This window comes from Reichenbachiella versicolor, from assembly GCF_003171675.1.
GTDB lineage: Bacteria > Bacteroidota > Bacteroidia > Cytophagales > Cyclobacteriaceae > Reichenbachiella > Reichenbachiella versicolor.
The window spans coordinates 692056-807398 of sequence record NZ_QFZQ01000002.1; the positions used below are offsets into that span (position 1 = coordinate 692056).

Sequence of the window (115343 nt, forward strand, 5' to 3'; positions counted from 1 at the left end):
TGTGGGAGACAGTATCAGAAGAGTTTCCAGAGAATGGAGAATTGATACAACGGGAACTCCAGGAACAATCACTATCGCGCTTGATACTGATTTACTCCCAACCCCTATTACGGGATATCAGGATTATGTATTATTTGTTGATGCTGACGGAGATTTTACCGATGGAGCCACTGTATATCAAACGACTTTTGTAGATGGTCAATACAAAGCAGCAGAAGTTCCAGTGGCATCTGGAGATTATTTAGCTGTAGGCATGATTATCAGAACTATATCATTCGATGTAGCTAGCTCCAATGATGTTGAATCGAACTCCCTTAACGTTAGTGTCAACCTTAACTATGCCTTCAACTCTGACATTACCTTTGATTACAATATCACTGGTGGTACAGCTACTGGAGGAAGTGATGATTATTCTGCAGCTGCTACGGATCAAATACAAATATTAGCAGGACAAACTACTGCTAGTTTTCCTCTTGGTATAATTGATGATTCGGATGCGGAAGAAGATGAGACCATAATTATTGAATTAACCAATGCGCCTTCTGGATTTAGATTTGGTGAAGATAATGAGCATACATATACTATCAACGATAATGATAATACTCGTAAGATTCATTTTGCCTCTGCCTCCTCTTCAGCAGACGAAAGTGTTGCTAATGTATCCTTAACTATTGAGCTAGAAGATCCAGCTCAAATTGATGGCGTAAATGAAACGAAAGCATATCTATCCGTTACAGGCGGTACTGCAGAATCGTCGCCTGCTCCGGATTTCACACTAGTTGCCGATACTGTTAGAATTGCAGCTGGTACCTCAAGTACTACTTTTGATTTCACAATACTAGACGACGTATTAAGTGAAGCAGATGAGACGATAGAAATTAGTCTTTCTTCGCCAGGAAATGCCAATATTGGAACTAATGAAGTGTATACATATACTATCCAAGATAATGAATCAACTGTCTCTGTAGATTTTCAAGACCTTACTACTACTATAGACGAAGGGGGTAGTATTGCTCGAGTTGTTGTTGAGCTATCTTCACCTTCAGGCCAAGATGTTCAAGTTAACTACAGTGCTACAGGTGGATCTGCTACAGGTTCTGGTACTGACTATGCTTTAGCAGATGGTACTATTACCATCACTGCTGGAAATCAGATTGGCTCTATCAACGTTGCTTTAACTGACGATAGTGAAGAGGAGTCTGCGGAAACAATCATCATTGAGATAAGTGGTGCTACAGGAGCATCTGTAACTGGCACACCTACGCATACTATTACTCTAGTAGACAATGATGCGGATTTTGGATTCTATGGGCCGGGAGGTGTTGGTTCTGCAGTAAATAACATCCTATGGTTAGATGCTGAAAATATCAATGGCAAAGGAGCTGCAAGTCCAGCAGATGGTAGTACGGTCGGTACTTGGGTTGATCGATCTGGTAATAGTCACGACTTTACTGCTATTTCTACGAATCCGACATATAGCGCTACAGGGATAAATAACCATGGAACTATTGAAATCACAGGTTCCGTAGATGGATTTAGAGCTCCTTCAACATTTAGTAACTCTCTAGCAAACTATTCATTTATTACAGTAGCGGAACAATCCAGCGGAACTTATCTCGCAGAAACTAATACTGCTGCTGTCGGAGACTTCAGATTGAACCAATCAGATGATTACTTATATCACTATGGTGGTACGAATGCAATTACCACTAATGGAAGTTCTGCCGCTAACATTACGACTTGGGTGTTTGATAATGAGGCAACCAACACAGCAGTAGTCAATAGAAATGGTGCGTTTGTAGCTCAAGATGCCAACTTTAGTGTCATGGCATTAGATAATAATTTTAGTGTTGGTAGCAGATACACTGGCGAATCTACAAGTGATTATGATGGAAATATCTCTGAGTTCATCATCTATAATAAACCCATTAACTCCGCCCAACAAAATATTATCGAAAACTATTTGTCTTCCAAATATGACATTACAATTACCGATGATTTCTATAGCTATGATGGAACATTTGGCTTTGATGTGATAGGAATCGGTCAAGAGTCTGATGGACAACATTTACAATCCATGTCAGATAGCTTGTTAATAATCAGTGGTGCAAGTGATTTACAGGATGGGGAATATGTATTCACTGGACATGACAATGGAGATAAGACTAGTTGGACTACTATAGAAGCTCCGGACAATGGTTCTAATGTAAGAAGATTAGCTAGAGAATGGAGATTAGATCAAACGGGAAGTCCTGGAACCATTGTCATAAAAATAGACACGACTAAACTTCCTACTCCTCCTACTGGATACGATCAATATATAGTTTGGACAGATGACGATGGAGATTTTAGAACAGGAGCTACGACTTACCAAGTAGAGTACTCACCTGATTTTGGATTTCATGTAACAGATGATGTTACCATATCAGATGGCATGTTTGTTACAATAGGTGTTGGACAGCCTGTGATTCAGTTTAACTTGACTTCTTCAAGTGGCAGCGAATCTGACACCAACCCCAATATTGAAGTTTCTCTAAACTTTGTGATGGGTGAAAATGTAACCGTTAATTATGCGGCTACAGGAGGTTCTGCTGGCAACAATAACGTTGATTATTTACTTACTTCTGGAACTCTTACCATCGCTGAAGGTCAAACATCAGCCAATGTTATTCCAGGTATTATTAATGACACTGACGAAGAATCTGACGAGACTATAATAATTACTTTGACGACACCATCATCAAACGTTTCATTGGGTGGTCAAACAGAGCATACTTATACTATACATGACGATGACAACCCTGAAAGTAGAACTGTAACATTTGATTTAGCTGCTGCTGCAGCTAACCCAAATGAAGACGCAGGTAACCATACTGTCAATCTAAGTATCAACACCGACGACGATGATAATCCTACAACAGTAGATCTAGAAGTAGTAACGGGTAGCAGTGATGCAATAGAAGGTGATGATTTTACATTATCTACTAATACAATTACTTTCACAGCAGGTTCGCCTGGGCAAACTACTGCTTCATTTGACATCATTCCGAATGCCGATAGCGATTATGAATTAGATGAAACTATCACTATAAGGTTAGTCAATCCAGTAAATGCGGATTTAGGAGCAATCACTGAATATACCGTAGAGCTAATCAATGATGACACTCCTGTAGAAGTTCAATTTGCTGAAACAAGTTCTCAGGTAGGAGAATCGGCTGGCACGGCGAGTATCGAAGTAGAGCTAAGTACAAGCTCTGCTACTGATGTAACTGTCAACTATTCTGTAACTCCTGGAACAGCATCAGATGGGCTGGATTATACTTTGGCTGATGGAATTCTTACTATCAACGCAGGAGATGATGCTGAAAACATACTTGCTACGATTGTTAATGATTTGGCAGTAGAAGCAGCCGAAACACTCACTATTACGATTTCAAGTCCATCCAATGCGAGTCTTGGTAGTAATCAGACTCATACGTTAACGATTACAGATGATGATATTTCTGCTGGAACAGGACCAGCTGGTATTGGAAACTCTGCTGACAATATACTTTGGCTGACAGGAGAAAACTTCTCTAGTGGAACATGGACAGATATTTCTGGAAATAGCAATAACTTCTCGGGAGGTACATCTCCATCTGCTACCACTAACAATTTGAATTTCAATGGAGAAACAACTGTAACATTTACTGCTGCTCAATATTTAGAATCCACAGTGCTCAGTAGTGGTGTGAGTGATTATGACATGTTCTTCGTATTTGAATCTGACGGTACGGCTGATCAAGTTGTGTTTGATGCAAATGATGAATTGACAATAGGTTTAGAAAATACTAGTGGGGCATTCCAAGACCAAAATGGCTGGCAGGGTTCTACTGTCAATACTGGTACGACACCTTCGATTGTTCAAATCAACTTAGAAAGTGGAAGTAGCAATGCTGAAATAACCATTAACGGAACCACAGCAGCTAGTGTAACTTATACGCCTACTGAAATCAATGGTGCAAGAAGATTAGGTATCGATGCAGCAGGAAATGTTTCGAATGGATTTAGAGGTGATATCGCAGAAGTGATAATGTTTAATCAATCACTTAATAGTGCGCAAAGAACCATCATGATGAATTACTTATCTACGACTTACGGTATTAGCATCGGAGGTCTTGATAGGTATGAATATGATGACGGTACTGCCAATAAAGACTATTATGGCAACTCTATTGGGATCGGAAGAGAAGATGCGGATAACTTCCATGTTTCTGCTACTACTGAAAGTTTCTTTACCATTAGCAACCCAAACGATCTTGGTAATGGCGAATACTTAATAGTAGCGCATAATGATGGCTCAGATGCTTGGGACAATAGTAATGGAGTTGGAGTGGAAATACCTGATAACAGTACTTGGAGAACTACTAAACAATGGAGATATGATATGACAGGCAATGTAGGAACTGTAAGTATTGAAATTGATACGACTGCATTACCTGCCCCACCTGAAAATGGCCTTACTTGGGCTATCATGCTAGATGCTGACGGTGACTTTAGTACTGTAGGCAGAGTTTATACTATGTCACCTACCACAGGAGATAATGTTGGAGTAGATAATGTAGTGATCAATAAAGGTGACTATATGATCTTTACCTTAATCAAAACTACTTCTGATGTTACTGGCCTGTGGAATGTAGCTAGCACATGGAGTACAAACCGTGTTCCTGGCCCAAATGAAACTGTAAGAATATCATCTGGAACTACTGTAACATTAGATGCTGACTCAGAAGTAGGAACGGTTATTATTGAAAATACAGGTACACTGAACCTATCAACTTACAAGTTAAGTTTCAATGTAGGTTGCATCACAATAGAACCTGGCGGAGTACTAAATGCTCCTTCTGGAAGTACTGTTTCTTATGAAGCCGGAATTGATCAATGCGTAACAGAAACTACTTATGCCAATCTTGAACTAGACAATGCTGGTAACAAATTCTTACTTGGTCCAATCACCGTTCAAGAGGATTTAATCATAAGAGATCCGAGTGTAACCTTAGATGTAACCACAAGTAATTATACTATTACATTAGAAGGAAATTGGTTAAGTGATGGAGTTTTTGATGCTAGAGCAGGTTCGGTGATTTTATCTGCTGGTAACAGTCAAAGTATAAATACTAATGGAGGAGAAACTTTCTATAACCTCACAGTCTCAAAAGATGCTTCAACTATAGCTACGCTAAACTCTGAAGTTTCTGTTGAAAACACATTGACAATGACTCAAGGTAACATTAATCTTAACATCAGCAGTTTGAATATTCAGAGTACAGGCTCAATTTCTGGTGGTGATGAGACCTCTTACATCGTCGCTGACAACGTCGGAGTTTTGAGACATGCTATTACAGCATTAAGTACTGAATACTTCTTTCCTATTGGTGACACAGATGAATACTCTCCATTCAGATTTACGCTAGTTTCAGGAAACCTTAGTTCTTCAGCGGTAACTATTAATTTGAGAGATACCAGACATACTAATATTACTGAAACTAATTACATAACCAGATATTGGTCATTGAATAACGAAGGAATAACAGGAGCCTTAGATTATAATGTTTCATACAATTACCAAGATATTGATGTGGAAGGTATTGAGTCATTATTAAGTGCACGGAAATTTTCTTCATCTGGAGATGCGATTGGTGGATCTGTTACACCAGCATCCAACTTACTGACCTATGATGGTCACACATCTTTCTCTGATCACACAGGTGAATCTGACCCAGTTACATTACCAGTAGAATTACTTTATTTCAATGCTGAATTATTTAACGGAAACGTAGATCTTAATTGGGCCACAATAGCTGAAGTAGATAATAGCCATTTTGAAATTGAAAGATCAGTAGATGGTATTGAATATGAAATCATCGGATCAGTAAATGGAAATGGTAATAGCGACAGTAAGATTCAATATAGTTATACAGATTACAGTCCTGTATTTGGTGTCAGCTATTATAGATTAGTTCAATTCGACTTTGACGGCGAATACAAAATCTATCCAGCTATTGCCGTTCATAAGACTCTGGGAGAAAATGATGTTAATATTTCACTTTTCCCTAATCCAACTAATAGTTCTAATATCAATGTCAGTATTTCAAGCATCGATAAAGAATCTCCAGTTCTTATAAGCATAATCAATTTGCAAGGAAATACGGTCTTCAAAGAATCGTATAACTTAATGGAATACAATAGCACTATAAATATTCGAACAAATCTAAGAATACCATCAGGAATTTATCAAGTACTAGTAAAGCAAGCCGGAGTAACTGAATATCTAAGGTTGATTATAAGGTAAATAAATTATCGATAAGAGACCTCGTGCTTCTATGAGGTCTTAAAGCTCTATCCAAGAGTAGATTTTACGTTTAATTGCAGACTCAGTGATACCCTTACATCAAAAATCAGGGTATCACTGAGTAAAACAAAATTCAAAAAACAAATACTTTTTCATTCATCGAAGAAAATGATTCATTCATCTAAGTATAGTACTAATTCATCTAAATAATAGTCAATAACCAACTAATTTCAGGCCCTTAGGATCAAATACCTCTTAATCTTGCGTTAAGTGAATAGCTTAAAATCTGTTTTTAAGGAGATATTCTTTAAAAACAATTTATTGGTGCAATTAAATTAAAATCTAATTATCCAGACCTATTAGACTATTACATGAAAGTTCCCCTGGATGAAAAACTTATACACTTTACTAATTTTCTTGCTAATTGGATTTAACCTTTCCGCACAGAACGGACCTGCTGGTATTGGAGATGGCACAGGAAGCTCTGGCCCTCGAAATGTCCTTTGGCTCGATGCCTCAACATTAAATCTATCTAATGACGATCCAATCACTATTTGGCCAGACCTTAGTGGAAATGGAAATGATCTTACCCAACAAGCTACAGACCCAGTTCCTTTCTTCAGAAACGATGGACTTGGAGGAGCTAACAATGTTGTTCGTTTTGATGGTACAGAACGTTATCTTACCATTACTGATGGTGACGCTACTGCATTAGATAATATTCCAGGCATTACCATTTATATTGTAGCTAATCTAGCTACCGTCGACACCAACCCTAGAGGTCTAATTTCAAAAAGAAACTCAGCAAACAACCAGTCAACTTATAGTTTATTTACTTGGACAGGTTCGGATCTCTACAATTATATTCAAACTAGTAGTAGAAATACACTTATCGGGACAAACCCATTATCAGGATCCACAAACTATATTATCAATCAAATTTTTGATGGAACCAATCAAGAACAGTTTATCTCTGGATCAAGTAATGGATCAGTTGTTCACCCAAACCCTGGATCAATTGCCAACTCATCGTCTACACTCTTCCTAGGAACACTTAATAATAACTATGGAACCTACATGGATGGTGATATGGCAGAAGTCATCATTTATGGAGAAGGGCTCAATGATGCTGAAAGAATTATTGTCGACAATTACCTATCTGCTAAATATAACATTGCTCTAGGTGCCAATGATTATTATACAGAAGGTAGCTATTCTAATAATGTAATAGGAATCGGAAACGATGGTACTGACAGCTACATGAGTAGTACTGGGAGTGGAGCAGGGTTAACGATAAGTGGTACAACTGGCGTCACTACCGAAACATTCGATGGTGGTGAATGGGTATTTGCAGGAAACGATGGAGGCTCTACTTTGTCAACTTTCGCAGATATCGCTGATGCTGATGTGAAAAGAATTAATAGAGTTTGGAAACTAGAAAAAACTGAAGGTGGCGCTAATCCCGGAACAGGAGTAACTTTGACTTTTAATATTTCAGACCTTGACCTATCAGGATTTACCAACTTCGTACTGTATAAAAGAACTTCAACAAGTGGAAACTTTACAAGTCTAGGACCAGCAGACGCTACTACTGCCACAGAGATCACTTTTAACCTTACTGATGCAGAAACAGATGACGCAGAGCAATACTTCACTATCGGATTTGACTCTTATTCTCCAGCTGGTGTAGATAGCAACTTAGCGCTCTGGTTAGATGCTAACACTGGTGTAACCACTACAGGTTCTCAAGTTTCAAACTGGGAGGATCAAAGTAGCAATACTAATAGTGCAAATGACCCATCAACTCTATCATCTTATAATACTTCTCAAACTAACTTCAACGCAGGATTACAATTCGATGGAGATGCTACTTCTCTAGAAGGATCAGTTACTAAAGTCAACAATGACCTTACTATTTTCACAGTTTATCAAGACAATGCTGCAAACAACTCTGCAGGAGTATTACTTGACTTAGGAGGATTTTCAATAGCTGACAATTCTTACAATGGAGGGGCAGCCTTTTCTTCAAACATTACAAAAAACCAACCTGCTATCGTCACTATTGATCATCCTGCAGGGACTACCGCAGATATATACGTAGATGGAAATAGTTTTGAATCTAGCTACACTACTACCTCCTCTCCCACTGCTGGACTGTATAATTATGTTCTAGGCGATGACGCAGATGGTAGTAATACTTTTTCCGGAACACTCAATGAAACGATAATTTATGACGGTTCAGTTTCACCTTCTGACCGCGAAGAAATCGAATCTTATTTGGCTATTAAATATGGTATCACATTAGGTCACGATTATTTGAACAGTACAGGAACGATAGTTTTTGATGTTGATAATTCTACAGCTAATGATGGCTATGAAAGCGGAATCACGGCTATAGGGACAGATTACGACTCTAGACTTATTCAAAATATAAGTTCATCAAGTAGTGATATCGTTGTACTATCTACTGAAAATGATTTTTCAAGTTCAAATGATAATGTTTCTACCTCATTAGCTGATAATGAATTCTTATTCATCTCCAATGATGGTGGCTCCACTAGTTTGACTACGATAGATGGAAATAGTAGAGTGCCAAGAGTCTGGAAAGTCAATGAGACCAATAATCCTGGATCAGTATTTTTAGGAATACCTACATCACTATATACTCTAGACTCCATGTGGGTTTCTACAGATCCGACGTTTGCTACAGGAGTTACCAGAATAGCACTAACCAACTCAGGATCTTTCAACTCAGTCACATATGATTTTACAGATGGAGACTATTTCACATTCACGGCTGACCAAATTCTAAGTACAGAAAATGAAAACCTAAGAGTTTGGCTAAAAGCTGACAGAGGAGTCAATACCTCAGCTTCTGAAGTGACACTATGGGAAGATCAAAGTATACATGGGAGCGATGCTAACAATGACGATACTGAATTCGATTCTCAAGGCGACCTCAGCACTCAAAATGAAGATGCTGTAGCCTACAATGAAAATGGGCTCAATTTCAACCCGTCGATTTCATTTGCCAATGATGACCGACCTATTACAGGTTCATTCAATACTACAGAAGCTGGTGCCACTATTTTTATTGTAGGAAGAAGCGAAGATAACAGTGGAACAGATGATGCATGGTTTGACACCTATGAAGATGGTCAGCCTAATGGCGCCGGTGTCAGAACATATTTTTTCGAAACCCAATACAATGGTGGAGGGACTTTTAGTACCAACCTTGCAGAAGACATTGGAACTATATACACTATAGAACACAGATCAGATGCTACAGCTGACATATACGAAAATGGCGTTTCTTTTGAAACTGGACTATCAGTTTCCAATAATATGGGAGCTGGAGTAACTAGACATTATGTACTAGGTGACGACGCTACTGGAGGCAATGAATTCTCAGGCCAACTTTCAGAGTTTATGTTCTTCCAAAGCACACTTTCAGCTGAAGATAGAGTTGCCATAGAATCTTATTTAGCAATTAAATACAGTATTAGACTAAGTAGCGATTATGTCAATACAGATAAACAAGTAGTTTTCGATCTAAACACTACTCATAATGATAACTTTGAAAATAACATCGTAGCAATAGCTCGCGAAGATATCTTAGGGTTAGATCAAAAAGTTTCCAAAAGTGAATCAGGCTCTTTGATACTAGCATTAGAAGACGACTTCGAAAGCTTCAACCTAGACCGTTCTATTTCTCTATCAGATAAGCAATATGTTTTTGCATCAAGTAATGTAGGTTCATTAGCAGCTGATTCTAGTTATAGAACTGGTACCAATAACAGAATTGGTAGAAAGTGGAAGATAAATGAAACTAATAGTCCAGGGTCTATTTTCGTAGGAATTCCTGACAACGTCGCATCCGACTTAAATGTTTTGATTGTTTCTTCGGATTCTACTTTTGCATCTTCTACTGAAGTATTATTAACTCAAGAAAAAGGATTCTATTACGCCTCGTATGACTTTAGTGATGGAGATTACTTCACTTTTGCTAATTCCGAAGCACCAGCAGGTATCTCTGCAGGTTTGAAACTTTGGTTGGCAGCTGATCAAGGAGTTACAGACGTTTCAGGCGATGTGAGTGATTGGGCAGACATCAGTGGTAATGCCAATGATGCAACTACACCTGGAACCGACCCTACCATAATCGCTAGCAGTCTAAACTACAACCCTGCTATAAACTTCACAGCAGCAGGAAACAGAGTTCAGGGATCTTTCACTTCAGGATCAGACAGCTTGACTGTTTTCATAGTAGCAACTGATTCAAGTGCAGCAGCATCTGGCAATGTACTTTTTGAACTAGACGATACAGTTACACCTCTTACTTTCACTGATGGCGCCTATGGTGGTGTTTCATTCAGTGGTGACATATCTAAAGAAGAACCTTTAGTCATTACAGTGACTCAACCAGAAGGAAGTGGACCGGCCAGTATATACCAAAATGGCGGGTCATTCGAAAGTTCTATCACCCCTGCAGCCTTCAGCGCTAATACCTATTCATATGCATTAGGAGAAAATGTAGGTGGAGGAAATGGTTTCACAGGAATCATATCTGAATTCATTGTATACGATTCAGCTTTAAGCGACACTGAAAGAAATATTGTAGAAAGCTACTTAGCCATCAAGTATGCTCTTCCTATCTCTTCCGATGTAGTCGCCTCCGATGGTACCACCGTCTTAGACGCAACAGCAAGTGCAGGATATCTTGAAAATATGGTAGCTCTAGCCAATGACTCAAGAACTTTCCTAGACCAAAAGGTGGCTAAATCAATCAATGATTCATTGTATATCGCTATGGAAGAAGACTTTAGTTCAGGTAATACTGGCAGAACTTCCACTTTCAATGACAATGAATATTTGATCATCACCAATGATGGCGGAGACTTCCTTTTAAACAATAACTACAGCTCAGGAACTAACAATAGACTGGAAAGAATTTGGAAGGTTCATGAGCACAACAATCCTGGCTCTGTTTTCTTAGCATTACCAAATACTGGCGTATTTACAGGACTCCAGTCAATGTTGATATCAAGTGATCCAACATTTGCAACGGGCGTATTAGAAAGAACAATTACCACTTCTGGTGGATACCAAATAGTAGAAGCAGATCTTTCAAATGGTCAATACTTCACCTTTACCACAGATGCTGTACAAAGTAATATCTGGTACAGTTACTTATCAGGCAATTGGTCTGACCCAGGCAACTGGACACTAGATGGTGCATTATCGGCTCTTTATGTTAATCCAAACGGTGAAATACCAGCCGAAGGAGACACCGTAGTAATTACATCTGGTAGAAGCATAGTCAACGATATCAATGGTATCAACATTAGAAAAATTGAAATCATCGGAACACTCGACATCGGAGAGACTTCTGGCCACAACTTCAGATATATAGAAGGAGCTGGTACACTTAGAATAGCCGGTGCTAGTGGTAAAGACAACTATCCTATGGGAGTTGACACTCTATTCTATGATGCCACAGAAGGAGGTACAGTTGAGATCTATGGTGATGGTATTGAAATTGATACTATTAGAAGATACAACAACCTAAACATTGAGTTAACTGCAAGTAATGATGAAGTTATCCAAGTATCTGACAGTGTATATGTATTTGGAAATTTAACCATCAATCAAGGAAACTATCAAATCAATGATAACAGCGGAACTGATAATTTGGCACTTGGAATTTACGGTAACCTACTTATTGAAAGCAATGGTAAAATGAGTGCGGGTCTAGGAAATGCTAGACACGAACTTAACTTGTTAGGGGACTTTGAAAATAATGGTGATGTCAGACTTACGCAGCGAACCACTCCTAACAATGGCAGCGAAGCGACTGATGGAATTGTGGATCTAAATTTAATAAGTAGCAACTCTGACCAAAACCTCAATTTTAGAGCTGGATCTACTGCCATGATCTATAGAATCGAAATTGACAAAGGCGTAGATGCAACATATACAGCCAGTCTTAATGCTGATGAAATAAACAACTTCAGTCTCATAGGATATGCTGATGATAGTCATTCAAGTACCTCTCAGTTAACAGTTAACAATAATAAGCTAGGCCTACTATACGGAACTGTAGAAATAGGAAACAATATTTCTATTGATCAATTGAGTTCTGGCAACTACAATGTTTCAGAAGGAGCCAAATTGACTGTAAATGGTGGTGCTATTGAAAGTACTGGATGGATTGTTACCTATGGAGCTTTTGAAATAAGCTCAGGGTTAGTCGACATGAACAGTGGAGCAGTTTCTAGAGAGTCAGGCAGTTTCTTAATTGACGGTGGAACTTTGAATTTGGGTCACTTCAGAACTTCTCAAAACGGATTTGGTAGTGATGGCTCTTGGACACAAAATGGAGGTATCGTCAATATCGATGGACGAAACAACGGTGGCGAATACTATGCATTTAGTTGGACATATGAAACTTGTAGCTACACTATGACGGGTGGTGAACTGAACGTATCATCTGCAAACAATGTGAACAACAATGGTATCTTCCTAAACATTGCTAATGAAAACCAAACAGTGACAGGTGGTACGGTTACTTTAGACATGGTTCATGATGACTTGGACAGCATGGTCATTACATCCAATGTGCCGTTCTACAACTTAATCCTTAGACAGACTGGAACGAATGCCAATACCGATGCCAAAATTATTATTGATGAGGGTAACTCAGGAGGTGGAGCGCCAGACGGTGTTACACTTACTGCCCAAACTTTAAAAGTACTTAATGATTTTACTATTGAAGACGGTGTAGAGTTCGACACGAATGATACTGATGTTGAAATCGGAGGTTCATTGACTATCGGTTCAGGAACTACGGTTGACTTCGATGGAGCTGAAGTTACCTTCAATCAGTCAAACAATGCACAAATCAGCTTGAACACTGGAGCTACCTTAGCACTTGACACTTTGGTTTTGAATAAAACAAATGAAAGAAGCTTCTTGACTATGAATTCTGGAGAAGCTACCATTCTACAAATAGACCAATTACTCAACGTAACTTCAGGAAACCTTGACCTTTCTACATTTGATATTAGAGTAGAAAACGCACTTAGCGTATCGGATACAATCGGAGCTACTAGCAATACAGGACAACTTTACTTCAATGGCCCTGCCGCTCAAAGCATATCGTCATCTAATGGTTTCATTTATGATCTTCAAATAAATAATTCTAACGGTACAACATTATCTGGAGACTTGACTATTGATGATTTGATATTGGATGCTGGGGTGTTTGATATTGGTATCTCTAGACTAACATCACAGAGCTCTATTACTACTAATACAGCCTTTGATGTTACTAACATGATCCAAACAGATGGTAACGTTTCTGATGGTGGTTTAGAAGTATACGTAGATGCCCAAGGCACATATCTATACCCAATTGGAACTGATGCTAATTCAGAAACAAAGTATACCCCAGTTGAAGTAGACGTCTCAGCTAACTATTCTGACGACGGATACATAGCATTCAGTATTTCAGACAATGAACTACCTACTCTCCAAGCTACAGGAAATGCCCTTTCATACTTCTGGAGAGCTAACCATAGAGAGTTTACGAATACTACCAACTTGATTAGTCAGTATAGATTTACCTATGACAATCGAGATACATTCGATGGTACTCAATTGGCAGGAACGGACGATCATTTCCCTGGATATGTATTAGATGAAGATCCATTTACAACTGTAAGACTCACCTCAGAAGTTGATGCTACGAATACCATTACTTTCGATGGCAACCTAGCATTGGTTGATAATGTATCTCAAACTGGTTCAGTTCAGGATTTTGATCTGGTAAACGCCAACTATACTGCAGGTACCAATGATAAATTTGCAGGTGCAGTAGAAGTCTACTACAACATTCAGAATGTAACAGGGAGTTGGAATAATAACTCCACTTGGTTTGAAGACGCAGCACGAACCATTGCAGCCAGTGATTACCCTCGAGCTGGCGATATTGCGGTCATCAGTGGGAATAATTTTGGTGATGCAGTAAATGTTAACGGTACCCAGGAAGCTGCACAAATCATATTTGAGCAAACTGGAACTTATAACGATCTGGAAAGCTTAGCAAGACTAAGATTCTCACCTACGGATCAACTTACCGTAGGATCAATATCTGGTGAAGGAGACATATATCTCCAGCGAAACCTAACAAATGCTGCTACATTAAATGCAGATATTGGAGATTTTGCTGAAAACGAAAGAAGTGTAATAATTATTTATCTAACTGAAGATGGTAGTTATACAATTACAGAGTCTGAGTTCTTTACGGTACTTCCTACATTAAGGCTTTATGGTCAGCTAGACAATTACTCTAGAGAAATATCATTTGACTATGATTTCACTGCTAAAAACTTGTCCATTGACGGTGAAGCATCTCTTCTTATTGGAGGTAACTATACTGTAGAAAACCTTACTGAACTTGGCTTTACAGGACCGGGTAGAATTAGATTCCCTAATGGTACAGAGTCATACACTTTTACTACAGGAGATCTAACAACTACAAATAATAAAAATTTCAATGATGAGAATACACAATCTATCGAGGTATTAGCAGGTAACACCAACGATATTGATCACCGATTAATAATTCAACAAGACTTCATCTTAGATTTCTTTGACGTTGAAAATGTAGGAGACAATGTCAATATCGACTTGTATAACTCTGAAACAGAAAACAATGTTATTCTAGAATTCCAAGGCACTGGCAATCATACTTTCAGAAATGACTTTAGTGACGCCGTTTCAAACATAGAACTGTATCAACTAGTAGTCAATAAAGGAGTATCAACGGATAATAGTATCGAAATCACTACTGATTTTACCCAAAATGCTGCTATTAATCAGCCACTAGACTTACAAAATGGGAATCTTATCTTAAATAATAGCGGTCTGAATGTTGAGATTGCAAATGGATCATCGTTCACTATCCCATCCACTGCAGGTCTAGAAGTTACAGATGGAACAGTCACAGCAAATAATGGCGACATTATTTTAGGCGGACTTCTTCGTGTAAACGGAGGTACGGTTGATCTCGATAATACAGACATAGAATACTCCAGTTCTGGAAGTTCCACAATAGAAGTATCAAGTGGTACACTTGAGGTCGGTGGACAAGTCCGAAGGTCATTAACATCTACAGATGGAATTTTGGTATACAGGCAAACCGGAGGAGATGTAGACATTGCCGTCGACGGTACATCAGACAATACCAGAGCAGCTTTTGAAGTTTTGAATAGTGGTAGTGAATTGACTCTCACAGGTGGAACGTTCAATATTGTAAGAGGAGTCACAGGAGACACTAATGAGTCACTAGAGCTTGATCCTACTACTTACGACCTTACAGGTTCGACTATTTCGATATTCGAAAATCTAGGAGCAGATTATGGATCAAACTATTTCAATATCAAGTCTACTATTCCATTGAATAATTTGACAATAGACAATACAATAGATCTTCCCGATGTAAGACAATACACTCAAGGGCTACAAGTAAACGATTTAACCATTAATACAAATCAAGCATTTTTAGCCAATGGGTTCAATTTAGCAGTAAGTGGAAACTTTACTAACAATGGTTCATATACGAATACTACTGCTGAGACAGATATTGCAGGATCCGCAGCTCAAACGATAGGTGGATCTGGAAGCTTCGACATTTATGATCTAAGAAAAAGTGGAGCTGGATCAGCAGACCTTACAGTCAGTCTAGATTTAGGTCATGACTTTCACCTAGACGCAGGTATACTCGATATAGCTAGTAATTCTATTTCACTGCAAAATGATGCGTTCATAGAAGGTACATTAACCAACTCAGGAGGAAATGGACTGGTATTTAATGGAGTCAGTAATCAAGATTTACATGGCGCTATAAACAGCACCGTTAGCATAGGTACAGTTACTATCAATAACGCAGCTGGAATAGACATTCCTGAAGGAAATGGCTATGACTTTGATATCACTGAAAATCTAAGACTAGACGGTGGTGTGTTCAATATAGGAGGTAGTTTGGTGACATTAACTAGAGGAGCGACTATTACTGAGGTTAGCCCATTCAACGTTAATAATATGATTCAAACTAACAGTTCATTTACAGATAATGGATTGAAACTTGAATTTCATACTGTCGACGCGGATACGTCTTTATTCTTCCCTATCGGTGAATTGAAATACACACCTGTAGATTTCAATCTTGATGCTGGTACTACTCAAGGCGGTATCCGAATAAGACCGGCTAATGAGATGCACCCTACTATCATTGATGATGTAGAATCAGGAGAACCGTCTATTGTAGATCAGGATAACGTTCTTCAATATCACTGGATCGTAGTAGCAGAAGACTTAACCAATGCTAATGGTTCAGCAGTATTTACATATGATCATGATGATATAGAAGTTACAGTCCCATACGACACTACCAATTACATCTCAGCAAGGCTACTATCCAATGATATAAACTGGGACAAATTTGCTCCAACGGAGTTTTTAGGGGCTTCAACATCATTTAGAGTTCCTTTGAGCAATTTCACCTCTAGTGATATTACAGGGGATTATACTGCTGGTGTCGGTTCATCAGACGGAATCAACAATGATATAGAAGGAGCTATTCCTGATCAATTAGCACAATATATTTCATCATATAGTGGTGCAGGCATCTATAGTACAGACGGCAGCTGGACTCCAGTTGGTAGCTCTCCTACCTTATCATCAGGAATCGGCCCAGTAGGTGCTCAAGTGACCATTTCTGGTGGCGACGACGTCTCTCTTAATATTTCCAATATCAGATTATACTCTGTACATCTGGAAGAAGGATCAATCTTAAGAGTCCCTAATGGAACTCTTAACAACAGGCTAGGAACAGTAACTGGAACAGGTACTATTATAGTTGAAGATACTGAACTACTGCCTACGGGAGAGTACAGTGATTTCTTTGGGTGTTCAGGTGGTACCATCCAATATTCAGGAACGACCGACTACAATATCCTTGCAGGTATTTCTCAAGTAAGAAAAGTTATACTTGAGGGAACAGGTATCCGAACTATGCCCAATAACAATGTATCCATCTGTGATACGCTTGAATTAAATGGACCTACGGTAAGCTTTGAATTGGGGGTAACATATAGCATCGGTGATGCAGAAGATGATAGAATGGAAATCCAAGCAGGTTCTTTCTCATTATCCAATAGTACGAATATCGATTTGACGGGAGATTTCATCATGTCAGGAGGATCATTAGTAGGTGAAGCAGGTTCCTCTTTAGCTATCAGTAGTGATCTAAACCTAAGTGGCGGAACTATTGATTTCAATGGCACCGATGTGACATTCGATGGTACTACGGCTCAAAACATAGATGGAGACTTCACAAGTGGGCAGGCATTCGATGATCTAACCATCAACAATTCAAGTAGTACTGGTGTAACACTGAACAGTGGTGATATTGAAATAGACGGAACACTATCTCTTACCGATGGTTTACTTAACGTAACAGCTTCAGAGTCTTTAACCATTAACTCCTCTGGAGATTGGGCTGATGCCTCTGCTGCAAGTTATGTAAATGGTCCCTTGACTAAGGACAATCTCGGAGCTGCTGACAATTACACCTTCCCTATCGGTTCATCAAGTAGAATAGGAACTATTAGGTTAGAAAACATAGCAAACGGTTCACAAAACTGGACAGCTAGTTATTCAGGTTCCAATGGTGATGTCAGTGAGCCAATCAATACTGCGATCAATGTGGGCTACGGAATAATGAACAATGTCAGCGGAATAAACTCATGGACAGTTACACCTTCTGGATCAAATACTGCTTTCGTAGAACTCTCAGTAGTCTCTAGTATGGGAATAGTAGACCTAGCTGAAATAGTAGTAGCAGAGTTTGATGGTCCTTCATCTGGAGAATGGGTCAACCAAGGAGGGTCAAATACAGGAACGATTAGTAGTGGAACTGTCACCTCTCAATCAGTATCAGACTTCTCTGGAACAAGATTCACTTTTGGAGCATTGACCACTACAGCCACACCTGTAGATTTGATATACTTCTCAGCTGAACCTACTGAAAATAACATCAAATTATCTTGGGCGACTGCTTCAGAGATTGACAATAGTCATTTTGAAATTGAAAGATCATTTGACGGGACGACTTACGAGTATATTGGAGAAGTAGAAGGTGAAGGAACTACAAATAACAAAACTGAATATGACTACTTGGATAAAGATTATTTCATTGGCACAGCCTATTATAGACTAGTACAAGTTGACCTAGACGGGGTGACTACTATCTACGGTCCAGTGAAAGCAGTAAGACCTCAAGATGATCGACCTCTGGACTTACTCATCTTCCCTAATCCAACAATAGGATCTAATATCAATGCAATCCTTTCTAATGTAGTTGATAATTCTCCTATCAATGTTGTAATGGTTAGCATGGACGGAACCATAGTTGTCAATGAAGTTATATCTCCACAAGTAGGTGAAATGAGATTTTCAATTGACCCTAAATCGATATTGAGTTCTGGCTTATATCAAATCATTTTGAAACAGGGATCGATTCAAATAAACAGAAAAGTGATTATAAAATAAGCTTCATTGAAAGTGTCAAAAGTTATAGAATGAATGTTATTAGCTTATACCAAAAGCTAGGAATCATTTGAATCTTAGATACTAAGAAATGTAAAAACAACCTTCCCTCTTACCAACACTTGTCCCTTATGCTTGACAAGTGTTGGTAAGCATAAGGGAAAGAATCTGTCAAGCATAGTTGACAAATACCACCAAGCCAAACCTCCAAAATGTACATCGAAGATTACTTACATTATCATTCCACTCTTGCTTGACACAAGTAATTAACCTTTGTACACTTTTTTATTTACATTTATAAATTCGTGTACAAAAAACCATTAGAGAAAAGCAAGACTCAAATTGTACACGAATATTTAGATACGATTTTAATCGTGTACAAAGATTCTAAATGATATCAATAGCTCTGAACTAACTGATTTTAAACACATCGGCAAAACGTCGTGGAATCAACCCCAGAGGACCAACGCCCTGCGATTAAAAAAGAAGTGTGTAACTAATAATTGGACTACTTTTTAACAAAGCTCTCTGCAAACTCCTGCCCTTCTATCATGATTCCATAATCTCCTGGGCGCAAAAGACGCAAAGGAATGTATTTCCCTTGACCCTGTAGAATAACATCTCCCCTACTATCCAAAATTTCATAACGAGCAGCTCTAGATAGAGTAATACCTTCAGTCACAGATTTGGGTGAGAATGTAATCAGCTCAGGATAATACAATACCTCTTGTTCGAATGAATATATATACCTTCCATCTGGAAGTATATACTTTACTCTATACTTATTGCCACCAGAATAGTGTTCCGGAAAGTATGCATATCTAGCACCATTAAACTTCCCCTTAGCAGGTTGTTCTTTTACCACATTCCACAAACCATTGTGTAATTGTTCCACCTCATACTTCCCTCCTAATGCATCACCTTTGGTATACCAATGAAGAAGTGTGTCATTGACTGTAACGCTATCAAACTTGAAGGAACTGTGATAAACAATAGCATCGGGATTGACAATACGAGGCTTGCAAAGTGTATCATGTTTGACCCTAATTACAACAGGAGAAAAAATCTGTATACCATCAAAAGGGACATTAATCGCAGTCAGCTTCAGATTAGCCTTAGTTTTCTTGCCATTAATATAAATATCACTGACACAAAACCTACCAGAGTCAGCAAGGTAAGGGTTTCTAATATATAACGACTCTCCCTGATTCACTCCCGACATCAGTAGCTCCTGAGCAGACAATGAAAAAGTCCAAAATAATAAAACAAGCAAAAAGAGTCTTCGCATTTTCAACTTTGAATTATTCGTAAATTTGGCAATAATTTTTACTTAAACGAAGAATCAACTAAAAATAATACAATTCAAGATCTACTCTTTTTACAGATTTCTTCGTAAAGTAGTATCCTAAGTGTAACAACCGTTGGTCGTATTCTGTTAGATTTACAAATCACTATTCGAAGTATGAGAAAAGTATATCTTATATTCTGCATTCTATTCCTGCTGGCTACCTCGGCAAAAGCATCCTATTTATTCCTTCCAATGGATGAATCTCAAAGCAACCATTTGAAGGCTTATGGTATAGCTTATTGGGTCTTACAAAAAGAAGTAGAAGTCGATTGGCTTCTTAATTATAAAGGTGGTGCCTTTATGTTTAAATACGCTCAGTCATTTGAGAATGAATTAATCATAAGAGGAGTCAGCTATCAGGTAATTTCTGATGCGCAATCAACAGCTATATTAACAGAAATATCAAGCCCTGCATCCAACATGGATGCAATGAAACTAGAGAAGTACCCTAAAATTGCAGTTTACTCTCCTAAGAGCAAACAGCCTTGGGATGATGCAGTTACACTAGTATTGACTTATGCTGAAATCCCATATGACGTAGTCTTTGATGACGAACTAATGTATGAGGAATTACCAAAATACGATTGGCTACATCTTCATCATGAAGACTTCACTGGGCAATACGGTAAATTTTACAGAGTATACCAACATTATCCTTGGTATCAACAACAACAAAGAGACTATGAAGCTTCAGCGAGAAAACACGGCTTCAGCAAGGTTTCACATCTCAAATTAGCCATCGTTAAGAAAATACAAAGTTTCGTTGCAGGAGGCGGCTTTCTATTTGCAATGTGCTCTGCTACTGACACTTATGATATTGCCTTAGCTACCGAAGGAGTAGACATCTGCGAACACATGTTTGATGGTGATCAAATGGATCCAAACGCACAGTCTAAACTTGACTTCAATAAAACTTTTGCCTTCAAGGACTTCAAGTTAGAAACCAACCCATATGTATATGAGTTTTCTAACATCGATACACATCCTAATCAAAGAGGGTTAATGGAACGCAATGATTACTTCACCCTTTTTGAATTCTCTGCCAAATGGGATCCAATACCTACTATGCTCACCCAAAATCATCAACACATCATCAAAGGATTTATGGGACAAACAACAGCCTTTAAAAAACCTTTAGTAAAGTCAGATGTAGTAGTATTAGGAGAAACCAAGTCAATAAATGAAGCCAAATACATTCATGGAATTTATGGAAAAGGCTTTTGGACATTTTATGGAGGGCATGACCCCGAAGACTATCAACACATGGTAGCAGAAGAGCCCACAGACCTTAATCTACACCCTAACTCTCCTGGTTATAGACTGATTTTGAACAACATTCTTTTTCCAGCTGCAAAAAAGAAAAAACAGAAAACCTAATAAGGTCAACCTAATTTAACATTGAAATATCGAGCTTTCTTGTAATTTTGGAATGACTCTATACGACTATTATTACTTAACAATTTACAATTCACCAACAAAAATTAAATCCTGAACGTATCTGTTCAGACTCAAACATTCATAATCATGGACAACCGTAAGTTTTTACCAATCATCCTTCTAGTAGCAGTAGGTATTTTCATTGTAACTGCACTTTCTAGCAGTCTATTTTATACCTTAGGTCCAGCTGAAAGAGCTGTAGTCTTTTACAAGTTCGGAGGAGGTTTAGACAAAGAAAATGTAGTTGGCCCAGGGTTTCATGTTAAAGCTCCTTGGAATACTGTTTACGTTTTCGATGTATCTGAAAACAAAGTAGAGGAAGGGATGGACGTCCTAGATAAAAATGGCCTTTCAATAAGCGTGGATGTTTCTGTTCGTTTCTCCCCTATGCCTGATAGGATCGGTTATATTCAGGAGACATTTCAAAGAGATTATATTGCTCGATTGGTAATTCCTGAAGTAAGATCATCAGTAAGACAAGTTATGGGTAGATACACTGCAGAAGAAATTTACTCCACTAAAAGATCTGAGGTAGAAACTGCTATTCAGAGTGAAACTGAAAAAGTTTTAGGTAATAAAAATAACAACGTGCAAATGCGCGCCCTTCTGATCAGATCGATCAATTTACCAGCACAGATTAAACAGGCTATTGAGAACAAACTACAGCAAGAACAGGAAGCTCTAGCATATCAATTTAGACTAGACAAGGAAAAGAGTGAAGCAGAAAGGAAACGCATCGCAGCAGAAGGTGAAGCTGCTGCAAATAAGATCGTTAATTCGTCTCTTACGCCAGAACTTTTAAAGATGAGAGGTATAGAAGCTACAAAAGAACTAGCCAATTCTCCAAATGCGAAAGTAGTGGTAGTTGGTAGTGGAAAAGACGGATTACCGTTAATCTTAGGGGGTAATTAAACTTCCAATTTAGGCCTTAATTGTATAGTTTCGCGGGATAATATTAGAAGTAGAAGTTAAAAAAATCAGTTAAATGTCAGAAATCGCAGAATTAAAAATAGGTGATAAAACCTATGAGCTGCCAACTGAGGTAGGTTCGGAAAAAGAATTAGCTATCAATGTAGGTAAGCTTAGGGCTCAATCTGGTGCGATCACTATCGATCCAGGTTTCAAAAACACAGGCTCAACAAGAAGCGCAATTACTTTCCTAGATGGAGAGCAAGGAATTTTGAGACACAGAGGTTACTCTATAGAAGAGCTGGCTGAAAAGTCTTCTTTCCTAGAAGTGTCATACTTGTTGATCTTTGGTGAGCTACCAACTGCTACTCAATTGGAAGAATTTCAAAGCGAAATTGCTGACCACATGCTGGTACATGAGGATATTAAAAAGATCCTAGATGGTTTCCCTGCTAGTGCTCACCCAATGGGAGTATTAAGTTCGCTAGTAACCTCTCAAACTGCGTTCTACCCAGAGTCTCTTGACCCTAACAGATCTTCTAAAGAAGTGATGCTTAGTATCATCAGAATCATCGCGAAGATGCCAACTTTCGCTGCTTGGGCATACAAAAACGAAATTGGTCAGCCAGTTATCTATCCAGATAGTAACCTCGATTACTGTAGCAACTTCCTTAAAATGATGTTCGCTAGACCTGGAATGAACTATGAGGTTGACCCAGTAGTAGCTAAAGCTCTAGACACACTATTAATTCTTCATGCAGATCATGAGCAAAACTGTTCTACGTCTACTGTTAGAATAGTAGGTTCTTCTCAAGCATCTCTTTATGCATCTTTATCTGCTGGTATTAATGCTCTGTGGGGACCTCTTCATGGTGGTGCTAACCAAGCTGTAATCGAGATGTTAGAGGCAATCAAAGAAGACGGTGGTGATACTGATAAATATTTAGCTAAAGCTAAGGATAAAAACGACCCATTCAGACTGATGGGATTTGGACACAGAGTATATAAAAACTTCGACCCAAGAGCTAGAATAATCAAAAAGGCTGCCGACGAAGTACTAGAAAAACTAGGTGTTAATGATCCTGTATTAGAAATAGCTAAAGGTTTGGAAGAAAAGGCATTAAACGATGAATACTTCGTTCAAAGATCACTCTATCCAAATGTAGACTTTTACAGTGGCATCATTTACAGAGCTTTGGGTATTCCTACCGAGATGTTTACAGTAATGTTCGCTCTAGGAAGACTTCCAGGCTGGATCGCACAATGGAAAGAAATGAGAGAGAATGGAGAACCAATTGGTAGACCAAGACAGGTTTACACAGGTGCTACATCTAGATCATATGTCGACATAAGCGGCAGATAATAAAAACAAAAATAACGTAGAGCCGTTCCGAATGCCGGAACGGCTTTTTTGTATCTAAATTTTCAAGTATGTATACTTTTTTACTTTACACTCATTCATGGCTAAGATGGATAATCTTGGCATTAGCAATTGTCAATATTGTGAAATCTTATTCTGGCTGGAAAGGAGCAAAACCTTACGACAAAGGGGCTAAAGGTCTGGGAGCGGCATTTGTAGGTACAATGGACCTTAACTTGCTAATTGGACTAGCGTTGTACTTTGTTTACTCTCCATTCGCATTTAATGCTTTTGGTAGTGGAGCAAACGTAATGAAAACTGCTAACCTTAGATACTGGGCAGTAGAACACATATTTGTTATGATTGCTGCAATTGCATTAGCTCATATCGGAAAGGCAAAAGCAAAGAAAATCACTGATAATGCTAAGAAATACAAAACTCAGTTTATCTTCTTTACCATTGCTTTGATATTAATGCTATCAAGAATTCCTTGGCATGAAGCGGGAAGACTATTTAGATTCTAAAAAGGCAGAATATTAAAATCTTCTTTAAGGGATCGATAGACCTTGTGAATAGGTAACCCCATCACAGTGTAATACGATCCCTTAATTTCATTTATAGCTACCATACCTATCCATTCTTGCACTCCGTACGCACCAGCCTTGTCATAGGGTTTGTATTTATCAATATAGAATCTAATTTCTTCTTCACTAAGTTCATTCATAGTTACTTTCACTATATCCGAAAAACTTACCTCCTTATCCACTGAAGAAATACAAACAGCCGAAATAACCAGATGATCACCGCCAATCATTGAATTAAGCATCCTAAAAGCATCCTTTTCATCCACTGGCTTTCCTAAAATTTCATCTTCAACTATCACTACAGTATCTGAAGTTAAAATAATCTCATCTTTCAGTTCCTTGCGGTAAGCTTTATTCTTCTTTTTCGCGATATATTCAGCTACTTCAAGTACTGGTATAGAATCATCAAATGACTCATCTACATCCAATGTTCTCACTGTAAATGCGAAGCCTGCTTCTCTCATAAGCTCCTGTCTTCTCGGGGAATTTGATGCAAGAATTAATTCTTTCATTTTTCTAAAATTTAGAATCGTGAATCTAGTGAATAAAGTGGTTTAAGATCAGACGTTAGAATAATCAGTTTAAAACATCAATTTAGCATTCCGTGACAAGAATCATTCAGAAAGGTTTCGTCAAAAATTAGCCTGAATATTAAATTCGAACTAAAATCAAGAATTGTATTCAAGGTTAAAATTCTTAATAAGACTTTAACAAAGGCCTATAATGGTCTGTATTGCCAATAAGATAAGATTTATTAACTTTGCGATCATTTTATAATTCACAGAATTAGAACAAAAAACAGTATTGAATGGATTTATTCGCAAAATTTTCAGAGGATAAAGGGCCTTTAGGTCAGCACTCTGATATGGATCACACTAATTTCTTTATGTTCCCTAAATTAGAAGGTCCAATTGCTCCCCGAATGATGTTTAGAGGTAAGGAAGTGTTAACGTGGAGTTTAAATAACTACCTGGGCCTAGCGAATCTTCCAGAAGTAAGAGAGGCAGATGCAAAAGCTGCTGCTGATTGGGGTCTTGCTTACCCTATGGGTGCAAGAATGATGACTGGAAATACAGCAGAGCATGAAGGCTTCGAAAAGGAACTAGCAGAATTTGTTAAAAAAGAAGATGCTATGTTACTTAACTTCGGATATCAGGGAATCATGTCCGTAATTGATGCGGTTTGCGGAAGAAAAGACGTAGTAGTATATGATGCAGAATGTCATGCATGTATAATAGATGGTTTGAGACTTCATGTTGGTAAGAGGTTTGTATACCAACATAATGATATGGAAAGCCTTGAAAAGCAGTTGGTAAGAGCTGATAAGCTTGCCAAAGAACAAGGTGGTGGACTACTAGTAATTACCGAAGGAGTATTTGGTATGTCTGGTAGCATGGGTAACCTTAAGGGAGTAACCGATCTAAAAGAAAAATTTGAGTTCAGACTATTAGTAGATGACGCTCATGGTTTTGGAACTATGGGTAAAACTGGTGCTGGTGCTGGTGAAGAGCAAGGTGTACAGGATAAAGTCGATCTTTACTTCTCCACTTTCGCCAAAGCAATGGCAAGTATTGGAGGTTTTGTGGCTGGTGAAAAAGATGTCATCGACTACTTAAGATACAATATGAGATCTCAAATCTTTGCTAAGTCTCTACCAATGGCCTTAACTATTGGTAATAGAAAAAGACTTGAGATGCTTAGAACAAAACCTGAGTTGAAAGATAACCTATGGAAGGTTGTAAATAAGCTACAGTCTGAATTGAAAGCCAATGGTTTCAACATCGGTAAGACTCAATCTCCTGTCACTCCAGTATTACTAAGTGGTGGATGGAAAGAAGCTGCTAATATGATACAGGACATCAGAAATGAGTTCAACCTGTTCTGTTCGATGATTGTTTATCCTGTGGTACCAAAGGATGTAATCATGCTTAGAATTATACCTACAGCAATGCATACACTAGAAGATGTAGACGAAACAATCAGAGTTTTCAAAGCTGTAAAAAACAAATTGGATACTGGCGTTTATAGGGACGCAGACGAACCAGTTTTCATCTAAAAACTAATACTTTTTAGCCCATTTTTTTAAAAAAATATGGGCTAACTCATTGTATTAGTCGATTTTAATATAAATTGCTCCCTCTTGTTTAATATTCAATAACCTTAAATAAATAAATAGTATGAAAAGATTTGAAGAAGTAAAGGACTTGATTCTTTCTTTGGAAGGCGACTTCGAAAAATTCTATGACAAGGAAAATCAAGCTGCTGGAACTAGAGTAAGAAAAGGAATGCAAGAACTTAAAAATTTGGCTCAAGAAATCAGAATTGAAGTTCAAGAGATCAAAAACAAAGCATAATCCACTTTGTTTAAAGACATAAGAAAAGGAGTTTAGATATCTAAACTCCTTTTTTATTGCAATTTACTTTCTTACCGCAGACTTATATTTTTATAAGACATTTCCCTTTCACTTTCCTTCCTAAGATCTCTTCCATAGCCTCTGAAACCTGTTCTAGCGTATATTCAGCATGAATATGAGACTGAATAGATCCTTCAGCAAACCATGTGGTCAACTGTTCGAAATTTTTTCTATTCACTTGAGGCTCGTTTCTAAACAATCCACCCCAGAACACTCCAACTATTGACGCACTTTTTAAAAGAGGAAGATTAAACGGTATAGAAGGAATATTCCCTCCCGCAAAACCTACCACTAAATATCGACCATTTCTTGCTATAGCCCTAAAAACACTTTCAGCCATACTCCCACCGACAGGATCATAAATTACATCTACTCCCTTACCTCCAGTAAGCTCCTTTGCTCTTTCCTTAATGTTTTCAGTCGAGTAATTAATTACCAAATCTGCTCCTAGAGTTTCCTTACAATATGATAGCTTTTCATCAGTAGAAGCAGCCGCAATCACTTTCAATCCAAGCCTCTTGGCAATCTGTATAGCTGCAGTCCCTACTCCTCCTGCGGCTCCTAGTACCAGTAGAGTTTCTCCTTTTTTGACTTGTGCTCTATCGACAAGAGCATGATAAGACGTTCCATAAGTCATACAGGACACAGCTGCGAGGTCAAAACTCATCCTGTCAGGAATTATGAAGGCATTCGTAGCCATTGATCTTGCTTCTTCAGCAAGACCTCCCCAACTAGTGCCTGCCATTACTCTATCACCAATGCTTAAATGTTCCACCTCCGTTCCAATTGCCTTCACCACTCCTGCCACTTCTCCCCCTGGACTAAATGGAAGCTCTGGTTGAAATTGATATTTCCCTTGGACTATTAGTGTATCAGGATAATTCAACCCTGCTGCTTTTACATCAATAACAATTTCTCCAGTTTTAGGCTGTAAAGATTTTACTTCCTCAATGACCAAAGGTTTTCCTAACTCTTTACAAAGCAATGCTCTCATACTTCTAACACTTCAAACGTAGATAAATACAATAAATACCCTTTTACTTCTTCATACCCCATCCCAGATAAAATCCTCTTATAATCATCAACTTGACTAAGGTGTTTCGACAACTTTAGACCTGTTTTGTAATCAATAACGACAGCCTTATTCCCATCTATCAATACCCTATCCGGTCTTTTAAGACGTCCATTATCCAATAAAATTGAAGCCTCATTTTTGACTATCATACTTCCGTCATACCACGACGAAACTCCTGGAAGATTCCATGTTTTACGAAGCAACTCTTTGATCTCTATTAATTCTTTATCAGAAAGAGAAAAACGATTCACAGCTGAATCTAAAGCATTTGTAAAATCACTTTGAGTCTCTATCTGGGACAAGACCCAATGCACTACATCTCCATGATCAATGGAAGCTTGTTGAGATTCTTGTAATACCGGCTGACTTGGCCGAACTTCTATATCATGTTTAAACAAACTATCCGAAGGGCGTGGGTCTACAGTTACACCTGTTATTTCCTTCTCCGAATATTCAGAATACCTCAGTTCACCAATCACCTTAGACCAAAGAGGCTCCTCGTATTCAAAAGTATCTTCATCGCTAATTTTCAAAACTAAATCAGCCATATTAACCATTCGACCAGAAGTTTTACCTCCTAAATACAAATACTCTTCTGCGCGCGTAGTTGCGACATATAGTAGATTCAAATTATCTAAATAGGCATCATTTTTTTCTTTATAATACTCTTCATTAAAAATAGTATTCTCTAATGCACTACCATATCTAACTGGTAATTTAGAAACTCCACTCAACCCTTTTAACTCATTGGTACTGCACCAAAGTAAAGGCTGCATTGAACTTACATAATCCAAAGACCAATCGCAGAAAGGAATCAAGACAGCTTTAAATTGAAGTCCTTTAGACTTATGAATGGTCATAATATTGATAGCATTTTGACCTTCACTCAGCTGAATTGACCTTCTATCATTCAAATCCCACCATTTCAAAAATTCAAGTAGACTATCGGGTTCATAAGATAGATAATCCAAGACAGCATCTTGAAAGCCCATTACGAAAGGCACATCTGATTTTCGAGTCAATAGATCAAAAACAGTAATTATTAGCTTTACATAATCGGTAAGTAGTTTGGGTTGATGAGATTCGACTGTATCTAAATAGATCTGTAAAAAATTCTCATCTGATTCATTATGATGAAACAATGCATATTCTAATTTTGCTTTATTTAAGTCATTTGGAACCTCTGCAGCAAAACGAAGGGCTTGTATTATTATATTAACAGCAGAATTATTCTTGAGTAATAAAGTTTCATTGGATACAAAATCATATTTACCTTCTCCTTCTTCCTTAATCAACTCTATCAAACGGTCGGCTACCTTTTTACCTTCAGATTTTTTCCTAACAAGTATGGTAATATCTCCCAATTCATAATTCCTTTTTCTAAGCCCCTTGATTTCGTCGACCATTCTATCAAGTAGCACCTCTCCCAAGTCAACTGTATCGCTAGATTTATCTGTAAAGCACATTGATATTATACCTTCTCCAGACTCATCATATAGATCTTGTTCAACACCAGTATAAGCAGACTTTAGCTTTAATACATCTTCTTTTCCACCTACTTTATCAGTAAGTTGGTATTCAAGTTCCTTAGGAGCCTGATTGTAAAGGGTATTATTAAATTTAACAATATTCTCTTTGCTTCTTCGATTAGTAGACAACGATTCATTTTGTACAAAGGCCTCCCCTATATCTTTCTGAACCTGCTCTAATAAAATCTTCCAGTCCCCACCACGCCATCTATATATTGATTGTTTGACGTCACCAACAACCATATTGAACTGTTCTTGACTTACACTATCAAAAACCAGTGGTTTAAAATTTTGCCATTGCAAGAAACTGGTATCCTGAAATTCATCAATTAAGTAATGTTTAAAACGAGAACCTGTCTTTTCATAGATATATGGCGAATCACTGTCATTTATAATCTGATTTAGAAATAGTGGAAAATCAGAAATGAGCAATAATTCGTTTTCTTCTCTATATTGATCGATCCCATGAGATACTCTAGATAAAAGTCCAAAAGCAAAAATATTCTTAGAAATAGCAGATAGCGAGTTATATAACCTTTGCTCTAATCGATAGAAATTAACCATTTCTTCCGTTATCTCGCCTAAACCCCTTTCGATTACTATATCTATTTGCCCTGCTACTTTACATGATTTGGAATACCACTTACCTTGTTCATATGCATCCAATACTCGTTTACCTGGGGAAATAAATTCACCCTTTGAAACCTTAAACAAATAACCACCTACACCAGCTTTTCCATAAGAAAAATCTTCAAATGCTATTCCTTTTTCAGCCATCAGGTTTAGTGCCATTTCCCCATAGGACTGATACTTTGTCTCTATTTCTTTTTTCTTAGAATATATAGATTTCAGATAGCTAGGCATGAATTCAGGATCTGCCATAGCTGTAAACAACTGTTGCTTATCTGCTATAATTGACTCTTTGAAAAGCTCTCTAGCCAGTTGATTAATTTCCCCTTTTGTTTCCCAAGACTTACCTTCAGAGAGTTTAGACAGTGCAAACTCGGTCAACCAGCCTACCAGCATAGGGTCATCGGCAATATTCTTAAGAAGCTGATCTATGACCTCTTCGATTACGTGATTTTGGTCAAGCTCGATCTTGAACCCAGTCTGGACTCCCATTTCTCGAGCAAATGATCGGACAATCTTCTGAAAGAAGGTATCAATCGTAGAAACTGCAAATGAAGAATAATTGTGAAGAATATTTACAAGTAAATCTTCAGCCTTCTTAGAGAGTAAAACCTGCCCTATTCCAAGATCTTTTTTTAAATCTTCAGACATGGAATGCTCTCCATTACCAATTTCTTTGAGCGTAGAAATAATCCTGGTTTTCATTTCTTCTGTAGCCTTATTGGTAAAGGTAACAGCCAGAATTTGCTTGAAGTTATCAGGATATTTGAGAGCAAGTCTCAAATAATTGTAAGTCAAAGCATAGGTTTTTCCAGAACCTGCAGATGCTCGATAAATAGAAAAGTTTTTCACACAGCTACGGCTCCTTTGATGTGTGGGTGAGGATCATATCCTACTAATTCGAAGTCTTCATATTTGAAATCAAATACACTTTTCACTTCAGGGTTAATTTTCATTGTAGGTAATGGCCTAAAATCTCTTGACAGCTGCAGATGAGTCTGCTCGATATGGTTTGAATAAAGATGAGCATCTCCTAAGGTATGTACAAAATCACCTGGCTCTAAATCACAAACTTGAGCTACCATCATAGTTAACAAGGCGTAAGAAGCAATATTAAAAGGCACACCTAAAAACACATCAGCGCTTCGTTGATACAACTGACAACTTAGTTTTCCATCAGCCACATAAAACTGAAAGAAAGCATGACAAGGAGGCAATGCCATATTAGGAACTTCCGCTACATTCCATGCATTCACAATCAAACGCCTAGAGTTTGGATTGTTTTTAATATCATCTATGAGCTGAGAAATTTGATCTATATGTCCGCCATCAGGAGTAGGCCAGCTTCTCCATTGAACTCCATATACTGGCCCCAATTCTCCATTCGCATCAGCCCATTCATCCCATATCGAAACTCCATTTTCCTTGAGGTAATTAATATTGCTATCTCCTTTTAAAAACCACAGCAATTCATGTATGATCGATCTCAAATGCAGTTTTTTAGTCGTCACTACTGGAAAACCTTCTGATAGATCAAACCTCATTTGATGTCCAAAGACACTGATTGTTCCTGTACCTGTCCTATCTCCTTTTTGCACTCCTTCATCCAGAATGCGTTGCATTAGTTCATGATATTGCTGCATGTAATTGGGATTGTTTTTTTCAGAACTTAAAATTAATAGAAAACATAATCTCATCTGTCGTCTAGTATATTTTTTACCCCTTCTTAGTCAACTTCCTAACATGAAGGTTCGTTAATCCGACCTGATTATATTTGTTTGATTCTGAAACAAAGACATATGTTCACTCGCCGATCCGCTAAAATCAGCATTTCTATCACAATTGTAATCTTGTCATTACTAGCTACTCAACTTACAAAACTTGGATTCGATTATGAATTTGAAAAATTCTTCCCAATCGGTGATCCTGATTTAGTTTTTTATGAAAAATTCAAAAAAACATTTGGAGCTGATGATGACTATATAATGGTGGGTATAGAATCAGAAAATGGATTATTCAATACGGCATTCCTTACAAAACTTGATTCTGCAATTAGTGGGTTAAAAACGATAAATGGCACTAAATCAGTTACTTCCCCTACCAATCTCAAAAAACCAATTAAGACACCTCTCGGTTATATTCAAATTCCTTACTTACACTCATTAGGTAATAAAGTCATTAAGTCAGATAGTGTAAAGCTTTTAAAAGAACCTATTATCAGGGATAGCTACTTTTCTGATGATATGAAAACAATTAAAATAATCGTTACCCACTTTCAGTTCCCTTCAAAGAAATTCTCTGACAAATATGTCAGTTCAATAGATAGTACTCTTTCACATTACGATTTTAAAACAGTAAGAAAAGTTGGTAAAGCAATAGCTCAACACGCTTTTATTGATGCCATTAAAGCGGATTTTACAAGATTTCTTATCGGTGTAATCATTTTGATTACAATCCTAATGACAATATTTATCCGGTCCACCAAACTTGTCATTGTTGCATTATCCATCAGCTTACTATCAGTCATGGCTACGATGAGTATCATGGTAATGACAGGAAAGAAAATAGACATTCTATCCTCTTTGATTCCTTCAATTTTGCTAGTAGTCTCAATGTCCGACATCATTCATCTATTCTCCCATATTAGAAAAGAACTTAGTCACACAGCGAACTATAAAGTTGCGATAGGAATAGCAGTTAAGGAAATTGGATGGGCAACTTTTCTTACATCAATTACCACTGCCATAGGTTTTATTACGCTCATTAACATCCGTGTAATCCCTATAATAGATCTTGGAAAGTATGCTGCAGCTGGAATTTTCACTGCTTTCATTATCACCTACTTATTATTTCCTGCTGTAATTCTCTTGACCAAACCAAAATTCCCAATGCGCAAAAACCACCTAGCAATCATTAAGTCTCTGACTTGGACTATTAGGATTGTATTTAAAAAAAGAGGCATTGTCTTCTTAACTTCTATCGGAGCATTCGTTTTAATAATATTTGGAATTAGCAAAATAGAAATCAATGACTATTTAATAGATGATATTCCTGATGCCAATGAAGTCAAAACAAATTTCCAGTATTTTGATAATCATTTCGGAGGTTCTAAACCATTTACCCTGAGTATCCAATTAACAGATTCCAGTCAAAAGATATACAGTAAAGAGGTAATTTCAGAAATCAATAAACTTGAAAACATCGTCGACACAGTGCTAAACGCTGGACTTCTAGTATCTCCTGCGTCGTATATAAAAGGAGCTCATCAAAGCATAAAAGGTGGAAATCCTGACCATTTTCAAATTCCTTCAACTAACCAAGATTGGAAAGCGTCTTTCAATTTTATCAAAAGGTTTGATCCAGAATCAAAAGCCCGAAAACTATCAGAGGGATCTCAAACTCAAATTATAGGCTACTCAAAAGACCTAGGCTCAAAAAATTCAAAGGCTAGAAAAGCAATATTCAATAAAATTACAAAGAAAAACATCGATCTAAATATTATTACATTCAAAGAAATAGGAACGACTTATCTGGTAGAAAAAAGTAGTGAACTTCTTTCATTGAGCTTATTAAAAGGACTCTTACTAGCTCTTGCTATAGTCGGAATCATAGCTGGAATAATGTTTAAATCCTTTAAAATGATCTTGATCACATTGATCCCAAACCTATTTCCAATTTTAGCTGTGGCTGCAGTAATGGGTTTTTTTGGAATTCCCATCAATTTGGGAACGTCTATAATTTTCGCTATTTCTTTTGGAATAGTAGTTGATGACACCATTCATTTTTTAAGTAAATTCAAAATAGAAAAAGAAAAAGGTCTATCAACTGTTTATGCACTTAAAAGAACCATCTATGGGGCAGGTGAGCCTATCATCATCACCACAATCATACTTACTGCCGGTTTTGTCATCTTTTGTATTTCAGAGTTCAGTGCTTCATTTTATACTGGACTATTCGTAAGTGTTTCATTTATAGTCGCTCTTATTGCAGATCTCTTTTTATTACCTGCACTGATATTGCAATTTATGAGTAAACCAAAGAATGAATCAGCAGATTCTTCTGTAGAATTACGAGAAAACACTAGCCTTAGTAATTCCTGATTACACTACCTTAGACATCCAATAAATACAAAAAGATATAAAATGTTGAAACGGTTTATCGCAGTATCAATAATATTAACCTTAATTTCTTTCTCTTCAGAAGCACAGAGGTATGGCCGATATTCTAAATTCAGAGTTCAAGCAGGTCTGGTGGCTGGAACAAACTCCTATTATAAAAAAGACCCAGTAGACCCTAAAATAGGCCCTGGAATAAATGCTAGTGTAGAATATGCATTTCATAAATTCTGGAGCACATCCATCAGCTATACTTACTTTTATACTGGATCAGACGACGTATCCTATATGGGAGCAATCAATGCCGATTTTCGATACTACATTCCAACAGAACATGTTGAAGACAAACCTTACATACTTCTAGGAGCAACTAATGTGACCAGAAATCAATTTGATTTCAAAAGAGCCAAGGTTAATGTAAGTGAAACTGGATTGAATTTTGGCGTAGGGTACAATCACAGATTCAATAAAGATTGGGGATATAATTTTCAAGCTAAATACCAAACAGCTGGTGGTAGCGGGCAATTTGTTTTTAATTTAGGATTTATAAGAAGTCTATAAATTAAAGATTCAGACAGCCTAAAATAACAGCTTATTTATTTTTTACTCACCCAAATATTATCTCTTATATAAAACCTCCAAGGTAACAATGCGTCTTCTTTTGCATATCCAACCCCAACCCTCGTACTTACAGTTTCCTATCACTAGTAACTATTTCTCCTTTTTCAATGGAAATAGCTTTTTCTCCCAAAACATCGCCTGTCATATTACTAACAATACCCATTGCTTTAGAAAGTTTCCCAGGACCATTTGTTGGTTTTTCCCCACCTCGCTCTTTCATAATCTCAACACCCTCGATTGGTTCCAAGGCCCTAATTAATACCGCATCAGCTACACCTTTTACATTGGTCACTATATTAAATAAATGATGAATTCCATAACATAGATAGACATAAGCAACACCTCCTTTTTGATACATCACTTCCGTTCTTTTAGTCCGCCTACCATATATAGGCTTGACAAGCTTTATCATTTTCACCACGATAAGCTTCTACTTCCACGATCTTACCTACAGTTCGTTCTCCATCGATTTCAGTCACTAAATACATTCCAAGAATCTGCCTTGCAACACTCACCACATCTTCTGCTTGAAAAAACTTATTTTCAACCTTCATAAAAAAAGTTTATATTGTATAAACCAAATAAAATTTGGCACGTTTGATTATCCATCTAAATATCAACTTTTATGAAATTTAAAGCTAATCCTTTCTCTCTGTCTATGGTAATCAGAAAGCAAACTGATTTAGGGCTAGAGAAATTGGCAGATTTAGCAGATTCCTCTGTCGATGCCATTAGCAAAAAAACTAGGTATGGAATGGATAAAATAAGTGCTGCAATTAATCTACCCAAGAGTGATAGGTTAATTAAGCTCAAGTCTACTGAACTTCCCAATCTATTCCCTGTTCATGAATAGTTTTAGGAGGGTCTGAAATTGAATAGTCTCTCATATTTATAATTGTCGAAAGGCGAAGCTCTGGTTCAGCTTCGCTTTTTTTATTTATATCCTTGGACTACGTAGGCAATTCTAACAGATTAGATTGGGATATTGAGGCCATTATGATAATTTAGCGGCTCGATTTGGACACCCCGATAATCTTAATTAAATAAATACGAATGAAAACATTACAATTCAGAGAAGCCCTCAGAGAAGCGATGAATGAAGAGATGAGACGAGATGAGTCGATTTTCTTGATGGGTGAGGAAGTAGCTGAATACAACGGTGCATACAAGGTAAGTCAGGGCATGTTGGACGAATTCGGTCCTAAAAGAGTAATTGACACTCCTATTGCGGAACTTGGGTTTGCAGGTATCGGAGTAGGAGCTGGAATGAACGGTCTGAGACCTATCATTGAATTCATGACTTTCAACTTCTCTCTAGTAGCCATTGACCAAGTGATAAATGGTGCTGCCAAAATGATGTCTATGTCTGGTGGCCAATATAATGTTCCCATCGTATTTAGAGGCCCTACTGGAAACGCAGGTCAATTAAGTTCTCAGCACTCTCAGAACTTTGAAAATTGGTATGCAAACTGCCCTGGTTTAAAAGTTGTAGTACCTTCCACTCCAGCAGAAGCGAAAGGCCTATTAAAAGCATCTATCAGAGATGATGATCCTACTATTTTCATGGAATCAGAATTGATGTATGGTGACAAGGGTGAAGTTCCTGAAGGTGAGTACATAATTCCAATTGGGGTTGCCAACGTAGAGAAAACAGGAAAGGACGTTACTATAGTTTCTTTTGGTAAATTCATGAAAGTCGCAAGACAAGCTTCTGACGAATTAGCTAAGGAAGGAATTGATGCCGAAGTGATCGACCTAAGATCTGTGAGACCTATTGATTACGGTACATTAATAGAGTCAGTAAAGAAAACAAATCGAATGGTAATAGTAGAAGAAGCATGGCCTTTAGCGTCCATTTCTTCTGAACTCAGTCATCATGTACAAAGAAACGCATTCGACTATTTAGACGCTCCTATTCACAGAGTAACTAGTAAAGACGTTCCTTTACCATATGCTCCTACATTGATACAAGAGATTCTGCCTAATGTTGAAAGAACTGTAAAAGCGGTAAAAGAAATCATGTACGTCCAAAAGTGACAAGAAACATATAAAAACCTGTATAGCCCCAAGCTTTAAAACGTTTGGGGCTTTTTTTATCTGGCACTCAAAATATGTAAACATTTTGCTAATTGCATTTTTCAAAGAATTTAAATTTTGAACAGTGATTAAAAATGTACTGATCACGATTCGAAAAAATCAATAGTAAAATCCATTTTTTTGTTACTTTTTTTTTACCCATTTTTGAACTCCACTACCTCCTACAAGAGACAGTAATTTAGCATAAACCACTAATTTTTTTATCCGAAATGCACGAACAGATTTGGGCTAAATGTTTGACTTACATCGCTGAGAAAATCCCCGCTCAAAGTTTTAAAACATGGTTTCAGCCAATTAAGCCTGTTTTTTTCAATGATTCGGTATTAACGATTCAGGTTCCTTCTCAGTTTTTTTATGAATGGCTTGAGGATAATTATGTTACTATCCTAAAAGAAGCTATTACTAATGAAATTGGCCCTTCAGGCAAACTAGAATACTCTGTAGTAGTAGATCAAGGAGATTCTCAACATAAACCAACCACTGTCAACCTAGCACAGAAAAAAGAATTTCCAAGTTTTGGACAAAATGGTACGGCTACAAAACCAAGCTATACTAGTCCATTTGCCTTACCTGAAGTTGCCAACCATCAACAAAATTCAAACCTAAACCCTAACTATACTTTTGATTCCTATATTGAAGGAGACTGTAATAGACTAGCTAGATCTGCAGGATATGCAGTAGCATCTAAACCAGGTTCTACTTCTTTTAACCCATTAATGATCTACGGTAGTGTTGGTTTAGGAAAAACTCATCTGGTACAATCGATAGGAAACAGAATCAAAAAGGAAAATCCTGAAAATTTTGTTTTGTATGTAGCTTCTGAAAAATTTGCTAGTCAATTTATTGAAGCCTTAAAGAGTAATAGTCTACAAGATTTTACTAACTTTTATCTAAATGTAGATACGTTAATCATTGATGACGTACAATTCTTCAAAGACAAAGTAAAAACTCAAGAAATTTTCTTTCACATATTTAACCACCTTCACCAAAACAATAAGCAAATCATCATGTCTAGTGACAGGCCTCCTACCGAATTAGAAGGTTTGCAAGAAAGACTAGTATCAAGATTTAAATGGGGACTAACTGCAGACTTACAACGCCCTGATTTTGAAACTAGGTTAGCCATTATTCAGAAAAAGCTTCAAGACGATGGTCTAAAAATCGATGACAAGGTTCTAGAATACTTAGCTTATAGTATTGATAGCAATATAAGAGAACTTGAAGGTGTACTTATTTCATTAGTTGCTCACGCATCTTTAAACAAGTCTGAAATTGATATGGAATTGGCTAAGCAAACGCTCAAGTCAATTGTTAAAAACATTGAATCTGAAGTAGGAATTGACTATATCCAAAAGACAGTCTCTGAATACTTTAACGTATCAAGTGACGACTTAAAAGCCAAAACAAGAAAAAAAGAAATAGTTATTGCTCGTCAATTAGCTATGTACTTCTCTAAGGACTACACTAATCACTCTCTAAAGAGTATTGGAAATCATTTTGGAGGAAGGGATCATAGTACAGTAATACATGCTTTGCAATCGGTAAACGACATGCTTGATACAGATGCTAGATTTAGATCTAGCTTTTCCGAGCTCAAGAAAAAGTTTAAGATGAAGTCAATATAAGACTTCATTTTACTTTAAGCCAAGATATAGCCTTATCTAAATCTTCAAAATAATTCACAAAAGCTCCACCATGCATGGCGAGCTTTTTTTGTATGTCATTAACTGTAAATTGTGCAAATAAATCATCTGGCAAAACAACCGCAGCAACTTTAACTCCTGATTCCATCATATCAATAGTAAATTTACCAGAGATATAACGCTGAGAACTCGCATCAAGTACTTCTAACCCTCGAGCATCATACAATACTTTACGAGCTCCTTCTATCAATACAGCATCGATAATACGCTGCCCAATAGCTAATATTTCATCATGAGTACAGAAACCTGTCCAAGCACTTGTAAGAATTTTCTTTTTGAAATCCCAATATAGCTTGACATATGGTTTGTCAATATAAAGTTTTGCTGATGTTGGTAACTTGATCTCCACTTCTGATTGATTATTATCTCAATTCAAAACTATTGAATTATCAAATAATTCAGAAGTAGAAATCGATTTCGCGGCTTTAAAAATGAACCCAACCTTGAGCCTTCAATGGAACGACTTGTTCACTCTTCGTCACCATATTAATACCTTTCTCTTTTTTAGTAACATACCCTATCGTACTGATATCTGGATGTAACTTAATTTTTTCATATTCGGACTGACCTATCGTAAACAACAATTCATAATCCTCTCCTCCATTCAAAGCACATGTAATGGGACTTAGACCAAACTCTATTGCGGCCTCGTAAGACTCCTTAGATACCGGGATTTTATCCTCATAAATAACAATTCCTACATCAGAAGATTTAGCAATATGAAAAAGCTCTGATGCTAAACCATCAGAAACATCTATCATAGATGTAGGTATTAATTTCTTATCTGACAATTCATAAATTATGTCCATTCTTGCTTTAGGCTTAAGTTGCTTCCCTACCACAAAGTCATACTTCTCTAGATCAGGTTGCATTTCAGGATTAGACTTATACACTTCTTTCTCTCTCTCTAAAACTTGAAGACCAAGTAATGCACCACCAAGATCTCCTGTCACACAGATTATATCATTTTCTTCAGCATTCTTTCTATATGCTATTTTTTCCTTAGGAGCAGAACCAAACACTGATACAGAAATAACCAATCCAGTAGGTGAACTAGTTGTATCCCCCCCTATAAGATCAATCCCATAATCTTCACAAGCATACTGAATGCCTTCATACAACTTCTCTACAGCCTCAACAGAGAATCGGTTGCTCAACCCTAGACTAATAGTTATCTGTTTAGGCATCCCATTCATTGCGGCTATATCCGACACATTTACTGCTACGCATTTATATCCTAAATGCTGAAGAGGCATATATGAAAGGTCAAAATGAATTCCTTCTAGTAACATATCAGTAGAAACTAATTGAAGCTCTTGACCTCCATGATCCAAAACTGCCGCATCATCTCCTATACCTGTAAGTGTTTCTCTATTTTGAATGGTAAACTTAGAAGCTATCTTATCAATCAATCCAAACTCACCTACCTCTCCAATCTCCGTTCTCGTATCTTTATTTGACATGTAATTATCGGTTTACCGATTTTTATCTAAACGTATTATAAATAAATCAATAGTTTTGCAAAAAAAGTGAAACTTTTGGTTCGGCCATAGAGTTTGGTTGTATAAGAAGAGAAAGAGAAAAGATATTATGTTGAAAGTTTCTGAAAAAGCACAACAAAGAATAACGCAAGTAAAACAAAGTGAAGGGCATTCTGAAAATCATAATCTCAGAGTAGCTGTTAAAGGAGGTGGATGCTCTGGTTTAATGTATGACCTGTCTTTCGATGATCAAATTACTGACAAAGATGATGTCATAGAAGATAATGGAGTAAAAGTAATCGTAGACAAAAAGAGTCTATTTTATCTACTTGATACCACCTTGGATTTTTCAGATGGTTTAAATGGCAAAGGCTTTCATTTTATTAATCCAAACGCGACTCGAACATGTGGATGTGGTGAGAGCTTCGCAGTATAACATTCTAAAAAAATCAATAAAAAAGGAGCTTGAAAGCTCCTTTTTTATTGATTTTTATTTGATCGTATTGTTCTTTACGTTTAATATACTAATTCATTAATTCTTCACACAGAAACGACTTTTTTCGATTAATAAATGAAATACCTCTATGAATTAGGAATGCATCTGGATGAACGCAGGCGTAAAAAAGCATTAAAATGAAAAAAATATATTTTTTTCAAACAAATTATTGTTTGGTTCTACGAAATGATATTACCTTTGTATCATCAATAAGAGATAAAAGAATTACTTATTGATATAATTCCACAAAAAAAATTCCACCTTTATACTTTTTGGCATGAAAATTGATTCATTCCATAATATAAAGGTTTTAGGTAAGTTTAGGTTAGGTTGGTTTAGGGGTTGCACGTAAAAAGGCAGCCCCTTCTTTTTTACCCCCGTTAAAATCATTTACTTTTCAATTGAGTGATAATCGAGAATCGCTCTTTTCATTTTATATTGACACAAACTTAATTCTCCAAAAGTATGAGTTCAATTTCCGTAAGCACACCGCTTGATTTATCCTATCTATATACTATTAGTGATGACGATAGAGATTTCGTTAAAGACATGATAGAAACTATAATAAAAAACACTCCAGAAAATGTCGCGGAAATAGTAGCTGCAAGAAAAAATGAAAATTGGAACGAGGTCGGACGACTTGTTCACAAACTTAAACCATCTCTACTTTTATTAAATATCGAACATTTAACAAGTCATATTAAAAGTTTTGAGACTAATGCAAAAGAACAGATTAATTTAGATGAAGCGGATCTTCAATTACAACAATTAGAAGAATATTGCTCAATAATAGTGAGTGAGTTGACTACAGAAGTAGCCAACGACACTTATTAATCTTAAATTACTCCCATTCTATGGTAGCCGGAGGTTTTGAACTAATATCATAAACCACTCGGTTAACACCCTTTACTCTATTAATAATATCATTTGAAACCTGAGCCAAAAACTCATATGGAAGATGACACCAGTCTGCTGTCATTCCGTCTACACTTGTTACAGCCCTAAGAGCAACTACGCGTTCATACGTTCTTTCATCACCCATTACACCAACAGATTGAATAGGAAGTAACATAGCTCCAGCTTGCCAAACATCGTCATACAAACCTGACTGCTTCAAACCATTAATGAATATATGATCAACTTCTTGAAGAATCTGGACTTTCTCAGCTGTAATATCTCCCAAGATTCTAATACCAAGGCCTGGGCCTGGAAATGGATGTCTACCTAAAATAGCATCATCTATCCCAAGTGTTTTCCCTACTCTTCGTACTTCATCTTTAAAAAGTGTGTTTAAAGGCTCTACGACCTTCATTTTCATTTTTTCAGGAAGTCCTCCTACATTATGGTGCGATTTGATTGTGACAGAAGGGCCATTTACAGACACAGATTCTATCACGTCTGGGTAAATAGTTCCTTGACCAAGCCACTTAACATTTTGAATGGCGTGAGCTTCTTTATCAAATACTTCGATAAAGACCCTGCCAATTGCTTTTCTCTTAGCCTCTGGATCAGTCAAACCTTTTAAGGCTTCATAAAATTCAGATGATGCATCTACTCCTTTTACATTTAACCCCATTCCTTGATATGACTTTAACACATTTTGGAATTCATTTTTTCGGAGAAGTCCATTATCAACAAAAATACAATGAAGATTTTTTCCTATTGCTTGATGTATAAGCATGGCAGCTACTGAAGAGTCTACTCCACCTGATAATCCTAAAACAACTTGATCATCTCCAAGTTGAGCTTTTAGTTGATCGACGGTTGACTCTACAAACACATCTGGAGTCCAATCTTGATTACACCCGCAGATATGTACCACAAAGTTTCTCAAAACGATCTTACCTTGCTCAGAGTGTGTAACTTCTGGATGAAACTGAAGTCCCCAAACTGGCTGTGTTCTATGACGAAAAGCAGCATTAGCAGAATCTGTTTTAGCTATCACTTCTAGCTCTTCGGGTGTCTCTAGAATAGTATCCCCGTGTGACATCCATACTTGAGAACCGATATTTACTTCCTTCATCAGTTCATTGTGCATATCAACAGTGGCTAACTTTGCTCTGCCATATTCTCTAATTTCAGATGGAAGAATTTCTCCACCAGTTTTATGAGCAATCAACTGAGCTCCATAGCAAATACCTAACAATGGAACTTTACCAATAATAGAATCAAGATCTACATCTGGATTATCATCTTGGCGTACAGAGCATGGACTGCCAGAAAGGATTAAACCTTTCACTGTTTGGTCAAGCTCAGGAACTTTACTAAAAGGATGAATTTCGCAATATACATTCAGCTCTCTTACACGACGTGCGATTAATTGAGTGTATTGAGAACCGAAATCGAGAATTATAATTTTTTCTGCCATGCGCAAAATTAACACCACGCTCTACTCCTGCAAGTAGATTTGACAGATAAGTTATAAGTTAAATCAACTTAGTTATGGTGTCAAACCATATAATGAAAACTGTAACCTTATAACAAAAGGAATGTTAGGCTTACGCTTTAAAAGTAATGACCACATCATTAAAACATTTCAAAAGCATACTTAAGATAAAGGTTAATTGCAGGTATTGTATTATCAAAAGTCCTACCATATCCTGGAATAGAATACACATCCAATGGTTGCTGCTGTTCATAGTACCCCATAACTCTCAAACGCATATGAAACCCTGTATATAAACCTTTCCAAATCTTTTTCTCTGAACTTAAAACAACCTCATACCAATATGCAGTATTATTCTCTCTGTTGAAAGGCTCCACATAATCATCATGAATCCCTGACTTACTAAATATCTCCACTCTTCCTTTATCTCCATAAAAAGATTGACCATATCGAAGTGTAAGGGCAAAGTTGTTTTTGGGATTCATATCGTATTTATACCCAATCCCTGCTCTGTAATACCAGCCTTCTGAAATGTAATTTGCATTCTGATATGCTCCATTTGGTTCTAGTTTAGCCGTACCAAACTCACCAACTAGCACAAGTCTATTCCAAAATTCAATCTGTGCACCTACCTCTTGTTTCATTTCAGTCTTCAAAAACAATCCAGCTAACTTACCATAGTCATAAATAAATGACGCAGATGAAAAAAAAGGCATAATCTCTTTAGGTTCTTCGACCTCTTTCTCTAAAGTTGAAACGGCTAAAGAATCGGCTGTCTGAGTTGTTAAGGAATCAAGAGATTCTTGCGCTCTACTACTCAATGACCACAAGGTCAAACCACTAAAAATGAACAGTATAATTCGGCGTACCACCATTACAAGAAGTTTGACAATTATTTATTTTCGATTTAAAATCATGTGAAACAATATCAATGTTATCAGGCACTCTAGTAACAATACCTTTTTCATCGACCTGTGTTGAGAGACTATATTCTATTTCTAAGGTATACTGTTGAATCACTCCTACATCCTCGTCTCCTATTGATAGCTGCAAATGAACATACTCGTCATTCATAGACAAAGGAATAGGCCATACAGTCAGACTATCGAAGTATTCTACTTTTGGACTTTCTTCTTCAGCAAGATTAACAATCGAAATTATCTTCACCGAACCACTTTCCATAGTATTAACAACTCCATTCCAAAAAGCTAAATTGTTGGACAATGAATCTTTAACCAGATCAAGACTATCTTTAAAATCAGACAAATCAGCTCCTGCCTTTATATTTCTATCTAGTTCAGCTTGAACTTTGGCTCTTTCCTCAGAAGTAAGTCTCTCATCCTCGACACTGTCCCCTAATTCAAATATATTATCCGAAGTATCAGAGATAAAGACATTTTGCTGAGATATGAGCTTGGTAAGACTGTCAATACTATCATTTAAAATATAAATCGTGTCTCCCTCACCTGTCAGAGCATCAATACTATCTTGATTGATAAACTTCATCAAGACAGAAGGGTCGTATTCCAAATACTCCTGATCTTCCTGACAAGACCAAATTAAAACACTAATAAGAAAAAGTGATGCTAAAAATATTCTGTCCTTCATTACCAACGTCTACTCGACTTGACGCACAAACTTACATAGAGTCTGTGAGACAATAATACAAAACTTTACGTTTAGAATCCTATCCTAAATTATTAGCTGAATATCAACAGATTATAATTTTAGACAATTCATATACTTATGAAATAATCATAAAAAACAGTTTTGGAATTATATTGCGAAGTATGCAAATCAGACTTTTTTGGACTTGGGTATTCTTTTCTTTGATGACTCATGGTTTATCTGCCCAAAACATGGTAATCAATCCCAGTTTTGAAGAAATCTGGAATTGCCCTTATACCATGAATCAACTAAAATTGGTCAAGTCATGGTTTCCTTTTGGCACTGCTGATCCATCTCCAGATTACTTCCATCGCTGTGCTGATGAAAACAATGCTATGGGTATTCCTAAGAATATATTCGGAACACAAGAACCTCGTACTGGTGATTCATATATAGGGATGATTTGTTACCTCACTAGTAAAAGTGGTAAAAGTTGGCGGGTACCTGCTAATCATCGCGAATTTGTAATGATACAACTTACTAAACCACTTGTAGCTGGAAACAAATATTACGGAGAGTTCTATGTAAGTCTAGCAGACAATTGTGAGTTCAGCATTGATCAATTAGGGATGTATTTCACTAAAGACATGCCTAGTTTTGACTGGCAGGCAATGGATCTAGGATATTATAAACCTCAAATAGTCAACCCAAAAGGTAAGGTCATCAATGACCCTGAAAAATGGCACAAAGTATCAGGAGAATTCGTAGCGCAGGGAGATGAACTCGCTCTTACAGTAGGAGTCTTCACTCCTGATAAGGAATTAACTACTAAAAAAACGAAAAGGAAATTTGGATTTGGACGTGACCCAAAACTACCAAAACATCTACAACCAATGATCTCTTATTATCTAATTGATGACGTACTGGTGAGACCGGTAGACGAGAATGAAAGTATCTTCCCAGAAATAGACTCCACCTTAGTATATCGGAATGAGTATTTTGGAATTCCTGAGGTAGGTAAAAAATTCACTCTACAGCAGATTTATTTTGAATTTGACAAAGCCAGACTTCTTCGTGGTTCTTTTGTAGAGTTGAACAAATTACTAGAATTCATGAAAGAGCATCCTCGTGTCAAGATAAGTATTGAAGGACACACAGACAACATTGGTTCTCGTTCTTATAATCAAGAACTAAGTTTATCTCGAGCAAATGCTGTTCGCAACTTCTTGACTGCAAAGGGAATTGACAATTTCAGAGTGGAAACAAAAGGCTATGGAAGCAGTCAACCCATAGTACCTAATACTACCCCTGAGAATAGAGCTCTCAATAGAAGAGTTGAAGTCGAAATACTAGAGAACTAGACCTAAGCCAGTTATTCTAAATTAAGCTCAACTATAACGTAACAATACCTTAAATGCTATATCCTATTAGAATGGTGCTTCTCCTGGCGGTAATGATGGCAAGGCTGAACCTCCGTCATTATTAGCTTTTGAGGGAAAAGTCATAGTACTAGGTGCAGAATCAAATTCAGAAGGCACACCTGCTGAAGGAAACCCTCCTGTCCCCATACCTCCACCGTCAAGATCTGCAAATTTGGTGTACTGACCGATGAACTTCAATTTAACATTTTCAAGTGATCCATTCCTATGTTTAGCTATAATCACTTCACCAGTACCTGCTGTAGGTAGTCCATCTTCATCTTCTGTAATATCGTAATATTCAGGACGGTATAAGAACATCACCATATCCGCATCCTGCTCAATAGAACCAGATTCCCTCAAGTCGGATAATTGAGGTCTCTTATCTCCGCCTCTGGTTTCCACTGCTCTACTCAACTGAGAAAGTGCTATCACTGGCACGTGAAGTTCCTTAGCGATTCCTTTCAAAGCTCGAGAAATACTTGCAATCTCTTGTTCACGGTTACCCCCTCCTTTACTACTATCACCTGACATCAATTGAAGATAATCGATAATGATCATCTTGATATCGTGCTGAGCTTTCAAACGACGACACTTTGCTCTTAACTCTAGAATACTCAAACCTGGCGTATCATCTAGGTAAATGGGGGCTTCAGTCAATCTAGAAGTCTTGTGGACCAATTGCTCCCATTCATGATCAGCAAGATTTCCTTTTTTGATCTTCTCACTAGTAAGCTCCGCCTCTGCTGAAATCAATCTATTCACCAACTGGATAGAAGACATCTCCAGAGAAAACAATGCTACTCCTTCTCCAAATTCAACTGCTGCATTTCTCATAGCAGAAATAACGAAGGCTGTTTTACCCATTGCAGGACGAGCTGCAATAATGATCAAATCCGAAGGCTGCCAACCAGCAGTCACTCTGTCTAATGCGGTGAAGCCACTAGGCACTCCTGTTAAACCTTCTGCTTGATCCTTTCTTGCTTCTATTTCTTGAATCGCTTGATGCATCAAAGAGTGCATACCTGCAAAATTCTTTTTAATGTTAGACTCTGAAATTTCGAATAGCGCCTGCTCAGTCTTATCTAATAATTCGAATACGTCTGTAGTATCTTCAAAAGCATCTTGTTGAATTTCAGATGAAATTCTAATCAAGTCACGCTTAATAGCCATCTCAGTAATGATCCTAGCATGATATTCAATGTTGGCAGCTGAATTGACTCTAGTGGTAAGTTCTGCTACAGCATATGCTCCACCTACAACCTCCAGTGTACCATTCTTTCTCAATTGAGCAGTAACAGTCATCAAATCAACAGGCTCTGACTTATTAAATAGCTGAACTATTGATTCATATATCTTAATGTGAGAATCCTTATAAAAGCTCTCCGGTTTCAAGATATCGATTACGGTAGTCAATGCATCTTTTTCTAACATCAAGGCACCTAAGACAGTCTCTTCAAGGTCAAGTGCCTGTGGTGGCACCTTACCTAGTTGAACTGCCAACTCTGGCACACCGGCTCTTTTTCTTCGTGGAGCACGGTCTCTTACATTTCCTTGTTCTTGAGATTCAGGACCTAACATATGCTATTCTTAAGGTGTAAAGTGAAAGTGATAGTAAGACTAGTTTGCAAACGTACAAAATCCGTTTTTCTACAGGCTTTGAAATCACTCTAAGTTTACAAACATCTTATCGACATTTATTTGAATTGACGAATGACTTACTTGAATATTTACATGTGTTTTTTGGTGATAGAAGCACATAATTACTATTAATTTGCCACACTGTTGAATTAGCGTATTTTTGAAAAAAATTGAACAACACGTGATGAACGAAACCTCCCAAAATATTCATATCATAGCCATAGGAGGTGCTGTAATGAGCAGCCTTGCCATAGCACTCAAGGAAAAAGGTAATAAGGTCACAGGGTCTGATGATAAAATATACGATCCTGCCAAATCCAACCTAGAGAAACATGGTCTATTACCTGCATCTGAAGGCTGGGATGCTGACAAGATCACGAACGAAATAGACACAGTCATCCTAGGTATGCATGCCAAGGCAGACAATCCTGAACTTCAGAGGGCTCAAAAACTAGGGTTGAATATCATGTCATACCCTGAGTTCATTAGCTCTCAAAGTAGGGATAAGCATAGAATCGTCATTGCTGGTAGTCATGGAAAAACTACTATCACTGGAATCATCGTTCATGTATTGAATTTCTTAGGTAAAGATACGGACTACCTTATCGGAGCGAAGATCAACGGTATAGAGAACACTATTAAGCTGAGCAATGCCCCGATGATTGTAATAGAAGGTGATGAATATTTTACCTCTCCTCTTGATCAGACTCCTAAATTTTTAAAATACGACCACCACATTGCTTTGATTAGTGGTACTGAGTGGGATCATATCAATGTCTACCCTACTCTAGACAGCTATATTGAGCAGTTTGAAATGCTAGCGGATCAGTCTCCAAAGGCAGGATCACTTGTCTTCTGCGAAAATGATAAGATGGCCTTGATTATTGGTACAAAAGACCGACCTGATATTAATGCTATTCCATACAAGACTCCTGATTATAAGGTGAAGGATGGTAAATATTTATTGAAAGGTACAGACGGATATATAGACCTAAAGGTATTTGGCAAGCACAACATGCTAAATATCGAAGGGGCACGTCAAGTTTTGAAAAGAATTAGTGTCACTGATGAGCAATTCTATTCCGCCATTGGTTCGTTTGAAGGTGCTGCCAAAAGAAACACCTTAATCAAGGAGAACGAAAATTCTGCTATATACTTAGATTTTGCGCATGCTCCTTCTAAATTGAAGGCAACTGTAGACTCTTTGAAAGAAAAGCATCCAAAGAGAAAGTTGACGGCTTGTTTTGAATTGCATACTTTCTCAAGCCTAAACAAAGAATTTCTTCCTCATTATCAAGGTAAATTCAAGGCAGCGGACGAAGCAATAGTCTATTTCAATAAGAAAAGCCTAGAGGAAAAAAATTATATGAAAGAGCTGTCTCAAGAAGAGGTCAAGAAGGCATTCAAACGCAAAGACTTGATTGTATTTACTGACGAGCAAGATATGGCTTCTCATCTTAAAGATCAGGATTGGAATAACCGAGACTTACTAATGATGAGCTCCGGCAATTTCAATGGTCTAAATATAGAATCACTGGCAAACGACCTTATATAATCACACCACCTATCACTATGAAGCTAAATTTAAAAGCCCCATTAGCAATTTTTGACCTTGAGACTACTGGTACTAATGTCACTAGTGACCGCATTGTAGAGATCTCTATTGTCAAAATCATGCCTGATAATGAGGAGACAATAAAGACTAAAAAGATCAACCCTACAATTCCTATTCCTATAGAAAGCAGCTTGATCCATGGTATTTATGACAAGGACGTCAAAGATGAGCCTACATTCAAGTCTATTGCTAAGAGTCTAGAGGAGTTCTTGAAGGGATGTGATCTAGGTGGTTTTAACTGTATGAAGTTTGACATTCCTCTTTTAGTAGAGGAATTCTTAAGAGCTGGTATTGACTTTGACATTTCGAATCGAAAGTTTGTAGATGCTCAAAAGGTATTCCACATGATGGAAAAAAGAACTCTAACAGCTGCATATAAGTTCTACTGTGATAAGACTCTAGAAGGGGCTCACAGTGCTGAAGCGGACACTAAGGCTACTGCTGAAGTGATCAAAGCCCAAGTAGAAAAATATGAGGGTGAAGAGGCTGTGGACACTATGGGAAATGTTATCACGAAAATTGAAAACTCTGTGGATAGCCTTCATGCTTTGTCTGCTTCCAACTTAGTTGATCTAGCAGGTAGGTTTGTATTAAATGCAGATGGAGTAGAGGTATTCAATTTTGGAAAGCATAAAGGCAAACCAGTTGAAGACATTCTCAAACGAGAGGCTGGATACTATGATTGGATGATGAAAGGGGAGTTCCCTCAAGATACCAAACGTGCTTTGACCAGAATCAAATTGAGAGGGTTTAATATGAAATAAACATATCACCTTGATGAAGAAAGCCCCAATAAGATCGAGACTTATTGGGGCTTTTTAATTAGTGCACTTTAATTTTTCCTAGAATATGACTGACTTTTTAGGAAGATCTAGGTATCAGCCATCAAGTGCAAGGGATATATGACTATTGATTGGTTCTATCTCATTTTCTAATGGTTCTGAGTGATTTTTAAGCGGTACTATATCATTTTATGACGGTACCGAATGATTTTAGAGTGGTACTCAGTGATTTTTTAATGGTTCTGAACGATTTATATGAAGTCCTGATTCATTTCTCATCGGTACTGAGCCATTTCCTAGTCGTTCTTAGCTAGTTTTCTTTGGTACTGAATGAATAAATACCCGTCCTTGGTTATATAATTTAGGAGTACTAACTACTTTATTTCAATAGCGCCCATGTCTGGCTTGCCTTTTATTTTATTACCTAGAATATCCTTATCTACTCTAAATCCTAGCGCTAATCCAAGATCATCTCCTGGGATTTTATGGATTTCAATTCCTTTGTCTTTTATCAACTGAATATTCTTTGGAATATAGTCTTTTGCAGTTAAGCCTCCAGGGTAAGCGCATTGTGGATCTCCGTAGATTGGCATGCTATCAGTAATCATCACATGATCAGAGGAAGGCCAGTTATCTTCTTTCAGATAAAGGTTGTTCTTGAAAACTACATTTGGAATAGGGCCTGCTGATGGCAAAAAGTTTTTACGATGATCATATGTAGCATGCCCTTCTAAGTAGAAAATGTTATTCGCTATGAAAATACCATTGGTATTTTTACTAAAACCTACTTCTGGGTTGAGTCCTTCTTTGACATAGATGGTATTGTTGTAAAGATATAAATTGAATGGACCTACTGGTTTCTTGCCGAAGCCTACAAACCCATTAACACCAATCATAGTTCCTGCTCCTAAAGTTTTATCCTTGATTAATTTTCGCGATCCATCATTGATACTGACATTGTAGCGGTAGGTACAGTTGTAGTTGTTGCCTAATACTTCTATAAAACCTCCTACATTATTTTCACTGACATTGTATTGAATAACTACATTGCGATTGTTAAAATCTATGTGACATCCTGCTGAATCTCCGGGACCGTTTGCATTTCGAAATTCATTGTACTGGATCATTGCATTGAAGCAATTCCATACCCATAGCCCGCTACCTCTTCCCCATTTACGTGAATCATTTGGGCTACCTGAGTAATTGGTTTTATTTCCATTGAATTCAATATCTCTGACTGTAGAAGACTGCATAGCAGGCCCACCTGCGTGTTCTACAAGGTTATCATAGACCTTAACTCTATTTATATTTTTAATCTCACCTGCTGCTACATCTCCTTTTCCTGTAAATCGAATACCTGAGTGTGCTACATTTTTAACATGACAATTTTGGATCAGGATATCATTAAGAGTTGCATCTTTTCTAAAGTTGATAATTCGAATACCCCATCCATAACTTTGAGTTCCATTGCCTGTCAGTTTTTCTCCTGCTCCGCGATCAAAACCTGGTTCTTCAAGAAAAATATCTCTTACCAGAAGATTTTTAATTGTGATTCCACTGTAATCCCCGGCCTTTCCTGTAGTCAAGAGCACTCCACAGCGCATGTATTTTTTATTCTCTTTTCTACTTTCTATTCCCCCTCCATCGGCGGTAATCTCAATATCAGACACTTTGATATGACTACAATCTTTAATCAACACACCATTAAGTTTCCCTTTAGCATCAATCAAAGGCTTTTGAGCTCCTTTCCCATAGCTCGATACTACTATTGGGTTCTTTTCCTGACCAGATAAGCCTACAAGATCTAGAGAACCATAGAAAGTTTCCCCTTTGCTAAGAAGAAGTTTGTCTCCTGCTTTAAGCTTTAATGAACTGGCTTTCAATAGTGTCTTAAAAGGGTGTTTTGCAGATGTTCCTGAATTGGCGTCATTGCCAGACTTGGAACTAAGATAGTAGGTCGTCGCATTTACTTGCAGACTCAAAAGACAGGTAGCTAATATCAAAAATGTTCTTATCATATCGTTAGAATTATTCAAACTGAGTAAACCAAAGATATGAATGACAAAAAGAGTTTGTCAGGGGGTAAAATGGACAAATAAGCTCATGTTCAGTATATATTAAGTACTAATACAGGCCTAGGCGTATAGTGTATAATAGAGGGTGTACCTAGACCCAAACTCACATTGAATCCAAAAAAGAAAAGATTATCATCTCTAAAATGCTTCTATTTCGTGTCTAGAAGCTTTAGAGATGACAATGCTTATTTGTATTTTATCACTTCTGAGACCAGCCTTGAGTGGTTCCTTTCAAATAACCAATCGCCCAGCCACTTCCTTTTTGAGCACACCAAAAAATATCTTCTCTATAAGGGTCAGGTTTAATATCAGTTATTCGATCTTGTTGTCCGAGGTTACGGTTTATCTTATACCAAGTCTCTCCTCCATCAAGAGATAAATACACTCCCGGATTTAACTTTGCATTTCCTTTTGCTTTTGGAGGAAGAGCTGCACTTACCATTAGAATATTGGAATTGATCGGGGACACCTCAGTTTGCCAAATAAACGGAAGGTCAAAAATCTTTTCCCAAGACTTACCATCATTCTTACTTCTCCAAACACCTCCTCCTAAGTCGGTAGCTGTACTATTTCCGCAAGAAATATAGAGGTACTTATTATTTCGATCGATAGTCACGTTATTGACGTTTTGAATCACATCAGGTGTGTTGATCTTTTTCCATGATGACCCTTTATCAGTAGACTTATATATACCTCCATTGACATCATTTACTGCTGCGTAAAGTGTATTGGGATTATCTGGATGCATTACTATTCTACGCACACTAAATCCTTCATGGAATCCTTTATTACTCATTGACCAAGTATACCCCCCGTCAAACGATCTGTAAAACCCAAATCCTCCTTTTGTTAATTTCTTTGCATTAGGACCATGAACCTCAGATATCGTTTCTTTAGTCGAGCAGAAATACATATTGTTTGGATTGACAGGGTCTATGGTTAAAGAGTTTTGAAAAACGACACCTTGATAGCCTGGATTATCTGCCTCAAATATTGTTGCAATGTTCTCCCAAGTTTTACCCCCGTCTGTAGACTTTCTCAGTTTGCCTCTGTGTTCTTGTCGCCATACCAAGAAGTAGATCGTTTTCGGATCTTTGGGGTGAACGGCAACTGAGGCTATGGAATGAGCTCCTCCATGATGAATCTGCCCTTCGATTTGCTCAACAGCAACAGCCATCTTATCTGGATAATCTCCAAGTGCTGCTGTCTGCCATAGACCATGCTCACCACTAGCCAATATATATCGAGTCGGGTCTCCAGTTTCTAATAGCAACTGACGACCAGGAAGGTTACTTCCTCCTCGACCAACCCATGCACCGCTACCTGACGAAGTCTCATTGTCATCTATTTGCTCCCAACTCTCTCCCCCATTTGTAGACATTAGCACTTGTTGATCGAGACAGATATAAACTCTACCATTAGTTCCGATTTCCAAGAACCTATTACCCCACATTTCTTCTTTGTGATCCATTTCTGGTTGTAAATGTGCAAACTTTGTATTCTGCCCAACAGGGTTATTTCTTGACTTCCAGTACTGATCATCTGCCCCGTTAAGCCAATACCTCCCCCCTCTTGCTACGGCTAACCAGGTCTTACCTCCATCTGCTGACTTCCATGCTCCGCTTGGTAAAAATGCTTTGTCATGCTTATTATTTTGAGAAATCCAGATTTCGTTTTTATTATTTGGGTTTACTTGAATCCGATGAAAGACTGAATATACTTCTTTGGGGTAGTTAGGATATAATTTCTTCACTTCTGCTGGCTTTTTTTGAAACCAAAAGGCTAAGGAATTCCAGTATTTGTTTCGTAAAACCTTACTGGTAATCTGACTCATATCTACTGCTAGATTCCCAGATATATTTTGCCAAGTCTTACCATGGTCAGTACTTTTGAATACTCCTCCATTAGATTTTACTGTTTTACCAGCGGGTTCGAAGGCTGTTTGATCTACTAAGTACAGCACAAACTCCTTTGACTTAGCGTCATAAAATGAATCAATATCTCTTGGGCGATTGACTGGTAATCCTTTACCACTAGTTTTCCAAGTCTGTCCTGAATCTGTACTTCGCAGCACTCCATAGTTAGTCGCCATGATTAGTACTTTAGTATTAGTTGGGTCAACGATAATTCTTCCTACGTCCAGATCTGTTTTATCACTTATTTTAATTTTCTTCCAAGTCTTCCCTTTGTCGGTAGACTTGAAAATATGGCTATTCTTAAATTTTGAACTTTGACCGTTTTGATGACGATGATTTTTCTTTACATTCCAGAAATCTCCTCGTCCAGCATACCATATCTTATCATTAGTGGGGTCGACTGTTAGCTCTGAGTTCCTCCCTCCTAAGCCAGCTATTAGCTCCCATATACGACCTCTATCAACGGTCTTATAAACTTTACCGCCACCACCTGTGATAGCCAATCCAAAATCAGGGTCTTGAAGTGAAAAAGTAAACTTCCTAATCCTAGGCAAATCCTTCCCATCTCCATCACAATCCTTGATTGTATGCCATGACTTCCCTCCGTCCCATGAACCGTAACTATTGTACATATCTGGAGACATCAAAATAGTATTGGTGTCTGTAGGGTGACACCAAAATTCCTCACAGTAGCCTGCCATACCGGGCCCTACCTGTCTCCACTCTACCAAATCACTTGACTCAACCTTTTGGGTTTTAAGTTGGTTGAAGTACTTTTTGTCTAGCTGTGCCTGTATGTTAAATACCACAAGGGCTAGCCCTAGAATCAATCCTAATTTCTTCATCTTATGTATTCTGCATTATACCTCAATGATAGAATGTACTTGGTAGTTCTAAGGAACATTCTCTTCTTCGAGCAAGGGGACAAACTATTCTACCCCGATTTTATTGAGGATTATTAGGAGTAGAGTGTATTTAGATCATTGATTAAGGTTTATATAGAAACTATAATACTAAGATTATTCAATTCATATCAACAGCGATTCCAAAGAATGAACAGGCAAAAATGGTAGATAAAAGTACTATGGTATCAAGTCTAAATTCTAATCCAAAATATAGTGTACACTTCGATATAATTTAAGTTCACTATCTTCGACGCGTTGTTTAATTATCATAATTCTAAATGAGATTTGTACTTTATTTAACATCATACGTTTTGATGTTCTCATCATCTGTTAATGCCCAATTAGCAGTCGGTTTTGAATTCGATGCATCTGGTAATCCTATGGATGGATATTTTGATGAACTTTCATACCAGTCAGACGACCCTGTTCATATTACACACAATTCCGACTCCTTCGAGAAAGGTGCTATATACGATCTAAATGGGAATAAAACAGAAGGGTTGATCAAATACGAAAACAAGAAAATTCTTTTCAAGGTTGATGATTTTGTGTACCGAGACAAAATCAAACCTGATAGTCTTATTGGACTGACTGTTGGTGTAGACTCGTTCATAGTGATCAATAACTTTTATTATAAAGGATCTTTGAAAAAAGAAAAGCAATTCGCACAATTAATTGCAGAAGTAGAGGGAGATCAATTTGTAAAGTATTATAAGTTCAACAATGTTAGGCTTCAGGGCACTCCTCCAATTGTCATTAGCTACTTAGGTAAGAAAAAGGAAGATAATATTTGGTACGAGCTAAAAGGTAACAAACTAAAGCATCATGGTTCAAAATTCTTTGGGTTGGTTCAAGATTTCAATCAAAGACTGAAAGCAGGCAAATTCGATGAATCTGGATCATTGTTATGGCTTACTGAAAAATTCCCCAACTTCTATGGAAAATCAGGGTGGCAAGGATATCAACCTACTAACCCTCCAAAACCTATCGAAGAAGAAAAAGTGTACGGCCTCATCAAGGAGCTAGAGTATTTAAACAAGTATAGAAAAGGGAGAGAGTTAAACTTTGACACACATTGGAGTGAAATCAAAAAAACAAATTCCTCCGGAAAAACTGCAAAAATCATAGGCATATCCAAGAATGGATGGGAATTGCATTACTATCAGGAGGGTAAAAAAGTTTATGAAATCAACTATTCTTCACTATTCCCACATGAAAGAGAAGGCTTGTTTAAAGCTTTTGAAGATGGAAAACTAGTGAAAGAAGTCAAATACAGTGAAAATGAACCTCAAAAGGTATCTATCTTCCATAATGAATCCCTATTATATGAATACTTTTTAGCACCTATTAGAAATAGCTATGGTGATAAAATTGGAAAAGAAGTAGTATATAAATCTATATACAATCAAGGAGAAGATCTATTGGCTAATTATATCAATGGAGTCTACAACTGGACAGACCCAATCACCGATCTGCAGTATACCTATGACATTAGAGAAGGTAGGCTAGTCAGTTCATATAGACTTGAAAATGATAAAAAAATCTATCAGATCACAAACGCAGATCAAAAACTAAAAATCAACAAACTACAAAGAGATATTACTGTAGACATAAATACTGAGGAACTTCAATCTACGCTGATAGAAAATGCTCAGGGTACAGTTTTAGTTAAAGTCCTTATAAACCCTGATGGAAAAGCTGATAATTATAAAGTATTAGGCAGTATACATCCCGAATTTGACAAAGTATTAAAGGATTATTTAGACAGTAACATTCTAGAACATGCGAATTTTCGAATAACTTTTAAAGCTCTAAAAGTGAAAAAAGAAAAGGTGTTTTTCGAGACTTATATTCCGATTCAATTTTCTATAAATAAGTTCTATCGCCCTGCTGGAACCAACAATAGTTGGCATATGAACCATATAATGATGATGCAACATCAACAGTTGATGATACAGCCGGCTTATATTCCAAGCCCTCCTAGTTTTTCCGCCCCTTCCTTTTAATGCAATAAATGGTCAAATCGAATGAAACATGACAAGGCAACAAATATTAGAACGTATTCTCTCTGAAAAACTGGTGGCTATTATTCGCCTTAAGCGTGACACTTATGTACAAGAAGTAGTCAAAAACATCATCAATGGAGGTATACCTATAGTAGAAATCACTTCAAACACTCCTAACTTCAAAGAAGAAATAAGTAAAGCACGTGAATCTTTCCCTGAAGCAGTGATAGGTGCTGGGACTATCTTCACTAAACAGCTAGCAATCGATGCAATTGAAGCAGGGGCTCAATATCTGGTCACACCTTCTGTCAATACTGATATCATTTCAATTGCTCATTCGAATAATATCCCTGTAATTATGGGATGCCTCACACCTACGGAAATTGCTGTAGCCGTAGAACACAAAGCCGATATTATTAAACTTTTCCCTGCGGGCAACTTCGGAATTGACTACTTCAAGACTGTCAAAGCTCCATTCAGTGATGCTAAAATATTTGCTGTAGGAGGAGTCTCAGCGAACAATATCGGTGAATGGGTGAAAGCGGGTGCAGCTGGTTTTGGTCTTGGTGGAAGTATCTACCCCAGTTCTCTTGATTCAATAGAGGAATGCCTTTCAATCACTAAGAATGCTAAAAATATGGTTGAAACATTGAAAGATGCTTTTTCTTAAAAACAAGTTCTTTGTAGAATTCTTCAAACCTCCTTAAACTTTTAATTTTTCTTAGACGATTCTAAATTTTTTCTTTCTTCTCCTTGCTTTGATTTATCCTCTGTTAACATCGATATTTCTAGCTCTTGTAAACGCTCTTCAGCTTCTTTCATTTTTTGATTCTGAACCTCCAAGTCTTTTAATTGGTCTTGCATTCGAAGTTCGTTTTCCTTAATATCAGTGATATCTTTAGTTATCCCAAAAGTCCCAATTGCTTTTCCAGTAGAGTCTCTTAAAGGGAGTTTAGTAGTAGATACCCAAACTGAATTACCTTCCTTTTGTTCATTGACGATATCATTGATCAAACCATCCCCCGTACTCATTATTCTCTTTTCATCATCGAATAACTTATCTGCATATTCTTTGGGCAGCATATCATAGGTATTTTTCCCGATCAACTCATCATAGTTATTTACCTTGAACAACTCGAGCATACTTCGACTGACTCGTATAAATGTACTCTTTTCATCTTTGAAGTAAATTCTATCTGGAAGAGACTCCATGAGAGCATCCATAAGCGCTTTCTCTTTTTCGTAAGCCTCTTTCATTTGCAGCAACTCTGTATTTCCCAAGGCATCACCAGACAAATTGAGCATACTAAATCCTTCTTTGAGAGAATGAGCTATTTCGGCCATTTTTGCAGACTTGTCCGAAAAATTATCCATTCCTTGAGAAAGTTCAGTAGCAGAAGTGGCGATCTGTTCAGTGCCAGTTGCAGTTTCCTCGGCGATCACAAGTACTTCCGAAATCAAAGTAATAATTTGATTTATATCCTTTACTTGGACATCAGAAGCTTCCAAGATATCTTCCGAAAGCTCAAGAGTATTATGAGATATTTGATGAATATCTTCAAACATCGACGTCATCGCAATAGACTTCTTATTCTCAATACTTACTTGATGGTTCATAGTATCTATTACTGCAGCAGCCTTTTTAGTATCTTTTTTCACATCTAAAACTAGCCTTTCTATTTCTCTAGCAGATTCTTTGGAGCTTTCAGCTAGACTTCTGATCTCTTCTGCTACTACTGCAAACCCTCTCCCATACTCTCCTGCTTGCGCAGCTTCTATTGCAGCATTTAGAGCTAGTAGATTAGTTTGAGAAGCTATATCGGAAATGACTTTAAGCATACGTTCTATCTCTTTGGATCTATTTTCTAATACATGAATTGACTCATTAGTCTCAATGGACAAGTTTGAAATTTTCTGCATCCCTCCCACCAAATCACTTATCATATTCAGGCCTTCTTTACTTCTATCCGATCCTGTACGAGCTGCATTCAGAATATCATTACTTTTTTCTCCCATCTGCTGAGAGGACCTGATCATATGTTCTATCAAATCGGAAGATTCATCTATTTTATTGAGTTGAGTCTGTGCTCCTTGGCTCATTTCTGCTATGGCTGAAGCAATCTCACTTGTGTGCGTATTCATTTCCTCACTAGATGATTTCACTTCCTGAGAAGCCTCCTCGATATTAAAAATGTATTCTGCTATCTGATTGAGCAAACCATCAATCCGCTCAATTGCCTTGTTTAAATTATCAGCCAGAACAAATTTCTCATCACTGTCTAACTGATACCTAGCAGTTAGATCTCCTTTAGACATTGCTTCTACAATTGTACTAAACTTGGCAAGTGGGATAGATAATTTTTCAAATGCTTGATTCCTACCCTCAGTGAGTTCTTTCCAAATCCCTTTCTTATTGGTATCATCAAGTTTCGAATACAAATGCCCCTTTTGCGTGGACTTATTTACTATTTCTTGCGTTTCAATTTTGAGGGCATTCAATTCTGAATGGATTTTCGTCATACTACTTGCCAGTTTGTGACTTTGCATAAAATCTGTTGAATCAAGAACCCCATTCGCTAATGCTTGAATGGCTATTTCAGCTTTACTATACTTCAAGTTCTGAAGACCCAATTCTTTTCTCAGTGTTTTCAATTCATTGATAAGAGGGAGAGCATTATTTAGACTATTGACCCTACCAATCGAAATAGCCCCTATGACAAGAAGACTACTCCAAATAGCATAAAAAACATAGTGATCCATAAAATACATAACAGTCAACCCTGAAAGAATAACCAATGATAAGACATGAATTGCACTCGATACTTTAGGTGAAAATTTAGCTCTATTTGAAAAAGACAAAATGAGAAAAGAAAATACCCCTAAGGCAATAGTTGCCAAAGTGTTAATCAGAATAAACATTTCAGAAAAAATTAATCGATTAATAATCTATTTGCCGCTTCAATATGTTCTGAAGCAGTTTTTAATTAGAGTGTATAAAACTCATTCCATAGACAGGTATATGTGAAAAGTTAATAAACTATTAATGAATTCAAAACACACACGTCAATTAATTCATTGAAAACAACGATCTTATTTAGTAACCATTTTTGAATGATTACTAATGTACTAGACAAAAGACCTCAACTATGTTTTAGTAAAAAAATACTTTAATTAATCCTATTTAAACTCAATATTTGATTTTATCTACGTTGTTAACAAAGGAGTTTAGTAAATTAATAAACTAACAACTGACTATTGGAAAACGTAAAAAATTCGAAATTTCAAGATTTTAAGCTTGTCAAGGAACACATCGTAAACCTTTCATTATCAACTGGTGCCGTTCTTGCTATTATAGCCGGTACCTTTATGATTATTAGATCTTTTGACTATGGTTTTTCATGGTCACACGTTTATCAAATGTGCTTAGTGGTATATATCGCACTACTAGGTTTTTCAAGAAGAAGGCTTTCACTCAATTTTAAGGTCTATTCAATCATTTTTGTTATCTGTTCCACAATCATCGCTGGTCTATTCAAGTTTGGTTTTTTAATTTCTACTAAAGTTTTTATTGTATTCATCCCCATTTATGCTGTTTTTCTAATTAGCAACAAAAGAGTCCTGCTAATATCCTTAGCTATGGTATTTATTTATCTAGCCATTGGATTGTTATATGTATTTGATGTTCTAGAGTACGATTTTGATACAAATACTTACGTAAAGTCTCTTCCAATTTGGATCATGGATTCCATCCATTTAATTGGCCTCGCCTGTGCTACATACTTTATGGGTAAATACTTTAGTGACGCTACTATATCCAACTATAAGATTCTCAATGAAAGAAACATCGATTTGTCCGATAGAGAGGAGAAATACAGAGTATTATTTGAGAGTTCAAATGATGCCATTTTTTTGATGGAAAGAAACAGCTTTTATGACTGTAATGAAAAAACACTAGACCTTTTGGAATGTAAACGGGAAGAAATAATAGGTAAGAATTTCTTCCAATATAAAGAGGATGGTAAACCTTTTCCCGAAGAGAATATTGAACAGCTAAAAAAACGTATGATTCTTGCTTCAAGTGGAGACAAACAGGTTTTTAGAACACGTTTCCTAAGACAAAATGGGGATGTGGCATTTCACGCATCTATCAGTCTAAACGCTGTCATTTTGGATAACAGGAAGTATGTCCAAGCTGTAGTCAGGGATATGTCCAGACAGGTCGAATACGAGCTAAAACTTAAGAAACATCAAAGCGAACTAGAGCAAATTGTCGATGATAGAACACGTGAGGTTCATGAAGCATATACAAAATTGCAAACTACTAATACTAGATTAACATTACAAAAAAGAGAATTAGAAGACACTGTGAAGAGACTGGAACTCATGCAGGACCAGCTAATAGAAAATGAAAAGTTAGCTTCGGTGGGTATGCTAGCAGCCGGAGTGGCTCATGAGATTAATAATCCAATGAATTTTATTCAAGGAGGTTTAGCTGTTCTTCAAGATCAAATCAACTTAGGTGAAATACAAGTTACTGATCAAACGAAGAAGCTTTTGAGTGGAATGAACATGGGGGTAAATAGAATAGTATCCATTATTAATGCTCTCAATCAATTCAACAGAAATAGTGAAGTTCCGAATGAACAATGTGATATTCATCAAATCATAGATAACTGCCTTGCTATCCTTCACAACAACCTAAAACGAAAAGTTACTATTCAAAAATCTCTCACCAATCAAGAGTTTAGAGTAATGGGTAATGAAGGAAAATTACATCAGGTGATATTAAACTTAATCGCTAATGCAGAACAGGCTATTGAAGATGAAGGTCAAATATCTATAAGCACAGAAATAGACGATACGGATGTAACTATATGTATTGAAGACACTGGCAGTGGAATACCACAGGAAATAATTTCAAAAATCAAGGAGCCTTTCTTCACTACAAAAGACCCAGGAAAAGGAACTGGGTTAGGATTATCTATTTCTAATAATATTGTCACGGAACATGGAGGTACTCTAGATCTATATTCAAATAATAAGACTGGTACAAAAGTTATTTTGACCTTACCTCTTAACCTTTCTCATGTGAGTGCGGTCTAAGTCTTGATAGTTGAATGTCTTTTCCTCATCTTTGCCTACTATCTTAAAAATCACAATTCACACATTATGGAAATCAAAGCAAAACTTCTAGAGAAATTCGAAACAGCACAGGTATCAGGATCATTCAGAAAGAGAGAGTTCGTTGTAGAATATGCTGAAAACCCTCAGTATCCTGAATTTGTTAAGTTTGAATTGATTCAAGATAAGTGTGAACAACTTGATGGCTTCAATGTTGGTCAAGAAATCAATGTTGCTTTTAATCTAAAAGGCAGAAAATGGACTAATCCAAAAGGTGAAGTAGTTTATTTTAATTCTCTTCAAGCTTGGAGAATTTCTGCTGCTAATGATATAGCAACTCCTCCCCAAACTGCTCCTGCATCAAGCTCTGAAAACCTTACAGAACCAGAATGGCTAAACAATAGCTCAGAAGCAGCAACTGATGACCTGCCATTTTAATCGCAAAACCACAGCCCATTGGGTTTAATTCACCAAGTCTTTGATCGAGTATTTAAATAAAATTCTAAACTCTTAATCTAAAGGTTCGGTCATAAAACACATCTAGTTCGGGATCTAATCATGGTTTCTAGATCCCGAACTAATTGTTTTAAAAATACTTTCATCTTATCAGAAGGCATATCAGGTCAGACATAAATGAGTATAATCTAAATGATCAGACTGAAATGCTTTTTCTCATAATGTAATCATCCATTACGAAGCCACCTCCAATATCAACTACAACATCTTCAATAATCTTGAAGCCATTTTTTTTGTAGAATTCTCGCGCGACCTCGTTGTGTTTATTCACACTTAGTGAAAGGGCTTTCAAACTAGACTTTTTGGATTCCTTTTCAGTGAACTCAATAGCTTTTTTACCTATCCCTTTCCCTCTTTGACTAGCATCTACGTATATTTTACTAATGAATGCGTCATCTTCTCTCACCTCATAAGACAAATAACCCACAGGACGATAATCTGACAAGATGATATAATATTTAGCCCCTTCTCTTACTTGATGTCTTATTGCCTTAAAGGACTGAATATGATCCAGCATATAAGAAACTTGATCTTGTCCAATAATGGGAACATAATGTTCCGTCCATATTTTCTTAGCTAAATCTTCTACGGTACCAAAATCTGACAGGGACCCTACCTTCTTAAATTCAATCATGACATCACTAGTATGTTATACCATTATAAATATAGCAGCTACGGCTGTCATTATAATAATAAACCCTCGAAAAGCTTTCTCAGGGAGTTTTTGCACGATTTTCACACCTAAGAATGCTCCCAAAGCTACACTTGGTAACAAAATCAAATCCAAAAGAAATGAATTCACAGTGATGCTATTCCAACTCCAGATGTGAAATGGCACTTTGAACAAATTAATTCCTAAGAAAAACCAAGCTGCCGTGCCAATAAACTGATTCTTGGGCAGTCTCATAGAAAGTAAATAAAGAGCCATGATAGAACCTGCAAGGTTCCCTACCATAGTAGTAAAGCCTGCTAAAAGACCTAAAAATCCTGTAAACCACCAAAAATCAGGAATTTTTTCTCTTTTATCTTTCTCTAGGAGAACCATTACAATAAGGCTAGTAAAAATAGTAGCTCCCATGATCTGACGAAAAACCTCATCACTGATATGAGTACCTGTATAAGTACCTATCATTACTCCTAAAATGGCCCAAGGAAACAATTTCCATAGATACTTATACTCTGCATGCCTATGGTAATAGGATACACCAAAAAAATCTGCCATAATCAAAATAGGGAGCATTAGCCCACTAGATTTCAAACCTCCAAAAACTATGGCTAATATAGGAACTGCAATCATATTGGCACCAGAGACACCTGTCTTTGACATACCAATTAACACCCCTACTAATAGGAACATAGCAAGCTGAGGTAAATCAAGTACATATCCAAAAATGATTATATCAGTGTATACCATCTTTACCAGCTAACCATTTTGGTTAATTATCCTAATACCCTCGATAAAACCCAATTAGATGAGCCCGAACCTGAGAGAAAATAGGCCTTGTAAATTCAACAAATAGATCTTGAACTGGTGGCGGCATCACCTGTTGATTTTTAGTAATTTGAATCTGTTCTTTTGTAAGTGCTCTTTCATCACCATTGAAATTCCCCCATTCATTGAACCAAATGTATTCACCTCCAAAATCATCTTTCTTTAAAGTGCTACCACTAGTCTCATCTATTACCTCCATTCTGACTATACCATTAGAGACTACTTCCATTCTGTTGATAGTTAGCTTGGCAGACACAGTATTGTAAGCATCTTTAGTCGTACCATCGTCTAACTTCACCGATCCCACTACTACGCTATCACGCTCTACTTTTTCCACTCGCTGTAGTTGATGTGTCTTTCCTACAGTAAAGTCTACGAAGTTGAAAACCAATACTTGATGAGGTCTATCTAGCTTTAGTCTTTCAGCCTCGATAGGTGTGTAAAACCTTATAAAGTCATTTTGCTCCACTTCTCTCAATACTAGTTTCACTTGGTCATAGAAAAAATCACTGCTCAACTTATACTGCTGAGAGTTAACTGGTTTTATATCAACAAAGACCTTCAAAACAGCCATTTGATAGGCCTCATCCATTTTAGCAGTTGCATCTTTGTAATTCGGCACAAATTGATTCGCCTTTTGAAAGAAAGAATAAGCGCGTTTTCCGTTTTCTCTTCTTCCTTCGGCCAATTCCTTTAACCCAGCTTGATATTGTTCTTCTGCTGCTGCAGATTTCACTTTTCCTAATTCATCATAGTAACTAACAGGGGCCGATATGACGGATCTAGCTCCTGGTGAACGTCTAATCTCATCGTACATATGATTTAAACGCTCATAACTATATACAGCTTCAGAGTTTTGAAATGCAGGACTGGAAGCTTTCACTCTACGAATTTGATCTAATTCATTTTCAACCGCTAAAGGATACGCTGTTTTAAGAGCTTCTAAGGTCTTCTTATGATCCGAATTACTTCTTAGTTTATCTGCTGCTTTGATTACCGCTTGATAATAATTCCCTTGTTCGTATAATTTCTTGGCAGATGCGCACCCAAAAGCAATCAGTGCCACAAAAACATAATAATGTAAATTTTTCAACATAAGCTATTTGGTTTTTATTTAAAGAAGGAATTAACAATTAAGTAAACCATAGCTTGTAATGGCCATAGAATAAGTAACTGACTTTTCTCCCATAATAGTATTTGTAAGTGCTGGTCAATAATGATACCAAAACTAAATACAACCCGATCTACCTCCATCTACGGGAATAGAAACACCATTCACATAGGCCGCAGAATCAGTTGCTAAAAACGCAGCTACTGCTCCAACTTCCTCTGGTTTACCAAAACGTCCAGCGGGTGTCGCTTTATTCATATCCGTCTCCACAACTGACCGAGGCTGTCCAGAATCTGCCATAGTAGACTCTATAATAGAATCCAATCTTGCCGTAGCTGTCAATCCTGGCAAAACATTGTTCACTGTAATCCCAAAAGAACCTAACTCAATAGACAAGGTCTTGGCCCAGCCTGCTACGGCTGCCCTTGTAGTATTGGATACACCTAGACCAGGAATAGGCATATAAACTGAAGTCGAGATAATATTAATAATCCTACCAAATGAAACTTCTTTCATCTTAGGAACTAAAGCCTTTGCCAAATAATGATTGTTCTGAATATGTGCTTGAAAGGTATCATTGAACTTTTGATAATCTTCCTCGATCAACTTTCCAGGCGCAGGCCCGCCAGTATTATTAACTAAAATCGTAGGTGCATCATTTGAAGATAAATAATCATCAATAGCTTCTTCTACTGAAGAAGGATTAGAAAAGTCTGCTACTAGATATTCATGCAATTGTTCTTCAGGCGTTGGTAATGACTCTACGGTAACTTTTAATTTTTCTTCGTTTCTTGCAAATAGAACAATAGAAGCTCCTAATTGTGCCAACTGCCGAGCGGTCGCCAAACCTATACCAGAGGTACTGCCACAGACTAGCGCTTTTTTTCCTTTCAATACTATTTTCATGATCTTTTATTTCTTGGATTTACCGATTGATCTCAAATACATAACCTCAACTTTCTCTCTTGCCCAAGGGGTTTTGCGAAGGAAATTCAAGCTGGACTTGACAGACGGGTCATTCTTAAAACATCGTACATTCACTTTTTGAGACATTTTCTCCCATCCGTATTTGGCCACTAAGTGCTCAAGAATATCAGCCAGTTTGACCCCATGTAACGGATCATTCGACTTTTGTTGATTAGCCATTATACTTACCTTTAGACTCAATTGCCTGGTATATATGAGCTAAATGATGCTCACAGTGCCAATCATAATTTCCAATCATCCAACCTAATTCGATTTCACCGCCATGCTCTGGATGAATGAGTTTTTTGCTCCAATCTCCTTCCGTAAGATCTGTCAAAAGCTTAGCCCACCTTGCATGCAAACCTGTCAATATTAAAACTGAGCTAGCAATATTCATCTCAGAATAATCAGTCATCTCAGCCCATCTATCCTCATAGTATGGTTTGATAGTAGGTTTATCTTCAGTCATCGCAAGTTTAAATCGAACGAAGCTATTCATATGACTGTCAGCACAATGATGCACTACCTGACGAATAGTCCATCCTTCTGGTCGATAGCGCCAATCAAGCTCTTCTGTCAATGACTCAGTGGCTTCTATCACTTTTTCAGGAAAACTCTCTATAGTTTGAATACAACGATCAACAAATCGTTGATCAATCGTTACTGGAGCATGATATTGACCAATTGGGAATTTTAGTTTTTCTATATCCATAATATTGGTTTTAAACGAATAGTAAGCCCTCTCTTCTTAAGACTCTAATGGCTTCGCTTTTAATAAATGATTCAAATGAATTTGAAAATAATGATTCGTAAGAATTCTTCAAGGTTTTGAAAGTTTGTTTTTCATCGGAGGTGATTTTGAAAAATTCAAAAACAGAAGCAAACCAGTTTGACACTTCTAGTTCAAAAGTAACCTCAACACTTTTAGATTTGGTCTGAAATACCCATTTGGCACGTTCTATAGTTTTACCCTTTTTCCTTTTTTCATAGAAGTATATTTCTGGTAAGGAACCTAACCAAATTATTAACAGTCTATCAGAAAAGTGAGCATCACTTTGTTGAAGTGCCATTTCAATAAATACTGGAGAAACACTAGGCTTGGGTACTTCAAAATCAAACCACTCTTGTAAGGAATAATCAAAACACATCCCATGCATATAATTGAATAAAGACTGTTTTAAACCATCACTGTAACTTTCGTGATCCGCACCATCGGGATCCAAATGAAAAAGATCGTTTTCAGCAAACCCAGCAAATTCTGGTCCTTCTCTCACTACTCCAAATGACTCTGGATCAAGCCCTACAGGACTGTGGGCTGTCATGGCAAACTGATGCCAAAATCCTGATTGAATTACTCCTTGTTCCATCATTTGACGAACCATTTCTAAAGAATCAATGGTCTCCTGATCTGTCTGTGTAGGAAAACCATACATCAAGTAGGCATGCACCATAATACCAGATTCCGTGAAATTTCGTGCTACCCGAGCTACTTGCTCTACGGTCACTCCTTTATCCATTTTAGCTAGTAGACGATCAGAAGCCACTTCCAACCCTCCAGAAACCGCTATACAACCCGAGGCTTTGAGTAGTCGACATAAATCCTCTGTAAACCTCTTTTCAAAACGAATATTAGTCCACCACGAAACAGATAATTTCCTTCTAAGGATTTCTAAGGCTACTTCCTTCATTAGTGCAGGAGGAGCTGCCTCATCTACGAAATGAAAGCCAGTTTCTCCCGTAGTTTCAATTTGCTCCTGCATTCGGTCAACGATCAATTTTGCACTGATCGGATCATACTTTTCTATGTAATCAAGGGAGATGTCACAAAACGAACATTTTTTCCAATAACACCCATGGGCCATCGTCAACTTATTCCACCTCCCATCACTCCACAATCGATGCATTGGATTAGCCAATTCGATCACTGAGATATATTCATTCAAAGACAAGTCAGTATAATCCGGTGTACCTGTTTTTGCGAATGGAATATCTCCTTCTTTTCCTTTATTGAAATAGACTATCTTATCATCCAATCTGGCAAAAGTTCTTTTCAAGTCTTCCAATTCCCTATCTCCAGATATATACTCAAGAATATTTTGAATAGGCCGCTCACCGTCATCTAGTGATACAAAATCTATGTAGTCAAATACGCTTACATCACTTAAAGATCTTAATTCTGTATTGGGAAATCCTCCTCCCATACTTACTCTTACCTCTGGGTATTTTTGCTTAATAAATTTAGCAATCCTAAACCCTCCATAAAGATTGCCCGGGAATGGAATAGACAAACAAACAATGTCGGGATCGTGTTTCTCAATCAGATTTTGGACTATTGATATACTATATTCATCGACAAAAGTCGGTTCCATAGATAGCATCTCATTCATCTCATCAAAACTAGATGCTGTACGACCAATACGCTCAGCATATCTAGTAAATCCAAACTCAGGATCAACAGTATTGCGTATCAAGTCACCAATATCCTCTAGATATAAGGTAGCCAAATGACGAGCCTTGTCCTGTACTCCTAATGATCCAAAAGCCCAGTCAAGATCTTCTGTCAGATCAAAACGGCTAGCTTCTGGTAGATATTCTCTTTCAGCAATCGCGTATGCTAGTGTAGGATTCTTATTCTGAAGAAAAGATATGACAGAATCGATGGTATGGATATACTCATCTCTAAGCATGAAAATTCGATATTCATTATCATCTAATTCATACTCTCTTTCATCTACCAATTGAAAAAGTTCAGTAAGACCTCGAGAACTGAAAATCTGAAGAATCACCTCAAGACCTACATCTGCTTGAAACGACTTTACTCCAAGAGTATTCAAAAAACCTTTAAGATATACAGTACCAGGATACGGAGTACCTAACTGGGTAAACGGAGGTGTTAGTAATAAAACAGAGAGATCCTTCACCATAAAGCGAAGTTCGTAAATGATCTCTAAAGATCAGTCATCCGTCTCAGGGAATACAATCGTTCTATTTCCTTTGACTATAATTCTACTATCTAAATGAAATTTCACTGCTTTTGAAAGGACTTTTCGTTCAATATCTGAACCAATCTGAGTTAATCCAGCAGGTGTACTTGCATGAGAAACCCTTTCTACATCCTGTTCGATAATTGGCCCTTCATCTAAATCATCAGTAGCGTAGTGTGCAGTAGCACCGATCATTTTCACCCCTCTTTCAAAAGCTCGGCGATAAGGATTTGCCCCTAGAAAGGCTGGTAAAAATGCGTGGTGAATATTGATAATTTGCTCTGGAAACTCGTTAATGAATTCGGAAGATAGAATCCTCATGAATCTGGCCATTACTATAAGATCTACCTTTTCTTCCTTAAACTTTTTAGTCCATTTGCTTTGAACCTCACCCCAATTATCAGCAGAAATGGGCTGATAGAAAAAAGGGATTCCGAACTGCTCTACTACTGGACGAACAGACTCATGATTCCCTATTACAAATGGAATGTTACATTTGAGCTTATTCTCTCTATGCTTTTCTAGTAGGTCATATAAACAGTGTGTCGTCTTTGAAGCTAAAATTGCAATATTCTGCACATCACTAGTATAATGAACTGACCAAGAAAAATTCAATGATTCTGCTAAGACAGAAAATTTTGAAGACAACACTTCTCTCGAATACTTCAAATCTCGTGCGTCAAGACTGACTCTCATGAAATATGCATCTTCAACAGTATCAGTAAACTGCTGGCAAGTAAGAATATTAAACTCCTCCTCATAGAAGAAAGAAGTCACTTTGGCGATAATACCTTTACTATCCGCGCATTGAATAAGAAATGTGATTTTATTTTCTGACATATTGAGTTAATGATTCTAATCAAAGAACAGCGCGAAAATAACCTAGTCCTTGAATACTTTTATATTTTGAGATCAAAGATCAGAGGTTATTAATATCATTATTTTTAGGATTCTTAACACAATTCGAACAACTTCGAAATCGTTTGAAATAGCTCCTTTCTATTTCACAGTTCTTGCATTACCATTGTGTGTGTAGAATAGTTAATATTCATACATCGGTTAGTAAGTATACTAACAAACCAATCTCCCGCACTATTATTATTCCATGTGGTTAAAACTAAATTCAATTTTACAATTCTAAATTGTATGAAAGGAAAATTTATACTCGGGGTACTATTATTCGCACTGTTTACACTTATCTTAAATGTGCCGGTTATCTCTCAATCCAACTTAAGTGAAAAGACAATCGTAGATAAGGATTTGGGTTTTTCAGTAGGAGAATTTGTTTATGTAATAATGCCAGATGGCAAAGAAATAATTGCGGTAGTCAGAGGAAAGATATCTGATAATAAATATTACATCAGAAAGTACAAGAGTGATCTTCAAGGTAAGGTTAACAAGAAATTTTTGAGACGTATTCCTCCAGAGGAAATCGAAGCGATCAAATCTCGAGGCACTAGTAAAGAAGGATCAAAGTAACAGTAACTATTGTTTTTTGATCTAATCCTTTCCTTCTAAACCAACTACAAATCCTTAATATTCACTATATTGTATATTAACTAATAGTGAATGAGTGAGTACTGCAGTAGCAATAGAGAATAATGTAGGGAATTCTAGTGTCCATTTTTTTTGGACTAACTATGTAAATCCTGACCATGTAGAACTTCTAACCCCTCAGCCTCTCTTCGCCCATCTCACACTGCATCATCCATATGCTCTGACGGAGTTCATAGACAAGCGTGATTACCAATCAATGGTCAATTACTTTTCAAATCTAGAGATAGACTCTCCCCCTACACACTGCTATTTAAAAAGAATCGACAATCACATTCGTCAAGTATCATGTACATCTATCAGAGAAGAAAAAGGAATCAAAACGCTCTGGAGCTTTAATAGTGATGATTCCAATAACTTACTGACCGCAGCTGCACACGATCTTAGAAGCCCTATAAATTCCGTTCTCGGTTTGACCAACGTCATTCAAATTATGCTCAATGAACCGAAAGTCGAAAAAAAGGAATTAACACGTATTATAGACTTGATGAAAGTCAGTTGCAAAAATGTACTCGATTTCACGGAAGACCTCTTGGAACTATCTGAAATAGAATCTGGAACTTATCAACTAAAAACTGAAGAAGTAAGAATTAATGAGTTCATTGATACATTTATTTCTACGAATAGATTTGAAAGTACCAAAAAGAAAATTGCTATTCAGAAAGTATCAAAAATTAATGAAAATGATACTTTTCATATCAATCGTTCTAAAATTACCAGAGTGCTTTCAAACCTATTAAGCAATGCCATTAAGTTCAGTAACCAAAGCGAGAGTATCTATATTAAAATATTAAAGAACGAAATAGGCCAGTTGGAAATTCAACTTATCGATCAAGGTGTAGGTATGACTAAAGAGGTATTAGAGAACCTATTTGTGAAATTTGGCAAATCAAAAAGACTGGGACTAGATGGAGAAAAATCTCATGGATTAGGAATGTCTATCGTCAAACAAATCATAGAGATGCACGGTGGACAAATACTGGTATCAAGTGAGGAGAATCAAGGAACTGTTGCTAGGTTAATCTTCACTCATTAAGCTATTAGGTAGTATAGATTAATTTATTACGGCTAATGTCAATCAATTAGAGCATCAGAGTTGATGCAAAAGTGAGTCACTCTATAAAATGACTCACTTCCGGTGTATTCTGACTTTTACTTTAATTTTTCAGCAAAAGCCTTTTTGAACTTTTCTACTTTAGGCCTAATCACAAACTGACAATACCCTTGGTTTGGGTTTAGATTGTAGTAGTTCTTATGATAGTCCTCCGCAGGATAAAACTTATCAAACGCTGTAATTTCTGTCACTATAGGATCATCAAATGCGCCTGATTCATCCAATCGCTTCTTATATTCTTCAGATAAGCTTTTCTGTTCTTCAGAGTGGTAAAAAACTGCTGATCTATATTGCGTCCCCACATCATTGCCTTGACGATTGAGCGTAGTAGGATCATGAGTAGACCAAAATACTTCTAGTAATTCCTTGAATGATATCTCTTCAGGGTTATAAGTAATTTGTAGTACCTCTGCATGTCCTGTAGTACCAGAACACACCTCTTTGTAAGTAGGATCTATTGTCTGTCCTCCACTGTACCCAGACTCTACCTTGCTTACCCCTTTGAGCTGTTGAAATACTGCTTCGGTACACCAGAAGCATCCATTTCCAAATGTTGCTATTTCCATTTTTTCCTGATTGTCCGTCGAAAACATCAAGGTCATCGACAAAATAATTAATTGAACAATAAACATAGTCTGTGATTACGATTCTACATAGTTATTGGTTTAACAAAGATCGAATGCAATTAATTCAATCTTGATGAATCTTCTTTTGAAAAGCATATACCGCCGTAAAGAAGTTATTCAATAACTACACATTATACAAGGAATCAGAGTTTGTCGGTTCTCCCTCTGCGATGAAAGTTGTTAGTTTTGCCGTCGCAAAATTGATAACCGAGTGCAATGAGTGAGGGAAAGGAAAAACTAACCAAGGAAGACATCGAGAAATGTGTTACTATTTTAGAAACACTATCAAGTGATGTAGAACAACTTTCTGCATTGTCAGAAGAAGATCGTATCGCTGTCATGAAAGCGGCTGGTAAATTGACTCGTCCTAATAGAGATGAATTTGCTCAAAGACGAAAGGATACTAAAAAAGCTGCTAAACGCAAGCAGCAAGAAAGAGATCGTCATGCTCGAAAAGCCACAGGAATCAGATCAGCTAGAGAGGCTACTATTTTCGAAGCGCCCAAACTTTTAACTGCTGCTCAACTTCCTGATGAAACTCCTGAGCTGGAATCTGCTCGAAACTGCTACGTTTGTAAGACTGAGTATACAAAGCTTCATCACTTCTACGATGCGATGTGCCAAGATTGTGGGGATCTCAATTATGCTAAAAGATTTCAAACCGCAGACTTAACAGGGCAAGTCGCTGTGGTAACTGGGTCTAGACTTAAGATCGGATATCATATTACTTTGATGCTTTTGAGAGCTGGAGCAACTGTGGTAGCTACGACCCGATTCCCCGCGGATTCAGCACTCCGATTTTCCAAGGAAGAGGACTTTCATGTCTGGGGAGATCGTCTCAAAATTCACGGGCTAGACCTCAGACACATTCCTAGTGTGGAGATATTTTGCAATTTCATCGAACAACAATACGATCGTCTAGACATCTTGATCAACAATGCGGCTCAGACTGTACGTAGACCTGCAGGATTCTATTCTCATATGATGCCCAATGAGCAGTTGCCCTACACTGCCCATGATGAAAAAACTCAAAAGCTTCTAGCTGATCATATTCACTGCTTGCAAGAGCTGGATCATCTGACAGGAAAGATTACTCAAGGAGAAGACAAACGACTGCCTGTATCTTGGCAGACCCCAGAAATTGGCGTCGGATTGAGAGCTTCTGCCGAACTATCTCAGATACCATACAGTTTTGACCATTCGATTAAACCAAAAGAAGTATTCCCTGAAGGACAATTGGATGCGGATCTTCAACAGGTAGACCTTAGAAAAACGAACAGTTGGAGACTAAAACTTGGTGAAATCGAAACACCTGAAATGGTAGAAGTACAACTTGTGAATTCTGTAGCCCCTTTTGTACTTTGTAATCGACTTTCTACTATCATGAAGAAAGAAAACACAGGTATGAAGCACATTATCAATGTATCAGCTATGGAAGGTAAATTCCATCGATTCCACAAAGAAGATCGCCATCCTCATACCAACATGGCTAAAGCTGCGCTCAATATGCTGACACACACCTCTGCAGGTTCGCTGGCTAAACATGGGATTTATATGAACGCTGTTGATACGGGGTGGGTAACAGATGAAGATCCTGTAGAACTGGCTAAGAAAAAAGAAAAGGACCATGACTTCCAGCCTCCGTTAGATATAGTCGATGGTGCGGCCAGAGTACTTGACCCTCTTTTCGATGGTATCAATACTGGTAAACACTGGTGTGGGAAATTCTTGAAAGATTACTTCCCTATCGACTGGTAGTAGTTAGATAGCAGGCAAATAGCTAGACCTCTCGGACTATCGGTTTAAATCATTTGATTTTGAGTCTGCTTGTACATAGTCTTTGCTCTATACTGAGCAGACACTGTGCTAAGTACTGAGCACACATCGTGTCCTTATAAGAGCAAGAACTCTGCTCTTGATACTATCAGATATAAAAAGAGCCTTAGGTTACCCCAAGGCTCTAAACTGTTGTTATGGATTACAAGCGATTAGAACTTTACCGCTTGTAATACTTTTTGTTTTCCTGACTGAGTTAATACTTTGACCAAATAGTTACCAGTAGGCTTGTCTTTCATTGGTATAACTATACTGCTAGAATCTACTTCTAATTCATCTATCACTGTACCAAAGACATTACAAACTAATACGCTTACTATTCGCTCCGAAGCTACTAGTTCCATATTCGTATTAGTGGGGTTTGGAAACAATGTAAAACCTGAATTATCCTCCCCGATTCCTGAAACAGTATCGTTGTCGGTAATTTCAATTTCTACAGAAGTAACTGCTCCCAAAACAGTTCCTAACGATGGGTTGGACAATGTAACCGTCACAGTTTCGATATCCTCAACCTCAGAATCATCCTTGATCGTCAGTTTGACTGTACCAGCTACTTCTCCATCCAGAATAGTGATCGTAGTACTCGCGAGTTCCACATCTGTATTTGCACCAGAGATAGTAACCTCAAACACCTGATCTCCTACGACAGCCTTAGTAGCTGTAACTGTAATTGTCACCTCATCACCTTCGGTAACCTCTACAGTCGATGAAGATAGCTCTACAGATATTGGCTCTAATCCATCAGCTCTGAAAGCCAAATTTTGGATTCTTTCGTCTGAATTAGGTCCTACATCAGCGATATTGTAAGCATCAACATTGTAGTTGTCCAATAGGTATTCAGCAAGTGCATCCTGCTCAGTACCATCATCAGCAAAGGTCGCGTCACCAGTAGCCCCATCGTTTTTACCATCACCATCTAGGTCATATAAATTCACTCTATTAGCGGAAGCTTCCTGAGGGAATGGATAGTTATCCCCTCCTCCTGCTAGGAAATTTAATGTTACTACTCTGACTGTTTGCTCAGGAAGAACGACAGTACCATCATTGACTAGCCTTGCAGTCTCCTTTCCATTTTCGTCTACGAAGATCGCATTCTGTACTCTGCTTCCTGTTTCCGAAGTAGGATCAAAAGACAACTTAACTCCAGCAATTTGGATAAACTGACCAGCAACTGTCGGCAAAGCTCCTACTCCGTGCTCAAGAACCTCTACTAACTGCTGATGAGTTAGGGTCAACAGGGAGAGTCCATTATTGAATGCTAAGCTTGTATTGATGTCATTTTCACTAATTCCACCTTCAGGCTTCACTACACTACCATCAGAACCCTTGACCGATTCGTTAGGCAATCTTACTGCTTCTGTACCACCAGCTGGAACGATAATTTGTCCAATACTACTTCTGATACCACCACCGTTTTTGATCGATACCCTCACTGTAGGATCAGTGGTCTTAGCAGCTGCTAGATTTGCATCAGCCGTCAAATTACCAAAATTCGTTTCTTGAGTCCTTACCCCATCAGGATCATCACTAGCCCCAGAGCCGGATCTATTTCCATTGAGGTAAACATCTGCTATTCCAAACACATTAGACTCTTTAGCTACAATTGCATCCTCAATAGCATCAGCAATGGCCTGCACTTCTGGATCGACATGTGCAGCAGCACTCAAATCTGTCACCCCTTGCTCATCTGTAGCATAAACTCCTGAAACATCTGCATCATAACTTGCAGGAACTATATCTCCATCTTCATCGAAGTCTATTACCAATCTACCTACATATTTGTAGCTACCGTCTGTATTAACTACTGCGGTTGAAGTTCCACCGGCATTGGTAAAGAAGGCAGGATAGTCACCTTGCTTAGTATCCCCATCTCTCAATCTATCATTGCTGTCCGTCAATCTAGTGTTGGAACCACCTGCTACTATAATATCGACGTCCTTCAATTTCTCAGCAAGAGCAAACTCTATATCAATTCTCTGCATATGAGCCAATACAATGACTTTATTCATAGTCGGATTGATATCAAGTAAATGATCTACTTCATCTTGAATAATCTTAGCAAGAGCATCAATTTCAGCATCAGAAGGATCATTAGCAAATGGTGCAGGCATGGCTACGACTCCACCTGGAGAAGAGATACTTGCTAGTGTAGGTGTAGTAGCACCTACTACTCCGATTGACTCACCATTCACATCAAGAATGGTAGAAGAAGTAATCTTACTGCCAACTGGACCTTGAGCACTTTCTACTACTAACGCACTCATATCTTCATCCTTACTGAAGTCTAAGTTTGATGACAAATATGGAAAGTCTGTCCCTTGGAAAGTCACATCTCCTTCTAGGTCGGTACCTGTCAAATCAAATGACGCTTTGGTAGGTGTGTCTCCTGAGATCAATCCTGAAAGTACTTCTGTACCAAAGTCAAATTCGTGGTTTCCTAATGAAATAGCTTGAAAACCAAGTTCATTTTGTATTTGAATATCAGCTACTCCTTTGAAACCAAAGGCATCTCCAGACGCGTCGTAGAACAATCCAGGTATGAAAGCATCTCCAGAAGACAATCTCACCGTATTATCCGCTATGCCATCACCACCCAAATCCTGAGCCTCAAGCGCATTCATTACAGCTGACAATCTTGGTGCATCCTGAATCGCTGGAGCGCCAGCTTCTTGATCTGTTACGTGAAGTAGCTCAAGCGTGAATGTGTTGTCTACAACTGGAACATCTCCCACTTGATAGGTAGTGACCGTACCACTTACTTCATTAGATACTATCAATAGTGCCTGACCGCTTGGACTATCAGCTGCTGGTACGAATACCAATCCTTCTGGAGCATTGTCACCTGCTGTCAAGAAATCGTCTTTTGGATCTTTAGTAAAATCTCTATTGTTGAGATATTCTACAAACTCTGGTGCATTTGGATCAGTCACATCGTATACCATGATACCGCCAATTCTCTCCAAGGCGACAAAAGCGAAACTAGTCTCTCCTACTTTACCTAAAGTGATCGCTTCTGGTTCAGGACCTTTATTATCACTTCTATTTCTAAGCTTGACTTTATCATCACTAGCATTGAAGTTTTCTGGATAAATAGTCGCAGTGATCTGTTCGAAATCATCTCCACTATCGTATATCTGACCTTCCTCTACTTCCCATATCGAAAATGATCTAGCGCCATAAGTCAGTAGTTCTTGGTACTTCCCATCTCCCGATTGCTGAGATATATTCATAATACCCAATCCATCTGCAGCAATTTCAATCTCTTCTGCATCTGGAAAGAAATTAGAATCAAAGTCTATCTTTCCTATTTCTGTTTCATCGGTATAATCTCCATACTCCCGAGCATCACCTTCATTAGCAGTAAATAGATACTTCTTATCTCCAATTTGCATACTTGCAATTGCATCAGGCATATATACACCTTGGAATGGCAATCCATTGTCTATATAAAGTGGTAAGTCATCGTCCTTACTTGGATCAATTCCGTTTCCAGACAGGCTATGATCTTTAAACCCAAGACCAAAGATATCTTCAACAGTCGCGGTAGAAATCCTAACTAAAGCCACTGCATTGTTCTCCTGAAGTGTAACAAAGGCTGAATCTCCTAAAACCGTAACATACTCTGGCTCCAAATCCTGCGCTACTGTAGCTCCTGGCCCAGAAATCAAGATTCCACTCTCTCTCAATTCATCTACACTAAAAGTGTTGTATGATTTAAAATCTGCAGTCTCAACATCTGTTGGAGAAGCTGTTGATAAATCCAATGGTAAATTGATGATACTCACTGTACCTTCAGGATCCACTGTGTAATCATCATTTGGTTCTCCTTCATTAGCTACTATTATTACTGTACCGTCTTCGTTGAATGTCACCATATCCGGAAGTGCGCCTACTGTGTATGAAGCCAATTCTGATTCGTCAGTTGTGCTGTAGATATATACAAAACCTGGGTCTTGTTTTACATCCGCTTCTATCGCCACTGCTAGCATTCCATTAGCTACTGCCACACTATTGACACCTCCTCCCAGTGAGGAAATATCGATTGGAGTCCCTCTGGATGGAGAGGTAGGGTCAGCCATATTGATCACTTCTATGACATCAGTCTCAGAATTAGTTACATAAAGTTTATCAGTAGTGGCATCGAATGCTGATATCTCTGCAGCACCTTTGTCAAATGCAGTTCCGATTTGTACTGAACTCAATTGTGTCAATACACTCTTCATCTTCGGCTTGGCGATAATATTGAAGAATTGATTCACCGTATCACCAAAACTCGTAGCTTCTACCATCACTGCCTGATACATAGCCTTGTCAAATGAGCCTCTTAGTACTCCGTTTTTAGAAAGCGCTATTCCATCTATTTCTCTACCAAAAAGATCAAATACTTCATAAGACAATGGCGTGTCTTTATCTTCAAAGTATTGGTTAAAATCTACAGAGAAGAAAGCTCCTTGGGTAGTTTCTATATCTGCAATTTCTTGGATGATCTGAGGCTTAGCAGCTGGGCGACCACCTTGTGCAAATTTGAAATTCAATACTGGTGCGCTATCGACATCACCATCAAATGACTCTGCTTCTCTGATACCTGTACCACCTATCACAAAGGCTACTGATCCGCCCGCTTCCCAATCAGAACGACTAACCACTGCTTCTAGAAGCTTAGCGATGTTTGGTGTAGAATATTTATCACCTACTACATCCCAAGTACCTGCCTCGATATTCCAAAATACGGTATCAGCAGGCATCATTCCTTCTTTCTGGCTATTAATGCCATCATTGAAGTAGCTTCTTGAAGAAATATTGCCATCCACATCGACGTACGTCGATGGTGTCGAACTATCTTCAACTATGATGTATAACTCAGTAGGGTCAATGTTCTTATTAGTCGCATCTACCGTGAATTCAATGCTTGCAGATTCTATGATGGCACCTTTCGGCAATTGCAGTTCATTAAATCTCAAACCTGTCAACTGAAAGGTCTCATCAAAAGTCGGGTTATCTGGTCCCGTTTCCTGTCCAAGTTCAAGGTCACTACTTCCGATATCCATGCCATTGTTTGGTCTAGCGCCTCCTGGCAAATACTCCTCTGCGTCGTCAGTACTAGCTCCTATCGCTGTACTATTTTCTTTGAAAGGTACAAAGTCTACTATAAGTGAGGCAGGGGTTCCCGAATCAAACGAGCCTGCTTCTCTTCTTCCCGTTCCACCTATTACAAATGATACTGCATTACCTTCTTTCCAGTCGTCTTTATTGACTATGTATTGTAGAAGCGTCGCAATATTAGCCGTCATCTCCGCAGGTCCTCTATCTCCGATATTGGTCCATGTACCCGCTTGAACACTCCAATAAACACTATCCATAGACTTTCTACCTTTGCTATCTATGCCATCTGAGTAGTATGACCTTGATGTAATATCTCCTACCGTCTCTGTATAAGTATGAGTGCTATCCGAGTCTTCGACTACGATGTAAAACTCAGCTGGATCAAGGTTCTTGTTGAAGTTGTCTACCACAAACTGAATAGTAGCGGAACTAATAATTGCACCTTGTGGAATATCAAGTTCGGCGAATCTCAACCCTGACAATTGATCTGTCTCATCGCTTTCACTTCCTAACTCAATATCACTGCTTGGAAGATCCATTTCATTCTCTGGTCGAGTTCCTCCTGGCAAATATTGCTCTGCATCATCTGTACTTGACAATATGAAATACTCATTGTTAGTCGCAGGGACATAGTTGACTATCAATCTGGCTCCAGCTTCTGGGTTATTAGGATCGTATCCTTCTGCTACTTTCAATCCAGTACCTCCGATGGCGAATGCCATAGCATTACCAGCTTCCCAGTTTGGCATATTGACTAGTTGCTGTACTAAGGAAGCGATATTGGTAGATCGTTGATCAGGTCCACTTTCGCCTACTACGTCCCATGTACCATCAGGTATCATCCATTCCACACTGTCTTTTAGATACTCTCGATTGGTCAAGCCGAAAGAAGCATCACTAGTAGTAGGATCTCCTACATACGTCTCAGGATCAGCAGATTTCTCTGCAATAATGTAGAGTTCAGAATCAACCACCCCATCATAGTCATCATCTGATTCGTCAACTGTAAACTGAAGATATGCTTCTTTGATTACTGCCCCTTTTGGAATCGAAATACCATCAAATCTTAGTGCTGACAGTTGTGGAGAGAAGTTTTCCTGGTATCCCAATTCTATATCACTGCTTTCTGAATCCACATTACCTTTAGTGGTATTGAATGGTCCTACGGCATTTTCCAACTGCTCTTCAGCATCATCATCTTCAGAACTAATTCTAAATACCAATGTCTCCTGTCCAGAAGCTCTTGGAAGAGGTCTGAGGTCAGCAAAGTCAAGTAGTGCTACTACAGGTTCGTGATCACTTCCTGATGCATCTGTTTCTTCAGTATCAACATTCAGATGTGCTATTTGAACTTTTGCATTTACTGCTAGGTTGTCACTGACCAAGATGTGATCTAGAACTTGAGAATTTCCTTGGAAGATAAAAGTGTATCTATCGTCTAATGGAACCTTGTTGGTCAAGTTGTAAAGAAATTCGTCGAAATCAGCTACTGGAGAGACATAAGCAAACTCATTCAAGTCTCCTAAGACCACTACAGGTGCGTTATCATTTTCTTTCAAGTATTGTTTTACAAATTCTTGAACGGCTTCCGACTGGACTTGTCTTTCGTCTAAGCTTCCATTTACCGATACATCCTCTTGTCTATCTTGGAATGGTTGCTTGACTCCAAAAATAGGGGCACTACCTCCCTTAGATGAGAAGTGATTATTTACTACCATCAATGTAGTATCGTTGAACTCGAATTGTGCGACTAGTGGAAGTCTTGCTTTTTCGAATGCATCGCCTTCGTTTTGAGAAGAGATAGTCTGAACAGAACCTTCTACTAATTTCACTCTAAGAGGATTGTAAAGGAAGGCTGTTCTGATGTTTCCATTTGGATCTCCTCCACTAGTAGCTTCACCTAATAAAAAGGTGTTGTCAATATACTGATAAGCAGGTCCACCAGCTGCTGTGATCGCATCCACCAACATTTGTAAGGTCACATCAGCAGCTACTACACCATCAGGTCCCTCTGATCCTGTATTGTCTTGGATCTCTTGAAGTCCTAGAATATCTGGCGAACTAAGGTTTTGAACGATTTGATTAGCTATAGTTACAAATCTACCTTCGCCTACATCGTCGTCCTCTTCATCGTTATTCGGATCAAGGTTCAATACATTATAGGTAGCGATCAAAAGCTCTTTTTCAGATGCTTTGAATGGTACTACTGTCGGGCTAAAGGAAGCTTCTTCTTTAGCTTCTAATACTTCAAAGTCTTGTGTAGGGGTAACTTCATATACACCTCTGTCATAAGTAACGATACCCGTAATATCTTCAAATAAAGTACCTGGTAGATATCCTTGAACGGCTCCTGTAGGTCTGTCTTCTTCTTTGCCTCCAAGAAGCGCATTATCACCTAAGGATATTTCGATTTTTTCAGGGTTTAGGTCACCAGGCATTATGCTAAGCGTATTTCTGGCAGTCAAACCTGTGGCATTGGCGCCAAAATCAGTAACGACGAATACATCCGACATACCTACTGGGGTTACTGCCATTGGTTCTTGAACCTTCACTAGCATATTTTCTAAAGATTCATAAAAATCTATTCCTGAAACGGATGGTTCGAATGTTGCATCAAACTCGCTATCATCAATTTTTTCAGTAGGTAACAACCTTCCTCCTAATCCAAGAATCACGGCTTCAGGTAAATCATTACCCTTAAAATCAACTTGAATAAATGGATTGTTTCCTAATTGAGTTCTAGTAGGTTCATCTGCCCTCATTTCTTGTTCTTGTACTGTACCGATTACAGTGACAGCATCTCCAACTTCGACATCATCGGTACCAGAAGTAAAGACATACAGCGCTTCAGAGGTTTTTGGATCGGTGTCAGGCGCTAAGTCTTGTACGTAAAAACCATTCTCATCTGTCCCTGTTACTATTCCTTCTATTTGTACATCCGTATCTTCCATAGGTGAGGTGTGTCCTGCTCCTTGGATAGCACTAATGGCGGTAGTGGTAAAATCATTGTCTCCAATTTGAAGAACTGCTTGGCTAATGGCTCCAATGGAAGCGTTAGTTACATTTTTCAATTCAATAACTAAGCTTTCTGTTCCTTCCATCAAGGCATCGTCAGTCACTGTAAATGTCAATGTCTGCTTATCTGTAGATCCTGCTGGAAATGTGAGCGTCTGTGTGGTATAGTTATCTAAATCTGTTGCTTCACCAGTAGTACCTGCGATACCGGTAAGTATCTCCACTTCTACCGTAGTAGCATTCGTAGCATTTGGGTTCAATATTTGTACTGAAACTTCAGCAGTCCCTTCTCCTTCTCTGGTCAAAAAGAATGCACTTTCAAATTGAACGATTGTAGAAGTAAGTGTTGCTGCTTTTAGTTCTACCGCATTCACAAACCACTCTGCACAGCCAGATGTAGCTGAGTAATGGATCAAGAGTTGCTGCTCCCCTTCTAACTTCTCATAGTTGAAGGTGATGTTTTCATCTGCTTCGGTCAGTGTACCATAAGAAGTTTTAGTAGCTAGATTGGGATCAGTACCAGCGACATAGGCGTCAGCAAGAAAAACTTCCAAGCCATTTCCACTGAAATTAGAGCTGACATCTATAGATATAGTTCCACTTCCGATGCCTGAAAAACTTATGGGCGGACTAATCAACCAGTCATCTCCATCACATGCATCTGCTCCATACGCATTCATTCGTACGGCTTGCTCATCTAGTCTATATGCCCATGAAGAAGCATCTCCGGCAGCACTGTATTGAGACCATTTCCCTACTAACCTATTGAAAGGATCAGTCGAGAAATCTTCAGAGATGACAGTGGCTGGTGGGTCTAATACTACTTCATTAGATATCTCTAATGTTCCTATAGGAAACTGAGAGGCACAAGCGTCATCCGTAGAACATCCGTCTACTGCATTTTTTCCGCTAAAAGTCCAGTTAGACTCATTAAAAGTAGAACCATCTGGGCCTGTATCATCTTTTCTGTAAGCCCATCCGTCTAGATATTCCCAAGGCTTACCCGTTCCATCTACATCGACGTCTCCAAATACGTCAACTACGGACTCTGCTCCACTGAAACTAGTAGATGCATCATAATATAGTTCGATGGCGTCATCTCCATTGACAGAGATAGAACTCGAAGAAAATGAAGAGCTGAATCCAAAGTAAGCTTTGAAGCTAGCGTCTACGGCATCCGAAGAAATGTGAAAATAGTCACCGGCATTGGCTGAGCCTGAAAGCTGGATATCTATTCCATCACTTCCGCCTCCATTGAAGACAGCCCCAACAGCGTATTGAGATAAATCTGCGATATCGTTGATCGCATAAAGCTCGACGGCTTTAGGTTTTCCTCCTGGTAGTGGGCCGTCAAAGACACCACTTATGACGAGATCATTTTGTGCCGATAGACTGAACGTCATCAGCAAGCACAGCAACGACATTAGCTTACGCTTGTGCCAACTGAACTGTTTGGTAAAGTTTTGCATGTTTGTGTGAATTAGTTTAATAACAAGTGAATTGATTAGGTATGAACTATAGAATACAGTAGTTTCTGTGAGTCGATATTAGTTTTCAAGACAGACTTGACTTGAACTACAGACTCTAATATTCAGACACAAATCATTCGTTGGTCAATACCAAAAATAGAAGAGGAACGGAGGCTCTTTTGAGGAATAATCATTATCGGTTTTATACGATTGTATTAATTAACTCTTCTTTAAAATTTCCTATTTGTAAAGTATGTAACTGATAAATCAATAGCTAAGCAGAACTAACTGATTCACAAGGAGTCTAGTAACAACCTAAAGATCTTAAATCCGATCTCATTGCCTTATTTCCAACTTTTTATCTGAAGAAGCTTATATATAAAATAACTAGTAACTGATCTTCTAAAACCTAGGTCTACATTAACAAAAAATGAATTTTAAAACCTTAATATTAAGACACTTACAGATGTATTTAGCATTTAAAAAAGAACAACAATTATCTCCATTTGGTAAACAAAATCCCTAACGAACCTAAGTTCGATTAATGGTTTTATTCAAACACTTTTCAAAATTTCAACCTACCACTCTTAATCAAGCTTTTGCCTTCAAGCCAGGCAGGCTCTTCCTTTTTTCATTGCCAAAAAAGGAAGCAAAAAGTCTAGAAAATTATAAACTCGCTAACGCTCAGACAGTATAATTTTCACTCTTTCTTATGAAATGTCAAATAAGTAAAGTTCTTAAATCGAACTGAGATTCCTAAAAAACTGCCAACCCTTATAAAACAAAAAGCCTTGTTGAAAACAAGGCTTAGACACACAAGAAAGAAAAACAGCTTTTACATGTTGGTAAATTTCATTGTATATGACATCTCTCTCCCCTCTACTAGGAGTACATAAATACCTTTGGAAAATCCTGAAAAATCAACACATGTGTCGCCATTCTTTATAGCCCTGCTCAAAACTAATTTCCCCGTATAGTCTACAACGTTTATCCTGAAGTCTTCCTGCCTTTGTCTTTTGATCTGGAGACAAGTATTGGCTTGATTCCAATATGCTTCAAAGCTGTTGCTAGATTCTGCCACTCCGGTTGGTACGGCTATAGGAGCTGCATCAGGGTCATGTGAGTGCAATCCAAAATCTTGGGTATTGGTCAACGCTATTCTTTGCCATTCTTCTGGTTTAAACTGAGTATTTGGAGTAGAGACATGAGCTTGCCTTTTTAAAATCTCATTTTTGGAAAAATCTGAAGATGAATTTTTCTCCCCTATTACATCTACTAATATTCCATCCTTAAACAAACCTATCGGATCGTTGCCATTGAAGGACATAACAGCGCTAGAGGTAGCAACATCACTTAGGTTAATAAGATTTTGACTTGCTTGATCATTCACTATCACATACGAACTACCAGCAGCAAGCGAACCTTTCAATTGCATCCCCCCAGACCAGTCTCCTATTCCGTTGGTTTGTTTGTATATGGTGAATTTTGACAAGTCGGCTTCACTCTTGCCGATGTTACTAATCTCTAGCGCCTTATTTTCTTCTTCTCCTTCTAGATACTCTGTGAATAACACAATACTATTGTCTTCTCCAGAGCCTGGATCGGGAGTTGGTTCCGAATCTGTTGGTGGGGTTTCATTTCCCCAGATATAATTGACAAATTCTGGATGATCGATAAATGGGTTTCGGTTCTTTTGATAAGAGAAAACCACTTCGTTTCTTCTCAGCTCGTCTTTAGAGACGGGGTCTGATTTGTGCCATGCTAACAAGTCTGATAGCTTACCTAGTTTAGTTTCAGCATCAGATATCGAAGATATATCTTCTACTATTTCTAGATCTGGCTCTCCATTTTGGCCTTCATATCTAGTAGCCATGTAAAAAACCATTCTAGCGACATCTCCTTTTACTTCTGCTCTCGGCTCCCAAGTATTATCACTGGTAAAACAACCAGTAGCTCCACTGTAAGTACCTGACTTATCTATATAAGGTGTTGAACTCTCTGCAAAGAACTTGTTTCCTCTAGCAGAATTAGTAGATATATCAGAGGCACGAAGATGATGTACGTCTGTCCCTGCTCCTCTAGAGGTACCAAAACCGCCTCTGGACTGAGGCCAAATGTGTTCACGGTTCCAGCCATTACCTCCACTGTATTCACCAGCGGCAGGAATCGAAAAGCCCGAGTGTATTCCTTTGATGTTGTTGGTATTATCTGGGTCCTGATCTGCATCTTTTAGTATATCCCATGTATCTGTGGAGCTACTTGAGTATGAAAACTCAGTATGTCCTTTGATGATGCTATTGAGTTTTGATTTCAAAGCATCACCGCTCAATCCTTTGGTTCCCGAATAGTAATCATCAGGAGCATCTGGTGTTGGCGCTGGATCAGGTGTAGGTATTGGTTTAGGGTTTGGATCAGGAGTAGGGTCAGGTGTTGGAGATGGTGTGTCTCCTCCCCAGATATAATTCACGAATTCTGGATGATCGATAAATGGGTTTCGGTTATTTTGATAGGAATAAATGATATCATTTCTTTTTCTCTCTTCTTGAGATACTGGATCGGCCTTGTGCCATGCCAGTAAATCTGACAACTTACCGTGCTTAGGAGCTTTTGTCGATAGACCTGAAATACTCTCTACGATCTCTAAATCTGGCTCTCCACGGTCGCCTTCGTATCGAGTAGCCATATAAAATATCATTCTGGCTACGTCTCCTTTCATTTCTGCACGGGTTTCCCAAGTATTACTGCCGTAATATGATCCTGTGACTCCTTTGTAGTTTCCAGAGTTGTCCGTGTACGGAGTGGAACTCTCTGCAAAGTGTTTATTTCCTCTTTTGGAGTTGGTAGAAATATCAGATGCTCTGAGATGATGTACGTCTGTCCCCGGACCTTTGGAGGTTCCAAAATCGCCTTTGGACTTAGCCCAAATATGTTCTCTGTTCCAGCCATCATTGTTACTATGATCAGAGGCGGCCATCGAAAACCCTGAATGAATGCCGATCACTCGATTTGGATTGTTTGGGTCTCTATCGGCTTCTTTTAGAATGTTCCATACGTCACCATAGCTGAATTCTTTATGACCCTTGATGATGCTGTGGAGTTTCGATTTCAAAGCATCTCCACTTAGACCACTTGTACCTGCGTAGTAGTTGGCAGGGATGTCAGCTCTGGATAGTGTGGAAAAGAACAGAATAGATATGATGATAGTTAATCGCACAGTAATTCTCTTTATTGATTGCTGTGCAATGCTAGTTTAGAACTATAGACAGTAACAGTACACTACTATCAGTATAGTAAAGCTCGAAATACTCCTCAAACTGGCTAAAACAGCGCTTTGTCCCTTAATCTATTAGATGCAATGCTCATAATTGATACTGTATCATTGCTGAAGTAAAATACTTGGGCAAAAAGAAGCCGTTTAGCACCGTTATGAATTACAATTAATTAACATTGCGGCTTTATTAACATAATCACTAATTAACATGTCAACAGAAAATTTAGTTTCTGTACAGATCAGTACGGAGAATCTTGACAAGATCAATGCAGCTATCGCTGAACTTAACAACACTTTGAAACCTATTTTAACTTCGCTGACTTCGGAACAGCGTATGGAACTACCCAAGATGGGAGAAGGTAATACTACTTTCGTGGAAAAAGCTTTGGACTATGCTGTTAGCAATCCAGAATTTGCTCCTCCCTATATGGATGTATCTGAAATGGGTATCGATGTGAAGGCGGTGGATGAACTGACTAAAATCTATCGTCCTCTTAAGCTCATCATGGAGCAATTGGACGATACGATCTTACAATCAGGAAGTGAAGCTTATGTAGCTTCTCTGGCTTATTACAATTCTGTAAAGATGGGCTCTAGAATGAATGTACCTGATGCTAAACCGATCTATGATGATCTGAAGAAGAGATTCAAAAGATCATCTTCGAAATCATCGGAGCCTGCAGCATAGTACATTCGTGAGGGTAAAAGGTGGAACGACCTAGCTTAGAGCTCGACGCGATATGCTAAAAGATGGAAACGCCAAGCTTTTAGCTCCAAACGGATAGCTAAAAGGTTCAACGTCGGAGCTTAAAGTATCAAAGACTTAGCAAAAAGGTAGGCGATTGGTACTTCGAGGTAGGTCATCGGAGCTTAAAGATCGACGGTCGGAGCTCTGAGGTCAATCGCTGATAGTTAGAGGTCACCACCCCCACCTAAAAACAACAAAGGGGTACCTCGGAGGTACCCCTTTTATATATTGAATCTTAAAAATTTTATAATTCAATTGCTGCTTTCTGAATCAAAACATTATCAAGATATATTAATTCACTACCAGAGTTACATACAAACTCAACTATCAATTGAACTGATGTTTTCCCTGAAATAGTAGCAGAGATATTTTTCCATGCTCCTTCTGTCAACCCTGTAAAGTCATTAAGATCAGTACCTGAGCTATTAATAATATCTACCTCACTGTCATTTGTCTTTACATAGATTCTCACGGCATCTTCTGGATTTGAAGTCTCATATCCAGTATCATTTAAAAATACATCTAGAGATACCTTTACTCCAGTACTTACAGTCACTTCATCAAATTCTACGATCATTTTTCCATCGACATCAGACAATAGGTAACCTTGAGTTCCTTCCGTAAATGCAGTCACATCATTTAAATAATCTGTCACTCCTACGAAATCACCATCTACCAATCCATCAGTAACTCCTGATACTGGCTCGTATTTAGCATTATATCCCATTTCACCTCCTGATGCAGTAAAATCTACAACAGGTTCACCTGTATTATTAACAAGATCATGACTAACAGAAGCATCACCAGTATCTGTATATTTTACACCTGGTACACTGGAAGGCACTTCAAAACTTGTCTTAGCCAAAATACCTGATTCGTCATTTCCAGCTTCTGTCCCAGTTAATGAAATTTCTTCTGATGCGCCCACTGTTGAAATTTTTATTTTACCAGCTTTTTCACCATTCAACCCAGACTCCGGCTGGAAAACTACAAATACAGTTTGTGCACTAGACACATCTGAAATCATCACCTCATCTACATAACTAACGATTGCCTCTTCTGAGCTAGAAAGGGCTAACTTATAATTAGTAGGAGCAACTACATTAACATCTTCTGTTACATTAGTACCTGACACGGTAAACGACTTAGATACGGAAGTCTCTCCGTTATTCACTTCACCAAAATCAAATGAAGTCTCTGAAATTTCTAATGAAGGTACTGGAGCATCCTCATCACCAAACACGCCTAGATTTGCCCAATCCTGATCGTCTCTTACTATCCATTCAGAGTTTTCTGCTGTGGTTCCAGCTGAAACAGTCCAATCTGTGTTTCCTTTGAATATAGCTGTCTTTCTTACCAAAGTATGATCTTTTGTAGCATTCTCAACTCCAGCAACGCTCCATCCATCTCCTGGATCTACATTTTCTTCTCCTAAAATATCAATCAAATCATACCCTCCAGAACCATTCGATTTGAATAGAGCAATAGGGTCATCTCCATTGTGATGAACGGCAGATGGGAATGGTAGCGTTACATCTGCCTTGCTTAGGATAAAATCATCTGCTGATTCATTAGAAATAACGTATACCGCACCAGCTTCTAAAGTCCCTGATAGTTTTAACTCTCTATCATCTTGCCAACCTTTACCGTTATTGCCACCTTTGATTAAGTAGTTACTCAAATCAACTGATGTAGATTTTGGGTTGTAAATCTCAATGTATTTATGACTTCCTACACTTGCTTCGGCGTACTCTGAAATAAACAAGTCAGTTTCCTCAACTTTTGCTGTTTCATCGTCCTTTATTTTCACCACAAACTTAGTTGCCGTTTCTAATACTTTGAGTCCTTCTACTGAAGTCAATGTGAAATTCACCTGTTTGTCTCCATCTATCTGATCATTGTTGACTGGTGCAAAAGAAAAAGTAGCTTCTTTCTCCCCTTGAGCAATATCCACTGAAACTATTCCATCACTTGGAGCTGGAGTCAAGGTATAATTAGAATCTTCTGTACCGTCTCCGTTTTCAACTTTAATTTTTGCTGATATATCTGCTACTGCAGCTGCATTCAAGCTAATTTTAACAGAAACAGGGTCTGTATCATTTTCATTTACACTTACTTCAGAAGTAGCGAAAGCCACTTGTATATCCTCTGGAGTAACTTCATTTGAGCCTCCATCATCACCGTCATTACATGAGACAAGCCCAATCACAACCATCGCAAGTAGTGCTACGAGGTTTGAATACTTAAACATTGAAAAATTCATTTTGAAATATGTTATGGTTTAATTTATTCTTATTCTGATACTACATCAGTAGCTAAAAATGGTAGTATTTGCACATCGTCTCCTAGACGATTCAGTACTCCCGACAGTGTAAATGAACCTGTTGGGGCTGCAACACCGTACGCTCCTGAGACATCATCTATTTCTATTAAAAATGATGTAGATCCTACGGTAGCTGTGACAGAAATATCAAATGGATTGCCATCAAAATTCCACTGACTAGCATCATCGAGGGTTACCTGCTTGATAGTCACCAATTGCCCTTGGTATTTAGAATCAACAGTCAAGTCTGACTCCGTGATTTCAATCGGCTCGAGTAAAACATCTGCTGCTGTACCTAGCTTCGTCACATTGTCTGGTCCAGTTATTTGATAGCGTTGATCACTGTTTTCATGCGTACTGATTTCTATTTCTCCCTCTATTTGAAGGATATCACCTCTTTGAAATTCTTCAAGTCCTTCAAACCTCAAAATATTAACTCCTCCAGATTCGTCTTGAAGAGTGAACAAAGACAATTGACTTGCTCCTCCATTGTACGTAAATCCTAAGTCGGGAGAGTTCATCACGCCAACTACCGTTACAGAGCTCCCAACTTGACTTTTGGATTCTTCTATAGAAACCGCTTCATCAATTTCTGGAAACTCTATAAAATCTCCTTGTGCTCTTAGCGTAAACCTGCCATTTCCAACACTCGCGATACTACCCTGCACTTCTTCTATGGTGAAGAAAATATCCTTACTTCCCAATAGTTCAGTATCTACATAATCGATTTCAAAATATCCAGAAGAATCTCCAGCTGACATGGCTAGTTGAATATCTCCAGTAAATACATCAGCAGGAGGATTGGTAACGACTCCTTTGATATCGCTAACTGATATCACAACTACACTATTTTCTTCCAGTGGTCCAGTTGTTAGTAACTCTACAGTAGTAGTCGATAGAGTATATGGATCAACTATTTCACCATTCTGTCCTACAAAACTGACCAATGGCGTCTCATAATAATCTGACTCCAAACAAGAGAAACAAATCAGAGGTAATAGAAAAATGATTAATCTTTTCATTTCGAATATTTTAAAGTCATTAGAAATAGATAGCCACACTCAAATAATAATTCCTACCAAAGCCATAGGCATAAGCTGGACCAAAGAACCTATTGGCCCATCTGATATATTCTTTGTCCAGTACATTATTGACATTGGCACTGATACGTCCTCTGAGATCATTCGAGATATCAAAGTACCTTCCTAAATAAATGTCAAATAGGGTGTAGTCAGGCAAACGCTCAATATCCTCTCCTGCATAGTAAGGGTCAATAGGGTTAGTCTGCATGTAGAGTCTTCCTGAATAACTAGCTCTTGCACCTACATACATGTCTTTAATACCTTTGTAATGAAGACCTAATTGTCCAGTGCGCATAGCTGTATTTCCTACAGGAATTTCTTCTCCAGCACGTGGCGGTACGCCAACATAGGGAATAGATTCAGGCACCTGAGTTTTATAATCTGCTATAGACACATATCCATTCACCTCTAGTGAGGTAAGTACATTCCAAACAAAGTCTATCTCAATTCCCTTATGTACTTGTCTAAGACCTGGAACATTAGAGAAGTACTCATCGAATTCTATCTGAACATCATTGTCATCGGCATCAGATAAGTTTCTAGCAATATCTTGCCAGTTGGTATAATAGGCGTTGATATTAGCTTTTAAGAATCCACTAGTGAAGCTATATCCAGCCTCTACAGCATATACTCTTTCTTTCTTTAAGCCATTCACATAGTTGTTAGAGTATCTAGCGTCTTGATAAGAATTACGCATAAATGGTGGGCGAGTGAAGCTACCAGCATTCGCAAACACTTTGTGTCGGTTGGTGATTCGGTAATTCACACCAGCCTTAGCTGTATAGGTTAAAAACGTTTTGTCAGCAGACTTACCCAAAGAAGAACCTACAAACTCTTCATTCCAAAAATGACCTATCCTTTTATAATTGGAATATGTCCCAGATAGTGTTCCAAATACATCAATTTTTTTGAAATGATGTTCAGCCTGAGCAAAAACAGATCCCCAATTGATATAACCGTCATAATCATACATGAACCTGTCTCCAGTTCTAATCACCTCATTAGAGGTTAAAAGGTTCATATCATACTCAGTGGCATTTCCATCACTAAATTTATCGTATTCTCCTCTGTCTGTATTAGTCACAAAATCAGCTCCCAACAAATCTGCTGCCGTGACATAATGTGTTCCTTTATAATTCCTGAGGTCTAAACCAAATTTCAAGTCCGTATTCCCTACTTGCTTATCAAGACTGGAAATCATACCATACCAAATATGATCATTGTGACGAGCTTCAATGAAATTTTCAGCTCTTTGACCGGTAAATGGATCAGCACTAAAGTCTCCATTTGGTCCAAGAACTGTAACTGTATTAGAGGCATCCAAATTTTCCTGAACCAGTAAATCAAAATCTATATATCCATCAGGTGTTCTAATGGCTGCGTCTCTTACTGCCGGTGTTGTCTTATTGACATCATAGCCATTAGCTCCTTCACTCGCAGTCACCCTTAGATTGTCAGAAGTGACTTTAGCGATGGATATATATGCAGATGTACTCAGGGTAGTAGCATCGTCTATATCCCAGTGATGACTCAAAGAGAATTGGGGTTTATGAACTTGGTTTTGTCTGGAGTTAAAAAACTCTCCATTGTAATATCCAGTTGCATAATTGAATTGATTATCGGTGACACTGTAGTCTCCAGTATTTTTAAGCCGTTCTGATAATCCCCATGCAGACCCTCTTTTAAATGGAGCCCCAAATGCATAAAAGAATAACTGATGTCTCTTATTCAGTTGTTTCGAAACAGCTAGATAATATGACCATGCATCTACAAATGCACCTGGTCTAATCGGACCTCTTTCTCCTCCTGGTTGCCCTGGAAGTGTAGGAGAAGTTGTTGTTCTCGAACCTTGGAAAGTCATCGCCCAACCATTATCGCTTTCTCCTGTATTGATAGTAAAACGTAAGCGATTGTTCCAAGTAGCATTACTATTCATGTACTCGAATGAGCCTCCTTTAGACTTTTTAGCCGGTTGAGAGATCATATTGACTGTTCCTCCAATAGAGCTTACAGCAAGCTTAGAAGCTCCAAGTCCTCTCTGAACTTGCATCTCTCTAGTGGCTTCACTGATACCCGCAAAGTTTGACCAATACATACGACCATTTTCCATGTCATTGACTGGAATACCATTGATCATAAACGCTACATTGGTTTGATCAAAACCTCTAATGTAAATTTCTTGGTCTCCGTACCCTCCAGCACCTTGTGTAGTATATATACCTGGTGTACTGGTAACAATATCCGGAACACTCAATCCTGAGAATCGTTGTGTTATTTGCTCATTTGTGATAGAAGAAACAGCAACCGGAGTTTTTCTCTGGTCTACATAGGAAGCTGATACTTTCACCTCTTCAAGCCCAATAGCATCAAGTTCGAGTTTTACCTCGCCGATATTTAGATTATTACTTGAAAAAGAGATCTCCTGAGCTACATAGGATATGTAGGAGACTACCAAGGTTCCACTTGTTTGATCGGTCGATAGACTAAATTTTCCATCTAGGTCTGTGACGACGCCTTCCGAACTTCCTTCAACCACAACTGTAGCTGCCATTAAAGGTTCTTTTGTTTTTGAGTCTAAAACTGTCCCTGTGATCTGAGCTAGAGCTGATACACAGCTCAGCAACAGTGCGGTAAGGGTACAGCCAATGTGCTTGTTCATTGATTGCAGATTTATAATTTTCGACTGCAATGCTAGACTTGCCTCTTCCTTTGTTCTAATACAATAGGAACAGTCTGGTAAACCCCTTTTTAGGCTCTTAACAGTAAATTAATGGGCTTTAAACGACGTGAGAACAATATCACTGATATTAGATATACAGCACGGAGCTTCTGGTAAACTCTTTAGTCAATAACTTTACAAAAACTTCAAAAGAGACATATTCATTAGGGTCTCTGAAGTCCAATTGGTAAAGTTTTTCTAGGAACTTTATCTCTAGCTTCTCTACTTTATCTTCCTGATTCTTACACTGACAGAGTCTGGTTAAGTATTTGAAGAATAACTGGACTCTTGGTTCGCGAGTTGATTTGAGGTATCTCTGATAATAAACCTTAAGTGCATTTCCTTTGTCAAATAGCACATCTGAATCTCCATTTAACAACAACAATATGGTATGAATCATTAGCAAATGGACATTGTATCCAGTCTTATCCTTTGCGAGAGGCAAACATGTTTCGTAGATCTCAGTAGCATTCCAATTGGGCAAGACTTTACCTTCAGAGTCATCTTCAAGATATATCAGTATTTCTACCAAAACCTGCCTCAGAGTCCAAATAGCCTTATCTATTGGATCTAGTCTATCATACTGAGAGGTGGACCTTACTTGACTCGATAAGTTGCCCGCTTCAGTATACTGTCCTTGTATCATGTACATCTGATAGCATAGTGCCGAAACCTCAAACCTATCGAATGATTGATATGAACTGAGCTCATTCGCTCTCCAAACAGCTTTAAGAGCGTTAGGATAATCTTGAATCATCAAGTAGTACCTAATCTCAAATACGTTTACAAACAGCCTCTGCCCTTCTTCAAACAATCTTCCTGTTGACACTAAAAACAATCTTAATTGATCAATATGTGTTTTCAATTGCTTGGGATCGTTATAGCCGTATGCCAAATAAATGCGCAATCGAAGACTATTTAGATTAAACTCTAAGGAGTGATTCTCCGATTCGTGATCATGGGTCAATATCAAAGAACTTAATTCTTCTAAGCTTTGATTAGGGTTCAGGGAGCATGAGTAATTGAAGTAAGATTCATGCATTTGAATTTGACTCAAAACTTCATCTTCCTTTTCAAGCAACTTCTTGAGCAACTCTATTTTATCCATTGTTTTCAAGAGCTTCTTTTTATGCCCTTTTAAAGAATAGATCTGTCTGAGTAATTTGTATATTCTGAGTTGGAGATCTGTAAACCATACTTCATTCAACTCTATCAGTGCCTTTTTTAATATTTTCTCAGGTGTATGAAAAAGATTAACTGAAAGTAACTTTTCGGCTATAATGATTTGTTTTTCGACCTGAAACCTCAACTGTGTATATTCCATGGCATCATTATCTGACTCTAGAATTACATCATTCAGTTTCAGCATCAAATTACGCTTCAGCATCAAGTACTTCTTATCTGTCGGTATACCTTCATACAATATTTGAGACACTTCATCATCGTTGATGTATTCATTGGCCTTGACCAAATCATACAATGACGCCAGTTTAGAGCCTTCTTTGAGGTGTGAATTCAAAAACTTTGAATAGTAGTTTTCCGCTACAAAAACCAATTCATGAAGAATATCCATCGAAACATTGATTGATTGAAGAAATATCAGATGAAGGCGGTTGGTGGGGTAGAACTCGTCTAATTCCTATAATCTGCTAATCTAACATCGACCGAATTCGTTCTCCATCTATCGGCATTACCAGATTGTTAGACAATAATTAAGATTCCTTTAGCCTTTACTTCAGGACGTTATGTGTACTTTTTGTCAATGGCACTTCTATTAGGTTTGAGCATATTTTGAAATACGATGAAGAAAACAATACTACTAATAGCAGTACTTACTAGCCTAATCCCAAACATTCAAGCACAGTCTAGAGCTGGTGCTGTTGGTTTTTACAACTTGGAAAACCTATTTGATACCGTAGATGATCCAGAAATAGACGATGAAGAATATTTACCAAATGGTAAAAAACAATGGACACAAGAAAGGTATCAATCCAAACTTGATAATATGTCTAGGGTCTTAGCAGACCTCAATTTGGACTTGGTTGGCCTGTGTGAGATCGAAAATCGTAAGGTGCTAGAAGACCTTATTTCTACTCCGAACCTGAAATCTAAAGGTTATGAGATTATTCATTTTAATTCAAAAGACAGAAGAGGAATCGACGTAGCTGCTCTTTACAAACCTGATATCTTCAAACCAATTTCTCAAACTATACATTCAGTAAAAAACCCTGATGATCCTGATTTTAAGACGAGAGATATCTTACTAGTCAGTGGAAAAATAGGTCGTAACGACACACTTCACTTCATTGTAAATCACTGGCCTTCAAGATGGGGTACTGGAGGAGAACCCAAAAGAATCTTAGCAGCAGGCGTAGCAAGAGGTATAGTAGACTCTCTTCAATCCCTCAATGCTAATGCGAAAATTATCATCACCGGAGACTTTAACGATGATCCAAGAAACAAAAGTTTGAAGCAAACTTTAAACGCTAATACCAAAATAAAAGAGCCTGGACAACTATTAAACACTTCTTATCCAAAGTATAAAGAGGGAATTGGGACACTATACTACAAAGGAGCTTTCAACCTATTTGACCAAATAATCGTCAGCGAAGGATTGACAAAAAATGGATTACACTACAAAGATGGTTCGTTTACTATTGCATCGTTTCAGTATATAGTTCACACCAAGGGAGAGCTTAGAGGTACACCTTTTAGAACTTTTTCAAGAGGTCAATTTCTAAATGGATATAGTGATCATTTCCCAGTCTACATCGTATTAGAATACTAATTTTGATTCTTTATGAGAGTATATTCATGGCTCATACTTTTAGTATGTATAGTATCCTGCAATGAATCCGAAGAAGAAACTGTAGTAATTGAAGGACAAAAACCTACACAACAGAAAAACTACCCTAAACTATTTAAAAGCTGTCTCAATGCACTATCGAATGAAACACTCGATGTAGTCACTTGGAATATCGAGTTTTTCCCAAAAGAAGGTACTGCTACGATAGAAGCTGTAGCTGATATCATCGAAAACATGGATGCAGATATAGTTGCTATTCAAGAAATTAATAGTTCTACTGCCTTTGCTGACCTAGGAGAACAGCTTAAAGGCTGGGATGCGATTTTTCAAAATGTAAATGGAAGTCTGGATTTAGGTTTTCTAATCAAAAAAGATGAGTTCGTTTCTTACAGCTCTAGTAAAACAATACTTAATAATGACAATGATGCTTTTCCAAGAGCTCCTGTATTGATAGATATCGAACACATTAGCGGAGTTAAAGCTACATTAGTGAACCTTCATCTAAAATGCTGTAATAACGGTGAAGATAGAAGAGCAAGAGCTTCAATCAAGCTTAAAGAAGAACTGGATAAGTCTCCTGACACTGCATTCATCGTATTAGGAGATTTCAATGATGATATTAATGTAGGTAGTCCATTTAGCAATTTCATCAATGATTCTAATTACAAATTTACGGATGAAACGATTGCTACCAGCACATCAGCAAATTGGAGTTATCCAAGCTGGCCAAGTCACTTAGATCATATCATGATTAGCGATGAACTCTTTGACTATGTCTCTAGTACCTCCACTATAATATTAGACGATTGTATATCAGATTTTGATAGAAATGTATCTGATCATCGTCCAGTATTAAGTAGATTTTCTAAAAACTAAATCCTTTTAAAAACAAAAAGCACCAGTAAACTCTGGTGCTCTAGAAGAATATCTAACGTTTTTTATTACTCAGCAGCTTTAGCTCTGATCTGATTTGAAAACTCATCTTGGAACATCCAAGTGAAATAAGGTGCGATATCCAATTCATCTCCGGCAAACCTTGCCTTGAAGTGAACTAATGAGTCATATTTCTGAGTTTCAGACTCTAGGTACTTTCTTATACCACTGGCTTCTAACACTTCTAGATGAGGTACGTTACCATAGATACCACAATCAAGATAATTGGCAAACTCTGTAATAACAGCAGCACTTACAATATTATCTATCTCAGTTACAAACCCTTGCTGCATCATTGTATATTGCTCAGGATTATCACTTTTCATAGAAGCAGGCAAACATTTGGCACTTATCTTTTCTACTTCTGATTCGCTAAAAATCAAATAGCAAACACCTTTAAATTCACCAATAACCTCCGTTTTCAACAAACTAGATTCACCTTCTATAGGAAGTCCTGGAAACTGACCATCATCTAAAGAATCAGATCCAAAATCTAAGGTCTCTATGGTAATTGGAGTTTGAATTACGTCTGACAGGGCTTTAGAAGCTCTCTGCAATCCTCTCGTCACTAGAGAGGTTGCAACCTCCATTTCCTTTTCATCCAGCTTTTCTATCATCGGGTATTTCGTTTTGTTAAATGTCCTAGTTAAATATTTTACAAAATACACCTAATTCTGAAAACAAAAAAACTCTCTATAATCTAGAGAGCTTTCATGCTTGTTATTTCTGTTAAATCCCCTTCTCATTTAACACAAATGGCCTCCCTATACTCCTATCCTTGGTAGGGAAGTCGTCTGGTACAGCTTGAGTCACAGTACCTGTAGCTGCCCATTCAGCACCTCTTAAAAAAGTTGTGATAAAACCTACTCCTTCAAATGCTGAGGTATCATGTCCAAGAGTAGTATGAAACACACGTCCTTTTTCATAATCAATTACCATCAAGACTGGCTCATGTCTATTGGTGGGAGCTTTTTGGTTTTGATCTTTCCCTGTTGCTAAAACCGTCATATTTTTAGCCGGGCCTCTCAACTTTGCATAGCATTCATCGCTTGCTGTTAACCATTGGGAAGGTAAGCCATCGGTGATTGGATGATCAGTTACTCTGAGAGTAATTGGAAACTCATGTTTAGGGCCATGTGCCCCACATTTACCTGGAGTTTTATCAATTTTTAATTCGCCTTCATTTGTATAATAAACATATGGGCCATCCTTCTCATTCCTGCCTCCCCAGCCGCCTATGCCTATCATTTCATTATAACTTTTCCACTTCGGAAATGAGTTATCAGCGGCATGTACAGATACAAAGCCCCCTCCTTTGCGCATATATTTTTCAAATGCTTCTTGAGTCTCCAGTGGCCATGATGCTGCTTTCCATCCAAAGTTCGATATCACCACATCATATTTTTTGAAGTCAGGAGCAAATAAGGAATCTGACTTTGGCTGTTTCAGATCCTCTGACAAGTTAGTTTCTACTTTATTTAAAAAAGCCTTTTGCGGACCTGCTTTCCAGGTATATCTTGACCTGTAAACATCTACAGTAAAGAGTCCTGGTTCTTCTAGATATTGCTTCATCATTACTGTAGACTTAGGCCATACTGCATGATTATTTTGTCCATCAACTATAAGTGCTTTTAGCTTACTTTTCTTAGGGTAATTTGCACAGGCAGTAATACTTACCAACGTAAGAATTAATAGGAGCAGTCTTTTCATCATTCTATCTTATTTTATCTATTCAAACTGTAAAACATTGAACTGTTAAATAGTTATCTCTCAAATATATCTAGTAAAGAAATCTATGCTGTTCGGAATTTTTCAGTTCCTAAAAACAAAAATACCAGCCCGATTTCTCGAACTGGTATTTTATTAATCCTTTTAGATTGTTTTCTTATAAAGTCTGATACTTTGATTTTAGTTCTTGATCAAGACCTTCTGTGACTGGAACTAGTGGCAATCTTAACTGCCCTCCTCCTATACCAAAATTCTTAAGTAATGATTTAATTCCTGCAGGACTACCTTCTTTGAATATCAAATCTAAAAAAGGAACTACGGTATCGTTGATCTTATCCGCTCCTGATTTATCTCCTTTTAAAGACAAATTAACCATTTCAGCAGTTTTCTTAGGAAGTGCATTGGCAATTACAGATATCACTCCATGTCCTCCTGCAGCTATGAAAGGTACTATCAAATCATCATCACCTGAAGTCAATAGAAAATCTTCAGGCATAGCATGAGCTATCTCAAGAGTCTGCTGAAGGTTACCACCAGAGGCTTCCTTTACCCCTATAATATTGGGATGCTTAGCTAACTCAAGGACTGTTTTCGCTTCCATATTTGTCCCCGTTCTTTTAGGTACATTATATAAAATTATTGGCTTTTTTGCTGCATCTGCTACAGCTGTATAGTGCTCTATTAAACCTTGTTGACTAGGTCTATTGTAATAAGGAGTTACGACCAAAAAAGCATCTACTTCTTCATCGAAATTCTGATATTGCTCAACAAGAGACATTGTATTATTACCACCCATTCCATAGACAATCGGTAGTCCTTTGGTATTCTTTTCTTTAACAAATCTCAACACAGCCAACTTTTCTTCTACTGACAAAGTTGGAGATTCTGCTGTAGTACCCATTACTACTAAATAGTCAACACCTCCTTGTGATACGTGATCAACTAGCTTCGCCAATGAATCAAAATCTATACTTTTATCATCATTAAACGGCGTTACCATCGCCACTCCCGTACCTTTTAGTTTTTCAACCATTTTTCATCTGTGTTAGATAGTGGTATACCTGATTGAGATACTCTTTGGTATTTCTTCCACTATAATTTATCATTAGTTCAAAATAAGCCTCATCTTCCTCCGCATGATGCCCAACACGGCATTTGGCTTTTGAAGATGCAAGTATATTGCGTATGAATTTATTTATCTCCAGATCAGCACTAATTAAATAGTCAAAATCCGTAGCCTTAAAACTCATCACATTTTCACTTTTCCATTTTCCTTTAGTAGAAAAATCCTGATCAGTAAAGAATGGACGATCATACTCTTCATTTTTTTGCTTTTTAGGAATGAAAGTCAGTGTCTCTACAGATTTACCATCATTCATTATTCTTTCTACAAGATTCAATACTTCCTCATGAAAGGATTCATTCTCAAAAGAAAAAACTATACCTATTCTTTTGGCTTGCTGATAAGACGGACTCACTCTATCCGGCTTCTTCTTTTTCAAAGCAAACTTCGTTGCCAATTTAACTATATAGCTCCCTATCATCTTCTTTTCAACATTTCTTCCAACTCCACTTCTGAGATAATGGCTACACTCAGTTTCTGTGCTTTTTCAAGTTTAGCAGGTCCCATTTTATCTCCGGCGACCAAATAACTTAATTTACCTGATATAGAAGAAACAACTTTCCCTCCGTTGTCTTTAATCAATTGTTTAAGTTCATCACGCCCATACTTTTCAAATACGCCAGAAATCACAAATGTATTCCCTACCAAGACATCTGACATGTTTTCAAGCTTGGCTTCATCAATACTAAACTGTAACCCTGCAGCCTTAAGCCTTTCTACTAATACTCTATTACTTTCTTCTGAAAAATAACCTGTTACACTAGTTGCAATCCTATCTCCTATCTCTGACACTTCTACTAGCTGCTCATGAGTAGCTTCCATCAAAGAATCAATATTCTTGTAATGCAAAGCTAATTTTTCAGCCACAGTCCTTCCCACAAATCGAATGCCCATACCAAACAACACCTGCTCAAAAGGTACTGACTTGGATGCCTCAATTCCATTGATCAAGTTATTCGCACTCAACTCTTTAAACCCTTCTAAGCTTAGTACTTGATCAACTTTCAAATCATATAAATCGGCTATATTATTCAAGAAACCTTTGTCATGAAGCAATTTGATAGTTTGTTCTCCCATAGAGTCTATATTCATTGCCTTTCGATGAATGAAGTGTTCTATTCTTCCTGTAATCTGTGGAGGGCATCCAATATCATTTGGGCAATAATGATTGGCCTCTCCTTCTATACGAATAAGTTCTGTACCGCACTCTGGACACTCATGGATAAATTCAAACTTCTCTGCTTCAGACAGGCGCTGATCCATTTGAACTCCAGTTATTTTTGGAATAATCTCCCCTCCTTTCTCAACACTAACCAAATCCCCTACATGCAAATCAAGTCTTTCGATTTCGTTGGCATTGTGAAGTGACGCTCTTTTAACTGTTGTCCCTGCCAACAGTACAGGTTCTAGTTCAGCTACGGGTGTAATTGAACCCGTTCTACCGACTTGATAGATAATATTATTTAGTCTGGTAATTGCGGATTCGGCTTTGTATTTATAGGATATAGCCCATCTTGGACTTTTAGCAGTAAAACCTAATCTTTTCTGCTGTTTCAGACTATTCACCTTAATGACAGCCCCATCAGTCTCTACTGGAAGTTCATGACGTTTTTGATCCCACTCCTTAATATAATTTTGTACTTGTTCGATTGTAGCACATTTTGAATAGGATTTAGAAACATTAAATCCCCACCTTTCCAATGCTTCTATTGATTGTTCATGAGATTCGTACTGTACCTTGTCTCCTAATAAGTAATACAAATAACAATCCAGTTTCCTTGAAGCTACGATCGAAGAGTCTTGCATCTTCATTGTACCTGATGCTGTATTTCGAGGATTGGCTAGTTTTTCTTCTCCAGCAGCTTCTTTTTGAGCATTAAGTTCTTGAAATACTTGATTTGGCATAAAAACCTCACCTCTCACTTCAAACTCCTCCGGGTAATCTCCCTCTCCCAAGCTTAATGGAATCGTTCTTATTGTTTTTGCGTTGGCCGTTACATCATCGCCTTGTGTACCGTCTCCTCTAGTAACTGCTCGAACTAAAATTCCTTTCTCATAAGTCAAACTAATAGCAACACCATCAAATTTCATTTCACAGAAGTACTCATATTGCTCACCTTCTAAACCTTTCGCTACTCGTTCATCAAAGTCACTTAACTCTTCTTCCGAATAAGTATTACCTAATGAAAGCATTGGGTACTTATGCACTACAGTATCAAACTTTTTGGTAATAGCACCTCCGACTCTCTGAGATGGTGAATCTGCCTTTTTAAGCTCAGGAAATTGTTCTTCTAATTTGATCAAACGATGGAGTAATTGATCAAAGTCAAAATCTGAAATCTCGGTTCTACTCTCCTGATAATACAGTTGATTATGATATTCAATCTGCCTACTCAGTGACTCTATCTCATCTATCGCTTGGTCTTTGGTCATTCTAGAATTTACCTTCTGTGTGGCGGCAAATTTATACATTTATTATTCTAGTCAATAGACTATAGACCATAGTAAAATAGATCATTTAGCTATAGCGAATTAAGTCTTCAATATGATTTGACACTTTATCCATTCTCATAGACTATGGCCTTTTATTGCTACCTTTGCCGCTCAAATTAAATCGGAGAAGAAATTGTCTAATATAGTTGCAATAGCGGGAAGACCAAATGTAGGGAAGTCAACACTGTTCAACCGTCTAGTAGAACAGAAAAAAGCCATCATGGATGATGAAAGTGGTGTCACTAGAGACCGACACTATGGATTTTCTCAGTGGAATGGAAAACACTTTACTGTAATTGATACTGGAGGTTATGTAACTGGTTCTGACGATATCTTTGAAGAAAGAATCCGTGATCAGGTTAAGCTTGCTCTTGATGAGGCTAGTGTCGTCTTATTTATGGTAGACTGCCATGATGGGCTTACTGATATGGACAAAGACTTTGCAAATATCTTAAGAGAAATCAAAAAACCTGTATTCATAGTAGCCAATAAAGCTGATAATCCAGACTTGGAAATGCAATCTGCTGAGTTTTATGGTCTGGGCTTAGAAAGCAATGTATATACGATTGCCTCTACTAGTGGATCAGGTACAGGAGACCTTCTAGACGACGTAGTTAATCAGTTCGAAGAAAGTGATGATGAAAACCCAGAAGAAGGAATACCAAGAATATCAATCCTTGGTCGTCCTAATGCTGGTAAATCTTCTTTTCTTAATGCTCTATTAGGCAAGGACAGAACTATAGTCACTGACATAGCTGGGACTACAAGAGACTCAATTAATACGAGATATAAGCTTTTTGGAAAAGACTTTATACTTACTGATACAGCAGGGATCCGAAAGAAAACCAAAGTAAAGGAAGATATTGAATTCTATTCTGTACTTCGTGCTATTCAATCACTGCAAGATAGCGATGTCTGTATAGTCATGATCGATGCCAGTAGAGGTTTCGAATCTCAAGACATGAGTATCATCTCTTTGGCTCATAAATACAAAAAGGGTATTATGATCATGGTCAACAAATGGGACCTGATTGAAAATAAAGACAGTAAAACAACGGAAAAGTTTAAGAAAGAAATCTATGAAAAGCTAGGTAACCCACTTTCTTATATCCCAATTATCTTCACTTCGGTGATGACTAAGCAAAGAATCTTTCAAGCAATAGAATTAGCAATAGAAGTCAATGATAATAGGACCAGAAGAATTCCTACTTCAGAGATCAATGATGCTATGCTTCCTGAAATTGAGAAGTATCCACCACCGGCACTAAAAGGTAAATACATTAAGATAAAGTATATTACTCAGCTACCAACACGTACTCCTTCATTTGCTTTTTTCTGTAATCTACCCCAGTATATAAAAGAACCGTATGAACGGTTCCTAATGAATAAATTGAGAGGCTATTTCAACTTCCAAGGAGTACCTATTAAAATATATTTCCGTAAGAAATAAGACGTGACAACTCCAAACCCTAGGGCACTTTTTGAAAAATTTGTCCCCGCCTTAGCGGTTGACTATTGTTTTGACCTTTGGGATCAAAATGGCTTTAACCTGAAGGTCACCCGTAGCAGATCTTCTAAATTGGGAGACTACAGATTCGATCAATCAAATGGCATCCATAGTATTTCTGTAAATCATGATTTGAATCCTTATTCTTTCTTAATCACCTACATCCATGAAGTAGCCCATAAAATAAACTTTGACTTACACCAAAACAAAGTTGATCCACATGGAAGTGAATGGAAACTACAGTTTAAAAAGCTAATGATTCCTATGTTAAGAGAAGATATCTTTCCTATGGAAATACTGGCACCGCTAGCTCTACACATGAAGAACCCAAAAGCATCAAGTGTTCGTGATTCAAACCTGCAAAGTGCTTTGTCAAAATATGATTCTAATAAGAAAGGAATTCTACTCAAAGAGATTGAATTAGGGCAAAAGTTCTTGTTCAGAAAAAAAGTTTATAAGAAAGTAGAAACAAAGCGTACAAGATCAGTATGTGAACACTTAGATTCAGGAAAAATGTACCTAATTCCAGACTCTGCAATAGTGAGCGGATTTAAGAATTGACATAAAAAAACCAGAAGACTCGCTTCTGGTTCAGTTTTTTTTTTTTTTTAGAATCCGGATCTATTTCAATTTATGGAACCTTTCGCCTGTGCTATCATCTGGTTAGCTTGACCAGTGAATGCCTTAGCTCCTCCAGCCATATATCCCATTTTACCAATTGCTTTTATCTCAAAACGACTCGTAGCTTGATCTTTGGTAAGATCAAAAATCCAAATTGTAGGAAAACCTGTCACTTGGAAAGCCTTTTGAAGTTCATAATTCTGAGATTTTTGTTGCTCTGACAACTGCTTTCTACGAGGATAATCAAGTTCTAAAAGGACTACGTTTTCTTCGGCCCAAGATTGAAACTCTTTCTTTTTGAAAACTTCTGCTGATAATCTTTTACACCAGCCACACCAATCGCTTCCTGTAAAATTAGCCATAATTGGCTTGCCTGTGGATTCAGAGATTTCATATGCTTTCTCAATTTCAACTAACCAGCCATCATGCTCAGCTTGAGCAAAACCTGTAGTCTGCGCCACAGCGCTAGAAAAAGAAAAAGTAAGGACGGCGGCAACAATCAAAAGAGATTTCATAATTATCATTTTAGATTTCTACTCTCTAAACCACAAAAATAGAAGAAATGTTTCTGTGCAAAGCTAAAAAAACAACATAATAGCATAAAAAGCTCTAATTAAGCAGACGAAAAGATTAATCAGTATATTTAATCGAGCGAAACCGACAGCGTATATGGATTCAGAAAATCAAGAGCATCAGCGCGAACATTGTCAAAGATGCCAAAAACGGGCAGTATTGTTATGCAAAGAGTGTGGTAGATATTGGTGTACCAAATGTCATGAAGAACTAGGCAAACCGGGACTATTCGCTGGTAAATGTGGTGCATGTGATGGAATAGTAGTCAGAATGCACCATACATAATCATCCTCCGACTATCTCTTTCAAGTCATGAATTAACCCATCCCAAAGCTCTCTCAATTCCTCTTGGTCATCAATCTCAGAATAATCAGTCACTTTCAAAAAATTCCCTGAGGTCATTTCGCTTGTAAGAATCTCAAACTTGACATAGCTAGGATCTGGATCTTCTTCATCTATGAATTCAATCTTAATCTCATGATTGGTTCTATGCGAAACTATCTTAGCTAGATTCTCCTCTCCATCCCAAATAATAATTAGATTTTTCTGAGGATTGATATTGACATCATCAGCATACCATTGTGCCAACCCACTGGCAGTGGACAAATATGTGTAGAGCATTTTATTAGATGCTTTGAATTCATACTCTCCAACAAACTCAAATTTACTCATGGTAGTGGTTCATTTTCAGTTACTAATAAATTTAATAGGCCAGTATCGAATATTTTCTTGCAAGATAAGTTGAAAAAACGAAACCATTCAATACATTTGCACCTCCAAAAAAATGGCGAGGTAGCTCAGTTGGTTAGAGCGCAGGATTCATAACCCTGAGGTCACGGGTTCAACTCCCGTCTTCGCTACTAAAGCAAAGCCCTTGTATTTCGTAATATAAGGGTTTTTGTTTTTTCAGGAGATACGAATCTAGATTAATTGACAACTCCACTTTCTATAGAAATACCCTCTCACATCATATTCCTGATGTAGATTTGCAGACTTAAAATTTTCAGCAGCCCCAAACAAGACGTCTATATAAAAATGGCCGAATACAATTTTTTAGAAACCGAAAAAAAATGGCAAGCCTTCTGGCAAGAAAATGAATCATTCAAAGCAGAAGTAGATACTTCAAAGCCAAAGTTTTATGCACTTGATATGTTTCCATATCCTTCAGGAGCAGGTTTACATGTAGGTCACCCTCTTGGCTATATCGCCTCTGACATTGTATCTAGATATAAGCGAATCAAAGGCTTCAATGTTCTTCATCCAATGGGTTTTGATGCCTTTGGTTTACCTGCTGAGCAATATGCTATTCAGACTGGGCAACATCCTGCTATCACTACAGAAGAAAATATAAATAGATACAAGGAGCAGCTAAGAAACATCGGTTTCTCTTTCGACTGGTCTAAGGAGACACAAACCTGTGATCCAAATTACTACAAATGGACACAATGGATTTTTATTCAGCTTTTTAATAGCTGGTATAATAATGATGCAAACAAGGCTGAAAGCATTGACTCTTTAGTTTCGTCATTTGAAAAAAATGGTAACACTGGAGTAAATGCTACTTGTGATGAGGATACAGCTTCTTTTTCTGCTGAAGACTGGAAAGGTTACTCAGAAGCTGAACAACAGGAGATTCTGTTAAAGTACAGGTTAACTTATCTATCTGAAACGACAGTAAACTGGTGTCCTGAACTAGGAACTGTATTAGCTCAAGACGAAATCAAGGATGGATACTCCGAAAGAGGCGGGTACCCTGTAGTCAAAAAACTCATGAAACAATGGAGCATGAGAATTTCGGCTTATGCAGAAAGGTTACTATCTGGTCTTGACAAATTGGAGTGGTCAGATCCTTTAAAAGAAATGCAACGTAACTGGATTGGAAAATCTCAAGGTACTGAGATGACCATGAAAGTGGACGGGCATGACGAGACGATTACTGTTTTCACTACTCGTATTGATACTGTGTACGGTGTGAGTTTTCTAGTACTTGCTCCTGAGCTTGAACTAATCGAGAAAATTACTACTCCGGAACAAAAGCAAATCGTAGATGAGTATGTCAGTGTAGCTAAAAACAGATCAGAAAGAGATCGAATGAGCGATGTAAAAACTGTCTCTGGAGCATTTACAGGTGCCTACGCAATCAATCCATTCAATGATGAGAAAGTTCCTATTTATATAGCAGACTACGTATTAGCAGGATATGGGACAGGTGCAGTCATGGCAGTACCTGGAGGAGACCAAAGAGACTTTGACTTTGCTAAACATTTTGACCTTCCTATTCTTCCTGTCTATGAAGGTATGGACGTAAGTGAAAAAGCTGATGCTACTAAGGAGGGCAAAATCATCAATGAAGGTATTTTCAAGGGATTGAATTTCCAAGAAGCTACTGATACAGGTATCAAGTTCTTGGAGGATAAGGACATAGGTTCTGGAAAAATCAACTATCGAATCAGAGATGCTATCTTCGCACGTCAGCGATACTGGGGTGAGCCTGTACCTATCTATTTCAAAGATGGCATCCCATATCCAGTAGCAGCTGAAGACTTACCTATCATTCTTCCTGAAGTAGACAAATACCTTCCTACTGAAGACGGTGATCCTCCATTAGGAAGAGCTGAAAATTTCACCTATACACCTACTGGATCAAGCGAGGCATACCCACTTGAACTAAGCACAATGCCTGGATGGGCTGGATCTAGCTGGTATTGGTACAGATATATGGATGCGAACAATGGAGAGGCTTTCGTCGCTGAAGATGTAATTTCTTACTGGAAGGATGTGGATCTCTATATAGGAGGTACTGAGCACGCTACAGGTCACTTGCTTTACTCTAGATTCTGGAACAAGGTATTGTTTGATCTTGGCTTTGTCAAAGTTGAAGAACCATTCAAAAAGCTTGTCAACCAAGGAATGATTCAAGGAAGGTCTAACTTTGTCTACAGGGTAAAGGGAACTAATCAGTTTGTTTCTGAGGGGTTGAAGAAGGAATACGATACTACTCCGATGCATGTGGATGTATCTATAGTCAGCAATGATATACTAGATACTGAAGCTTTTAAAAGCTGGAGACCAGATTTGGCAGATGCTGAATTTGTTCTTGAAGATGGTAAGTACAAGTGTGGCTACGAAGTAGAAAAGATGTCAAAGTCAAAATACAACGTAGTCAATCCTGATGATATTATTAATAAATATGGTGCGGATACACTAAGAATGTATGAGATGTTCCTAGGGCCTCTAGAACAATTCAAACCATGGAATACTCACGGCATCGATGGCGTATTCAAATTCTTGAAAAAATTCTGGAGACTATTCCATGATGGCAACAACAACTTCAATGTATCTGACGAAAAGGCTAAACCGGAAGAGCTGAAGATTCTTCATAAAGCAATCAAGAAGCTTGAAGAAGATATCAATAGCTTGTCGCTCAACACTTCTGTGAGCACGATGATGATTGCTGTAAATGAGTTGACTTCATTAAAATGCAATAAACGTGAGGTATTAGAAGGACTAGTAATAATCTTATCACCATTCGCACCACATATCACAGAAGAACTTTGGGAGCTTTTGGGACACTCAGGAGGAATCAGTACAGCTACTTTCCCTAATTACGATGAGTCATTATTAGTAGAGGCTGCTCACGAATACCCAATCTCTATCAACGGAAAAGTGAGAACTAAACTAAAATTCCCAATTGATATGAATCCGAAAGAAATTGAATCTGAAGCTTTGGCTGATGAATCAGTTCAAAAATGGGTAGAAGGCAAGACTCCTAAGAAGGTTATCGTTGTACCTAAAAGAATAATTAATATCGTGATATAAGCATCATTGATATCAAAGCAAAAAGCCCAGATTTGAAATTCAATTCTGGGCTTTTCTTTATTACAAAACGGCATTTTAAGTAATTCCTTAGATGTCTTATGCTACTTCAACTAAGTGCCTCTCATCGATTTCTCCCATTAATTTAAACTCTCCTAATTCCTTTTTCAGACTCTCAGCAATACCATTAAAAGTTTGAGAATTGTACTTCAATTGTTCCATTCCAGTAGCCAACTGTTGTGTTGATGTCATGGTCTGCTCAGTACCTGCTGCTGTTTCTTCCGCTATCACAATCACAGACTCTGTTTTATAAACAACCTCTTTGACATAGTCTGTTTGGATATCTGTAGCAACTTTTATTTCTTCTGAGTTTTTTAGTGTTTCTTGAGACACCTCATTGAAAGCATCGAAAACATCACTAAGTTCTTTAGCTACATGAACACCCTTCTCTACATTCTCAGTCATTCCAGATAAGAGGTTATTGGTATCCGTAGTGTTGGTAATGACAGCTCCTACAAGCTGCTCAATCTCTTTAGCACTTTTTCTTGAGTCTTCTGCTAATTTTCTTATCTCTTCTGCTACTACTGCAAATCCTCTCCCTGAATCCCCCGCTTGTGCAGCCTCTATGGCTGCATTAAGTGCCAATAAATTGGTCTGTGAAGCAATCTCTGAAATCACACGAAGTACTCGGTTTATATCGTTGGATCTATCCATCAATAGCTTCATAGAAGAGTTAGTCTGATCAAACGACCCAGCAATAGTATCTATCACTTGTTTCATATCAGATGAAAGGCGTTTACCGTCTTCACTCATTCCTACACCTTGAGTGGCCGTTTCATGAATATGATTGGACTTCTCATTGACACGCTCTGTTGACTGTTTTATATCTTCAATCATTCTAGAAGCTTGTTCTATTTTGACTACCTGATCATGAGCACCTTCACTCATTTGAGATGTTGCTATAGCTATTTCTGAAGTTGCAGTATTCATTTGACTGCTGTAATCCTGAATCTCTGAGGACTGCTGAGAAACCTCTTCAGCATTTTGCATAATGTGATTCATGGTCTCACTCAACTTCGACAATGAAGAATTGAGTGCGTCCGTTAGATCTTTAATTTGTCCTTTAGCATTTCCCTTATAGGCTTGCGAAAAATCTCCGTCTGCTACTTTATTCATTAGCTCTTTGAGATCAACTAATGGATAAGAAATGGATTGGAGTAAACTATTAATCGAAGATGTCATGATTAACCAACCTCCACTTTTACCCTGCTCCTGAATCAAAGTCTTGAAATTTCCATATTCAACAGCTTCATAGACGACTTCTCTCATTTCATCTAAAACAAGCTTCAGTTTGGATTGCATATCGATCAGTGCTCTCCCTAGTTCATCCTCTCCACTAAGAAGTGAATATTCAGTATCTAAATTCCCTTCACTAATATAAGTCGCCATTTTAGCCACTTTACTAAGGTTTTGATCAAGTTTTTGAAGTTGCATCATGGCTTGACCTATTTCATCATTGGCTCTTATTTTGACTTGATTATTGAGTTTACCTTGTGACAGTTTCTCTATGATAGTTTTCATTCTATCAATTGGTTTCACTACCACTATTGAGCTTAGCAAATACATCAGTACCACCAAGACTACATTAATAACTAAAAACAGTAAGAGAAGATCAGTAAGTCTTTGCTGTTTTTGCTTACTACTCTTTACATATGCCTTTACAAGGTTGTTGAACTTGGCTAACATCGGTTGAGCGTTTGTTTTCAAGTGTTGAAGACTTGAAACTATCGCCATACTATCTTGAGACATTACTTTCTGAGCATTTAACTTATAATCTCTCCAAGACCCCTCTGCTGCCAAAAGCACATTAAGAGATTCCCCAGTTGTTGGTGGCAAAATCATGGATTCATTCATTGCAGGAGCTTTACCTCCATTTTTTAAAACCTCAAGAGAAGTATCACACAGTTGTATTACTTTTTGTAATTCCTCAGCTGTCGAACTATCCATCTGGTATTGAAATGCTAAAAGACCTATTCTCTGAGATAGCATTCTCTGACGGCCTGCCAAATCAATCACTACTCCATCTGCCTTTTGTAGCTCTTTGTAATGTGAAATCAAGAAGGAATTAAGGATAGAAAATGACAAGAAAAGTAGTGCTCCGAAAGTTAGTTTTAACTTAAGACTTAAGTTTCGAATAGACACTAACCTTCTCTTATCTTCTCCTGATTTTTGGTCAGTAGACATAGCTGAATTGAATTGTACTTGTAGTGATTTTAAGGAGCAAAATTATGCATGCATCACAAGGCTATCTATAGGGAATTCTCTTAATCGATCTAAGTGGTAAAGCCTATTTTAGCTAAGGATATAATATTGACTGAATTTCAATAATGAATATGCTTATTTGATTGATCTCATTGACTTTGATTTCAATTTATTTATTGATCAGAATTCAGGGGTAAAATAAAAAACCACTATAGTCAGAAGAAAAATTCTATTTGAGTTACGAATTATTAACCGAATATTGCAGCCTACTACTTTCATAGCTGTGACAGTTCATACTATACTCAATTTGAATTGTTATTGAAATACTATCCAAAATGAAAAAACTAAGTGCAGTGCTGCTAATCATGTTATCAGCAGCGATGGTCTATGCCCAATCTGGAATCAAAGGGTCGATATTAGACAACACCTCCTCTTCTCCTATTGAGTTTGCTAGTATAGCAGTATATAGCATAAAAGATAGCTCCCTAGTAAGTGGTACTATCTCTGATGCCAATGGTAGATTCGAACTTATCACAAAACCTGGCAGCTACTATGTCACTGCTAAGTTCATGGGGTTTGAGACTATGACTTTGTCAAACGTACAAGTTTCAAAAAATAGACTGACTGACCTTGGCACAATAGGCCTTAAACACGATGAAAAGCTTCTCGCAGAAATCGAAGTAACTGGTGAGAAACTAAATACCATTCACAAAGTTGACAGACAAGTCTTCGAAGCCGATCAATTTCAAGCTGCCGAAGGAGGAACTGCTACTGATGTATTGAGAAATATGCCGTCAGTGAGTATAGATGGTGAGGGAGAACTATCTGTGAGAGGTACTAAGGGGTTTGTAGTACTATTAAATGGAAAACCTGTCCAGTCAGATCCTTCCATGATACTAGATCAGCTGCCTGCCAATGCGGTAGAAAATGTAGAGATCATTACAGCGCCATCTGCCAAATATGATTCGGAAGGAAAAGCTGGTATTATCAATATCATTACCAGTAAAAGTGCTACTGACGGTACTTATGCTCAGGTAAATGTAAAGGTAGGCGCTCCTAGTATCGAAAATTATGACAATGCTGACCCTGCCTATAGATATGGTGCAGATTTTACTGTTCACCAGCAAAAAGGTAAGTGGAACTGGTCTCTTGGTGGAAGTTACCTGAGAAATGACAAGACTGGTCGAAGAGAAGGCGAAGTATGGACTGAGGTCTATGATGACATCAACGGCACTTCTGGCAAGAGAACTGACTTCCCATCTGACGGAGAAAGAAGCTTTGATGAAAAAAACTACTCTGGAAGACTTGCTATTGGGTTTCAACCTACCAACAGAGATGAATTCAATGTAAGTTTCTATGGTGGTGTGAAGGACAAGACTCGTCTTGCCGACATTCACTATTTCAACAATATCAACTCAAGCATTCCTGAAGGAGAAGTAATAGGAAGTAATCAATACTACAATCACAACTCCAGAAACAGAACTGGAGATTTCGCTCTTGGCGCGTTGGATTATACTCACAAGTTCGTCAATAAGTCTAAAATCTCTACTTCGTTCCTATATGAGTATACACTACTTGGAGGACCTACTTTCAATGATAATCAAACCAACGATTTTTCTAGATCTCCTCTGAACAGTGAATTGATCGATAGAGAAAGAAACACGAATGACAATCCGTTAAATGGTTACAGGTTCAATTTAGACTACCAATTCAAACCTGGCACTTATGGAACTTGGGAAGTTGGTTATCAATTCAGACATCTAGATCACCAAGGAGAGTTCTTATATGAAAGCCAAGATTTAACTTCTGGTATCTGGAATGTAGTTCCTGCTTATACAAGTGATTTAAACCTTGAACGTACATTACACAGTGGATACATTCAGCTTTCTGGAAAGCAGGGTGCTTGGGATTATGGTGCTGGAGTGAGAGCAGAGAGTATGGCAAGAACTCTTGAGTACAAAGGCTTCAGTGAGGTGGATTACACTACACTCAATAGAGATTACTTTAGGTTCTTCCCATCTGCCAACTTACAATACACGGTAAATGAAGGCTTGAGGATCAAAGGTGCGTACAGTAAGCGGGTAGAGAGAACCACAACATTCAAAATGAATCCTTTCAAGGAGAAGGAACACTCTGAGACACTAGAGCAAGGATATGCAGAACTGCAGCCTGAGTTCATCGATTTGGTTGAACTTGGCATCGTAAAAGACTTTGGAGATGCAAACTCTTTCTTTGCCAACCTCTACTTTAGGAATACTGAAAATCTAATCAATAGAAACAATACAGTTGACAGTGACACTGTGCTGAATAGAATATATTCTAATGTAGGTACCGGTAGAGCTATAGGGCTGGAATTAGGCAGTGACCTAAAACTTTCCAATAAATGGAAATTGTATGCAGGAGGTAATGTATATCACTATACCATTGATGGCACTTTTAGATATCGAGATAGAAGTATTTCAAACGCTCAAGAGATCATCATCCCTGTCAATCCAGATGCTTGGCAGTACAGCTTCAACATCAACACCACTTATAGTATCACAGAGACACTTAGCGTGAACTGGTCTCTTAACTATCTTTCGGAGCGTATTACAGCTCAAGGGGAAGATTCAAGATATTACAGTCCAAACTTGACAGTAAAAAAATCATTCCTAGATGGCAGACTAACTACTAGCGTTCAGTGGCTTCATATGGATGCTGGGCTACTGGATACGAACGAACAGCGTATCAGTACCTGGAACTATGATGGCTACGAAGATCCAAATACGGGAACACTCAATAAGTTCTACACTACTACGAACTATGTCTATGAGACTGATTGGGTGATGTTCAATATCAGCTACAACTTCACAAAGTTCAAGAACAAGGCAAAATTTGCTAAATCGGAATTCGGATCTAAAGAATTTTAATCTCAAGACTTTAGATTTTACCAACATTACAAAGGCTTCAAAGCCTCTCTCGAGTTTCGAGAGAGGCTTTGTTTTATGCTACTACTCCCTTCTCTCTTTCAACTCAATAATTAATGAATTAACCTCGTTGGTTAGTCGACACTCCAAGACATTCATGCATATAGCAAGAGGTTCTCAGGACCTTCCCGAAGGTGTGCTGCAAGTAGCGAGAAGCTTTCGGGTCTTCCCGATTGGCTCCTGCAGGTTGCAGGAAGGTTTCGGATTTACCCGACGGGCTCCTGCAAGCTGCAGGAAGGTTTCGGGTCTACCCGACAGGTCGCTGCAGGCTGCAGGAAGGTTTCGGGTCTACCTGACAGGTCGCTGCAGGCTGCAGGAAGGTTTCAGATAGTTCTGAAAAGGTGCTGCAAGTTGCAGGAGACTTTCAGATG

General features: G+C 37.8%; 72 protein-coding genes and 1 tRNA gene (1 of these 73 running past the window's edge). 34 read left to right on the plus strand and 39 right to left on the minus strand.

What is annotated here, in order from left to right; genetic code table 11:
• Both DKG80_RS07600 and DKG80_RS07605 read left to right on the plus strand, forming a co-directional pair.
• Nucleotides 1-6331, plus strand: partial view of a DUF2341 domain-containing protein gene (locus DKG80_RS07600; protein WP_109830713.1) — the 3' portion only. It extends 7535 nt beyond the left edge of the window; the window shows 6331 of its 13866 coding nt (coding positions 7536-13866); the start codon falls outside the window, past its left edge; its stop codon occupies nt 6329-6331.
• A gap of 387 nt (nt 6332-6718) precedes the next feature.
• Nucleotides 6719-18946 carry a T9SS type A sorting domain-containing protein gene (locus tag DKG80_RS07605; RefSeq protein ID WP_109830714.1) on the plus strand — a complete coding sequence of 4076 codons (12228 nt, stop codon included), beginning with the start codon at nt 6719-6721 and terminating at the stop codon, nt 18944-18946.
• Between the two features lie 505 nt (nt 18947-19451).
• Here the strand turns inward: DKG80_RS07605 and DKG80_RS07610 are convergent.
• Nucleotides 19452-20231: a hypothetical protein gene (locus DKG80_RS07610; protein ID WP_109830715.1), complete on the minus strand. Its 780-nt coding sequence runs from the start codon at nt 20229-20231 to the stop codon at nt 19452-19454.
• Nucleotides 20232-20405: 174 nt separating this feature from the next.
• On the opposite strand from DKG80_RS07610, the gene DKG80_RS07615 reads away from it, so the two are divergent.
• The 4 genes from DKG80_RS07615 to DKG80_RS07630 all read left to right on the plus strand — a co-directional run bounded on the left by DKG80_RS07615 (nt 20406) and on the right by DKG80_RS07630 (nt 24521).
• Nucleotides 20406-21668, plus strand: a complete 1263-nt coding sequence (locus DKG80_RS07615) for an asparagine synthetase B (protein ID WP_109830716.1) — start codon at nt 20406-20408, stop codon at nt 21666-21668.
• A gap of 147 nt (nt 21669-21815) precedes the next feature.
• Nucleotides 21816-22640, plus strand: coding sequence for a prohibitin family protein (locus DKG80_RS07620; RefSeq protein WP_109830717.1), 825 nt, complete (start codon nt 21816-21818; stop codon nt 22638-22640).
• A gap of 73 nt (nt 22641-22713) precedes the next feature.
• Nucleotides 22714-24000 (plus strand): citrate synthase, encoded by a 1287-nt coding sequence (locus DKG80_RS07625; RefSeq protein ID WP_109830718.1) that lies wholly within the window; start codon nt 22714-22716, stop codon nt 23998-24000.
• A 68-nt stretch (nt 24001-24068) separates the two neighbouring features.
• Nucleotides 24069-24521 (plus strand): hypothetical protein, encoded by a 453-nt coding sequence (locus tag DKG80_RS07630; protein WP_109830719.1) that lies wholly within the window; start codon nt 24069-24071, stop codon nt 24519-24521.
• Here the strand turns inward: DKG80_RS07630 and DKG80_RS07635 are convergent.
• On the minus strand, nt 24518-25093 hold the full coding sequence (locus DKG80_RS07635; RefSeq protein ID WP_109830720.1) for a Maf family nucleotide pyrophosphatase: 576 nt from the start codon (nt 25091-25093) through the stop codon (nt 24518-24520). The two genes, DKG80_RS07630 and DKG80_RS07635, sit on opposite strands and share 4 nt — an antisense overlap.
• A 296-nt stretch (nt 25094-25389) precedes the next feature.
• On the opposite strand from DKG80_RS07635, the gene DKG80_RS07640 reads away from it, so the two are divergent.
• Entirely contained in the window at nt 25390-26637 is a 1248-nt protein-coding gene (locus tag DKG80_RS07640; RefSeq protein ID WP_109830721.1) for an aminotransferase class I/II-fold pyridoxal phosphate-dependent enzyme, read from the plus strand.
• 121 nt (nt 26638-26758) lie between these two features.
• Nucleotides 26759-26935: a histone H1 gene (locus DKG80_RS07645; RefSeq protein ID WP_109830722.1), complete on the plus strand. Its 177-nt coding sequence runs from the start codon at nt 26759-26761 to the stop codon at nt 26933-26935.
• Between the two features lie 82 nt (nt 26936-27017).
• On the opposite strand, the gene DKG80_RS07650 is transcribed toward DKG80_RS07645, so the two are convergent.
• From DKG80_RS07650 to DKG80_RS07660, 3 genes are read right to left on the minus strand one after another with little or no spacing between them, the layout of a single operon-like run.
• A complete protein-coding gene (locus DKG80_RS07650) occupies nt 27018-27989 on the minus strand; it encodes an NADPH:quinone oxidoreductase family protein (protein WP_109830723.1) in 972 nt (323 codons plus the stop codon).
• Entirely contained in the window at nt 27986-31081 is a 3096-nt protein-coding gene (locus DKG80_RS07655; RefSeq protein WP_109830724.1) for a UvrD-helicase domain-containing protein, read from the minus strand. The genes DKG80_RS07650 and DKG80_RS07655 overlap by 4 nt, the downstream gene beginning before the upstream one ends.
• The gene (locus tag DKG80_RS07660; RefSeq protein WP_109830725.1) at nt 31078-31872 is read right to left on the minus strand and encodes a thymidylate synthase; all 795 of its coding nucleotides are present in this window, start codon (nt 31870-31872) and stop codon (nt 31078-31080) included. The genes DKG80_RS07655 and DKG80_RS07660 overlap by 4 nt, the downstream gene beginning before the upstream one ends.
• Nucleotides 31873-32028: 156 nt before the next feature.
• Here DKG80_RS07660 and DKG80_RS07665 point away from each other — a divergent pair, with 156 nt between their 5' ends.
• Nucleotides 32029-34329, plus strand: coding sequence for an efflux RND transporter permease subunit (locus DKG80_RS07665; RefSeq protein WP_109830726.1), 2301 nt, complete (start codon nt 32029-32031; stop codon nt 34327-34329).
• A gap of 42 nt (nt 34330-34371) precedes the next feature.
• A complete protein-coding gene (locus DKG80_RS07670; protein WP_109830727.1) occupies nt 34372-34905 on the plus strand; it encodes an outer membrane beta-barrel protein in 534 nt (177 codons plus the stop codon).
• Between the two features lie 127 nt (nt 34906-35032).
• Here DKG80_RS07670 and DKG80_RS21420 read toward each other — a convergent pair whose 3' ends face one another.
• On the minus strand, nt 35033-35377 hold the full coding sequence (locus tag DKG80_RS21420) for a DNA-3-methyladenine glycosylase (RefSeq protein WP_317048730.1): 345 nt from the start codon (nt 35375-35377) through the stop codon (nt 35033-35035).
• The gene (locus DKG80_RS21425) at nt 35346-35519 is read right to left on the minus strand and encodes a DNA-3-methyladenine glycosylase (RefSeq protein WP_317048731.1); all 174 of its coding nucleotides are present in this window, start codon (nt 35517-35519) and stop codon (nt 35346-35348) included. Before DKG80_RS21425 ends, DKG80_RS21420 begins: the two co-directional genes overlap by 32 nt.
• Nucleotides 35520-35590: 71 nt before the next feature.
• On the opposite strand from DKG80_RS21425, the gene DKG80_RS07680 reads away from it, so the two are divergent.
• From DKG80_RS07680 to dnaA, 3 genes are all read left to right on the plus strand, one after another.
• On the plus strand, nt 35591-35818 hold the full coding sequence (locus DKG80_RS07680) for a hypothetical protein (RefSeq protein ID WP_109830728.1): 228 nt from the start codon (nt 35591-35593) through the stop codon (nt 35816-35818).
• Nucleotides 35819-36018: 200 nt separating this feature from the next.
• Entirely contained in the window at nt 36019-37002 is a 984-nt protein-coding gene (locus tag DKG80_RS07685; RefSeq protein WP_109830729.1) for a pyruvate dehydrogenase complex E1 component subunit beta, read from the plus strand.
• Between the two features lie 269 nt (nt 37003-37271).
• Complete coding sequence (gene dnaA, locus DKG80_RS07690) at nt 37272-38687, plus strand: chromosomal replication initiator protein DnaA (RefSeq protein WP_109830730.1); 1416 nt, start codon at nt 37272-37274, stop codon at nt 38685-38687.
• A 4-nt stretch (nt 38688-38691) separates the two neighbouring features.
• On the opposite strand, the gene DKG80_RS07695 is transcribed toward dnaA, so the two are convergent.
• Nucleotides 38692-39114 (minus strand): STAS/SEC14 domain-containing protein, encoded by a 423-nt coding sequence (locus DKG80_RS07695; protein ID WP_109830731.1) that lies wholly within the window; start codon nt 39112-39114, stop codon nt 38692-38694.
• A 76-nt stretch (nt 39115-39190) separates the two neighbouring features.
• Entirely contained in the window at nt 39191-40228 is a 1038-nt protein-coding gene (gene thiL, locus DKG80_RS07700) for a thiamine-phosphate kinase (RefSeq protein ID WP_109830732.1), read from the minus strand.
• A gap of 127 nt (nt 40229-40355) precedes the next feature.
• Here thiL and DKG80_RS07705 point away from each other — a divergent pair, with 127 nt between their 5' ends.
• Entirely contained in the window at nt 40356-40682 is a 327-nt protein-coding gene (locus tag DKG80_RS07705; protein WP_109830733.1) for a HesB/IscA family protein, read from the plus strand.
• 525 nt (nt 40683-41207) lie between these two features.
• Complete coding sequence (locus DKG80_RS07710; RefSeq protein WP_109830734.1) at nt 41208-41576, plus strand: Hpt domain-containing protein; 369 nt, start codon at nt 41208-41210, stop codon at nt 41574-41576.
• A 7-nt stretch (nt 41577-41583) separates the two neighbouring features.
• Here the strand turns inward: DKG80_RS07710 and guaA are convergent, their stop codons facing one another.
• The 3 genes from guaA to DKG80_RS07725 all read right to left on the minus strand — a co-directional run bounded on the left by guaA (nt 41584) and on the right by DKG80_RS07725 (nt 44736).
• Nucleotides 41584-43110: a glutamine-hydrolyzing GMP synthase gene (gene guaA / locus DKG80_RS07715; protein ID WP_109830735.1), complete on the minus strand. Its 1527-nt coding sequence runs from the start codon at nt 43108-43110 to the stop codon at nt 41584-41586.
• A 158-nt stretch (nt 43111-43268) separates the two neighbouring features.
• On the minus strand, nt 43269-43949 hold the full coding sequence (locus DKG80_RS07720) for a DUF6048 family protein (RefSeq protein ID WP_162555750.1): 681 nt from the start codon (nt 43947-43949) through the stop codon (nt 43269-43271).
• 19 nt (nt 43950-43968) lie between these two features.
• A complete protein-coding gene (locus DKG80_RS07725) occupies nt 43969-44736 on the minus strand; it encodes a hypothetical protein (RefSeq protein ID WP_109830737.1) in 768 nt (255 codons plus the stop codon).
• A 182-nt stretch (nt 44737-44918) separates the two neighbouring features.
• On the opposite strand from DKG80_RS07725, the gene DKG80_RS07730 reads away from it, so the two are divergent.
• A complete protein-coding gene (locus DKG80_RS07730; protein WP_109830738.1) occupies nt 44919-46097 on the plus strand; it encodes an OmpA family protein in 1179 nt (392 codons plus the stop codon).
• A gap of 66 nt (nt 46098-46163) precedes the next feature.
• On the opposite strand, the gene dnaB is transcribed toward DKG80_RS07730, so the two are convergent.
• Nucleotides 46164-47735 (minus strand): replicative DNA helicase, encoded by a 1572-nt coding sequence (dnaB, locus tag DKG80_RS07735; protein WP_109830739.1) that lies wholly within the window; start codon nt 47733-47735, stop codon nt 46164-46166.
• A gap of 244 nt (nt 47736-47979) precedes the next feature.
• On the opposite strand from dnaB, the gene DKG80_RS07740 reads away from it, so the two are divergent.
• Together DKG80_RS07740 and DKG80_RS07745 are read left to right on the plus strand one after the other, a co-directional pair.
• Nucleotides 47980-49350 carry a UDP-N-acetylmuramate--L-alanine ligase gene (locus tag DKG80_RS07740; protein WP_109830740.1) on the plus strand — a complete coding sequence of 457 codons (1371 nt, stop codon included), beginning with the start codon at nt 47980-47982 and terminating at the stop codon, nt 49348-49350.
• A gap of 17 nt (nt 49351-49367) precedes the next feature.
• Nucleotides 49368-50174 carry a 3'-5' exonuclease gene (locus tag DKG80_RS07745; protein ID WP_109830741.1) on the plus strand — a complete coding sequence of 269 codons (807 nt, stop codon included), beginning with the start codon at nt 49368-49370 and terminating at the stop codon, nt 50172-50174.
• A gap of 392 nt (nt 50175-50566) precedes the next feature.
• On the opposite strand, the gene DKG80_RS07750 is transcribed toward DKG80_RS07745, so the two are convergent.
• Both DKG80_RS07750 and DKG80_RS07755 read right to left on the minus strand, forming a co-directional pair.
• Entirely contained in the window at nt 50567-52210 is a 1644-nt protein-coding gene (locus DKG80_RS07750; RefSeq protein WP_109830742.1) for a right-handed parallel beta-helix repeat-containing protein, read from the minus strand.
• A gap of 256 nt (nt 52211-52466) precedes the next feature.
• On the minus strand, nt 52467-55028 hold the full coding sequence (locus tag DKG80_RS07755) for a WD40/YVTN/BNR-like repeat-containing protein (protein ID WP_109830743.1): 2562 nt from the start codon (nt 55026-55028) through the stop codon (nt 52467-52469).
• 338 nt (nt 55029-55366) lie between these two features.
• Between DKG80_RS07755 and DKG80_RS07760 the strand changes: the two genes are divergently transcribed.
• Together DKG80_RS07760 and DKG80_RS07765 are read left to right on the plus strand one after the other, a co-directional pair.
• Entirely contained in the window at nt 55367-57094 is a 1728-nt protein-coding gene (locus tag DKG80_RS07760) for an energy transducer TonB (RefSeq protein ID WP_162555751.1), read from the plus strand.
• 28 nt (nt 57095-57122) lie between these two features.
• Nucleotides 57123-57764 carry a bifunctional 4-hydroxy-2-oxoglutarate aldolase/2-dehydro-3-deoxy-phosphogluconate aldolase gene (locus DKG80_RS07765; protein ID WP_109830745.1) on the plus strand — a complete coding sequence of 214 codons (642 nt, stop codon included), beginning with the start codon at nt 57123-57125 and terminating at the stop codon, nt 57762-57764.
• A 41-nt stretch (nt 57765-57805) separates the two neighbouring features.
• Here DKG80_RS07765 and DKG80_RS07770 read toward each other — a convergent pair whose 3' ends face one another.
• Complete coding sequence (locus DKG80_RS07770) at nt 57806-60013, minus strand: methyl-accepting chemotaxis protein (protein ID WP_109830746.1); 2208 nt, start codon at nt 60011-60013, stop codon at nt 57806-57808.
• A gap of 336 nt (nt 60014-60349) precedes the next feature.
• On the opposite strand from DKG80_RS07770, the gene DKG80_RS07775 reads away from it, so the two are divergent.
• Both DKG80_RS07775 and DKG80_RS07780 read left to right on the plus strand, forming a co-directional pair.
• A complete protein-coding gene (locus DKG80_RS07775; protein ID WP_109830747.1) occupies nt 60350-62197 on the plus strand; it encodes a PAS domain-containing sensor histidine kinase in 1848 nt (615 codons plus the stop codon).
• 66 nt (nt 62198-62263) lie between these two features.
• Nucleotides 62264-62653, plus strand: coding sequence for a DUF3127 domain-containing protein (locus DKG80_RS07780; protein WP_109830748.1), 390 nt, complete (start codon nt 62264-62266; stop codon nt 62651-62653).
• 214 nt (nt 62654-62867) lie between these two features.
• Here DKG80_RS07780 and DKG80_RS07785 read toward each other — a convergent pair whose 3' ends face one another.
• From DKG80_RS07785 to purU, 8 genes are all read right to left on the minus strand, one after another.
• A complete protein-coding gene (locus tag DKG80_RS07785; protein WP_109830749.1) occupies nt 62868-63365 on the minus strand; it encodes a GNAT family N-acetyltransferase in 498 nt (165 codons plus the stop codon).
• A gap of 15 nt (nt 63366-63380) precedes the next feature.
• Nucleotides 63381-64145, minus strand: coding sequence for a sulfite exporter TauE/SafE family protein (locus tag DKG80_RS07790; protein WP_109830750.1), 765 nt, complete (start codon nt 64143-64145; stop codon nt 63381-63383).
• Between the two features lie 31 nt (nt 64146-64176).
• Nucleotides 64177-65319, minus strand: a complete 1143-nt coding sequence (locus DKG80_RS07795) for a hypothetical protein (protein WP_109830751.1) — start codon at nt 65317-65319, stop codon at nt 64177-64179.
• A gap of 132 nt (nt 65320-65451) precedes the next feature.
• Nucleotides 65452-66240 carry an SDR family oxidoreductase gene (locus DKG80_RS07800; protein ID WP_109830752.1) on the minus strand — a complete coding sequence of 263 codons (789 nt, stop codon included), beginning with the start codon at nt 66238-66240 and terminating at the stop codon, nt 65452-65454.
• A 6-nt stretch (nt 66241-66246) separates the two neighbouring features.
• Nucleotides 66247-66480, minus strand: coding sequence for a VF530 family protein (locus tag DKG80_RS07805; RefSeq protein ID WP_109830753.1), 234 nt, complete (start codon nt 66478-66480; stop codon nt 66247-66249).
• Nucleotides 66473-67012 (minus strand): YfiT family bacillithiol transferase, encoded by a 540-nt coding sequence (locus DKG80_RS07810; protein ID WP_109830754.1) that lies wholly within the window; start codon nt 67010-67012, stop codon nt 66473-66475. The genes DKG80_RS07805 and DKG80_RS07810 overlap by 8 nt, the downstream gene beginning before the upstream one ends.
• A gap of 10 nt (nt 67013-67022) precedes the next feature.
• The gene (locus DKG80_RS07815; protein WP_109830755.1) at nt 67023-69224 is read right to left on the minus strand and encodes a B12-binding domain-containing radical SAM protein; all 2202 of its coding nucleotides are present in this window, start codon (nt 69222-69224) and stop codon (nt 67023-67025) included.
• Between the two features lie 30 nt (nt 69225-69254).
• Nucleotides 69255-70124 (minus strand): formyltetrahydrofolate deformylase, encoded by an 870-nt coding sequence (purU, locus tag DKG80_RS07820; RefSeq protein WP_109830756.1) that lies wholly within the window; start codon nt 70122-70124, stop codon nt 69255-69257.
• Between the two features lie 306 nt (nt 70125-70430).
• On the opposite strand from purU, the gene DKG80_RS07825 reads away from it, so the two are divergent.
• Nucleotides 70431-70763, plus strand: coding sequence for a hypothetical protein (locus DKG80_RS07825; RefSeq protein ID WP_109830757.1), 333 nt, complete (start codon nt 70431-70433; stop codon nt 70761-70763).
• A gap of 94 nt (nt 70764-70857) precedes the next feature.
• The gene (locus DKG80_RS07830; RefSeq protein WP_109830758.1) at nt 70858-71874 is read left to right on the plus strand and encodes a sensor histidine kinase; all 1017 of its coding nucleotides are present in this window, start codon (nt 70858-70860) and stop codon (nt 71872-71874) included.
• 116 nt (nt 71875-71990) lie between these two features.
• Here the strand turns inward: DKG80_RS07830 and msrA are convergent, their stop codons facing one another.
• Complete coding sequence (gene msrA, locus DKG80_RS07835) at nt 71991-72554, minus strand: peptide-methionine (S)-S-oxide reductase MsrA (protein WP_245906974.1); 564 nt, start codon at nt 72552-72554, stop codon at nt 71991-71993.
• 240 nt (nt 72555-72794) lie between these two features.
• On the opposite strand from msrA, the gene DKG80_RS07840 reads away from it, so the two are divergent.
• Nucleotides 72795-74336, plus strand: a complete 1542-nt coding sequence (locus tag DKG80_RS07840) for an SDR family NAD(P)-dependent oxidoreductase (RefSeq protein WP_109830759.1) — start codon at nt 72795-72797, stop codon at nt 74334-74336.
• 230 nt (nt 74337-74566) lie between these two features.
• On the opposite strand, the gene DKG80_RS07845 is transcribed toward DKG80_RS07840, so the two are convergent.
• A complete protein-coding gene (locus DKG80_RS07845; protein ID WP_109830760.1) occupies nt 74567-84001 on the minus strand; it encodes a choice-of-anchor I family protein in 9435 nt (3144 codons plus the stop codon).
• A gap of 835 nt (nt 84002-84836) precedes the next feature.
• Entirely contained in the window at nt 84837-87215 is a 2379-nt protein-coding gene (locus DKG80_RS07850; protein WP_109830761.1) for an endonuclease, read from the minus strand.
• Between the two features lie 265 nt (nt 87216-87480).
• Between DKG80_RS07850 and DKG80_RS07855 the strand changes: the two genes are divergently transcribed.
• Complete coding sequence (locus DKG80_RS07855; RefSeq protein WP_109830762.1) at nt 87481-87960, plus strand: hypothetical protein; 480 nt, start codon at nt 87481-87483, stop codon at nt 87958-87960.
• A gap of 304 nt (nt 87961-88264) precedes the next feature.
• Here DKG80_RS07855 and DKG80_RS07860 read toward each other — a convergent pair whose 3' ends face one another.
• The 4 genes from DKG80_RS07860 to DKG80_RS07875 all read right to left on the minus strand — a co-directional run bounded on the left by DKG80_RS07860 (nt 88265) and on the right by DKG80_RS07875 (nt 95717).
• Nucleotides 88265-90271 carry a lamin tail domain-containing protein gene (locus tag DKG80_RS07860; RefSeq protein WP_162555752.1) on the minus strand — a complete coding sequence of 669 codons (2007 nt, stop codon included), beginning with the start codon at nt 90269-90271 and terminating at the stop codon, nt 88265-88267.
• Nucleotides 90272-90312: 41 nt separating this feature from the next.
• Nucleotides 90313-91365, minus strand: a complete 1053-nt coding sequence (locus DKG80_RS07865) for a DUF5689 domain-containing protein (protein ID WP_162555753.1) — start codon at nt 91363-91365, stop codon at nt 90313-90315.
• 19 nt (nt 91366-91384) lie between these two features.
• Nucleotides 91385-94084 (minus strand): TonB-dependent receptor, encoded by a 2700-nt coding sequence (locus tag DKG80_RS07870; protein WP_109830765.1) that lies wholly within the window; start codon nt 94082-94084, stop codon nt 91385-91387.
• A 148-nt stretch (nt 94085-94232) separates the two neighbouring features.
• A complete protein-coding gene (locus DKG80_RS07875; RefSeq protein WP_109830766.1) occupies nt 94233-95717 on the minus strand; it encodes a hypothetical protein in 1485 nt (494 codons plus the stop codon).
• A gap of 228 nt (nt 95718-95945) precedes the next feature.
• On the opposite strand from DKG80_RS07875, the gene DKG80_RS07880 reads away from it, so the two are divergent.
• Together DKG80_RS07880 and DKG80_RS07885 are read left to right on the plus strand one after the other, a co-directional pair.
• Nucleotides 95946-96932, plus strand: a complete 987-nt coding sequence (locus tag DKG80_RS07880; RefSeq protein ID WP_109830767.1) for an endonuclease/exonuclease/phosphatase family protein — start codon at nt 95946-95948, stop codon at nt 96930-96932.
• A gap of 12 nt (nt 96933-96944) precedes the next feature.
• Nucleotides 96945-97826 carry an endonuclease/exonuclease/phosphatase family protein gene (locus DKG80_RS07885; protein WP_109830768.1) on the plus strand — a complete coding sequence of 294 codons (882 nt, stop codon included), beginning with the start codon at nt 96945-96947 and terminating at the stop codon, nt 97824-97826.
• A 65-nt stretch (nt 97827-97891) separates the two neighbouring features.
• On the opposite strand, the gene DKG80_RS07890 is transcribed toward DKG80_RS07885, so the two are convergent.
• From DKG80_RS07890 to ligA, 5 genes are all read right to left on the minus strand, one after another.
• Entirely contained in the window at nt 97892-98500 is a 609-nt protein-coding gene (locus tag DKG80_RS07890) for a hypothetical protein (RefSeq protein ID WP_109830769.1), read from the minus strand.
• A 112-nt stretch (nt 98501-98612) separates the two neighbouring features.
• Nucleotides 98613-99593: a ThuA domain-containing protein gene (locus DKG80_RS07895; protein ID WP_109830860.1), complete on the minus strand. Its 981-nt coding sequence runs from the start codon at nt 99591-99593 to the stop codon at nt 98613-98615.
• Nucleotides 99594-99768: 175 nt separating this feature from the next.
• Nucleotides 99769-100644 (minus strand): 4-hydroxy-tetrahydrodipicolinate synthase, encoded by an 876-nt coding sequence (dapA, locus tag DKG80_RS07900; RefSeq protein ID WP_109830770.1) that lies wholly within the window; start codon nt 100642-100644, stop codon nt 99769-99771.
• A complete protein-coding gene (locus tag DKG80_RS07905) occupies nt 100637-101155 on the minus strand; it encodes a DUF6913 domain-containing protein (RefSeq protein WP_109830771.1) in 519 nt (172 codons plus the stop codon). Before DKG80_RS07905 ends, dapA begins: the two co-directional genes overlap by 8 nt.
• On the minus strand, nt 101152-103206 hold the full coding sequence (ligA, locus tag DKG80_RS07910; RefSeq protein WP_394342224.1) for an NAD-dependent DNA ligase LigA: 2055 nt from the start codon (nt 103204-103206) through the stop codon (nt 101152-101154). Before ligA ends, DKG80_RS07905 begins: the two co-directional genes overlap by 4 nt.
• 154 nt (nt 103207-103360) lie before the next feature.
• Here ligA and der point away from each other — a divergent pair, with 154 nt between their 5' ends.
• Both der and DKG80_RS07920 read left to right on the plus strand, forming a co-directional pair.
• Nucleotides 103361-104677 (plus strand): ribosome biogenesis GTPase Der, encoded by a 1317-nt coding sequence (der, locus tag DKG80_RS07915; protein ID WP_109830773.1) that lies wholly within the window; start codon nt 103361-103363, stop codon nt 104675-104677.
• A gap of 3 nt (nt 104678-104680) precedes the next feature.
• On the plus strand, nt 104681-105295 hold the full coding sequence (locus DKG80_RS07920; protein WP_109830774.1) for a SprT family zinc-dependent metalloprotease: 615 nt from the start codon (nt 104681-104683) through the stop codon (nt 105293-105295).
• 65 nt (nt 105296-105360) lie between these two features.
• Here DKG80_RS07920 and DKG80_RS07925 read toward each other — a convergent pair whose 3' ends face one another.
• Nucleotides 105361-105870, minus strand: a complete 510-nt coding sequence (locus DKG80_RS07925) for a thioredoxin family protein (RefSeq protein WP_162555754.1) — start codon at nt 105868-105870, stop codon at nt 105361-105363.
• 154 nt (nt 105871-106024) lie between these two features.
• On the opposite strand from DKG80_RS07925, the gene DKG80_RS21115 reads away from it, so the two are divergent.
• Nucleotides 106025-106213, plus strand: coding sequence for a hypothetical protein (locus tag DKG80_RS21115; RefSeq protein WP_162555755.1), 189 nt, complete (start codon nt 106025-106027; stop codon nt 106211-106213).
• Here the strand turns inward: DKG80_RS21115 and DKG80_RS07930 are convergent, their stop codons facing one another.
• Nucleotides 106214-106600 (minus strand): START-like domain-containing protein, encoded by a 387-nt coding sequence (locus DKG80_RS07930; protein WP_109830776.1) that lies wholly within the window; start codon nt 106598-106600, stop codon nt 106214-106216.
• Nucleotides 106601-106714: 114 nt separating this feature from the next.
• Between DKG80_RS07930 and DKG80_RS07935 the strand changes: the two genes are divergently transcribed.
• Both DKG80_RS07935 and leuS read left to right on the plus strand, forming a co-directional pair.
• Nucleotides 106715-106788 (plus strand) — tRNA-Met (locus DKG80_RS07935).
• A gap of 175 nt (nt 106789-106963) precedes the next feature.
• Nucleotides 106964-109747 carry a leucine--tRNA ligase gene (leuS, locus tag DKG80_RS07940; RefSeq protein ID WP_109830777.1) on the plus strand — a complete coding sequence of 928 codons (2784 nt, stop codon included), beginning with the start codon at nt 106964-106966 and terminating at the stop codon, nt 109745-109747.
• A gap of 96 nt (nt 109748-109843) precedes the next feature.
• Here the strand turns inward: leuS and DKG80_RS07945 are convergent, their stop codons facing one another.
• Nucleotides 109844-111988 carry a methyl-accepting chemotaxis protein gene (locus tag DKG80_RS07945; RefSeq protein WP_109830778.1) on the minus strand — a complete coding sequence of 715 codons (2145 nt, stop codon included), beginning with the start codon at nt 111986-111988 and terminating at the stop codon, nt 109844-109846.
• A gap of 353 nt (nt 111989-112341) precedes the next feature.
• Between DKG80_RS07945 and DKG80_RS07950 the strand changes: the two genes are divergently transcribed.
• Nucleotides 112342-114915 (plus strand): outer membrane beta-barrel family protein, encoded by a 2574-nt coding sequence (locus tag DKG80_RS07950; protein ID WP_109830779.1) that lies wholly within the window; start codon nt 112342-112344, stop codon nt 114913-114915.
• Nucleotides 114916-115343 lie beyond the last annotated feature (428 nt).

Coding starts and splice junctions, on each gene's coding strand:
- DKG80_RS07605 (WP_109830714.1), top strand. CDS start 6,719: ATGAAAAACTTATACACTTTACTAATTTTCTTGCTAATTGGATTTAAC.
- DKG80_RS07610 (WP_109830715.1), bottom strand. CDS start 20,231: ATGCGAAGACTCTTTTTGCTTGTTTTATTATTTTGGACTTTTTCATTG.
- DKG80_RS07615 (WP_109830716.1), top strand. CDS start 20,406: ATGAGAAAAGTATATCTTATATTCTGCATTCTATTCCTGCTGGCTACC.
- DKG80_RS07620 (WP_109830717.1), top strand. CDS start 21,816: ATGGACAACCGTAAGTTTTTACCAATCATCCTTCTAGTAGCAGTAGGT.
- DKG80_RS07625 (WP_109830718.1), top strand. CDS start 22,714: ATGTCAGAAATCGCAGAATTAAAAATAGGTGATAAAACCTATGAGCTG.
- DKG80_RS07630 (WP_109830719.1), top strand. CDS start 24,069: ATGTATACTTTTTTACTTTACACTCATTCATGGCTAAGATGGATAATC.
- DKG80_RS07635 (WP_109830720.1), bottom strand. CDS start 25,093: ATGAAAGAATTAATTCTTGCATCAAATTCCCCGAGAAGACAGGAGCTT.
- DKG80_RS07640 (WP_109830721.1), top strand. CDS start 25,390: ATGGATTTATTCGCAAAATTTTCAGAGGATAAAGGGCCTTTAGGTCAG.
- DKG80_RS07645 (WP_109830722.1), top strand. CDS start 26,759: ATGAAAAGATTTGAAGAAGTAAAGGACTTGATTCTTTCTTTGGAAGGC.
- DKG80_RS07650 (WP_109830723.1), bottom strand. CDS start 27,989: ATGAGAGCATTGCTTTGTAAAGAGTTAGGAAAACCTTTGGTCATTGAG.
- DKG80_RS07660 (WP_109830725.1), bottom strand. CDS start 31,872: ATGCAGCAATATCATGAACTAATGCAACGCATTCTGGATGAAGGAGTG.
- DKG80_RS07665 (WP_109830726.1), top strand. CDS start 32,029: ATGTTCACTCGCCGATCCGCTAAAATCAGCATTTCTATCACAATTGTA.
- DKG80_RS07670 (WP_109830727.1), top strand. CDS start 34,372: ATGTTGAAACGGTTTATCGCAGTATCAATAATATTAACCTTAATTTCT.
- DKG80_RS21420 (WP_317048730.1), bottom strand. CDS start 35,377: ATGATAAAGCTTGTCAAGCCTATATATGGTAGGCGGACTAAAAGAACG.
- DKG80_RS21425 (WP_317048731.1), bottom strand. CDS start 35,519: ATGAAGGTTGAAAATAAGTTTTTTCAAGCAGAAGATGTGGTGAGTGTT.
- DKG80_RS07680 (WP_109830728.1), top strand. CDS start 35,591: ATGAAATTTAAAGCTAATCCTTTCTCTCTGTCTATGGTAATCAGAAAG.
- DKG80_RS07685 (WP_109830729.1), top strand. CDS start 36,019: ATGAAAACATTACAATTCAGAGAAGCCCTCAGAGAAGCGATGAATGAA.
- dnaA (WP_109830730.1), top strand. CDS start 37,272: ATGCACGAACAGATTTGGGCTAAATGTTTGACTTACATCGCTGAGAAA.
- thiL (WP_109830732.1), bottom strand. CDS start 40,228: ATGTCAAATAAAGATACGAGAACGGAGATTGGAGAGGTAGGTGAGTTT.
- DKG80_RS07705 (WP_109830733.1), top strand. CDS start 40,356: ATGTTGAAAGTTTCTGAAAAAGCACAACAAAGAATAACGCAAGTAAAA.
- DKG80_RS07710 (WP_109830734.1), top strand. CDS start 41,208: ATGAGTTCAATTTCCGTAAGCACACCGCTTGATTTATCCTATCTATAT.
- guaA (WP_109830735.1), bottom strand. CDS start 43,110: ATGGCAGAAAAAATTATAATTCTCGATTTCGGTTCTCAATACACTCAA.
- DKG80_RS07725 (WP_109830737.1), bottom strand. CDS start 44,736: ATGAAGGACAGAATATTTTTAGCATCACTTTTTCTTATTAGTGTTTTA.
- DKG80_RS07730 (WP_109830738.1), top strand. CDS start 44,919: ATGCAAATCAGACTTTTTTGGACTTGGGTATTCTTTTCTTTGATGACT.
- dnaB (WP_109830739.1), bottom strand. CDS start 47,735: ATGTTAGGTCCTGAATCTCAAGAACAAGGAAATGTAAGAGACCGTGCT.
- DKG80_RS07740 (WP_109830740.1), top strand. CDS start 47,980: ATGAACGAAACCTCCCAAAATATTCATATCATAGCCATAGGAGGTGCT.
- DKG80_RS07745 (WP_109830741.1), top strand. CDS start 49,368: ATGAAGCTAAATTTAAAAGCCCCATTAGCAATTTTTGACCTTGAGACT.
- DKG80_RS07750 (WP_109830742.1), bottom strand. CDS start 52,210: ATGATAAGAACATTTTTGATATTAGCTACCTGTCTTTTGAGTCTGCAA.
- DKG80_RS07755 (WP_109830743.1), bottom strand. CDS start 55,028: ATGAAGAAATTAGGATTGATTCTAGGGCTAGCCCTTGTGGTATTTAAC.
- DKG80_RS07760 (WP_162555751.1), top strand. CDS start 55,367: ATGAGATTTGTACTTTATTTAACATCATACGTTTTGATGTTCTCATCA.
- DKG80_RS07765 (WP_109830745.1), top strand. CDS start 57,123: ATGACAAGGCAACAAATATTAGAACGTATTCTCTCTGAAAAACTGGTG.
- DKG80_RS07770 (WP_109830746.1), bottom strand. CDS start 60,013: ATGTTTATTCTGATTAACACTTTGGCAACTATTGCCTTAGGGGTATTT.
- DKG80_RS07780 (WP_109830748.1), top strand. CDS start 62,264: ATGGAAATCAAAGCAAAACTTCTAGAGAAATTCGAAACAGCACAGGTA.
- DKG80_RS07785 (WP_109830749.1), bottom strand. CDS start 63,365: ATGATTGAATTTAAGAAGGTAGGGTCCCTGTCAGATTTTGGTACCGTA.
- DKG80_RS07790 (WP_109830750.1), bottom strand. CDS start 64,145: ATGGTATACACTGATATAATCATTTTTGGATATGTACTTGATTTACCT.
- DKG80_RS07795 (WP_109830751.1), bottom strand. CDS start 65,319: ATGTTGAAAAATTTACATTATTATGTTTTTGTGGCACTGATTGCTTTT.
- DKG80_RS07800 (WP_109830752.1), bottom strand. CDS start 66,240: ATGAAAATAGTATTGAAAGGAAAAAAAGCGCTAGTCTGTGGCAGTACC.
- DKG80_RS07805 (WP_109830753.1), bottom strand. CDS start 66,480: ATGGCTAATCAACAAAAGTCGAATGATCCGTTACATGGGGTCAAACTG.
- DKG80_RS07810 (WP_109830754.1), bottom strand. CDS start 67,012: ATGGATATAGAAAAACTAAAATTCCCAATTGGTCAATATCATGCTCCA.
- DKG80_RS07815 (WP_109830755.1), bottom strand. CDS start 69,224: ATGGTGAAGGATCTCTCTGTTTTATTACTAACACCTCCGTTTACCCAG.
- purU (WP_109830756.1), bottom strand. CDS start 70,124: ATGTCAGAAAATAAAATCACATTTCTTATTCAATGCGCGGATAGTAAA.
- DKG80_RS07825 (WP_109830757.1), top strand. CDS start 70,431: ATGAAAGGAAAATTTATACTCGGGGTACTATTATTCGCACTGTTTACA.
- msrA (WP_245906974.1), bottom strand. CDS start 72,554: ATGACCTTGATGTTTTCGACGGACAATCAGGAAAAAATGGAAATAGCA.
- DKG80_RS07840 (WP_109830759.1), top strand. CDS start 72,795: ATGAGTGAGGGAAAGGAAAAACTAACCAAGGAAGACATCGAGAAATGT.
- DKG80_RS07845 (WP_109830760.1), bottom strand. CDS start 84,001: ATGCAAAACTTTACCAAACAGTTCAGTTGGCACAAGCGTAAGCTAATG.
- DKG80_RS07855 (WP_109830762.1), top strand. CDS start 87,481: ATGTCAACAGAAAATTTAGTTTCTGTACAGATCAGTACGGAGAATCTT.
- DKG80_RS07860 (WP_162555752.1), bottom strand. CDS start 90,271: ATGTTTAAGTATTCAAACCTCGTAGCACTACTTGCGATGGTTGTGATT.
- DKG80_RS07865 (WP_162555753.1), bottom strand. CDS start 91,365: ATGAAAAGATTAATCATTTTTCTATTACCTCTGATTTGTTTCTCTTGT.
- DKG80_RS07870 (WP_109830765.1), bottom strand. CDS start 94,084: ATGAACAAGCACATTGGCTGTACCCTTACCGCACTGTTGCTGAGCTGT.
- DKG80_RS07875 (WP_109830766.1), bottom strand. CDS start 95,717: ATGGATATTCTTCATGAATTGGTTTTTGTAGCGGAAAACTACTATTCA.
- DKG80_RS07880 (WP_109830767.1), top strand. CDS start 95,946: ATGAAGAAAACAATACTACTAATAGCAGTACTTACTAGCCTAATCCCA.
- DKG80_RS07885 (WP_109830768.1), top strand. CDS start 96,945: ATGAGAGTATATTCATGGCTCATACTTTTAGTATGTATAGTATCCTGC.
- DKG80_RS07890 (WP_109830769.1), bottom strand. CDS start 98,500: ATGATAGAAAAGCTGGATGAAAAGGAAATGGAGGTTGCAACCTCTCTA.
- DKG80_RS07895 (WP_109830860.1), bottom strand. CDS start 99,593: ATGAAAAGACTGCTCCTATTAATTCTTACGTTGGTAAGTATTACTGCC.
- dapA (WP_109830770.1), bottom strand. CDS start 100,644: ATGGTTGAAAAACTAAAAGGTACGGGAGTGGCGATGGTAACGCCGTTT.
- DKG80_RS07905 (WP_109830771.1), bottom strand. CDS start 101,155: ATGATAGGGAGCTATATAGTTAAATTGGCAACGAAGTTTGCTTTGAAA.
- ligA (WP_394342224.1), bottom strand. CDS start 103,206: ATGTATAAATTTGCCGCCACACAGAAGGTAAATTCTAGAATGACCAAA.
- DKG80_RS07925 (WP_162555754.1), bottom strand. CDS start 105,870: ATGAAATCTCTTTTGATTGTTGCCGCCGTCCTTACTTTTTCTTTTTCT.
- DKG80_RS21115 (WP_162555755.1), top strand. CDS start 106,025: ATGGATTCAGAAAATCAAGAGCATCAGCGCGAACATTGTCAAAGATGC.
- DKG80_RS07930 (WP_109830776.1), bottom strand. CDS start 106,600: ATGAGTAAATTTGAGTTTGTTGGAGAGTATGAATTCAAAGCATCTAAT.
- leuS (WP_109830777.1), top strand. CDS start 106,964: ATGGCCGAATACAATTTTTTAGAAACCGAAAAAAAATGGCAAGCCTTC.
- DKG80_RS07945 (WP_109830778.1), bottom strand. CDS start 111,988: ATGTCTACTGACCAAAAATCAGGAGAAGATAAGAGAAGGTTAGTGTCT.
- DKG80_RS07950 (WP_109830779.1), top strand. CDS start 112,342: ATGAAAAAACTAAGTGCAGTGCTGCTAATCATGTTATCAGCAGCGATG.